General features: G+C 72.1%; 106 protein-coding genes, 3 tRNA genes and 1 riboswitch (2 of these 110 cut by a window edge). Of the genes, 56 read left to right on the top strand and 53 right to left on the bottom strand.

Translation table 11 applies throughout. From position 1 onward, the window contains the following. From ACT1U9_RS02575 to ACT1U9_RS02555, 5 genes are all read left to right on the top strand, one after another. Positions 1-757, top strand: the 3' end of a protein-coding gene (locus tag ACT1U9_RS02575; protein ID WP_444536721.1) for an alpha-galactosidase. It extends 1385 nt beyond the left edge of the window; the window shows 757 of its 2142 coding nt (coding positions 1386-2142); its start codon lies off the left edge, out of view; the stop codon is at positions 755-757. Positions 758-976: 219 nt separating this feature from the next. Continuing rightward, positions 977-2014 (top strand): hypothetical protein, encoded by a 1038-nt coding sequence (locus ACT1U9_RS02570; protein WP_444536720.1) that lies wholly within the window; start codon positions 977-979, stop codon positions 2012-2014. A 74-nt stretch (positions 2015-2088) separates the two neighbouring features. Next, positions 2089-3909 (top strand): peroxidase family protein, encoded by a 1821-nt coding sequence (locus ACT1U9_RS02565; protein WP_444536719.1) that lies wholly within the window; start codon positions 2089-2091, stop codon positions 3907-3909. Between the two features lie 331 nt (positions 3910-4240). After that, positions 4241-4409, top strand: a riboswitch (cyclic di-AMP (ydaO/yuaA leader). 4 nt (positions 4410-4413) lie between these two features. Further along, positions 4414-5301, top strand: a complete 888-nt coding sequence (locus ACT1U9_RS02560) for a M23 family metallopeptidase (RefSeq protein WP_444536718.1) — start codon at positions 4414-4416, stop codon at positions 5299-5301. A gap of 169 nt (positions 5302-5470) precedes the next feature. Next, positions 5471-6262: an SGNH/GDSL hydrolase family protein gene (locus ACT1U9_RS02555; RefSeq protein WP_444536717.1), complete on the top strand. Its 792-nt coding sequence runs from the start codon at positions 5471-5473 to the stop codon at positions 6260-6262. A 63-nt stretch (positions 6263-6325) separates the two neighbouring features. On the opposite strand, the gene ACT1U9_RS02550 is transcribed toward ACT1U9_RS02555, so the two are convergent. From ACT1U9_RS02550 to ACT1U9_RS02535, 4 genes are all read right to left on the bottom strand, one after another. Next, complete coding sequence (locus tag ACT1U9_RS02550) at positions 6326-7315, bottom strand: NAD-dependent epimerase/dehydratase family protein (protein WP_444536716.1); 990 nt, start codon at positions 7313-7315, stop codon at positions 6326-6328. 69 nt (positions 7316-7384) lie between these two features. Continuing rightward, positions 7385-8182: a polysaccharide deacetylase family protein gene (locus ACT1U9_RS02545; protein WP_444536715.1), complete on the bottom strand. Its 798-nt coding sequence runs from the start codon at positions 8180-8182 to the stop codon at positions 7385-7387. Between the two features lie 138 nt (positions 8183-8320). Further along, positions 8321-9250 carry a pentapeptide repeat-containing protein gene (locus ACT1U9_RS02540; protein WP_444536714.1) on the bottom strand — a complete coding sequence of 310 codons (930 nt, stop codon included), beginning with the start codon at positions 9248-9250 and terminating at the stop codon, positions 8321-8323. A gap of 147 nt (positions 9251-9397) precedes the next feature. Then, the gene (locus tag ACT1U9_RS02535; protein WP_188278653.1) at positions 9398-9577 is read right to left on the bottom strand and encodes a hypothetical protein; all 180 of its coding nucleotides are present in this window, start codon (positions 9575-9577) and stop codon (positions 9398-9400) included. 150 nt (positions 9578-9727) lie between these two features. On the opposite strand from ACT1U9_RS02535, the gene ACT1U9_RS02530 reads away from it, so the two are divergent. The 7 genes from ACT1U9_RS02530 to ACT1U9_RS02500 all read left to right on the top strand — a co-directional run bounded on the left by ACT1U9_RS02530 (position 9728) and on the right by ACT1U9_RS02500 (position 15675). Beyond that, positions 9728-10168 (top strand): PPOX class F420-dependent oxidoreductase, encoded by a 441-nt coding sequence (locus tag ACT1U9_RS02530; RefSeq protein WP_444536713.1) that lies wholly within the window; start codon positions 9728-9730, stop codon positions 10166-10168. A gap of 96 nt (positions 10169-10264) precedes the next feature. Next, positions 10265-11464, top strand: a complete 1200-nt coding sequence (locus tag ACT1U9_RS02525; RefSeq protein WP_444536712.1) for an MBL fold metallo-hydrolase — start codon at positions 10265-10267, stop codon at positions 11462-11464. A 332-nt stretch (positions 11465-11796) separates the two neighbouring features. After that, a complete protein-coding gene (locus tag ACT1U9_RS02520) occupies positions 11797-13701 on the top strand; it encodes a sensor histidine kinase (RefSeq protein WP_444536711.1) in 1905 nt (634 codons plus the stop codon). A gap of 7 nt (positions 13702-13708) precedes the next feature. Beyond that, on the top strand, positions 13709-14143 hold the full coding sequence (locus tag ACT1U9_RS02515; protein WP_101391062.1) for a roadblock/LC7 domain-containing protein: 435 nt from the start codon (positions 13709-13711) through the stop codon (positions 14141-14143). Between the two features lie 2 nt (positions 14144-14145). Continuing rightward, positions 14146-14517: a DUF742 domain-containing protein gene (locus tag ACT1U9_RS02510; RefSeq protein WP_188278521.1), complete on the top strand. Its 372-nt coding sequence runs from the start codon at positions 14146-14148 to the stop codon at positions 14515-14517. Beyond that, positions 14495-15109: a GTP-binding protein gene (locus tag ACT1U9_RS02505; RefSeq protein ID WP_444536710.1), complete on the top strand. Its 615-nt coding sequence runs from the start codon at positions 14495-14497 to the stop codon at positions 15107-15109. Before ACT1U9_RS02510 ends, ACT1U9_RS02505 begins: the two co-directional genes overlap by 23 nt. After that, positions 15106-15675, top strand: a complete 570-nt coding sequence (locus tag ACT1U9_RS02500; RefSeq protein ID WP_444536709.1) for a GAF domain-containing protein — start codon at positions 15106-15108, stop codon at positions 15673-15675. The genes ACT1U9_RS02505 and ACT1U9_RS02500 overlap by 4 nt, the downstream gene beginning before the upstream one ends. Positions 15676-15700: 25 nt before the next feature. Here ACT1U9_RS02500 and ACT1U9_RS02495 read toward each other — a convergent pair whose 3' ends face one another. Next, a complete protein-coding gene (locus ACT1U9_RS02495) occupies positions 15701-16906 on the bottom strand; it encodes an acyl-CoA dehydrogenase family protein (RefSeq protein WP_444536708.1) in 1206 nt (401 codons plus the stop codon). Positions 16907-17517: 611 nt separating this feature from the next. Here ACT1U9_RS02495 and ACT1U9_RS02490 point away from each other — a divergent pair. The 5 genes from ACT1U9_RS02490 (at position 17518) to ACT1U9_RS02470 (ending at position 25834) form a co-directional block, all read left to right on the top strand. Further along, the gene (locus ACT1U9_RS02490; protein ID WP_444536707.1) at positions 17518-18702 is read left to right on the top strand and encodes a Gfo/Idh/MocA family protein; all 1185 of its coding nucleotides are present in this window, start codon (positions 17518-17520) and stop codon (positions 18700-18702) included. Between the two features lie 97 nt (positions 18703-18799). Next, positions 18800-18876 (top strand) — tRNA-Pro (locus ACT1U9_RS02485). 181 nt (positions 18877-19057) lie between these two features. Further along, the gene (locus ACT1U9_RS02480) at positions 19058-21277 is read left to right on the top strand and encodes an NADP-dependent isocitrate dehydrogenase (protein WP_444536706.1); all 2220 of its coding nucleotides are present in this window, start codon (positions 19058-19060) and stop codon (positions 21275-21277) included. A 181-nt stretch (positions 21278-21458) separates the two neighbouring features. Further along, positions 21459-22502 carry a trypsin-like peptidase domain-containing protein gene (locus tag ACT1U9_RS02475; protein WP_444536705.1) on the top strand — a complete coding sequence of 348 codons (1044 nt, stop codon included), beginning with the start codon at positions 21459-21461 and terminating at the stop codon, positions 22500-22502. Positions 22503-25528: 3026 nt separating this feature from the next. Further along, positions 25529-25834: an acyl carrier protein gene (locus ACT1U9_RS02470; RefSeq protein WP_444538986.1), complete on the top strand. Its 306-nt coding sequence runs from the start codon at positions 25529-25531 to the stop codon at positions 25832-25834. Between the two features lie 4 nt (positions 25835-25838). Here the strand turns inward: ACT1U9_RS02470 and ACT1U9_RS02465 are convergent, their stop codons facing one another. The 11 genes from ACT1U9_RS02465 to ACT1U9_RS02415 form a co-directional block, all read right to left on the bottom strand. Continuing rightward, complete coding sequence (locus ACT1U9_RS02465) at positions 25839-27098, bottom strand: MFS transporter (protein ID WP_444536704.1); 1260 nt, start codon at positions 27096-27098, stop codon at positions 25839-25841. A gap of 113 nt (positions 27099-27211) precedes the next feature. Then, on the bottom strand, positions 27212-27574 hold the full coding sequence (locus tag ACT1U9_RS02460; RefSeq protein ID WP_444536703.1) for an ArsR/SmtB family transcription factor: 363 nt from the start codon (positions 27572-27574) through the stop codon (positions 27212-27214). Positions 27575-27635: 61 nt separating this feature from the next. Beyond that, a complete protein-coding gene (locus tag ACT1U9_RS02455; protein WP_444536702.1) occupies positions 27636-28361 on the bottom strand; it encodes an SDR family NAD(P)-dependent oxidoreductase in 726 nt (241 codons plus the stop codon). A gap of 45 nt (positions 28362-28406) precedes the next feature. Further along, on the bottom strand, positions 28407-29792 hold the full coding sequence (locus tag ACT1U9_RS02450; RefSeq protein WP_444536701.1) for an aldehyde dehydrogenase family protein: 1386 nt from the start codon (positions 29790-29792) through the stop codon (positions 28407-28409). Further along, positions 29792-30889: a phenazine biosynthesis protein gene (locus ACT1U9_RS02445; RefSeq protein WP_444536700.1), complete on the bottom strand. Its 1098-nt coding sequence runs from the start codon at positions 30887-30889 to the stop codon at positions 29792-29794. The genes ACT1U9_RS02450 and ACT1U9_RS02445 overlap by 1 nt, the downstream gene beginning before the upstream one ends. Positions 30890-31076: 187 nt before the next feature. Then, entirely contained in the window at positions 31077-31949 is an 873-nt protein-coding gene (locus tag ACT1U9_RS02440) for an inositol monophosphatase family protein (protein ID WP_444536699.1), read from the bottom strand. 4 nt (positions 31950-31953) lie between these two features. Continuing rightward, positions 31954-32811, bottom strand: a complete 858-nt coding sequence (locus tag ACT1U9_RS02435; RefSeq protein ID WP_444536698.1) for an NAD(P)H-binding protein — start codon at positions 32809-32811, stop codon at positions 31954-31956. A 45-nt stretch (positions 32812-32856) separates the two neighbouring features. Beyond that, on the bottom strand, positions 32857-33555 hold the full coding sequence (locus ACT1U9_RS02430; protein ID WP_444536697.1) for an FmdE family protein: 699 nt from the start codon (positions 33553-33555) through the stop codon (positions 32857-32859). Positions 33556-33618: 63 nt separating this feature from the next. Then, positions 33619-34236 (bottom strand): hypothetical protein, encoded by a 618-nt coding sequence (locus tag ACT1U9_RS02425; protein WP_444536696.1) that lies wholly within the window; start codon positions 34234-34236, stop codon positions 33619-33621. After that, positions 34233-35717 (bottom strand): class-II fumarase/aspartase family protein, encoded by a 1485-nt coding sequence (locus tag ACT1U9_RS02420; protein WP_444536695.1) that lies wholly within the window; start codon positions 35715-35717, stop codon positions 34233-34235. The genes ACT1U9_RS02425 and ACT1U9_RS02420 overlap by 4 nt, the downstream gene beginning before the upstream one ends. Beyond that, complete coding sequence (locus ACT1U9_RS02415) at positions 35714-36958, bottom strand: Glu/Leu/Phe/Val dehydrogenase dimerization domain-containing protein (protein WP_444536694.1); 1245 nt, start codon at positions 36956-36958, stop codon at positions 35714-35716. The genes ACT1U9_RS02420 and ACT1U9_RS02415 overlap by 4 nt, the downstream gene beginning before the upstream one ends. A gap of 175 nt (positions 36959-37133) precedes the next feature. Between ACT1U9_RS02415 and ACT1U9_RS02410 the strand changes: the two genes are divergently transcribed. Next, positions 37134-37592 carry a MarR family winged helix-turn-helix transcriptional regulator gene (locus ACT1U9_RS02410; RefSeq protein WP_444536693.1) on the top strand — a complete coding sequence of 153 codons (459 nt, stop codon included), beginning with the start codon at positions 37134-37136 and terminating at the stop codon, positions 37590-37592. A 365-nt stretch (positions 37593-37957) separates the two neighbouring features. On the opposite strand, the gene ACT1U9_RS02405 is transcribed toward ACT1U9_RS02410, so the two are convergent. Continuing rightward, positions 37958-39067, bottom strand: a complete 1110-nt coding sequence (locus tag ACT1U9_RS02405) for a nitric oxide synthase oxygenase (RefSeq protein ID WP_444538985.1) — start codon at positions 39065-39067, stop codon at positions 37958-37960. A 302-nt stretch (positions 39068-39369) separates the two neighbouring features. Then, positions 39370-40167 carry an AraC family transcriptional regulator gene (locus ACT1U9_RS02400; protein ID WP_444536692.1) on the bottom strand — a complete coding sequence of 266 codons (798 nt, stop codon included), beginning with the start codon at positions 40165-40167 and terminating at the stop codon, positions 39370-39372. A 54-nt stretch (positions 40168-40221) separates the two neighbouring features. Here ACT1U9_RS02400 and ACT1U9_RS02395 point away from each other — a divergent pair, with 54 nt between their 5' ends. Beyond that, positions 40222-41472 (top strand): MFS transporter, encoded by a 1251-nt coding sequence (locus tag ACT1U9_RS02395; RefSeq protein WP_444536691.1) that lies wholly within the window; start codon positions 40222-40224, stop codon positions 41470-41472. Here the strand turns inward: ACT1U9_RS02395 and ACT1U9_RS02390 are convergent. After that, entirely contained in the window at positions 41424-42335 is a 912-nt protein-coding gene (locus ACT1U9_RS02390) for a diacylglycerol/lipid kinase family protein (RefSeq protein WP_444536690.1), read from the bottom strand. The two genes, ACT1U9_RS02395 and ACT1U9_RS02390, sit on opposite strands and share 49 nt — an antisense overlap. 37 nt (positions 42336-42372) lie before the next feature. After that, positions 42373-42467 (bottom strand) — tRNA-OTHER (locus tag ACT1U9_RS02385). A 239-nt stretch (positions 42468-42706) separates the two neighbouring features. On the opposite strand from ACT1U9_RS02385, the gene ACT1U9_RS02380 reads away from it, so the two are divergent. Together ACT1U9_RS02380 and ACT1U9_RS02375 are read left to right on the top strand one after the other, a co-directional pair. Further along, a complete protein-coding gene (locus ACT1U9_RS02380) occupies positions 42707-43402 on the top strand; it encodes a hypothetical protein (protein ID WP_444536689.1) in 696 nt (231 codons plus the stop codon). Positions 43403-43490: 88 nt separating this feature from the next. Then, positions 43491-44432: a phosphatidylglycerol lysyltransferase domain-containing protein gene (locus tag ACT1U9_RS02375; RefSeq protein ID WP_444536688.1), complete on the top strand. Its 942-nt coding sequence runs from the start codon at positions 43491-43493 to the stop codon at positions 44430-44432. A 23-nt stretch (positions 44433-44455) separates the two neighbouring features. Here the strand turns inward: ACT1U9_RS02375 and ACT1U9_RS02370 are convergent, their stop codons facing one another. From ACT1U9_RS02370 to ACT1U9_RS02330, 9 genes are all read right to left on the bottom strand, one after another. Next, positions 44456-45190 carry an AfsR/SARP family transcriptional regulator gene (locus ACT1U9_RS02370; protein ID WP_444536687.1) on the bottom strand — a complete coding sequence of 245 codons (735 nt, stop codon included), beginning with the start codon at positions 45188-45190 and terminating at the stop codon, positions 44456-44458. A gap of 317 nt (positions 45191-45507) precedes the next feature. After that, positions 45508-46404: a hypothetical protein gene (locus tag ACT1U9_RS02365; RefSeq protein WP_444536686.1), complete on the bottom strand. Its 897-nt coding sequence runs from the start codon at positions 46402-46404 to the stop codon at positions 45508-45510. Beyond that, positions 46401-47411 carry an SPFH domain-containing protein gene (locus ACT1U9_RS02360; protein ID WP_444536685.1) on the bottom strand — a complete coding sequence of 337 codons (1011 nt, stop codon included), beginning with the start codon at positions 47409-47411 and terminating at the stop codon, positions 46401-46403. The genes ACT1U9_RS02365 and ACT1U9_RS02360 overlap by 4 nt, the downstream gene beginning before the upstream one ends. Before the next feature lie 115 nt (positions 47412-47526). Beyond that, on the bottom strand, positions 47527-48246 hold the full coding sequence (locus ACT1U9_RS02355) for an ABC transporter ATP-binding protein (protein WP_444536684.1): 720 nt from the start codon (positions 48244-48246) through the stop codon (positions 47527-47529). Next, entirely contained in the window at positions 48246-49136 is an 891-nt protein-coding gene (locus ACT1U9_RS02350; RefSeq protein ID WP_444536683.1) for an ABC transporter permease, read from the bottom strand. The genes ACT1U9_RS02355 and ACT1U9_RS02350 overlap by 1 nt, the downstream gene beginning before the upstream one ends. Next, positions 49129-50076 (bottom strand): TauD/TfdA dioxygenase family protein, encoded by a 948-nt coding sequence (locus tag ACT1U9_RS02345; RefSeq protein ID WP_444536682.1) that lies wholly within the window; start codon positions 50074-50076, stop codon positions 49129-49131. The genes ACT1U9_RS02350 and ACT1U9_RS02345 overlap by 8 nt, the downstream gene beginning before the upstream one ends. Further along, a complete protein-coding gene (locus tag ACT1U9_RS02340) occupies positions 50073-51113 on the bottom strand; it encodes an ABC transporter substrate-binding protein (protein ID WP_444536681.1) in 1041 nt (346 codons plus the stop codon). The genes ACT1U9_RS02345 and ACT1U9_RS02340 overlap by 4 nt, the downstream gene beginning before the upstream one ends. After that, positions 51110-52078, bottom strand: a complete 969-nt coding sequence (locus ACT1U9_RS02335) for a TauD/TfdA dioxygenase family protein (protein WP_444536680.1) — start codon at positions 52076-52078, stop codon at positions 51110-51112. The genes ACT1U9_RS02340 and ACT1U9_RS02335 overlap by 4 nt, the downstream gene beginning before the upstream one ends. A 252-nt stretch (positions 52079-52330) precedes the next feature. Beyond that, positions 52331-53590 carry an ROK family protein gene (locus ACT1U9_RS02330; protein ID WP_444536679.1) on the bottom strand — a complete coding sequence of 420 codons (1260 nt, stop codon included), beginning with the start codon at positions 53588-53590 and terminating at the stop codon, positions 52331-52333. Positions 53591-54089: 499 nt separating this feature from the next. Here ACT1U9_RS02330 and ACT1U9_RS02325 point away from each other — a divergent pair, with 499 nt between their 5' ends. Continuing rightward, entirely contained in the window at positions 54090-56762 is a 2673-nt protein-coding gene (locus ACT1U9_RS02325) for a TIM-barrel domain-containing protein (protein WP_444536678.1), read from the top strand. Between the two features lie 67 nt (positions 56763-56829). Here the strand turns inward: ACT1U9_RS02325 and ACT1U9_RS02320 are convergent, their stop codons facing one another. Further along, positions 56830-57414, bottom strand: a complete 585-nt coding sequence (locus ACT1U9_RS02320; protein WP_444536677.1) for a CGNR zinc finger domain-containing protein — start codon at positions 57412-57414, stop codon at positions 56830-56832. 69 nt (positions 57415-57483) lie between these two features. Here ACT1U9_RS02320 and ACT1U9_RS02315 point away from each other — a divergent pair, with 69 nt between their 5' ends. Then, a complete protein-coding gene (locus ACT1U9_RS02315; RefSeq protein WP_444536676.1) occupies positions 57484-58191 on the top strand; it encodes an AzlC family ABC transporter permease in 708 nt (235 codons plus the stop codon). After that, entirely contained in the window at positions 58188-58505 is a 318-nt protein-coding gene (locus ACT1U9_RS02310; protein ID WP_444536675.1) for an AzlD domain-containing protein, read from the top strand. Before ACT1U9_RS02315 ends, ACT1U9_RS02310 begins: the two co-directional genes overlap by 4 nt. A 79-nt stretch (positions 58506-58584) precedes the next feature. On the opposite strand, the gene ACT1U9_RS02305 is transcribed toward ACT1U9_RS02310, so the two are convergent. Both ACT1U9_RS02305 and ACT1U9_RS02300 read right to left on the bottom strand, forming a co-directional pair. Continuing rightward, positions 58585-59514, bottom strand: coding sequence for a DMT family transporter (locus tag ACT1U9_RS02305; RefSeq protein ID WP_444536674.1), 930 nt, complete (start codon positions 59512-59514; stop codon positions 58585-58587). Next, the gene (locus tag ACT1U9_RS02300; protein ID WP_444536673.1) at positions 59511-60428 is read right to left on the bottom strand and encodes a phosphatase PAP2 family protein; all 918 of its coding nucleotides are present in this window, start codon (positions 60426-60428) and stop codon (positions 59511-59513) included. The genes ACT1U9_RS02305 and ACT1U9_RS02300 overlap by 4 nt, the downstream gene beginning before the upstream one ends. Positions 60429-60607: 179 nt before the next feature. On the opposite strand from ACT1U9_RS02300, the gene ACT1U9_RS02295 reads away from it, so the two are divergent. Further along, the gene (locus tag ACT1U9_RS02295) at positions 60608-61207 is read left to right on the top strand and encodes a TetR/AcrR family transcriptional regulator (RefSeq protein WP_444536672.1); all 600 of its coding nucleotides are present in this window, start codon (positions 60608-60610) and stop codon (positions 61205-61207) included. Positions 61208-61315: 108 nt separating this feature from the next. Here the strand turns inward: ACT1U9_RS02295 and ACT1U9_RS02290 are convergent, their stop codons facing one another. Next, entirely contained in the window at positions 61316-62095 is a 780-nt protein-coding gene (locus ACT1U9_RS02290; RefSeq protein ID WP_444536671.1) for a DeoR/GlpR family DNA-binding transcription regulator, read from the bottom strand. Between the two features lie 136 nt (positions 62096-62231). Between ACT1U9_RS02290 and ACT1U9_RS02285 the strand changes: the two genes are divergently transcribed. From ACT1U9_RS02285 to ACT1U9_RS02270, 4 genes are all read left to right on the top strand, one after another. Then, positions 62232-63119: an SIS domain-containing protein gene (locus tag ACT1U9_RS02285; RefSeq protein WP_444536670.1), complete on the top strand. Its 888-nt coding sequence runs from the start codon at positions 62232-62234 to the stop codon at positions 63117-63119. A gap of 103 nt (positions 63120-63222) precedes the next feature. Continuing rightward, on the top strand, positions 63223-64080 hold the full coding sequence (locus ACT1U9_RS02280) for a class II fructose-bisphosphate aldolase (RefSeq protein WP_444536669.1): 858 nt from the start codon (positions 63223-63225) through the stop codon (positions 64078-64080). Between the two features lie 124 nt (positions 64081-64204). Beyond that, the gene (locus tag ACT1U9_RS02275) at positions 64205-65425 is read left to right on the top strand and encodes a cytochrome P450 (RefSeq protein WP_444536668.1); all 1221 of its coding nucleotides are present in this window, start codon (positions 64205-64207) and stop codon (positions 65423-65425) included. A 37-nt stretch (positions 65426-65462) separates the two neighbouring features. Beyond that, positions 65463-66224 carry a cobalt-precorrin-6A reductase gene (locus tag ACT1U9_RS02270; RefSeq protein WP_444536667.1) on the top strand — a complete coding sequence of 254 codons (762 nt, stop codon included), beginning with the start codon at positions 65463-65465 and terminating at the stop codon, positions 66222-66224. Here the strand turns inward: ACT1U9_RS02270 and cobF are convergent. Beyond that, entirely contained in the window at positions 66193-66948 is a 756-nt protein-coding gene (gene cobF, locus ACT1U9_RS02265) for a precorrin-6A synthase (deacetylating) (protein WP_444536666.1), read from the bottom strand. The two genes, ACT1U9_RS02270 and cobF, sit on opposite strands and share 32 nt — an antisense overlap. 81 nt (positions 66949-67029) lie before the next feature. Here cobF and ACT1U9_RS02260 point away from each other — a divergent pair, with 81 nt between their 5' ends. The 3 genes from ACT1U9_RS02260 to ACT1U9_RS02250 are packed head-to-tail and all read left to right on the top strand — an operon-like array spanning position 67030 to position 69826. Next, entirely contained in the window at positions 67030-67785 is a 756-nt protein-coding gene (locus ACT1U9_RS02260; RefSeq protein WP_444536665.1) for a (Fe-S)-binding protein, read from the top strand. Then, positions 67782-69200 (top strand): LutB/LldF family L-lactate oxidation iron-sulfur protein, encoded by a 1419-nt coding sequence (locus ACT1U9_RS02255; RefSeq protein ID WP_444536664.1) that lies wholly within the window; start codon positions 67782-67784, stop codon positions 69198-69200. Before ACT1U9_RS02260 ends, ACT1U9_RS02255 begins: the two co-directional genes overlap by 4 nt. Continuing rightward, the gene (locus ACT1U9_RS02250; RefSeq protein WP_444536663.1) at positions 69197-69826 is read left to right on the top strand and encodes a LutC/YkgG family protein; all 630 of its coding nucleotides are present in this window, start codon (positions 69197-69199) and stop codon (positions 69824-69826) included. Before ACT1U9_RS02255 ends, ACT1U9_RS02250 begins: the two co-directional genes overlap by 4 nt. 10 nt (positions 69827-69836) lie before the next feature. Here the strand turns inward: ACT1U9_RS02250 and ACT1U9_RS02245 are convergent, their stop codons facing one another. After that, positions 69837-70313, bottom strand: a complete 477-nt coding sequence (locus tag ACT1U9_RS02245) for a DUF309 domain-containing protein (protein ID WP_444536662.1) — start codon at positions 70311-70313, stop codon at positions 69837-69839. 106 nt (positions 70314-70419) lie between these two features. Here ACT1U9_RS02245 and ACT1U9_RS02240 point away from each other — a divergent pair. Then, positions 70420-70496 (top strand) — tRNA-Pro (locus tag ACT1U9_RS02240). A 29-nt stretch (positions 70497-70525) separates the two neighbouring features. On the opposite strand, the gene ACT1U9_RS02235 is transcribed toward ACT1U9_RS02240, so the two are convergent. From ACT1U9_RS02235 to ACT1U9_RS02220, 4 genes are all read right to left on the bottom strand, one after another. Next, on the bottom strand, positions 70526-71242 hold the full coding sequence (locus ACT1U9_RS02235) for an ATP-binding cassette domain-containing protein (protein ID WP_444538984.1): 717 nt from the start codon (positions 71240-71242) through the stop codon (positions 70526-70528). Positions 71243-71393: 151 nt separating this feature from the next. Next, positions 71394-72395 (bottom strand): hypothetical protein, encoded by a 1002-nt coding sequence (locus tag ACT1U9_RS02230; RefSeq protein WP_444536661.1) that lies wholly within the window; start codon positions 72393-72395, stop codon positions 71394-71396. After that, a complete protein-coding gene (locus ACT1U9_RS02225) occupies positions 72374-74656 on the bottom strand; it encodes an ATP-binding cassette domain-containing protein (RefSeq protein WP_444536660.1) in 2283 nt (760 codons plus the stop codon). The genes ACT1U9_RS02230 and ACT1U9_RS02225 overlap by 22 nt, the downstream gene beginning before the upstream one ends. Positions 74657-75117: 461 nt before the next feature. Beyond that, positions 75118-76122 carry an AraC family transcriptional regulator gene (locus ACT1U9_RS02220; RefSeq protein WP_444536659.1) on the bottom strand — a complete coding sequence of 335 codons (1005 nt, stop codon included), beginning with the start codon at positions 76120-76122 and terminating at the stop codon, positions 75118-75120. 230 nt (positions 76123-76352) lie between these two features. Here ACT1U9_RS02220 and ACT1U9_RS02215 point away from each other — a divergent pair, with 230 nt between their 5' ends. Both ACT1U9_RS02215 and ACT1U9_RS02210 read left to right on the top strand, forming a co-directional pair. Next, positions 76353-77600: a hypothetical protein gene (locus tag ACT1U9_RS02215; protein WP_444536658.1), complete on the top strand. Its 1248-nt coding sequence runs from the start codon at positions 76353-76355 to the stop codon at positions 77598-77600. A gap of 41 nt (positions 77601-77641) precedes the next feature. After that, complete coding sequence (locus ACT1U9_RS02210; protein ID WP_444536657.1) at positions 77642-77842, top strand: hypothetical protein; 201 nt, start codon at positions 77642-77644, stop codon at positions 77840-77842. 4 nt (positions 77843-77846) lie between these two features. On the opposite strand, the gene ACT1U9_RS02205 is transcribed toward ACT1U9_RS02210, so the two are convergent. The 3 genes from ACT1U9_RS02205 to ACT1U9_RS02195 are packed head-to-tail and all read right to left on the bottom strand — an operon-like array spanning position 77847 to position 79755. Further along, positions 77847-78512: a phosphatase PAP2 family protein gene (locus tag ACT1U9_RS02205; RefSeq protein ID WP_444536656.1), complete on the bottom strand. Its 666-nt coding sequence runs from the start codon at positions 78510-78512 to the stop codon at positions 77847-77849. After that, positions 78509-79090, bottom strand: coding sequence for a phosphatase PAP2 family protein (locus ACT1U9_RS02200; RefSeq protein ID WP_444536655.1), 582 nt, complete (start codon positions 79088-79090; stop codon positions 78509-78511). The genes ACT1U9_RS02205 and ACT1U9_RS02200 overlap by 4 nt, the downstream gene beginning before the upstream one ends. Further along, positions 79090-79755, bottom strand: a complete 666-nt coding sequence (locus tag ACT1U9_RS02195; RefSeq protein ID WP_444536654.1) for a DedA family protein — start codon at positions 79753-79755, stop codon at positions 79090-79092. The genes ACT1U9_RS02200 and ACT1U9_RS02195 overlap by 1 nt, the downstream gene beginning before the upstream one ends. A gap of 124 nt (positions 79756-79879) precedes the next feature. Here ACT1U9_RS02195 and ACT1U9_RS02190 point away from each other — a divergent pair, with 124 nt between their 5' ends. The 5 genes from ACT1U9_RS02190 to ACT1U9_RS02170 all read left to right on the top strand — a co-directional run bounded on the left by ACT1U9_RS02190 (position 79880) and on the right by ACT1U9_RS02170 (position 83366). Further along, on the top strand, positions 79880-80356 hold the full coding sequence (locus tag ACT1U9_RS02190; protein ID WP_444536653.1) for a BlaI/MecI/CopY family transcriptional regulator: 477 nt from the start codon (positions 79880-79882) through the stop codon (positions 80354-80356). Continuing rightward, a complete protein-coding gene (locus ACT1U9_RS02185; protein ID WP_444536652.1) occupies positions 80353-81285 on the top strand; it encodes a M56 family metallopeptidase in 933 nt (310 codons plus the stop codon). The genes ACT1U9_RS02190 and ACT1U9_RS02185 overlap by 4 nt, the downstream gene beginning before the upstream one ends. 131 nt (positions 81286-81416) lie before the next feature. Continuing rightward, positions 81417-81968, top strand: coding sequence for a DoxX family protein (locus ACT1U9_RS02180; RefSeq protein WP_444536651.1), 552 nt, complete (start codon positions 81417-81419; stop codon positions 81966-81968). 247 nt (positions 81969-82215) lie between these two features. Continuing rightward, positions 82216-82671: an aspartate 1-decarboxylase gene (panD, locus tag ACT1U9_RS02175; RefSeq protein WP_188272598.1), complete on the top strand. Its 456-nt coding sequence runs from the start codon at positions 82216-82218 to the stop codon at positions 82669-82671. A 14-nt stretch (positions 82672-82685) separates the two neighbouring features. Then, entirely contained in the window at positions 82686-83366 is a 681-nt protein-coding gene (locus ACT1U9_RS02170; protein ID WP_444536650.1) for an aspartate/glutamate racemase family protein, read from the top strand. Between the two features lie 251 nt (positions 83367-83617). On the opposite strand, the gene gndA is transcribed toward ACT1U9_RS02170, so the two are convergent. Continuing rightward, on the bottom strand, positions 83618-85060 hold the full coding sequence (gene gndA, locus ACT1U9_RS02165) for an NADP-dependent phosphogluconate dehydrogenase (protein ID WP_444536649.1): 1443 nt from the start codon (positions 85058-85060) through the stop codon (positions 83618-83620). Positions 85061-85272: 212 nt separating this feature from the next. On the opposite strand from gndA, the gene ACT1U9_RS02160 reads away from it, so the two are divergent. Then, a complete protein-coding gene (locus ACT1U9_RS02160) occupies positions 85273-86460 on the top strand; it encodes a transglycosylase family protein (protein ID WP_444536648.1) in 1188 nt (395 codons plus the stop codon). Here the strand turns inward: ACT1U9_RS02160 and ACT1U9_RS02155 are convergent. Then, entirely contained in the window at positions 86430-87395 is a 966-nt protein-coding gene (locus tag ACT1U9_RS02155; protein WP_444536647.1) for a DMT family transporter, read from the bottom strand. The two genes, ACT1U9_RS02160 and ACT1U9_RS02155, sit on opposite strands and share 31 nt — an antisense overlap. A 293-nt stretch (positions 87396-87688) precedes the next feature. Here ACT1U9_RS02155 and ACT1U9_RS02150 point away from each other — a divergent pair, with 293 nt between their 5' ends. Both ACT1U9_RS02150 and ACT1U9_RS02145 read left to right on the top strand, forming a co-directional pair. Then, complete coding sequence (locus tag ACT1U9_RS02150) at positions 87689-88381, top strand: (2Fe-2S)-binding protein (RefSeq protein WP_444536646.1); 693 nt, start codon at positions 87689-87691, stop codon at positions 88379-88381. Positions 88382-88508: 127 nt separating this feature from the next. Further along, positions 88509-90044 carry an SDR family NAD(P)-dependent oxidoreductase gene (locus ACT1U9_RS02145; protein WP_444536645.1) on the top strand — a complete coding sequence of 512 codons (1536 nt, stop codon included), beginning with the start codon at positions 88509-88511 and terminating at the stop codon, positions 90042-90044. A gap of 58 nt (positions 90045-90102) precedes the next feature. On the opposite strand, the gene ACT1U9_RS02140 is transcribed toward ACT1U9_RS02145, so the two are convergent. Next, complete coding sequence (locus ACT1U9_RS02140) at positions 90103-90660, bottom strand: inositol oxygenase family protein (RefSeq protein ID WP_444536644.1); 558 nt, start codon at positions 90658-90660, stop codon at positions 90103-90105. A 356-nt stretch (positions 90661-91016) separates the two neighbouring features. Here ACT1U9_RS02140 and ACT1U9_RS02135 point away from each other — a divergent pair, with 356 nt between their 5' ends. The 5 genes from ACT1U9_RS02135 (at position 91017) to ACT1U9_RS02115 (ending at position 97129) form a co-directional block, all read left to right on the top strand. Further along, a complete protein-coding gene (locus ACT1U9_RS02135) occupies positions 91017-91178 on the top strand; it encodes a hypothetical protein (RefSeq protein ID WP_188272606.1) in 162 nt (53 codons plus the stop codon). Between the two features lie 188 nt (positions 91179-91366). Continuing rightward, positions 91367-92662 (top strand): DUF6777 domain-containing protein, encoded by a 1296-nt coding sequence (locus ACT1U9_RS02130; protein ID WP_444536643.1) that lies wholly within the window; start codon positions 91367-91369, stop codon positions 92660-92662. A gap of 37 nt (positions 92663-92699) precedes the next feature. Then, positions 92700-94739 (top strand): SpoIIE family protein phosphatase, encoded by a 2040-nt coding sequence (locus ACT1U9_RS02125; protein WP_444536642.1) that lies wholly within the window; start codon positions 92700-92702, stop codon positions 94737-94739. Between the two features lie 129 nt (positions 94740-94868). After that, positions 94869-96230 carry a wax ester/triacylglycerol synthase family O-acyltransferase gene (locus ACT1U9_RS02120; protein WP_444536641.1) on the top strand — a complete coding sequence of 454 codons (1362 nt, stop codon included), beginning with the start codon at positions 94869-94871 and terminating at the stop codon, positions 96228-96230. 38 nt (positions 96231-96268) lie between these two features. Further along, complete coding sequence (locus tag ACT1U9_RS02115; RefSeq protein WP_444536640.1) at positions 96269-97129, top strand: Fpg/Nei family DNA glycosylase; 861 nt, start codon at positions 96269-96271, stop codon at positions 97127-97129. A 17-nt stretch (positions 97130-97146) separates the two neighbouring features. On the opposite strand, the gene ACT1U9_RS02110 is transcribed toward ACT1U9_RS02115, so the two are convergent. Further along, positions 97147-97794, bottom strand: coding sequence for a zf-HC2 domain-containing protein (locus tag ACT1U9_RS02110; protein ID WP_444536639.1), 648 nt, complete (start codon positions 97792-97794; stop codon positions 97147-97149). A gap of 86 nt (positions 97795-97880) precedes the next feature. Between ACT1U9_RS02110 and ACT1U9_RS02105 the strand changes: the two genes are divergently transcribed. Beyond that, entirely contained in the window at positions 97881-98621 is a 741-nt protein-coding gene (locus ACT1U9_RS02105; protein ID WP_444536638.1) for a LytR/AlgR family response regulator transcription factor, read from the top strand. Positions 98622-98645: 24 nt separating this feature from the next. Here ACT1U9_RS02105 and ACT1U9_RS02100 read toward each other — a convergent pair whose 3' ends face one another. Then, on the bottom strand, positions 98646-99137 hold the full coding sequence (locus ACT1U9_RS02100) for a hypothetical protein (protein WP_444536637.1): 492 nt from the start codon (positions 99135-99137) through the stop codon (positions 98646-98648). A 121-nt stretch (positions 99138-99258) separates the two neighbouring features. On the opposite strand from ACT1U9_RS02100, the gene ACT1U9_RS02095 reads away from it, so the two are divergent. Further along, positions 99259-99447 (top strand): zf-HC2 domain-containing protein, encoded by a 189-nt coding sequence (locus ACT1U9_RS02095; protein ID WP_444536636.1) that lies wholly within the window; start codon positions 99259-99261, stop codon positions 99445-99447. Here the strand turns inward: ACT1U9_RS02095 and ACT1U9_RS02090 are convergent. Then, entirely contained in the window at positions 99366-99923 is a 558-nt protein-coding gene (locus tag ACT1U9_RS02090; protein WP_444538983.1) for a sigma-70 family RNA polymerase sigma factor, read from the bottom strand. The genes ACT1U9_RS02095 and ACT1U9_RS02090 overlap by 82 nt on opposite strands. Positions 99924-100216: 293 nt before the next feature. On the opposite strand from ACT1U9_RS02090, the gene ACT1U9_RS02085 reads away from it, so the two are divergent. After that, positions 100217-101428, top strand: coding sequence for a CapA family protein (locus ACT1U9_RS02085; RefSeq protein WP_444536635.1), 1212 nt, complete (start codon positions 100217-100219; stop codon positions 101426-101428). 27 nt (positions 101429-101455) lie between these two features. Here the strand turns inward: ACT1U9_RS02085 and ACT1U9_RS02080 are convergent, their stop codons facing one another. Beyond that, positions 101456-101905, bottom strand: a complete 450-nt coding sequence (locus ACT1U9_RS02080; protein ID WP_444536634.1) for a universal stress protein — start codon at positions 101903-101905, stop codon at positions 101456-101458. Positions 101906-101978: 73 nt separating this feature from the next. Here ACT1U9_RS02080 and lysX point away from each other — a divergent pair, with 73 nt between their 5' ends. After that, a complete protein-coding gene (gene lysX, locus ACT1U9_RS02075) occupies positions 101979-105266 on the top strand; it encodes a bifunctional lysylphosphatidylglycerol synthetase/lysine--tRNA ligase LysX (RefSeq protein WP_444536633.1) in 3288 nt (1095 codons plus the stop codon). Between the two features lie 99 nt (positions 105267-105365). Further along, the gene (locus ACT1U9_RS02070) at positions 105366-106211 is read left to right on the top strand and encodes a polysaccharide deacetylase family protein (protein WP_444536632.1); all 846 of its coding nucleotides are present in this window, start codon (positions 105366-105368) and stop codon (positions 106209-106211) included. Between the two features lie 36 nt (positions 106212-106247). On the opposite strand, the gene ACT1U9_RS02065 is transcribed toward ACT1U9_RS02070, so the two are convergent. Further along, on the bottom strand, positions 106248-106907 hold the full coding sequence (locus tag ACT1U9_RS02065; RefSeq protein WP_444536631.1) for a class F sortase: 660 nt from the start codon (positions 106905-106907) through the stop codon (positions 106248-106250). A gap of 355 nt (positions 106908-107262) precedes the next feature. Between ACT1U9_RS02065 and ACT1U9_RS02060 the strand changes: the two genes are divergently transcribed. Beyond that, positions 107263-107742: a hypothetical protein gene (locus ACT1U9_RS02060; protein WP_188272620.1), complete on the top strand. Its 480-nt coding sequence runs from the start codon at positions 107263-107265 to the stop codon at positions 107740-107742. A gap of 198 nt (positions 107743-107940) precedes the next feature. On the opposite strand, the gene ACT1U9_RS02055 is transcribed toward ACT1U9_RS02060, so the two are convergent. The 3 genes from ACT1U9_RS02055 to ACT1U9_RS02045 form a co-directional block, all read right to left on the bottom strand. Continuing rightward, a complete protein-coding gene (locus ACT1U9_RS02055) occupies positions 107941-108519 on the bottom strand; it encodes a hypothetical protein (RefSeq protein WP_444536630.1) in 579 nt (192 codons plus the stop codon). Positions 108520-108698: 179 nt separating this feature from the next. Continuing rightward, positions 108699-109463, bottom strand: a complete 765-nt coding sequence (locus tag ACT1U9_RS02050; RefSeq protein WP_444536629.1) for a bestrophin-like domain — start codon at positions 109461-109463, stop codon at positions 108699-108701. Positions 109464-109517: 54 nt separating this feature from the next. After that, complete coding sequence (locus tag ACT1U9_RS02045) at positions 109518-109655, bottom strand: hypothetical protein (RefSeq protein ID WP_444536628.1); 138 nt, start codon at positions 109653-109655, stop codon at positions 109518-109520. An 86-nt stretch (positions 109656-109741) separates the two neighbouring features. Here ACT1U9_RS02045 and ACT1U9_RS02040 point away from each other — a divergent pair, with 86 nt between their 5' ends. Next, entirely contained in the window at positions 109742-110110 is a 369-nt protein-coding gene (locus ACT1U9_RS02040; protein WP_444536627.1) for a hypothetical protein, read from the top strand. A 361-nt stretch (positions 110111-110471) separates the two neighbouring features. Then, positions 110472-110678, top strand: the 5' end (the start) of a protein-coding gene (locus ACT1U9_RS02035; protein WP_444536626.1) for an SCO0930 family lipoprotein. The gene runs 759 nt beyond the window's last position; 207 of the gene's 966 nt are visible here — the first part of the coding sequence; its start codon is at positions 110472-110474; its stop codon lies beyond the right edge, outside the window.

Genomic DNA, 110678 nt, shown 5'->3' with positions numbered 1-110678 from the left:
CTGGCCCGGCGAGACGTATCCGCAGAAGCTCTGGATCGAGCATGTCCACGCGCTCTACGCCCTGTTGGACCGGCTGCGGGCCGCGCACCCGGACGTCGCCTTCGAGTCCTGCTCGGGCGGCGGCGGCCGGATCGACCTCGGCATCCTCTCTCGTACGGACCAGGTGTGGACCTCCGACAACACCGATCCGCTGGACCGGCTCGCCATCCAGGACGGCTTCAGCCAGCTGCACCCGGCCCGGGTGATGGCGGCCTGGGTCACCGACAGCCCCAACACCCAGCTGAACGGGCGGATCAGCAGTCTGCGCTTCCGGTTCGTCAGCGCGATGGCCGGAGTGCTGGGCATCGGCGGCGATCTCACCCGGTGGAGCGAGGCGGAACTGGCCGAGGCGCGCGGCTGGGTGGAGCTGTACAAGGAGATCCGGCCGGTGGTGCAGCTCGGCGCCCAGTACCGGCTGCGGCCCCCGCGCGGCGGGCTCAGCGCGGTCCAGTACATCCACGGCGACGACACCGTGGTGCTCGCGTATCTCCAGGCCCAGCACCACGGAGAACGGCCGCCATCCGTGCGCCTGCGCGGCCTCGACCCGGCCGCCGTCTACCGCTGCCTGGACACCGGGGCCGTACATCGCGGAGCCCTGCTGCTGCACCGGGGGCTCGACACGGGGCTGCGCGGTGATCTGGACGCGGCCGTGTTCCGGCTCCGGCGCTTCCATCCGCTCCCGGCGCACGCCTCCCACTCCGACCGGACCCGGCCATGAACGCCCTTTCCGTATGGGGTGGTTGAGACTGGACGCAAGCCTTGGGGCGGGTCCGGGTGGTCCGGACCGCCCACGTCGCGCCCGGCCAGGGCACCTTGGACGCGCCGCCGAGCCGACTCGTATACGACCGTGGAAAGTGGTCCGAATCTGGCATTTCGCCCCCGTGCCCCGCCGAGTAGCGTCGCTGCCCCCTGCCGCGGTTGGTGAGGAGGCGGACCCATGTCCGATCCCCGGCAGCACGAGAAGTACGAGCAGTACGAAGGTGGCAGCCCGCAGGCCGAGCGGCTGGTGTTCGCGGAGCTCGCCGAGCGGATCGTCCGCGTCCAGCGCGTCAACCAGGACAAGGGGCGGCTGCCGGGCCCCGAGCGGGCGTTCCACGCCAAGGCGTCGCTCGGCGTCGACAACGCCCGGCTGCGGTTCCACCCCGATCTGCCGTTGGGCCTGCGCGAGGGATACGCCCAGCCGGGCGCCGAGTACCGGGCGCTGGTCCGGCTCTCGAACGCCTCCGGCATCCCGCGCCCCGACGCCGTGCCCGATCTGCGGGGCATCGCCGTACGCGTCGTCGTCTCCGACGACGAGCGGCACGATCTGCTGATGACCAACGCGCCGGTCTCGCACGCCGCCAATGCCCGGGAGTTCGTGGACTTCGCCGAGGTGATGGCCGGGGCAGGCAGCACGGCGGCGATCGCCTGGCGGCTGCTCGTACGGCTGCCGCGCGTCGTCGGGCGGCCCACCGCCGCGCGGATGCGGCGCACGCTGAACCAGACGGTCGCCCGCAAGGTCGCCAGTCTCGCCGAGGAGCGGTACTGGAGCCGGGCGCCCATCCTGTGGGGCGACGCCGGTCCGGTCCGCTACCTGCTGAGGCCGGGTCCCTCCGGGCCGCCCGCCGCGCGCCCCGACCGGGCCACGCGGGCCGACCCCGGCTATCTGCGCGCCGAACTCGCCCGGCGGCTGCGGGCGCGGGACGTGGTGTTCGAGCTGTGCCTCCAGCGCTTCGCGGACGAGACCCGTACGCCCGTCGAGGACGCCTCGGTCGAGTGGCCGGAGACCGAGTCGCCGCCGGTGGCGGTCGCCGTGCTCACGATCCCGCGCCAGGACATCGACTCGACCGAGGCCCTGGCCACCGCCCGGCGCGTCGAGCAGTTGTCCTTCACCCCCTGGCGTACAACCGAGACATTCCGACCGCTCGGCAACCTCAACCGGTCGCGCGAGGCCGTGTACGGCGCGAGCAGCGCCCGGCGGCTCGGCCAGGAGTGAACGGCCCGGCCGCGACCGAGACCCATGTGAATCCACCGAGACCCACTGCATGGACCGCCCCGAGGGGGAATCCGATGAACTCGTACCGCACCTCGCTGCCGTGGCGCCTGGTCACCACCGCCGCCGAGTTCCTGGACAGCAGGATCGGCTGGGACAAACTGCCGTTGCCGCTGGGCCTGGGCACCCTGCTCGGGCTGCGCATCCGGCTGCGCCAGGAGAACCTGCACGACACCAACCAGCTGCCGTTCGCCAATGTGCCCGAGCCGACACCGCCCAAGGACCCGTCCAAGGTCAGGGTCAACCGGACCCCGGACGGCAGCTACAACGACCTCGACCAGCCCCGGATGGGCATGGCCGGGACCCGCTTCGGCCGGAACATCCCGCTCGACGACATCGCGCCCGCGACCCCCGCCGACGTGCTGGCCGAGCCGAATCCGCGCAAGGTGAGCCGTGAACTGCTCACGCGCGAGACCTTCGTCCCCGCCGAAACCGTCAACTCGCTGGTCGCCGCCTGGCTCCAGTTCATGATCCGCGACTGGTTCAGCCACGGCACCAGCCCCGAGGACCGGCCCTGGACGGTCGACCTGGTCGACGACGACCCGTGGCCCGAGCGCCCCATGAAGATCATGCGGACCCCGGACGACCCGACCCGCGACCCGCACGCTCCCGCCGGGACGCCCGACACCCGGGTCAATGTCTTCTCGCACTGGTGGGACGCCTCGCAGATCTACGGGAACAGCGAGGACGAGCTGCGCGCCCTGCGCACCGGCGAGAACGGCAAGCTGCACCTGTGGGACGACGAGCGGATGCCGTTCCCTTCCGACCCGGCCAAGGACCCCTCACGTATCCCCGGCTTCTGGCTCGGACTCGCCCTGATGCACGACGTGTTCACCCGCGAGCACAACGCGATCTGCGACCAGCTGCACGCCGCGTACCCGGGCTGGGACGACGAGGAGATCTTCGAGCGGGCCCGGCTCGTCAACGCCGCGCTGATCGCCAAGATCCACACGGTGGAGTGGACCCCCGCCGTCATCAGCCACCCGACCACCGTCACCGCACTGCGCGCCAACTGGTGGGGGCTGGCGGGGGAGCGGGTGCACGACCTGTTCGGGCGGATCAGCAAGTCCGAGGTCATCAGCGGCATCCCGGGCGGCGAGACCGACCACTACGGCGTTCCGTACGCGCTCACCGAGGAGTTCGTCGCCGTCTACCGGATGCACCCGCTGATCCGCGACGACTGGGAGCTGCGGGCCGCCAACGACAACTCCGTACTGCGCGATGCCACGTTCCGGGACATCGCGGGCCCCGAGGCCCTGAAGGTGCTCGGCTCGATCCCCACGATCGACCTGCTCTACAGCTTCGGCACACTCCACCCGGGACTCGTCACGCTGCACAACTTCCCGAAGTTCCTCCAGGAGTACGAGCGTCCCGACGGCCACCTCCAGGACCTCGCTGCCACCGACATCCTGCGCACCCGCGAACTCGGCGTCCCGCGCTACAACGAATTCCGCCGACTGCTCCGCCTCAAGCCCGCCAAGGAATTCAAGGACCTGACGGACAATCCGGTGTGGGCGAAAGAGATCAAGCGGGTGTACGGCGGCGACATCGAGAAGGTCGACCTGGAGGTCGGCATGTTCGCCGAGAAACTCCCGAAGGGCTTCGCCTTCAGCGACACGGCATTCAGGATCTTCATCCTGATGGCCTCGCGCCGACTGAACAGCGACCGGTTCTTCACCGAGTACTACACCCCCGAGGTGTACTCCAAGGCCGGGCTTGAGTGGATCGACGGCAACACCATGATCAGCGTGCTGCTGCGCCACTACCCGGAGCTGCGCACCGCGCTCGCGGGCAAGAAGAACGCGTTCGCGCCGTGGAACATCGCGGGACAGGAGTGAGGCGAGGCATTCGGACGTAAAGATGCACTGATCGGCTCTTTCGTCCGTATTGGGCGCTATACGGAAAACCCTCCATTTCCCCCACGGGAAGGGAGGTTTTTCCGTGAGTCGTCCGTGAGCAGCGTCATACCGGTGACGGTCCGTGGCGGTGGGTCGTGCCGAATCCCCCTGCCGTCGGGGCCTGTTGGGATTCATCGTCGACACAGGGTGACCGCAATTCCCCGATGAATTCCTGTCCGCGAAATCGAATGACGAATGGGTACTTGTCGCGGCCAGCAATGCTCGTTTACGGTCACCGCAATCCGGGTGGACCGCCGAATCCTGCCACCGCTCGGAATCCGCACCCATCCACGTGTGGCAGGAGCGGGGGACCCAGGTAGGCGCCGTCCGGAATTCCGGCACGGCTTGGGGTGAAGCCGACGCACCGCATTGTGGTGCGCCCGGCCGGGCAGCTCCAGCCCGAACCCGACAGCTCACCTCGCAGGCGCCGGAGAGGAATCCGCCATGCCCGCGAAGGGTAAGCACCGCCGCCCCAAGTCCAGCCCGATATCCCGGGGCATGGTCGCCGCCGGCACCGGCGGCGCCGCGCTCGCCATCCCGCTGCTCGGCGCCACCGGCGCGCACGCCGCGGTGAAGAGTGCCGCTCCGGCCGTCGCGCCGCAGCAGGCCGCCCGCGCCGCGTCCGTGTTCGTCGCCGCCCCGGCCGCCTCGCCCCAGGCCGCGCCCACGACGTACAAGGTGCAGTCCGGCGACTGCCTCTCGAAGATCGCCGAGGACCACCGGCTCGACGGCTGGAAGAAGCTGTACCAGGACAACCGCGCGGTGGTCGGCGACGACCCGGCGCTGATCCGGCCCGGGATGAAGCTGACGATCGGGGCGAAGTCCCACGCCACGGCCTCGCACACGTCGACGGCCACCTCGCACGCCTCCAGTGCGGCACCCGCCACCACCACCTCGGCCGCCAAGACGAGCCAGGGCTCCGCCTCCGGCTTCCGCGCGCCGCTGGACAGCGTGAGCATCGGCACCCCGTACCGCATGGCCGGATCCATGTGGTCCAGCGGCTACCACACCGGCGTCGACTTCGAGGCGCAGACCGGCACCACGGTGAAGGCGGTCGGCGCGGGCACGGTCGTCACGGCGGGCTGGGGCGGCGCCTACGGCAACCAGGTCGTCATCCGGCACGCCGACGGCATGTACTCCCAGTACGCCCACCTCTCGCAGATCGTCGTCTCGGCCGGGCAGACCGTGACCGAGGGCCAGGAGATCGGCCTCTCCGGCGCGACCGGCAACGTCACCGGCCCGCATCTGCACTTCGAGATCCGTACGACCCCGGACTACGGCTCGGACGTCGACCCGCTCGCGTATCTGCGCCAGCAGGGCGCCAGCCTCTGACAGTTCAGCGGCTCGAAACGGCGCGGCCCGGTACGTGAAATCGTGCCGGGCCGCGCCTTCTTTGGCGTATTCCCGTTGGGGCCAAACTGACCGGGTGGTCTATATCACCCACCGTCAACCCCTCCTTACGGTCGCGTAGGTCACATCCGTAAGGGAAAGATATGGTCCCGTGGCAGACGATTCGAGATCATTCAACAGCGGTACGTTCGGGTCGTACACGGCGATCGGCGACAGCTTCACGGAAGGCGTCGGCGATCCCGGCCCGGACGGGGTGTTCGTCGGCTGGGCGGACAGGTTCGCCGTGCTACTGGCTGATCAGCGACCGGAGGGGGCCTTTCGCTATGCCAATCTCGCGGTCCGGGGCAGGCTTCTCGACCAGATCGTCGAGGAGCAGGTGCCGCGGGCCAAGGAGCTCGCGCCCGACCTGGTGACCTTCTGCGGGGGCGGGAACGACATCATCCGGCCGGGCACCGACCCGGACGACGTCGCCGAGCGCTTCGAGCGCGCGGTGGCCGACCTGAAGAGCGCGATCCCGACGGTCATGGTGACCACCGGGTTCGACACGCGCGGGGTGCCGGTCTTCAAGCATCTACGGGGCAAGGTCGCCACGTACACCGCGCACGTACGGTCCATCGCGGACCGCTACGACTGCCCGGTGCTCGACCTGTGGTCGCTCAAGTCCGTGCAGGACCGGCGGGCGTGGGACGAGGACCGGCTGCATCTGTCGCCCGAGGGGCACACCCGGGTCGCGCTGCGCGCCGCCCAGGTGCTCGGCCTTGAAGTGCCGGCCGACCCCGACCAGATGTGGCCGCCGCTGCCGCCGCGCGGCACCCTTGAGGTGCGGCGCGACGACATCCACTGGGCGCGCGAGCACCTGGTGCCGTGGATCGGGCGACGGCTGCGGGGCGAGAGCTCGGGCGACCACGTGGAGCCCAAGCGCCCGGACCTGCTGCCGCTCTGACGGCCTATCGAGTCCTTGGTATGTCCTGACGGACCGTCAAGACGGCAGTGTTGGCGCGGTGGTTCAGCCGTGCAGCAGCTTCCGCTCCGTCTCCGGGTCGAGTCCGACCCGGGGGCGGTCCGGCCGCTGCGGCGCCTCGCCGCCGATGGACTCCAGCCACGCCCAGGTGTCCGCGACCGTCTCCTCCACGGGACGGCAGCGCAGCCCGGCGAGCACGGCCTTCCACACGTTCGAGACGTGCATCGTGTCGTGCAGATCGCCCGGCGGGATCCACACCGGCAGGTCGTTCCACGGCGCGACACCGGCGGCCAGGATCGGCTCGGGATCGGTCCAGCGCAGCACCGCCTTGTCGCCGGTGACCCGCGCGCACGCTTCGAGCAGCGCGCCCATGGTGGTGTGGTCCGGCGGGCTGACCAGGTTGTACGGGCCGCAGAGCCCGAAGTCCGCGGCGCTGACGATCCACTCCGCGAGGTCCCGGACGTCGATGAACTGGACCGGCAGATCGCGCGGCCCCGGCGCCAGCACCTCGCCGCCGCGCGCCATGCGGCCCAGCCACCACGGCAGCCGCCCGATGTTCTCCCACGGCCCGAGGATCAGTCCCGCCCGCACGAGCAGCGAGCGCTCCTTGCCGAACTCCTGCTCCACGGCCAGTTCGCCACCGCGCTTGGCCTGCGGATACGCCACCTCGCCCGCGTCCGGCGAGCCGTCGACCAGGGGCGCGGTCTCGTCGGACCCGGCCGGCAGCGGATGCGGGTACACGGACCGGCTGGAGACGTACACATACCGGGCCGCACGCCCCTGGGCCAGCAGCCGTGCCGCGTCCCGGACCGCCGAGGGCGCGCCCGACCAGGTGTCCACGACCACGTCCCACCGGCCGTCGGTCAGTGCGGCGAGCCCGCCCTCGGCGGTCCGGTCGCCGTGCAGCGCGCTCACGCCGTCGGGCGCCTCGTGGCGTCCCCGGTGAAAGACGGTCACCTCGTGCCCGCGCGCCAGCGCGGCCTCGGCGACGGCGCGGCCGACGAACTCCGTACCACCCAGTATCAGCAGTTTCATGGCCGCAACTCTGCCTGCCCGGACCGGCCTTGAGAACCGTTGCATGCTGAGGGCGAAATCCGGACTTGGTCAGGGGCGGTAGAGCTGGCCGGGCTTCGGGGGCGCGGGCGCGAGGAGCTGCGGGACGGTCACGAAGGTGAAGCCGCGCTCCAGAAGCGTGTCGATGATCCCGGGGACGGCGGGCACGGTCCCGTCGTAGATGTCGTGCAGCAGGATGATGCCGTCGCGGTCGGCCTGGTCGAGGATGCGCTTCTGGATCAGGGCCGAGTCGTTCGTGGAGTAGTCCTTGGCGGTCGCGCTCCACAGGATCTGCGAGAGCCCGAGCTCCTTGCTGACCTCGGTGACCGTCTTGTTGGTACGGCCCTGCGGCGGACGCATCAGGACGGGCTTGCGGCCCGTCAGCTTCGCGACCGCCTCCTGGGTGCTGTTGAGCTCGGTGCGTATCTCGTCGGCGCCGAGCTTGTCCAGCCGCTCGTGCGACCAGGTGTGGTTGGCGACCTCGTGCCCCTCGGTGGCGATGCGGCGCACGGTGTCCGGGTACTTCTCGACATGGTTTTTGCCGAGCAGGAAGAAGGTGGCGTGCACCTTCTTCTCCTTGAGCGTGTCGAGCAGTTGGGGCGTGTACTTGCCCGGCCCCGCGTCGAAGGTGAGGGCGATGCACTTGGCCTTGTGGCAGTCGACCCCGGACGCGCCGGAGCTCTGCGCCACGGCCTTGGTGTCCAGTGCGTCGTTACGGGCGGAGCGCGGCGAGACCGCGTTGTCGCCGCAGCCGGTCAGCGTAAGGCCCAGCGACGCGGCCGCGAGCAGCGCGGCCGCCGACCGCCCCCGGGTGCGACGGACCTCTGTACCCCTACCGCTGCTGAGCATGACGCGACTCCCCTTCGGCCTGGACCAAATCATGATCCGGACTATACGCGAGGTGTATACACACAGTGCATAGTGGGGTGGTGTTATGGCCCGAGGTGGCGTGCAGACGGCTTTACGCGGGGTGGCCGGGGATGGCGGTTACTTGTTCCGGGAGCCGGAGGGGCGCTTGCGGCCGGGGGTTGCGGGCTTGCGGGCCGGGGAGCCCTTGCGCGGGGTGTCGCCGCGTGCGGTGTCCTTGCGGGCGGGCGCGGCCGAGGTGTTCTTGTTCCAGTGGGAGGGGCGGTCGAGGCCGGTGGGGAGGAGGGTGGCGGTGTCGCCGTGTGCCGCGTTGGCCTGGGTCTGGGTGAGGAAGAGGCAGTCGGTGAGGTCGGCGCCGGCGAGGTTGGTGTCGCGGAAGTCCGCGCCGATCACGTCGGCGAGGCGCAGGTCCGCGCCGCTGAGGTCGGCGGCGATGAGGCAGGCGCCGCGCAGGTCGGCTCCGCGCAGGTCGGCGCCCTTGAGGCGGGCCCCGAACAGGTCGGCGCCGCGGCGGTTCTTCTTCTTGCTCCGGACCTCGGCGCGCACCAGCTCGCTGGTGCGCAGCAGCAGCGTGTTCACCTCGGCGCGGTGGGCGGCCACGTCGAGGTTGAGCAGGGTGTCGACGTCGCTGAGGGTGAGGCGCTCGATCTTGTCCAGCTGGGCCTGGACCTGGCGGTGGACGGGGCGGGCGGCCGGGCGGGCCAGTGCCTCGGTGAGGTACCAGAGCAGTTCGTGGAACTGCCGCATCACCGGGAGTGCGGCGAACATCTGCCGGGCGCCGTCGGGGTTCTCGCGCCAGTTGTGGCCGGCGAAGGTGACCTGGGAGATCTTCTGGCCCGCGCCGAAGCAGTCGTAGACCGTGCAGCCCTGGAAGCCCTTCGGGCGCAGCTTGTCGTGGATGCCGCAGCGGAAGTCCTGCTGGAGGTTGGGGCAGGGGTCCCCGACGGCCTTGTCGATCGCGAAGTCCGTCGAGCGGGAGAACGCCAGCGCGACACAGCACAGACCGAAGCAGTTCGCACAGTCGGCCCGCAGCTCGGATGTCTCGGACAAGGTGGGTGGTCTCCTGCGCTGTCGGCCCCGGTACGGACCCGTGACGGACCCGCATGGGCTGCCGTACGGGCAGGTCAAGCCTATCGCCGGGGAGGGGTCGGTCCGGTACGGCGGCCCGGGTCGGACCCGGCCGCCGTCGCCTCGCGCTTACGCGGCTTCGTCGAGCTCCGCGGTGGTGGCCGCCGCCCACAGAGTGAGAAGGCGCTCGTACTCCTCCGAGGGCCAGCCGCCGTCCGCGTCCGCGCTGTCGACCAGATCGCGGATCGCCTCGTTCGCGGCGTCGGCGTCCGGCAGTACGGAACCAGGGTGGTGGGCGGAATGGGACATGCGTCCAGCCTAAACGCACCCTCCGACAATCTGCCCCGAACTTTCACTGCCAGGTCCGTCACACGACCGTCCGTCATCCCTCACACCACCTCCACGCGCGCGTGGAGGAGCGTCGGGAATCGGCGGTACGCGCGCGCTGTTCTCCTGGCCATGACGGGATTCGACGCACACCAGGAAGCACTGCTCAAGCTGGTCGCCGCGTACAAGGGCGGCGTGCTGGTCACCCTCAAGCGTGACGGGCGCCCCCAGCTCTCCAATGTGATGCACGCCTACTACGCCGAAGAAGGCGTGATCAAGGTCTCCCTCACCGACGACCGGGCCAAGACCAAGAACCTGCGCCGCGACCCGCGCGCCAGCTACCACGTGACCAGCGACGACCGCTGGGCCTGGACCGTGGCCGAGGGCACCGCCGACCTCTCCCCGGTGGCCGCCGACCCGCACGACGACACGGTGGAGGAGCTGATCTCGCTCTACCGGGACCTGAACGGCGAGCACCCCGACTGGGAGGAGTACCGGCAGGCCATGGTCCGCGACCGCCGTCTCGTCCTGCGGCTGCGCGTCGAACACGCCTACGGGCAGCCCGCGGGCTGAGCCGTCCCCGGTGGGTCGCTGCCGCGTAATGCCGCGGTTCCCGCGTTGTCGTACCCGCCGCACATAATGGAACGACCCCGAGCCCCAGGAGGTGCCGTGACCGGCGCTGGTTCTCTGCTTCCACTCCGCGCCCGGCTGCGCGAGCTGCGGCCCGACGCCTTCGGGGCCGACCCGGCGGGGGAGCGGCTGGAGCGGATCCGCCGCTCGCCCAACTTCGCGGACGGGGTCTTCCAGAACCCGGAGGGCGCGCGGACGCGGCCGTCCGGCTCGATGCTGGAGTTCGCCAAGATCTACTTCGAGAAGGAGCAGCGCGCGCTGCGTGCGCCGACCGGCAACATCCCGGTGCACGCGACGACGCTGGCCGACCTCGCCAAGCCGCCGGCCACGGGTCTGCGGCTCACCTGGATGGGGCACTCCAGCGTGCTGGCGGAGATCGACGGCCGCCGGGTGCTCTTCGACCCGGTCTGGGGCGAGCGCTGTTCCCCGTTCGCCTTCGCCGGGCCCAAGCGCCTGCACCCGGTCCCGTTCCCGCTGGCCTCGCTCGGCCCGGTCGACGTGATCGTCATCTCGCACGACCACTACGACCACCTGGACCTCCCCACCATCCGCGCCCTGGCCGGTACGGAGACGGTCTTCGCGGTGCCGCTCGGCGTCGGCGCCCACCTGGAGCTCTGGGGCGTCCCGGCGGACCGGATCCACGAGCTCGACTGGAACGAGTCGACGAAGGTCAACGGGATCAGCCTCACCGCCACGCCCGCGCGCCACTTCTGCGGCCGGGGCCTGCGCAACCAGCAGCACACCCTCTGGGCGTCCTGGGCGGTCGCCGGGCCGGAGCACCGGATCTACCACAGCGGCGACACCGGCTATTTCCAGGGCTTCAAGGACATCGGCGCCGAGCACGGCCCGTTCGACGCCACGATGATCCAGATCGGTGCGTACTCCCATTTCTGGCCGGACATCCATATGACTCCGGCCGAAGGCGTACGCGCCCACCTCGACCTCCAGGGCGGCCGCCCGCACGGTGTCATGCTGCCGATCCACTGGGGCACCTTCAACCTCGCCCCGCACCCGTGGGCCGAGCCGGGCGAGTGGAGCGTGGACGCGGGCGAGGAGGCCGGGCAGACGGTCGCCACCCCGCGCCCGGGTGAGCCGTTCGAGCCCACCGGCGTCGTCCCGACCGACCCGTGGTGGCGCGCCGTGGCCCCGCCGACCCCGCACCCCTGGCGCCGCCCGAAGCCCCCGGTGGTGGAGCCGACGCCGCTCCCGACCGACCTGGACCTCGCGGCGGAGCGCTGATCCCGGGTACACCCTTCGAACAGCGGTCCGATACGGTCCCGCGCACCTACAGGGGCGCGGGGCTGTTTCGTTGTGCGGCTCTGCCGCGTGAGTGCGACCTCCCCAGCCGAAAGACGGCACATCCGGCCAATTTTCAAGCCGTTCCAGGGCATTCGCGCTGCCGTACGAGGCGTCATACCAGAGCGGGACGCGGTACGGGCAAGTTTCCCAACTGCGCACCGAGGCCGAGGGGTTGGCCACTACCGTGAGTGGTCGACGATCAACGCGGGTCCGTATAGGTTGAGTTGGGCCCGACTCCACGATCTCTGGGACCCCACGTACCGAGGACGCAGATGTCTCATCTTCGCGCACCCGCCGCGCGGTCCGACCGCCGTGAGGGCGGGCGGCACGGACGTACGGCACACCGGCCGCAGCCCCCGGCCGCTCCCACGGGCACCCCGGCTCCGGCGGCCCGCCCACCGAGCGGGCAGCGGCCGTCGGCCGAGGCCCGGATACGGCCGCAGCTGCTGCGTACGGCCGTGCTGCCCGCCGTGGTCGCCGTGCTCTGCGGCGTGGCGGCCGTCGTCGGCACGCTCCACTCCACCCACGCCCACCCCTCGCCGCTGCTCTGGGCGGCCCTCGGGGGAGTGGCGGTGCTCGCGCTCGCGTCCGTGGCCGCCGCCGCCGTGGGCGCCGACCGGGCCGCGAAAACCGTGCTCGGCCGCGCCAACAACCTGCGCCGGGGCAGCGCCCGCTCGGCCGCCGACCTGCGTACCGTCGTCGAGGGGCTGCGCCGCGGCGAGGGCCCGCCGGCCCGTCGGGGACCGGCCCAACTCGCGCCCGGCGCCGATGAGTTCGAGCTGCTCGCGCATGAGCTGACCCGCTCCCACGAGGCGGCCGTGGCCGCCGTGGTGCAGGCCTCCCAGCTCTCCAGCAGCGTCGGCAACGAGCAGAAGGTCGAGGTCTTCGTCAACCTCGCCCGGCGTCTGCAGTCCCTGGTGCACCGCGAGATCCAGCTCCTGGACGAGCTGGAGAACGAGGTCGAGGACCCCGAGCTGCTCAAGGGCCTCTTCCACGTCGACCACCTCGCCACCCGCATCCGCCGGCACGCGGAGAACCTGGCTGTCCTCGGCGGCGCCATCTCGCGCCGCCAGTGGTCCCACCCGGTCACCATGACCGAGGTGCTGCGCTCCTCGATCGCCGAGGTCGAGCAGTACCCCCGGGTCAAGCTGGTACCGCCGATCGACGGGACGCTGCGCGGCCACGCGGTCGCCGACGTCATCCACCTGCTCGCCGAACTCGTCGAGAACGCCACGCTGTTCTCCGCCCCGCACACCCAGGTGCTGCTCCGCGCGCAGCTGGTCACGGCCGGGCTCGCCGTCGAGGTCGAGGACCGGGGCCTGGGCATGCCCGTCACCGAGCAGAACAAGATGAACGCGCTGCTCTCCGACCCCGATCAGGTGAATGTCGCCCATCTCCTCCAGGACGGCCGGATCGGCCTGTTCGTGGTCTCCGCGCTTGCCCGCAGACATGGCATCGCGGTCCGGCTCCAGACCAACATCTACGGCGGCGTCCAGGCCGTACTGGTGCTGCCGCAGGGCCTGTTGGGGGCCGACACCGAGAGCGCCAAGGACGGTCAGCGGGATGCGGCCGCGCCGGTCGCGCAGCAGCCCGCGCGCACCCCGCTCCCGGTCCATCCGCAGCCCGCGGCCCCGGCGCCCGCCCCGCAGCCCGCGCCCCCCGCGGCCACCGCGCCGGCGCCCACGCCCGCGCCCAAGAAGCACCGCACGCCCGCGCACGGCACCCCGCTCCCCTCCCTGCCCCGCCAGCCCCAGCACGGCGAGACCGTCTCCACGAGCGGCACCGCACCGCTGCCGGTGCGCGCCTCCCACGAGGAGCGGCCCAACCCCGCGGCCGCCGTCCCCGGCGTCCACCGCGCGCCGGGCGAGACGCCGACGCAGCCCCCGATACCCCTCACGAGCGGTACGGTACGCGCCGCGGCCGGCCGTCCGGATCTGCCCCGGCGCCGCAGCCAGGAGCACCTCGTGCCCCAGCTGCGGGACGCCCCGGCCGTACGCAAGGAAGACGAACACGCCCTGCACGACCCGGGGTTGATGGCGGCTTTCCAGCGGGGCATCGGCCTCGCCGAGTCGCAGCCGGCCCCGCCCGACCACTCAGCAGCACCGCAGTCGCCCCACCTTTCGACCCCCTTACACCACCCCCAGGCAGAAACTGACGCCGAACACTCCAAGGAGTAGATGCACCATGGCGAGCGATGCGCCGACCGGACACGTCTCGGATCTCGACTGGCTGCTCAGCGGACTGGTCCAGCGTGTGCCGTATACACGCAACGCGGTTCTGCTCTCCTCCGACGGGCTGGTGAAGTCCGTGCACGGTCTCGACGTCGACAGCGCCGACCATATGGCCGCCCTCGCCTCCGGGCTCTACTCGCTGGGCCGCAGCGCGGGGGCGCGCTTCGGCGACGGGGGCGAGGTGCGCCAGGTCGTCGTGGAGCTCGACTCCACCCTGCTGTTCGTCTCCACGGCCGGCTCGGGCACCTGCCTCGCCGTGCTCGCTGGCCGCGAGGCGGACGCGGCGGTGCTCGGATACGAGATGGCGATGCTGGTCAAGAGCGTACGGCCGTACCTCGTGACGCCGGCCCGGCAAGGCGCCGGAACGCCGAGCGGCACGAGGCACTGAGCGTGCCGGCCCCGCAGGACGGACCATGGCTCGACGACGACGCCGGGCGGTTGATCCGCCCGTACACCGTGAGCAACGGCCGCACCCGACCGACCGCCACCCTGGATCTGCTCTCCCAGGTGATGGCGACCGGGACACCGCCCCGGACACAGCTCGGGCCCGAGCACTCCCAGGCGCTCGGGCTGTGCGAGGGGCCGACCTCGGTGGCGGAGATCGCGGCCCATCTGCGGCTGCCCGCGGTCGTCACCAAAGTCCTGCTGTCCGACCTGGTGGAGTGCGGTGCGGTGACGGCCCGCGCGCCCCGCTTCCACCACACCCCCACCGACCGATCTCTGCTGGAGGCAGTGCTCGATGGCCTACGACGACGGCTCTGACGTCAGCCCCGCCGTGGATCTCTTCCCCACCGCGCTGAAGATCCTTGTCGCCGGCGGGTTCGGAGTCGGCAAGACGACCTTCGTGGGCGCGGTCAGCGAGATCGAACCGCTCTCCACCGAGGAGCTGCTCACCACGGTCAGCGTGGCGCACGACAGCCTCGAAGGCGTGGAGTCCAAGACCACCACGACGGTCGCCATGGACTTCGGCCGTATCTCCCTCGACGACCGGCACGTCCTGTACCTGTTCGGCACGCCCGGGCAGGAGCGTTTCTGGTTCATGTGGGACGAACTGTCCGAGGGCGCGCTCGGCGCGGTGATCCTCGCGGACACCCGCCGCCTGGAGGACTGCTTCTCCGCGGTCGACTTCTTCGAACGGCGCGGCATCGGATTCCTCGTCGCCGTCAACGAGTTCGACGGGGCCTACCGCTACACACCGGACGAGGTGCGCTCCGCCATAGACCTCAAACCCGAGGTTCCCGTCGTCCTGTGCGACGCCCGTATCGGCAGCTCCGGAATCGGGACCCTGGTCACCCTGGTCCAGCATCTGCTGGCCATTTTCCCGGCCGCCACCAGCCATGGAGCCCACACATGACGTACGACCCGACCGGCCATCTGCTGCTCACCCCGATCGACCGGGAGGCGCCCGTGCGTGTGCAGCGGCTGCGCCAGCTCGGCATGGGGGAGCAGCCGGATCCGGCGTTCGACGAGTTCGCCCATAAACTCGCCGAGGTCACCGCGGCGCCCTATTCGATGGTCAACTTCATCGACGAGAACCAGCAGTTCTTCGCGGGACTGCACACTCCCGAGGGCGCGCACTCCACCGCCGATCTGAACGCGGCGGCCTCGGCGGGCGGCGTGAGCCGGATCATGGCGCGCGACCACGGCTACTGCCCGCACGTGGTGGTCCGCCGCAAGGCGCTCGTCCTGGAGGACGTCTGCGACTACCCCCGGTTCGCCGGCAACCCGGTCGTCGACGAGATCGGCATCCGCTCCTACCTCGGCGCCCCGCTGATCGACCGTACGGGGATCGCGCTCGGCACCATCTGCGTGGTCGACACCGAGCCCCGGCCGTGGGGCCGGGCCGGTCTGGAGACGATCAAGTCCATGGCGGCGGAGCTCATCGAGCAGATCCACCGCCGCGAGGACGGCGGTTTCTGACCGCCGTCCTCGCCGGTTCTCGCGGTCAGTGGGCCGCCGCGAGCTCTTCCATGCGTACGAGCTCGGAGAGCCGCTGTGACCACTGGCCCTTCGCGGTGCCCAGGGCCACCTCCGCCAGCCTGAGCAGCTGTACGTCCGAGGTGCCGGCCGGGGCGAAGATGTGGTGCGCGTCGCGCAGATAGCGTTCGATCGGGCGGTCGGTGAACAGCCCGGCCGCCGCGTGGATCTCCATGGCGCTGCGTGCCGAGTCCAGGGTCGACTCCACATTGACCACCTTGGCGTTCATGAGCTCGGCGTCGCACGGCAGACCCTGGTCCAGCAGATGCACCGCGTGATAGGCGGCGAGCCGGGCCGTCATCAGCCGGGACTGCAACTGGCCCAACTTGATTTTGATGTTGGTCAGTTCATGCAGCGGCTTGCCGTAGCGGATGCGTTCCGAGCAGAACCTGGTGGTCTCCTCCAGGATCGCCCGGTGGATGCCGAGCGAGACGGCCGTCAGATTGGCGCGGCCGTAGAGCACGCTGGAGGAGTAGGCCACGGCCAGTCCGTCGCCCTCCTCGCCCAGGCGGCTCTCCACCGGCACCCGGCAGTTGTCGAAGTACAGCTCGCCGAAGCTGAAGCCGTGCAGGCCCATCGTGTCGCGCTGGACGCCGGCCGTGCACCCCGGCCGGTCGGACTCGACCAGGAAGGCGGTCAGCCCGCCGGAGCCCGGTCCGGTCCGGACCACCACGCCGTGCAGATCGCCGACATGGCTGTTTCCCACGTACACCTTGCGGCCGTTGAGGATGTAGTCGTCGCCGTCGCGCACCGCGGTGGCGCTCATCCCGAGCACATGGCCGCCGGACTCGGGCTCGGTCACCGCGATCGTCGGCAGGCAGTCGCCGGCGGCGATGGCCGGAAGCCACTGCTTCTTCTGCTCCTCGCTGCCGAAGTGGACTATTTTCGCCACCCCCAGCTGGGAGGCCTGTGCCATGGCGCCCATGGCCCCGCTGACCCGGGACAACTCCTCGATGATGATGGTCTTTCCGAGGTGCCCGACGCCCATGCCGCCGTACGACGGACTCACAGTGGCTCCGATCCAGCCCTGCCGGGCGATGAGCCGTGACAGGTCGTACTGGACCGAGCGCGCCGCCTCCATCGCCGCTATCCGGGGCCGGACCTCGTACTCGGCGAACAGCCGCACCTGTTCCCTCAGTTGGTGGTGCCGGCGGCTGCTGAAGTATCCGTCCATGGCGAGCCCTCCTCCGCGAAACGCCTGCCCGTATGGGTGTTCGGGCAGGTGGTGCATCGGCAGTGGTCCCCGTCCCGAAGAGGCCGACCTCATCATGCTGTGGATCATCCGTTGGCGCTTCAATGCGATTGTCAACTTTGGCCAAAACGCGGTGTGTTGACGTTTGACTGCGGGTGTGTTGTGTGAGGTTGAGCCCTTCGGTTCCACTCGGTTGGCATTCCCCGGACTCAACTTTTTGCCACATGCCAACGGCAAAGGTTTCGTGGGTATCTGGCACTGAGGGACAGCTTTCGGTCCCGGATGCACACCTCGATGGCATCCAGGAGCACCCCGCGAACCCGATCGGACACCGGTCCCGAACGGACAGGGACGCGCCCGCGCCGCCAGGATCCAGGGTACGACGGTGTGCGAACCTGATCGTTTCGAAGCGCGGAGATGAACGCCCGCCAAGGGCCGGCGCGTTGGAGTGCCGGCCGGTGGCAGCAGCGCGAAATAGTTGTCCCAGGCGCTTACCCGGCGCGCGGTACCGGCTCGGGCGCCGCTGTCACCATCGGCAGCGGACACCCGGGCACCTGCCGGGCCAACCCGCTCGGACAACAAGGAAGTTGACCATGACCGACCTCCGTATCGGCGCCCTCGGCTACGGCCTGCGCGGCAGCCTCGCGCACGTGGCCCACCGACCGGGCCGCGGCTCCCGGCTCACCGCGCTCGCGGACCCCGACCCCCGCGCCCGCGCGGCCGCCGCCGAGGCCTTTTCCGACGCGGCGATCACCGGCGATCACCGCAAGGTCGTCGAGGACCCCGACATCGACGCCCTGCTCATCCTCACCCCCGACCACACCCACGCCGACCTCGCCCGCGAGGCCATGCGCAGCTCCAAGCCCGTCTTCGTGGAGAAGCCCCTGGACATCTCGGTCGAGCGCTGCGACGCGATCCTGCGCACCGCGTACGAGACCGGGAGCAGGCTGTACGTGGGCCACAACATGCGCCACATGCCGGTGATCCGACTGATGCGGGACCTGATCGAGCGCGGCGCGGTCGGCCGGGTCAAGACGGTCTGGATCCGCCACTTCGTCGGCTACGGCGGCGACTGGTACTTCAAGGACTGGCACGCCCAGCGCGAGTACACCACCGGCCTGCTGCTCCAGAAGGCCGCGCACGACATCGACGTACTGCACTGGCTGGCCGGCGGCTACGCGCGCGATGTGCAGGCCATGGGCGACCTCATGGTCTACGGCGACAACCCGCACCGGCGCGCGCCGGGCGAGCCCAAGGCGGCCGACTGGTACACCAAGGACGGCCACTGGCCGCCGCACACCCAGCGGGCCCTGAACCCGGTGATCGACATCGAGGACGTCTCGCTCCTGAACATGCGCCTGGACAACGGTGTGCTCGCCGCCTACCAGCAGTGCCATTTCACCCCCGACTACTGGCGCAACTACACGGTGATCGGCGACGCGGGCCGCCTGGAGAACTTCGGCGACGGCCCGGGCAGCCGGGTCAAGGTCTGGAACGCCCGGCGCTCGCACTACCGCGAGGAGCCCGACGAGATCCACGAGGTCCCGCAGGCGAAGGACGACTCGGGGCACGGCGGCGCGGACCCGCTCCTGATGGACGAGTTCCTGCGCTTCGTACGCGAGGGCGGCACCACCGACACCTCCCCGGTGGCCGCCCGGATGGCGGTGGCGGCGGGCTACCAGGCGACGATGTCGCTGCGCGACGGCGGCACGCCCCGCCGGGTGGAGCCGCTGGATCCGGAGCTCGCGGCCTATTTCGCGGCGGGCCAGCGCCGCTGAGGGGCGGCCCGCGAAAGGCGTTCGTGACCACCGGTCGAAGTGCGGTATTGTTCTCGTGCACGTCCGGTCCAGGGAAAACCCCAGGTCAGACGGGCATCGGGACGTGGCGCAGCTTGGTAGCGCACTTGACTGGGGGTCAAGGGGTCGCAGGTTCAAATCCTGTCGTCCCGACCAGCGTTTTCGCAGGTCGGAAGCCGTCTTCTCCATCGGAGAAGGCGGCTTTCCGTGTTTTCCCATGGCGATCCGGCCGGGTCTTCAGCTCGATCGCGCCCGGCGGCAGGGCCCTGTCCGGCAGGGGCCCGTCACGAGATATCTTGATGTCGAGCAATGTTGCATACGTGGAGTGGAGCACCCGGTGACTGACTCGACCATCATCTACACCCACACTGACGAGGCGCCCGCGCTGGCGACGTACTCGTTCCTGCCTGTGGTCCAGGCGTATGCCTCGACGGCCGGGGTCACTGTGGAGACGCGGGACATCTCGCTGGCCGGGCGCATCATCGCCCTCTTCCCCGAGTTCCTGCTTGAGGGCCAGCGCATCCCCGACGCCCTCGCCGAGCTCGGTGAACTCGCGAAGACGCCCGAGGCGAACATCATCAAGCTGCCGAACGTGTCGGCCTCGATCCCGCAGCTGAAGGCCGCGATCGTCGAGCTGCAGGGCCAGGGCTACGCGCTGCCGGACTACCCGGACGACCCGAAGTCGGACGAGGAGCGCGACATCCGCGCCCGCTACGACAAGGTCAAGGGCAGCGCCGTGAACCCGGTGCTGCGCGAGGGCAACTCCGACCGCCGCGCCCCCGCCTCGGTCAAGAACTACGCGAAGACGCACCCGCACCGCATGGGCGCCTGGACCCCCGAGTCCAAGACCAATGTCGCCACCATGGACGCCGACGACTTCCGCTCCACCGAGAAGTCCGCAGTGATCTCCCAGGCGGGCTCGCTGCGCATCGAGCTGGCGGGCGAGGACGGCTCCACCACCGTGCTGCGCGAGTCGGTACCCGTCCTCGCGGGCGAGGTCGTGGACGCGTCCGTGATGCGCGTGGCCGCCCTGAACGAGTTCCTCGCGGCGCAGATCGCCCGCGCCAAGGCCGAGGGCGTGCTGTTCTCGGTGCACCTCAAGGCCACGATGATGAAGGTCTCCGACCCGATCGTCTTCGGCCACGTGGTGCGCGCCTTCTTCCCGAAGACGTTCGCCGCCTACGGCGCCCAGCTGGCGGCCGCCGGTCTGAGCCCGAACGACGGTCTCGGCGGCATCCTCAACGGCCTGGCCGCGCTGCCCGAGGGCGACGCGATCAAGGCGTCCTTCGAGGCCGAGCTCGCCGAGGGCCCGGAGCTGGCGATGGTCGACTCCGACAAGGGCATCACCAACCTGCACGTCCCCTCGGACGTCATCGTCGACGCCTCCATGCCGGCCATGATCCGCACCTCCGGCCACATGTGGGGCCCGGACGGCCAGGAGGCCGACACCCTCGCGGTCCTCCCGGACAGCAGCTACTCCGGCGTGTACCAGGTCGTCATCGACGACTGCCGCGCCAACGGCGCCTTCGACCCGTCGACCATGGGCTCCGTCCCGAACGTCGGCCTCATGGCGCAGAAGGCCGAGGAGTACGGCAGCCACGACAAGACCTTCGAGATCGCGGCCCCGGGCACGGTCCGCCTCGTCGACCAGGACGGCAACGCCGTCCTGGAGCAGACCGTCGCCGTCGGCGACGTCTTCCGCGCCTGCCAGGCCAAGGACGCCCCGATCCGCGACTGGATCAAGCTGGCCGTCACCCGCGCCCGCGCGACCGGCGACCCGGCCGTGTTCTGGCTGGACGAGACCCGCGCGCACGACGCCAACCTGATCGCCAAGGTCGAGCAGTACCTGCCGGAGCACGACACCGAGGGTCTGGACATCCGCGTCCTGTCCCCGGTCGAGGCCACCAAGCTCTCGGTGGAGCGCATCCGCAAGGGCCTGAACACGATCTCGGTCACCGGCAACGTGCTGCGCGACTACCTGACCGACCTGTTCCCGATCCTGGAGCTGGGCACCAGCGCCAAGATGCTGTCGGTCGTCCCGCTGATGGCGGGCGGCGGCCTCTTCGAGACGGGCGCCGGCGGCTCCGCGCCGAAGCACGTCCAGCAGCTGGTCAAGGAGGACTACCTGCGCTGGGACAGCCTGGGCGAGTTCTTCGCGCTCGCGGCCAGCTTCGAGCACCTCGCGACCACCACGGGCAACGCGCGCGCCAAGGTGCTCGCCGACACCCTCGACCGCGGCACGGCGACCTTCCTCAACGAGGACAAGTCCCCGACCCGTCGCGTCGGCGGCATCGACAACCGCGGCAGCCACTTCTACCTGGCCATGTACTGGGCCCAGGAGCTGGCCAAGCAGACCGACGACGCGCAGCTCGCCGAGGCGTTCGCGCCGCTCGCCAAGACGCTGGCCGAGCAGGAGCAGACCATCGTCGACGAGCTGATCGCGGTGCAGGGCAAGCCGGCCGACATCGGCGGCTACTACCAGCCCGACCCGGCGAAGGCGGCGGCGGTCATGCGCCCGTCGGCGACCTTCAACCAGGCGATCGCCACCCTCGCCTGACCTCCCGGTCCCACGACCGAGGACGGCGAGAGGGCTTCGCCGTAGCTCACCTGTTCCGCCCCGGCCGGTCTTCCCGGCCGGGGCGGTCCCGTTTTCGCTACGGACTGTGCGGGACCACGCGCGGGGGTGCCCGCGCGCTGGCACCATGGGGAAATTCCGCGCCGTCCGTGGGGGAGCAGCGATGGTCGAGTTGTCCGTGGAGGAGCGCCAGCGGCTCGTCACGCTCCTGGCCGCCGTGCCGCTGCTCGCCTCGCCGGACGGCCGCGCCGAGATGCTGGCGCTGGCCGGGCTCGGCGACCTCGTCCCGCACATCGACCTCGGTGGCCCCACGCTGGTGGCGGTCAGCCGTATCGTCACGCATCTCGCCGCGTACGGCCGGTTCAGTCACGACCACGAGGCGCTGGGGCTCTTCCTCAATCTGGTCGCCACCCTCACCGGCAAGGAGCAGCAGGACTTCCTGGCCGCGCTGCTGCTGCGCCACCGCATGATGCTCCCGGTCGCGCCGGGCCCGGCGGTGGTCGCGTGGAAGGGCGCCACCGGCCCGGGCCGGGTCGAGGAGAAGATCATCACCAGCAACACGCTGCGGCCCGTCCACTTCCTGGAACTCGCCCTGGCCGCCGCACGGCCGGTCTGCCACATCGTGGTCGAGGACGGCGCCGGCCGCTGGACCGGCACCGGGTTCCTGATCGCCGACGACCTTCTGCTCACCAACGAGCACGTACTGCCGCGCGCGGACCTGCTCGACGGTGCCCGCTTCCTCTTCAACTACGAGGACGACGCCACCGGCAGACCCCGCCCGGTGAGCACGGCGCGTGCCACCGGACGGCTGTATCTCGCCGACGCCCGCCGCGACTTCGCCCTCGTCGAACTGGCCGGCTCGCCGGGCACCGAGTGGGGTCATCTGGACCTCGCCGCGGCGCCGCCCCGGCCCGGCGACCGGGTCAACATCGTCCAGCACCCGGCCGGGCGCCCCAAACAGATCGCGCTGCAGAGCAACTTCGTGGAGTACGTCGACGCCGACGTCGTCCAGTACGTCACGGCCACGCTCCCCGGCTCCTCCGGCGCCCCCGTACTCACCGACGACTGGCGGGTCTGCGCCGTCCACCACGCCGGTGGCACCCTCCAGGAACCGGCCACCGGCAGCTACTACTTCCGCAACGAGGGGTTCCTGCTGAGCGGGATCCTGCGGGAGCTGCCGCCGGACGTCCGCTCCCGCCTCGGCTGACCATTCGGCGCGACCCCGGAGACACCGCCATGCCAGACGTCGACCGCACCGGACTGCGCGGCAGACTCATCCAGAGCTTCGCCTCCCTGCCGGGCATGAACGAACCGGGCCAGCGCGCGTTCCTCCTGGAGAACGCCGGATACGGGCAGCTCACGCAGCAGATCGCCCCGCAGGTCAGCACCGTCTCGTTCTTCACCGAGGTCGTCGCCCTGGTGGCGCGCGGCGGCCCGCGCGCCCTGTCGGACTTCGTCGCCGCCCTCGCCTCGGTCGCGGTCGTCGGCGTGGACCGCCAGGAGGCGATGGCCCGGCTCGCAGCCGAGGTCGCCCGCCTCGACCCCGCCGACCTCGACGCGCTGACCGCCACCGGCACGCCGTACGCGGGCCTGCGCGAGCGCGCGCGGACCGCCACCCTGCGCGAGATCTCCGAGATCGGCTCGAAGTACCTGCGCGAGCTCTACTTCCGCCACCGCGAACTCGAAGAGCGCGTCGAGGAGTTCCTGGCCGACGACAGCACCTGTTTCCTCGTGGTCTCCAAGCCCGGCCGGGGCAAGACCAATCTGCTCTGCTCGCTTGCCGAGCACCGCCTCGGCGACTCGCTGGTCCTGCTGATGTCGGCGCGCGTCCCGGTCTGGGACCCGTACGATCTGCTCGACCTGATCGCCGCGCGGCTGGGCTACGGCGCCGACTGGGCGGGCTGCTTCGCCGACCTCGCCCGCACCGGCGCGCCGGGCCGCCCTCCGCTGCTGCTCCTCGACGCGATCAACGAGTCCCCGGCCAAGCCGGACGCCATGAAGGCCGCGCTGCACGAACTGCTGCGGCAGGCCGAGAGCGCGGGCGTGAAAGTGGTGGTGACCTGTCGTACCGACTTCTGGCAGTTCTATCGCGCCCCCTTCTGGTCCAGCTATGTGCGCGGGCGCGAACTCCCGCAGTCCGCGCCGAGGTTGGGCACCACGACCCGGGTCGAGGACGTGCCGCTCTTCCCGGCCGAATCCTTCCCCGCCATCGCCGCCGCCTACTTCGACGCCTTCGGCATCCACGGTGATCTGCGCGGCGAGGCCGCCGAGCGCTGCCGGCACGCGCTGGTGCTGCGCATCCTGTGCGAGGCGTACCGCGACCGGGAGATCGGCGTCGTCGAGGACTTCCGGCTCTTCCGCCTCTTCAAGCTCTTCTGGGAGCGCAAGGTCGAACAGGTCGCGGACGCCACCTCGCTCAGAGGCAGCGGCGCGGTCGCCGAACTCGTCCTGGAAGTAGCCAGGTTGATGCGCCGGAGCCGTTCCACCTCGGTGCCGCGCAGCGCCGTCGCGGCCACCTTGCGCTACACACCCGCCGAGCTCGACAGCAGCGACTCGCTCTACAGCCGGGTCATCGACGAGGAGATCATCCTTGAGGAGAGCATCGACGACGAGATCGGCGTACGCAACGTCGTCTTCATCTACGACCGCTTCGCCGAGTACGTGCTCGCCCTGAGCCTCTACGTCGACCAGGGCTGGGAGCGTAAACGCCTCGCCGAGATCGCCGACGACGCGCTCGACCTGATGGCCCAGGAGCCCGGATTCGGCACCCTGCGCGGTGCGTTGGAGTTCCTGGTGCTGCGCCTGGAGGACCGCCGGGCGGACGACCGGGCGCACCTCGCGGTGATCCGGGCGATGCTGGGGCGCGATTGGAAGTGGCGGGGCATCGGCACCCAGCTGGTCTTCCAGCTCGACCCGCGCCGGGGCCGGGTCTTCTGGGAATTCGTCGACGAACTCGCCTCACAGCACTACGACTTCGTACGTCGTATCGTCGCCGAAAAGCTGGACCGTCTCGCCGTAACGGGCGGTCCACAGGCGCTGGGTCCCCTCAACCGGCTGGCGTGGGACGTCAATCCCACGGTACGGGCGGCGGCGCGCCGCACCCTGCTGCGACTGCCTCCGGCCGTGGCCGCCGAGGAGGTGACGCTTCTGCTGGACCGGGGATCGTACGGCGACGGGCTGGATCTCGCGGCCCGGCTGCTCGTCGGCGCGCCGGGCGGGCAGGCGGTCGTGCAGGCCGAACACGCCGCCCGGCTGATGGCCGAGCACTACTTGGGCGAGCGGCTGCGTGAAATGGTCGTGGGCGTACTGGAGCAGACCCGTGGCACCGCCTACACCGAACTTCCGTGGCTGGCCGAGTGCGAGGCCGCGTTCGCCACGATGCCGGGACCGCCGGCCGAGTACCTCCGGGGGCGCGTACGGGCGATCCGGCTGCGGCGCGCCCAGGAGCTGGAGCAGGACCGGCGGTTCGTGCGGACGATGTACGAGCGGGCGAGCGATCTGCTGGGCGAACACGGCCTGCCGGTCGACCCCCCGTTGACGCCCGGCCATCGGTACGGGCTCGGCCAGGGCACGTGGGTGGGCGTCAGGCCGGGGGCTTCGCCCGACCTGCTGGCGCTGGCCGACCGGGTATGCCAGGAGGTGCGGCCGCGCTTCGGGCCCGGGCTGCTGCGGCTCGGCGGCGGCATCGAGGCCACGGCCGCCCCGCACCTCGTGGCCGACCTGTGGCTGATCTGCCACTGGGTGTACCGCCACGCGCCCGCCCCGGAGCACGGACTCGACGAGTGGGTCGCGTTCTGCTCGCGCAGGGCGGCGAGCGCCGGGTACCGCCTCTCGCAGGCCGATGCGCGCGCTCTGGCGCACCCCGAGCAACTGGCGCTCTGGCTCTGGGAGAGCGGGCGGCGGGTGGGCGAGCGCCGGAGCGGGGTCGACTCACTGGAGGGGCGGCTGCGGAGCCTGCCGGAGGAGCGTCTGGCCGACGAGTTCGCCCCGTACGAGCACGAGGAACCGCCGACGCCGGACGCGCTCGCGGATCTGCTGGAAGCGCTGTGCCGGGTGCTGCGGGACCGGCCCGCGATGCCCGCGCAGGTGCTCGCGCCGCTGGTGATCTGGCACGAGACGCGCGACAGCCCGCTGGTCGACGAGGCGTTGGCCGAGCTGCGCTGGATGGACCCGGACGCGTTCTGGTTCATCCTGCAGTCGTTCCTCAACCACCCCGACCAGCGGCTGATCGATGTGGCGGCGCGGGCCGGGGAGCGCGCGGAGCAGGTCGACGAGAGCGGGTCGGACCGGCACGAGGAGGTCCTTGCGGGCCTGGCGGACATCATCAACGAAGTGGCGGGTATCCCCGTCGAGGAAGTGCGCATGGGGGCGGACTTCGCCGCCGATCTGGACATCGACTCGCTGTCGATGGTGGAGGTGATCGTCGCCGCCGAGGAGCAGTTCGACCTGAGTATCCCCGACGCGGAGATCCTGCATATGCGGACCGTACGGGAGGCCGTCGACTACATCGTCAAGAAGCGTGCGCTGAAGGGAAGATGACGGGTCATCGGCTGAGCGCGGCGGACGTGTGCCCGGCTCCGACGCGCGGCCCGCCCACCGCCATCTCGCGCGGCCACACCGCCGCGGCCACCCCCGCCGCCGCGAGCGAGACCACTCCCAGGACCGTCGCCGTCACCGGCAGCCCCGCGCCCGCCGCCAGCCACCCCGCGAGCGGATACGTCAGCAGCCAGCAGCCGTGCGAGAGCGAGAACTGGGCGGCGAACGCGGCCGGGAGGTCGGCCGTGCCGGCGCAGCGGCGTATCAGCCGCCCGCCCGGGGTGAGCACCGCCGAGCCCGCCGCGCCGATCGCCGCCCAGGTGGCCAGCGCGCCCGCCCATGTCCAACTCCCGCGCGGGGCGAGCGTGGTGGCGGCCACCGCGACGAGTACCACCGGCAGGGCGAACGCCGCCGGGAGCATCACCGCACGTTCGCTCACCCGCGCGAGCAACCGGGGAAGCAGCAGCGCGGCCACCATCGAGCCCGCTCCGTACGCACCCAGCGCCAGCGACACCGCGCCCGCGCCCTCGCGGAAGTGGCCCCGCACCATCACGACCGTGTTCACGAACACCATCGCGCCTGCCGCCGCGACCGCCAGATCGAGCGCGAGCAGCGCCCGCAAGCGGGGGCTCGCCCAGAACAGCCGGGCCCCGAACGCGGCCTTGGCGTAGGCACTTCCGCTGCGGGTCACCGGCGTCGCCCGGGGAAGCACGGCCGAGACCACCAGCGTGGCCGAGCCCAGGAAGCCGAGGGTCGTGCCCGCGAACAGCCAGTTGTAGGAGACCAGCGTGAGCAGCGCCGCCGCGAGGGCCGGGCTGAGCAGGCTCTCCAGGTCGTAGGCGAGCCGGGACAGGGACAGGGCGTGGGTGTAGTCGCGCTCGGCGGGCAGGATCTCGGGGATGGTCGCCTGGAAGACCGGGGTGAACGCGGCCGAGGCGGCCTGGAGCAGGAAGATCAGCGCGTAGACCTGCCACACCTGGGAGACGAACGGGAGCGTGAGGGCGACGCCCGCGCGGGTCAGGTCCGTCGCCACCAGCAGCGCCCGGCGCGGGATGCGGTGCGCGCAGGCGCCGACGACCGGGGCGACACCCACGTACGCCACCATCTTGATCGCCAGCGCGGTGCCGAGCACGGCGGAGGCGCGGCTGCCCGCCATGTCGTACGCGAGCAGGCTGAGCGCGACGGTGGCGAGGCCGGTGCCTATGAGCGCGACGACCTGTGCGGTGAACAGGTGGCGGTAGGTGCGGTTGCGCAGTACGGACAGCATGGGACCGGTCCCGGGGCGCGAGAAGGTGCTGGGACCTCCATCGTAACCAATGCGTGCGTACGTATGCACATGTTCGGCGGAGATCGGCTCGGGCTCGGCCGGGCGGGGTCGCGTCAGTCGTGTGGCGGAAGGGCGCTGAGCTGGTGGTCCGCCACGTTCAGGGCCTCGTCGACGAGGCGGCGCAGATGTCCGTGGCGCAGTGAGTAGACGACCCGGCGGCCGTCCTTGCGGGTCGCGACGAGACCGGCGAGGCGGAGTTTGGCCAGGTGCTGGCTCACCGAGGGGCGGGCGGCGCCGCAGGCCTCGGTGAGGGTGGTGACATCGGCGTCGCCGGTGCCGAGTTCCTTGAGCAGGGCGAGGCGGGTGCGGTCCGCGAGCAGCGTGAGCACACCGACGGCCACATCCAGGCGCTCGGCGTCGCCAGCGGTGTGCGGGTGCGGGGTGTGCGCATCTGACATCTGGTTGCTCGCGCTCATGGGCCCATCGTAGAGCGCCGGTACGGGCTCGCCGGGTGGCCCGCCCGCACCGGATGTGCGATCAGCGGGTGGGTATCACTCCGCCGTCGACGCGGACGACCTGACCGGTGATGTGCCGGGCGGCGGGCGACGCCAGGAAGCGGACGACCTGCGCCATGTCCTCGGGCCGGCCGGCCCGGCCCACCATGGTCTCCGCGACCCGGGCGTCGTGGAACTGCGGCGAGCGCCGGTCGCGGAAGAACTCGGTGCTGTCGACATAGCCGGGCGCGACCACGTTGCTGGTCACCCCGCGCGGCCCGAGCTGGCGGGCGACGAAGATGTTCCAGCTGTTCATGGCAGCCTTCGCGGCGCCGTACGAGCCCGCCCCCCGGTCCGCCGCGAACGAGCTGATGTTCACGACGGCCCCGCCCGACACCAGCTGCTTGTCGACGGCGGCCGTGGTGAGCACGGCGCCGAGCAGATTGGCGTCCAGGTTGGCCCGCCAGCGCTCGGCGAGCGTGCGCAGATCGCCCGGCGGCGGGGCGTCGAACTCCCGGTTCCCGCCCGCGTTGTTGACGAGTACGTGCAGGGCGTCCGGCAGCCGCTCGCCCAGCCGCTCCAGCTGCTCGGGGTCGGTGGCGTCGCACGGCAGCGCGGTCACCTTGCCGCCCAGCTCCTCGGCGGCCTGCCGCAGCACGTCCTCGCGGCGGCCGCTGATGACGACATGGTCGCCGTCGGCCAGGAAGGCCGCGGCTATCGCCTTGCCGATGCCGGTGCCGCCACCGGTCACCAGGACGGTTCGAGTCATCTCCACACTCCCCAGGGGTCGTTGCCGCGTGTCGGGCTGTCGTGGTCAGGCCGTGGTCCCGAAGGCCCGGGCCTCCATCAGGTCATGGCTCAGATAGCCGTCGTGCGGACTGGTCCGGCCCGCGGTGTACGTAGGGATGGGGCCGAGCAGGACCTTGCGGATCGAGCGCTCGCGCAGCGCCTCGCGCGCCAGCTCCTCGTCGCCGCCGAGGATCGTCAGCGCGAGCGTGTCCTTCAGCGGGCCGAAGCCCTCGGCACGCCGCCACGGCAGGATCCATACGCACGGGAACGACAGCTCGATGCGGGCGCCGGGGTGGTCGGAGCGGTCGCAGAGCAGCACCGCGGGGCGCAGCGCACCCGACCCGTCCCCGAGGTCGGCCACCGGCCCGTCCGGGTAGAGCGGCGCGGCCACGTCGACCGCCCCCGCCAGGCTCCCCGCCAACTGCGTACGCAGCGCACGCGCCTCGCCCAGCGGCAGTACAGGCACCTGGGCGTCGGCCGACTGGGGCGGAGCCGCGGTCAGTCGGGCAAGGCGCTCGGCCACGGCCGCCGCGAGGGCCGCCGGGTCGGCGTCGGTGAACACGGCGGTCGCGTTGGTGCAGCGCATCCCCGCGTCGTAGCCCACCGACGAGCAGATCACGTCGACCGTCTGCTCGGTGATCTCACCGGTGTGCAGCAGCTTGGAGCGGCCGGGGCCGCGCAGGATCACCCGGCGGTCCTCGCCGTAGCGCCGGGCCGCCGCGTCGCCCCCGTACACCATGCTCAGATCGGCGGCCTCGACCAATGCGTCCCCGGTTGCATGGCTGCCCGGGAGCAGCGACAGGTAGTGCGGCGCGACCCCCGCCTCCAGAAGCGCGGCGATCATCCGCGCCGGGGTGAACGGATCCCGCGTCCCCGGCCGCACCACCAGCCGGTACCCGCAGGCCAGCGCGGTGAGCCACTGGGTGTGCGTACCGGGGTTGTTGCTCGGGGCGATCACGGCCAGGACGTCCCCGCGCCGTGTCCACACCGTGCCGATCTCCCCGGACGCGGGCACCCCGCCGACACCCGCCGGGCGCTCGGCCAGGAACCGCGCACCGACATTGGCGAACGTCTCGGCGACGTCCCGCAGCGAGTGCCGGGCCACCGCGATGGGCACCCCGGCGACCCTCGCCTGAAGATCGCAATATCCTTGCGGGGACAGGCCGTTGATGGTCGCTGTCTCGAAGAGACGTCCTGCATCCGCCAGTTGCTCCGGTGTCGGTGTGCGCTCCTCACCGGCCCGCGCGTCCGCGACGGTGAGCCGGGCGAGCAGCGGCGGTGCGAGGTGCACGGTGGCCAGCAACGTGCCGTCCACACCCGTGAGTTCGGCGCGCTCGGACGACTGCCGGGCCACGCCAGCGCGGATCAGCGGGATCTCGTACAGGTCCTTGGCATCGAGGTCCTCGGTCATCAGTACACCCCCTCGACCACGGAGGTGGTGGCCGACTCGTACGGGCGGACCCCGGAGACCTCGATGCCCGGGAAGCCGTCGACCGAGGCGCGCCGGGTGGCCAGGTCGCGCTCAAGGGTGGGCGGGGTGAAGTAGTCCCGGGTCAGCACGGTGATGACGACCCGGCCCTCCTCGTCCTCGGTGACGATCCGGTCGGTCTGCTCGGGGTCGACGAGTTCGACGACGGTGTACGGGTGGAACGGGCGGAAGACGCACGGCGCCTTGTCGTCGGGGCGGGGGGTGCGCTGCGGGGCCACCCCCATCATCGTGTTGCCGTACGCGCCCGCCATCTTGGCCTCGGGGAACAGTTCCTGCTGCAACAGGCGCAGGGTCTCGCCGTCCATGCTGGTGCCGCCCCAGATCATCCCGCGCACGCTCCGGCGCAGCAGGCTGTAGACGTCCTCGCGCGCGCTGATCGTCTCCAGGATGCGCGGGGTGCTGGAGATGCAGCGGATGTCCTGTGTGGTGAGGACGTCCTTGACCTGGTCCAGGATGTGGTCGACATAGCGCCGGAACTCGGCCTGGCGCCCCTCGGCGACACACCGCCGCACCCAGCGCGGGTCAAGGTCGACGAAGTAGCAGAGCTGGCCGCGCAGTTCGCTGAGCGTGGAGATGTTCTTGGCCATGACGTGCGGGCCGGTCGGGCCGATGTGCAGCCAGTTGCCGTCGCCGGAGGGGAACCCCTGCTCGTCCAGCATCCGGCTCTGCCACTCGACATTGCGCCGCCGCGAGCCGGCGTCCACGATCCGCTTGGGCGAACCGGTGGCGCCGCCCGACTCGTAGATCCCGTACCGCACCCCGGGCGCACTCCCGCGCGGCACCAGCTGATCGGCCGGTATCCGGCTCCAGTCGACCGGGACGTCTGCGAACAGCCGTAGATCCGCGAGGCTCTGGACGTCGGTGCGCGGGTCGAAGGAGAAGCCCTTGGCGCGCTCGACCCAGTACGGGCTGCCGGTCAGCGGCGAGAAGTGCCACTCCATGGTCGCGCGGACCAGGTCGTCGATGTCGGGGGACTGGTCAAGTGGGGGCTCGAACACGGAACTGAAGTCGTCGGCCATCTCGGTTCGGTCCTGTCCGTTCTCTGCGGCGATCGGCGACCCGGCGTCTCAACACGCGGTGGCCGTAGAACAGTTGGCTGATTGTCAGAGGTGCTGATTGTTGGCAGTATGTTGAGTGTGGGAAGGGGCGTCAAGACTGCCCGCGCGTCAGTGGGGAGCTCGGCGCGCGGGCGCCTCGCCCAGTACTTCAGGGCCGGGCGCGAGCGCCCTTGCGCTGTCCCGGTACGGCGCCGGCCGGGCGGATCCCATGGGCGCCGAAAGCGGTGAGGAGCGTGCGGGTGAGCCACGGACGGCAGATCACGGCGAGCCCCGCACCCCGCTCCGGGCCCTGCGGGCGCCGCGACGGATGCGTGTCCGTCACCGAGGTGACCTGCAACCCGGCCGCCTCCGCGACCCGGAACAGCGCCTGGTCGCCCCACTCCCAGGCGCTGCGGGAGTGGATGTACGCGTCGGCGTCGCCCTGGATCACCGCGACCGTCTTTGCCCCGGCCGACCCCATCGGGATCAGCTCGGCCCCTGTCTGCCGCACGACCGTACGCGCGAACGCGGCCGGGTGCCGGGTGTCGACCACCACCCGGGGACGCGGCCCGGGCGCCCGCGCCGGACGGCGCCACCCGGCCTCCCGGTCCGCCGTGCACACCACCTCGCACAGCGCGGGGACCGCGACCGCCGCCGCGACCACCCCCCGCTCCCGCTCCCACAGAGCCAGCCGCACCGACCAGTGCGGATCGCCCGGGCCGTGGTACTCCTCGGCCGCGTCCAGCGGCTCGACCAGCCACACCCGGCGCCTGCGCAACTCGTCCGGCGCCCGCTCGCCCGGGCCGGTGAGCACACCGTCCCGTGGATAGCGGGCCCGGATGCGGTTGCGCAGCAGCAGACCCGACCAAGTGCGCCCGAGCTGGGCCATCTTCGCGCCGCCGGGCGCGAGCCCGTCCTCGTGCTGGGTGCGCAGATCGAGGAGCAGCCGCCCGGCGGCCACCGTGGCGCGCGCGGCGAAGCCCGCGGCGAGGAAGTCGTCGGCTACGACGGTCCGTTCGGCGAATCGCCCGGTGGTGGACATGGTTTCATCCCCCGGTATCCGGCAGGAACTGATGGAGGTGCGCCTTGAGGAAGTCGGCGAGCGGGTGCGGCTCCTGGCCGATGACACGGCGTACGTCATCGGTCACCGCCTCCCCGGCGCCCTCCCTGAACAGCTGGAAGAGCGAGGCGAGTTCGGCCTCCCACGGCCGGTGCTCACGCGCCAGCCACGCCGCCAGATCCGCGCCCGCCAGCTCCTCGGCCACCACCCGGGCCGACGTCAACTGGCCGAGCAGATCCGCGATCTCGCCGAAGGCGGGCGCGGCGGGCCCGGTGAGCGCGTAGGTGCGCCCCTCGTGGCCCGGCTCGACCAGCACCCGCGCCGCCACCTCGGCGACGTCGTGCTCGTCGACGAAACCGACACCCCGGCCGCCCGCCGGATCGACCAGCACCCCGCGCCGTCGCACATCGGGCGCGTAGTGCCGGATCAGCTCCTGCATCGGATAGCTGGGCGACAGGATCGTGTACGGCAGCCCCCGCTTGGCCAGGTACTGCTCGGTGATCCAGTGGTGCCGGGCCCCCGGCGCCGGGCTGTCCTCCCGTACGGCGGCGGGCCACGGCGACATCTTCACCAGGCGCGCCCCGACGTCGGCGGCCACGCCCACCGCCGCGTTCTGGCACTCCACCCGGCAGGCGGAGGACAGGAACAGGCTCTCGCAGCCCTCCGCCCCCGCCCGCACCGTGTCCGGGTCCCCGAGATCGCCGGGGACCACCCTTACGCCCGGCCCCGCCGGGACCCGTTCGGGTTCCCCGGCCAGGACGGCCACTTCCACGTCACGCTCTCGCAGCGCACGGACCACCGACTGCCCCAGTGGCCCGGCCGCGCCGATCACGAACACTGTCACGGCCCCGCGGCTCCTTCCGTGCGCCCGCACCGAGTCGGCATCGGTTCAGTGCTTGTGCTCGTGCTTGTGGTCATGCTTGTGCTCGTGGTGGTGCTTGTGGCTCTGCGGGTGGTGCCCGTGGTCGCCGTGGCCCTCGGGCAGTACACCGCCGTGGGCGGCGAGATGGCAGGCGGGGCAGATCATCCGGCCCCGGTGGTCGTGCAGCGTCTCGACGCTGGTGGGCTCGCCGCAGTCGACGCAGAGGTCGGTACGGGCGAGGTGCTTGACGCCCGGGGCCGCGGTCTCGACGCGCTCGACGCTCAGGATGTCGTCGTCGGCCACGCTCAGCAGCCCGGCGATCCGCTCGCCCTGCAGCCGCGCGAACGCCGCCTCGTCCTCCAGCGTCGCCGTGCCGTCGTCGATACGGGTGGACAGCGCCCAGATCTCCTCGGTACGGAAGACGATGCTGTCGGCCTTCGCCCGGATCCGCACACCATTCGATCCGTCGCGCTCCCAGAGCGTGAACACATTGCGCCCCGCGTCCTCGTGGATCAGGTTGCGCTTGCCGTACGTACAGCCGGTCAGCACCTGGAGCGCGTCGACCGCACAGGCGTCGGTCTCGGAGACCAGGACCAGGGGTGTGGCCGGGTCCTTCGGGGCGAGGGCGGCGAGAGCGGCCTCGGCGACCCGCACGCCGAAGGCGGCGCCGGGGCATTCATGGCCGTGGAAGCGGATGACGTCGTTGTAAGCCTGGGTGCGATCCATGACGACCTCTTTATGGAGTGACGGACAGCGTGGAACGGGTGGGGCGGGGCGCGGTGGACGGCGTTACGCCCCCGGCGCCCGCATCCCGGGCAGCGGCGGGACGACGCGGATCACGGCCTCGCGTTCGTTGTCGCCCTCGAAGAACGCCCGCAGGACCGGGCGGTGCAGATCGACGACGGAGAGGATGAGCGTCCACTGGCCCGACTCGGCCGCCAGCACCCGGTCCAGATGGGTGCAGGTGTCGCGGACCGGGTCGTGCGGCCAGGGCACGCGGTGGGTGTGGTAGTTGCCGAAGAGCACCCAGCCGGCGTCGTCGCAGGCGTCGTCGATGGCCATCAGCTCGCGCGGATCGGCGATCCAGCCGCGCTGGTCCATCGGCGTCTCGGACGGGATGGCGTGCTCCTCGACGACCTCGTCCATGCGGGCGCGATGGCCTTTGTCGTGGCGGAGGTTGACGATCAGCGGGAAGACCGAGCCGACGTGGAGACCGTCGCGGGTCGGGCGACCCGCGACCATCCCGAACGCCTTGCGCTCCTCGGTCTCTCCCGCCAGATAGTGACCGGTGAACTTCCGTACGGCGTGGGCCACCAGGCTGGCGTACAGCGGGCGGGGGAAGACGATCTCCCGCGCCCCGGATATCTCTCCGGCGTCCTGGTCGGCGGCGGCGGGCGCGGCGCTCATCGCGCGTCGCCGCCGTCCGCCTGTATGTCCGCAACGCCGTCCGGCTCGCCGGTCCTTGCGAGCACGGCCCGCGCCTTGGCCACCGCCCGGCCGGTCAGCGCCGCCGACTGGCCCAGATAGCTCGCCGGGTCGAAGATCTCGTCCAGCGCGGCCGCGTCCAGCGGCGCGCCCGCCAGCCCGTCGCGGCCGGTCGCCTCGCGCATGGAGGTGCCGTTCTCGCGGGCCGCCTGGACGAGTTCGTACACGTACTCGTGGGCGGTCTGCTTCCCGATGTGCTTGCCGAGCGCCAGCATCAGCTTCTCGGTGGCGATCTGTTCGGCGACCGCCGCCACATTCGTGGCGATGCGCTCCGGCCGCACCGCGAGGCCGCCGACGAGGTGGCGGACGATCTCGCAGGCGGAGAGGGCGTAGTGCGAGACGTCGGGCACACAGGCCCACTCGATGCGCAGGGTCCGCGAGTCGCGTTCGTGGTCGCCGCCCATGCAGGCCAGCGCGTTGGCCATCTGCGCGGCCGCCAACCGGGCCATGACGACGGCCTGTTCGCACGCCTCGGGGTTGCGCTTGTGCGGCATGGTGCTGCTGCCGACCTGCCCGTGCCGCCAGCCGATCTCCAGCTCGCCGAACTCGGGCCGGGACAGCGTGCGCACCTCGTCCCCGATGCGGCCCATCGTCCCGGCCACCATCGCGGCGCACGACACGAACTCCACGATCCGGTCGCGCGAGACATGCCAGCCGACGGCGGGAGCCGCGAGACCGAGCCGGGCGGCGAACGCGTCGAGCAGCGGCAGCGCCTTGTCGCCGAAGCCCGCCATGGTGCCGACCCCGCCGAAGAGCTGGGCCGCCAGGACACGCGGGCGCAGCTGCTCGATGCGCTCCAGATGCCGCAGCGTCTCGTCGAGCCACCCGGCGATCTTGACCCCGAAGCCCATCGGCAGTGCGGGCTGGGCGTGGGTGCGCCCCAGGGCGACCGTGGAGCTGTTGGCCTCGGCCAGATCGGCCAGCTGCCCGGCGAGGTCGCGCAGCAGCGTCTCCAACTCGTCCAGGACATCCCGGATTTCGAGGATCTGCGCGGTGTCCTGGATGTCCTGGGTGGTGGCGCCGTAGTGGACGTACTCGCCGGCGCCGCCCTCGCAGGACGCCTGGAACTCGCGCAGGAACGCGACGAGCGAGTGGCTGGTGCGGCGGATCTCGGCCCGGATGGCGGGCAGGTCGAGCCGGTCCACATCGGCGGCCTCGGCGATCATCCGGGCGGCGGCCACCGGGATGATGCCCAGCTCGCCCTGGCTGAGGGCGAGCGCCGCTTCGACGTCGAGCCATCGTTGGTAACGACATCGGTCGCAGAAGATGCGATGGCTTGCTTCCGTGCTGTACCGGTGGCCGTAGAACCGCGAGTCGGTGATGTGACTGCGTAAGTGGGCGCACTCGGACGAGTGGGGCGCGGGCTGCGCGGGCGGGCTGTCGGGCGCGGGTGCGGTGGTCATGACGGTCGCCTCTCGGAGTGCGGCGAGGTACGGACGGAACGCGTCCGGTCGCCCCGGGGTCCCGGGCCCGACGGACGGTAGGGACTTGCGCCGTAGGGCCTCTCGCCGGGCGAGACGATCGCCGACTCCGCGATGCCGGTGGCCACCTGACGGGGGCTCAGTTTGCGGTCGCGGGCTCCGCAGAGGATGTCGCCGACGAGCTCGCGCATCATCGCCCCGATGGTGTCCAGGACCTCCGGTGCCGTCGGCGTCTTGCGGGGCCCGAACAGCGCCTCCATCGACGCCGATCCACCGATCCCGCCGATGAAGTCGGGGACCACCAGGACGCCCCGGTCGAGGAGCAGTTGCTCGGAGGTCGGGCTCAGACCGCAGTTGGCGCCCACCGCGACGATCGGCACCGGCAGCACCGCCGCCCGCGCGGGCGTGATCGCGTCCTCGCCGCCCGCGAGCACCAGTACATCGGCGGGGAGCTCGAACAGTGCCTCGCGCGGCAGCCGCATCGGCTCGGCGAGCAGGCTCTGCACGGGGCGGCCCTGGTCGATGGTGAGCATGCGCGCGAGGTCGATCCCGCGCGGGTCGACCGCGCAGCCGTACTCGTCGGCGACGACCGTGACCCGTACACCCGCGTCGAGGAAGGCCATCGCGGCGGCCCGGCCGAGGTTGCCGAACCCCTGGAGGGCCACGGTGACTTGATGGTTGCGGCGCTTGGTGTGGGCGGTTGCGGCGAGCGCGCTGTGGGCCAGCGCCTGGCCGGCCCGGCGCTGGCCGAGCGTGAGCAGTCCCACCGGGGTGGCGAGCAGGCCCATCCGGGCGCGGAACTCCTGGTCGCTGATCCGCTGCGCACGCCGTACGGCGATCTTGGCGGAGCCGATGCCCAGCTCGGCGGCGAACCGGTCCAGCTCCTCGAACCGGGTGCCCATGTCGCAGCCCATGCTGAAGCGAGTGGTCAGCTCGTCGGCGAGGAAGGCGACGAAGCGCCGCAGGACGGCCTCGCGGTTCGGTCCGTGCGGGTCGTAGGCGATGCCGCACTTGGCACCGTCGACGTTGACCCCGAGCACGCGCTGCTTGAGCGTCATGCGTCCCGCGAGGGTCTGGAGGGTTTCGGCGGTGAGCCCGGCCTGCATGCGGCAGCCGCCCGCCGCGAGGCGGCAGTCGGTGGCGTCGTACGCAAGGAAGCCGGGACAGTGCTCGACCGGATCTATGAACTCGATGACGCTGACCATGGTTCCCCCGTAGGTCATACAGATACGCAAACACAGAAACGCGCAGATTCGAGCAAGATAGATTGTCTGCTACAGTGACAATCAGCGTTCTGTCAGATCGGGAGCATGGCCGACCGGTGACTGGGGAGTCAAGAGGCCCGCTGCGCGGCCTTCATGATGGACCGTCACCACTGGAGGGTGAAGAAAGAAAGTGGTGGCGAAGAGGGAACCGAACAGTGGGACATCGCCGTTGTTCCAGGGGTTGCAGGGCTGGCACGGCTTCCTTCTCCGCAAGGCCGGCCAGCGTTTCACCGAGCAGGCCGAGCAGGCACTGGTCCATCTGGACATCACCCTGCGCCAGTTCGGGGTGCTGAACGTGGTGCACTCCGAGCCCGGGATCAACCAGCGGATGGTCGGGCAGACCCTGCGGATCGACCGGACGACCATCGTCGGGCTCGTCGACGACCTTGAGCGCAAGGACCTCCTGGAGCGCCGCAGAGGCGCCGACCGACGGACGTTCGCGCTCTATCTGACCGACCGCGGCACCCTGTGCTTGCGGGATGCCGGGGACCTGATGGTCAAGGTCCACGAGTCCTTCCTGCAGCCCCTGTCGGTGGCGGAGCGCGATGTGCTCCGTGAACTTATGCAACGACTCGCGGTCGCGGACGAGTAGTCGAAGTCGTGGGGGCCGCTTCTGATGCGAGCCCCTGTCATACGTGACTTCCCTGGCGCAGCGCGTGATTGACGCTGCGTCAGAATTCTGCGCGCCCGCATCCTCTTGCATATGATGTGCAAGTGCTGCAATCTGGCAGGCAGCCCTTCCTGTGTCATCGGCTCCCGACGCGCGACCAGTCGTGCGCCGTCCACCTGGATCCGGCGCGCCCCCGCCGTCCGGCGGGGGCCGTTCCGGCCGGCCGCACCACCGGGATCGGGCCCTTCGCCCCGCGCGTCCGCAGCCGCGAGTACCACGGGATATCAGCCCCCCACGGGACCCCGCCGTACGCGGGCGCCACTAGACCCGCCTACGTACGTGTTCGCTCACGGCATCCGCCGAATCGATTCGCCGCGCGCCCGGGCCGCCGCCTCGGGGTGGTGGGCGAACGCGGGCCGCAACTCCGCGGCGTTGTAGGTGCGGTGGAAGACCGGCGTCGTCGCGCCCGACATCGGCGGCACGATCCAGGACCAGTCGGCGGGTACGGTACGGCCCTTGTGCTCCTCACGCTCCAAGTGCCGTACGAAACGCCTTGACTCCGCGTGGTGGTCGGCCATGGTGACGCCCGCGCGGTCGAAGGAGTGCAGGACGGCCCGGTTCAGCTCGACCAGCGCGCGGTCCTTCCACAGCGAGCGGTCGTCGTCGGTGTCGAGGCCCAGGCGGCGGGCGATGCGCGGGAGCAGGTTGTAGCGGTCGGCGTCGGCGAGGTTGCGGGCGCCGATCTCGGTGCCCATGTACCAGCCGTTGAAGGGCGCTGCCGGGTAGTGGATGCCGCCGATCTCCAGGCACATCCCGGAGATCGCCGGCACCGCGTGCCAGCGCAGCCCCCACTCCTTACTCCACGCGTCGTCGGGGTGGTCGAGCGGTACCTCCAGGACCGCGTCCTCGGGCAGTTCGAAGGCGCGCGGCTTGTCGTCGACGCCCTCCACGATCAGCGGCAGCACATCGAAGGCGGTACGCGGCCCGCCGGACCAGCCGATCCGCAGCGCGAGCTCGGTGAGCCCGGCGTTGCGCGGATCGCCGACAACCCGGCCGTCGGTGGCGCGGTAGCCCGCGTACCGGATGAGCTGTTCGTTCCAGATGCGCGGGCCCGGGCGGTCCGGCGCGTCCGGGGCGAAGACGGTGATCAGGGGGCGGATGCGACCGTCGTTGGTGGCCTGGCGAAGGTGCTCGGCGCAGGCCTCCGCGATGGGCTCGGCGTCGGTGAGATGGCGCAGATCGCGTACGCGCAGCGAGCGCCAGTAGAGCCGGCCGATGCACCGGTTGCTGTTGCGCCAGGCAACTCGGGCGCCGAACGCCAGCTCCTCGGTGGTGTGTTGATAGGTGCCGGTCGCGCGGATCGCGTCCCGTATCTCCGCCAGGCGGGGCTCCGGCGCCCCGAGGTCCGGCTCCTCGGCGCGGTGCAGGCGGATGAAATCGGCCGCTTCACGCCACAGGGCGAGCTCGTCGGCGCTCGGACCGCCGTGCGCGGGGCGCCTCGGCCTGCTCAGGAATTTCCGTATCACGGGCACCTCCGGCAACGGCGACGGACGATCGGTGGGCCGAATGATGCCCGTGAACCCGTTGCGGCGGACGGCCGTTGCGGCGCAGTGATCGGCAATGGCGCGTTCGCGTCGGGCGATGACTGCTTTCGACCGGGTGCGGGAGTGCCCTCGACGGGACCGGGGGCACCCCCGTGGCTCCCGGTCCCGTGGGCCGTTCACGTACGACATGGTGCCCGGCACCCGGCGGTACGGCGTCAACCGTCCGATGGGTCACGGGGTAAACCCGTGCGGTACACGCTTCCGTCGTCCGTCCTCCTCGCCGCGCCCGGGGTGTGGCCGAACGCGCGGCGGAAGACGTCGATGAACGCGCTCGTCGACGACCAGCCGCAGCTCTGGGCGACCGAGGTGACCGAGGCGTCCCCGGACAGCAGCACCAGGGCGTGGTGCAGGCGCAGTTGGGTGCGCCATTGCGGAAACGTCATGCCGAGCTCGGCGCGGAAGAGCCGGGTGAGCGTGCGGGCACTCGCTCCCGCCGTGGCCCCGAGCTCGGCGAGCGGCCGGGCGTCGGCCGGGTCGTCCCGCAGGATCGCGCAGACCGCCGCGAGGCGCGGATCGCGGGCCGTCGGCAGATGCAGCGCCTGCTCGGGCGCCCGGCGCAGCTGGTCGAGCAGCACCGCGAGCATCCGCCGCGCCTCGGGCGTGCCCGTCGGCCCCGGTGCGCTGTACGCGATGATCAGCTCGCGCAGCAGCGGCCCGACCGCGAGCACGGCGGGCCGCTCAAGGCCCGGCGGACGCCGGTCGACGGGGATGCCGACGGCGTGCAAGTCGGTCTCGCCGTACGCCCGGTGCTCGTGCGGCGTCCCGGCGGGCACCCAGATCGCCCGCGTGGCCGGGGCGACCCAACTGCCCGCGTCCGTGGTCACCGAGAGCACGCCCCGGCCCGCGTAGACGATCTGGTGCACCTCGTGATGGTGAGGCGCCACGCCCGCGCCGGGTGCGAGGAACCTGGTGGTGGTCGGGAAGTGCGGCGGACCGTGGCGGATGATCGGCACAGCTTGGCACTTTATCGGAAGCCCGCCAGGGGGTGGCGCTTCGATGATCGGTGCATGACCACGCCATCTGCCGCCCCGACGCCTGCGTCCACCGCATCGCCCCCGGCCTCCGCCCGGAAAGCACCCGCCACCGCCGTGCTCGCCCTCGGCCACGCCACCGTCGACTTCTACCAGGGCGCGGTGCCCGCGCTCGTCCCGTTCCTGGTGGCCGACCGCGCGTACGGATACCCGGCGGCCTCCGGCATCGTCCTCGCCGCGACGCTCCTCTCCTCGGTCGTGCAGCCCCTCTTCGGTGTGCTCACCGACCGCTGGACGATGCCGTGGCTGATCCCCGTCAGCAGCCTGTGCGCGGGTGTCGGCATCGCGCTCGCCGGGCTCGGCGACTCGTACGTCCTCACCTGGCTCGCCGTCGCCCTCTCCGGCATCGGCGTCGCCGCCTACCACCCGGAGTCGGCCCGGCTCGCCCGTGTCGCAGCGCGGGGCAGCCATGTCGCGATGGGGTGGTACTCGCTGGGCGGCACGATCGGCTTCGCGCTCGCGCCGCTCGCCGTCGGCCCGGTGCTCTCGGCCGGCGGACTCGGCGCGACACCGTGGCTGGTGGTGCCCTCGGTGGCCGGGGTGCTGCTGACGATGACGGCGGTCCGCCGTCTCGCGCGGCACGCGGCCGAGGGCCGTACTGCCGCCGCGCGATCCGCCGGACGCGACAACTGGCCCGCGTTCCTTCGCCTTTCGGCGATCGTGGTGTGCCGCTCGATCGTGTACGTCGGCCTGAGCGCCTTCATCGGGCTGTACGCGCAGCAGCGCGTCGGCGGGGGTCCCGCGACCGGGTCGGCCGCGCTGTTCACGCTGTACGCGGGCGGTGCCGTGGGCACGGTCGTGGGCGGCCGCCTCGCCGCTCGATGGGGGCGGGTGCGGACGGTACGGGTCGCGTATGCCTCATCCGTCCCCGCCGTCGCGGGCGTGGTCCTTGTGCCCGGACCGGGTCTCTTCGTCTTCGCCGCGCTCACGGCGGCCCTGCTGTATGTGCCGTTCTCGCTCCAGGTGACGCTGGGTCAGGACTTCCTGCCGAGCCGGGTCGGCACGGCGGCCGGGGTCACGCTCGGGCTCGCGGTCAGCGTCGGGGGAGTGGCCAGCCCCGGGATCGGCGCACTCGGGGAGGAGGGCGGCCTGGGGGCGGCGCTCGCCCCGCTGACCCTGCTGTGCGCGCTCGCGTGGTGGCTGGCACGGACGCTGCCGGAGCCGGCCGATGACGAGGGCTACGGCGTGAGCACCGGCAGCGCGCGCGGCACCACGTCCAGCGTGTAGCGCGCCGCGCCGGTGTACAGCAGATCGCCGTCGTGCTCGAAGAACAGCGGCTGGCCGTCCGTGCGTTCCACCACGACCCGGCGCCCCCGCGCGTACACCACCCCGTCCCGGCCGACATGGCTGCCGTCGCGCACCAGGCGCAGCATGTCCCGCAGCGGGAGTTCGGCGCCGGTGACGCAGATGTCGAGCAGCCCGTCGTCCAGAACCGAGCACGGCAGCGGCATGAACTGCCCGCCGCGCCGGCGTCCGCCGCCGACCAGGACCGAGACGGTCGCCCCGGACTGGACGACGACACCGTCGACGCTGACCCGGCCCGCGTACGGCCGGAACGCGATCATCGTCCGTGCCACCGATGTCTCATAGCGCCCCCGGCGCGCCCCGGCGGAGTCGTGCGCGCTGGTGAGTGCCTGCGCGGCGAGTCCCGACGAGGCGCCGAGCAGGGCCAGTTCACCGGTCTCGGCAATCCTGGCCACGTCGACGCGGCGTACATGCGGTGCGGACAGGGCGGCGTCGAGTGCGGCGGGCCACGGCCGGTCGGACCAGAGCTCGCGGTAGAAGGAGTTGGCGGCGCCGCCGGGCAGCACGAGCAGGGCGGCGCGCCGCTCGGCCGCCCCGGCGAGCAGCCCGGTCATGATCTCGTGGGCGGTGCCGTCGCCGCCGACCGACACCAGCACGGCCGGGCCGCCCGCCCCGCCCGCCGCACGGGCGAGCTGGCGGGCATGGCCCGGCCGCTCGGTCACAGCCAGCTCGACCGGCGTACCGGCCCCCGCGATCCGCCGCGCGACCTCGTGCGCCATCTCCCGCGTGTGCGTTCCCGCGGCTGGATTGCCCACCACGAGAACGGACTGGGGGGATGGACGCATCGGCGGACACCTCGGCGCGCTCGGTGGAACTGTGCTGTGGCGGAGAGGACAGGATTCGAACCTGCGCGGGCCGTGCTCGCCCGGTCCGGACCACGTCCGGAACCCCCGTTGGACCTCTTCGGGTACCTCTCCCCGTATCGTCGTACGGATGGATCCTCGCGGCGGTCGCTGAGACCCCACTGAGACGTCACTGAGACGTGCGTCTTATCGATGGGCGCCGGGAGTGCACGCCGGTGCCACTGGGACGCGCCGGAGCGCGATGGCCCGATCCGTTCCCCGCACAACTGCCTGTGCCTTAGCGGTGGTTGACGTTCCGGTCAGGGGTGAACTACGACGGCGGCGCGGGGGCGAGTGAAAGGCTGGGCCGGGCGATGGAGGACGACGATCCGCGCTGTCTGCGACCGGGCGAGGCCCGGACCCTGCTCGGCGACCTCCCCTGGCGGCGGGCGGTCGTGCTCAGCGGGCAGGAGGGACGGCTGCCCCGGGCCGCCGTCGCCCCCGGCTACCGGCCCCGGGTCTGGCCCGACCGGGTGGCCCGGGCGCTGCGCGAGGCGCGCCCCGGACTCGCCTGTCTGCTGGTGCAGGCGCGCCGCGAACTCGTCCTCGCGGAGGTGCGCTCGCGTCAGCTGGCGCAGGCCCTCGCCTTCCGGGCCGATCTCGCCCTGATCGTCTGCGGCGGTCCCGACGTACGGGCCCGGGGGTTCGACGCCGATGTCCTGGAGACCGAACTCAGCCGAATCGTCGCCTCGTTGAAGGAGACGGGCTGCCGCCACACAGTCGTGGTCAGCCCGTTCGACTGGTCCGCCTCGGGCCAGGTGGCGGCCGCCCAACGGGACCGGGTGCGCTCCCGCCAGCGGCTGCTCGCGGAACGGCTGACGATAGTGACACTCCGTCATGGAGCCCTGCACATCGACCTGATGAAGCAGAAGGAGACCGGCGACCCCCGCACCCTGTGGGGCCCGCAGCTCGGCCGCCTCAACAGCCTCGGCCACGCGGTGGCCGCCGCCGCGGTCGTACGCACCCTGGCAGAACACCTAGGGTCCCCCGGGCGGCTGACAGCCGGCTGAGACGGTACTGAGACGGGCATGTCAGGGCTTTGAGATCCAGGGCTGCGACGCTGTGCGGACAGCAGATGGACAACAGGGGGAGATGTCCATGAGCGTCCGCACTCTCGCCGTCGGCAGCGGCGACACGGCAGTGACGGCATTACGAGAATACGGCGAGAACCCGAGCGCGTTCGTCGGGTTGAGCGAGGGATACGCGTACTTCACCGTGGTGGGGACACGGGGAGTGGTTCCCTATCGGGCCGTCGGCGGCTATCTGCACCAGCCCGGCGGAGTGATCGCGCCGGACGAAGATCAGGAATTTCTTCTCCGCGCGTTCGTGGAATTCGCCGAGGAGCGCCGCCGCAAGGCCGTCGCCACCCGGCTGCGGCGCCCCGAGGCGGAACTCTTCGCCCGCTGCGGATTCACCGTGAACCAGTCCGGCTCGTCCTATTCGGTCTACCTGCCGGAATTCCGGCTCGGCGACCCCCGGCTCGCCGAGCTGCGCCTCGCCGTGTCCCAGGCGCGGCTCGCGGGAGTGGAAGTGGCGGAGGTGGCGTACGAGGACATCGCCGCCGGGACGGGCGAGCTCGCCGGAATCCAGGGGCGCCGCTCCGAACTGCGGCTGTTCGCCGGGCGGATCGGGGACGAGGTGGTCGCGTACATCGCGTACGCACCGGTCTTCGGCACCCGCCCCGGCCTGCTGCACCACCTCGCCCACCGGGCACCGGGCGCGCCGCAGGGCGCCCTTGAGGCGGTCAACCTGGCCGCCGTGCAGGCCTTCGCCGAGGAGGACAGGCAGTGGCTGCACCTGGGATTCACCCCACTGGCCGGGCTCTGCGCGCAGTACGAGGTGGGGTCCGCGCATCCGACGACGGCGCGGGCACTGCGGCTCCTCGCCGAACGCGGCGAGCGGCTGTACCCGACCGCCGCGCGCCACGCCTACCAGCGGATCTGGGACCCGCATCTCGTACAGCCCGGCTATCTCGCCTGCCACGGCCGGACGAGCGCCGGGGCGATCCGGCAACTGCTGCGGCTGACCAGGTCGCCCTGACCGAGGCCAGGGCGACGGGTGGTTCAGAGGGTGGCGGGCTCCCGGCGCAGGATGTCCTGGAACCGGGCGCGCAGCGCGTCCCCCGGTTCCAGGCCGAGGCTGTGCGAGAGCCGCTGCCGGGTGCGGTGGTACGCGTCCAGGGCCTCGGCCTGCCGCCCCGACCGGTAGAGCGCGGTGATCAACTGCTCGCAGAACCGCTCGCGCAGCGGGTACTGCGCGTGCAGCTGCTGCAGTTCGGTGATCACCTCGCGGTGCAGTCCCAGATCGAGTTCGGCGTCGAAGAGATGCTCGTACGCCATCAGCCGGACCTCGGTGAGCCGGGTGTACGCGAGCCTACTGATCATGCCCTGGCCGGTGTCGAGGAGCGCGGGGCCGCGCCACAGCGCCAGCGCCTCGGTGAGCAGGCGGACCACCCGCTCCGGCGCCCGGTGTGCGGCGGTGGCCTGCCGCACCAGAGCGGTGAACTGCGAGGCGTCGACGTCCCGTTCGGGCAGCGAGAGCGCATAGCCGAAGCTGGACGTCTGGATGAGCCCGCGCGGCCCGTCGCGGCCCGTGCGGGACTCGATGATGCGGCGCAGCCGGGCGACATGGCCCTGGAGCGAGTTCTCGGCGTTGCGGGGCAGATCCTCGCCCCACAGCTCGTCGATGAGATCGTGACGTGAGACGGGCCGGCCCGGCGAAAGGGCCAGAGCGGCCACTATCGCGCGTAACTTCTCGCCGGGAATCCGGAACGTCAGGTGGCCGTCGGTGATTTCCAATGATCCGAGCAGACGAACTTTCAACGTGCTTCCCCCGTGCTTCGTGCAGGAATCGTGGGACTCCGCCGACGCTTGAGGGATCTTCCGGCAGCGCCGGTGGAGAGCGATTCAGACGATGGACCGCCCTGTGACGGTGGCGATCATTTCCCCGCCGCTCGTGAAGAGCGGCGATCTTACCCCGTGACGAACATGAATGAAGCGTATTTGTCGCTTCGTACAGGGTCAACGTCATTGATTGTCCGTCACAGCGGTGTGAGAGGGCTCACGCCGGGGCGCGCGCGGTGGACTCCGACGGCTCCGGCCGGCCTTGCTGCAGGTCAGCCGATCAGGCGCAGCGCCGTGTCCGAGCGCCCCACCCGGATCGTCTGACCCCACGTCAACTCCAGGGAATCCGCCTCCATTCCGTCCCCGAATGCGACGAGCCGGTCCGACTCGACGGTGACCCGCAGACGCTCGGAGCCGTCAAGTACCCCTTCCACCAAGGACGTTCCGGTCGTGGGGGAGGGCCACGCCTCCCGTACGAACCAGATCAGCCGGGGATCGGCCGGACCCGGCAGCGCCAGGCCGCTGCCGCGCTGCTGCCACAGCGAGCGGAGCCAGCCCGTGGCGCCCGTGCCGGTACCGACCAGAAGGCCCGAGGACGCCTGCGGCTCGGACGCGGCGGCCTGGTCGTCCGGGCCGAGGCGGTAGCGGGCGGTCTGGTGGCCGGGCGGGCCCAGATAGATCTCGTTGAGGGCGAGCAGCCGCTGGGTGTCGTCCGCGACCGCCTCCACCATGGTGAGTTCATCGGCGCCGGACGAGGAGAGCGCGGCTTCCAGCAACTCGGCCGCGTCGCCGGGGCGGTGGCGGACCAGGACGCCCGGGTTGCGGCCCGGGTCCGTGTCGATGCCCACCACGGGCTGGCCGCACAGGTACTTGGCCGCGTTCGCGACCAGGCCGTCCTGCCCGACCACGACGACCACGTCCTCGGGGGCGAACAGGAACCGGTCCAGATCCATCCGCTCCACCCGCGACTGACGCCACTTCAGCGGCACCGCCGCCGCGACCTCGGCGAGTGCGTGCCGGGCCCGGTGGTGGCGCTCGGCCACCTCGTCGATGGAGCGCCCGCGCGAGGAGAGGAAGAAGGCGGCCTGGCCGTGGGTGCCGTGCCGGGCCAGCAACTCCTCGTACTCCGTGGTGCGGTGGACCAGGACCGCGCGCGGCGCGAGGCTCACCGCTGCTCCCCGTCGGCGCGGCCCAGCTTGGCGAGCAGGCCGGTGAGGACGTCGGGGGAGACGGTGAGGCTGTCGATGCGGGGCAGGTTCTCGGCGAGCCGGGCCGTGGTGAGCGCGTTGAGGGTCGCCGGGTCGGCCTCGCCGTGCACGCGCAGCCAGGCGGCCTGCGCCTGGGCCCGCGCCTCGCCCTTCTCGCGCTCCGCCTTCGCCTCGGCCTGGGCGAGCCGGACCGTACGGGTGGCCTCGGCCTCGGCGCGTACACCGTCGGCGGCCGCGTTCTCCTCGGCCTCGCGGCGGGCGTTGGTGCCGCGCTGCTCGACCAACTGCTCCTCGCGGCGGGCCAGTTCGATGCGGCTGGCGAGCTCGTTCTCGGCGATGGTGCGCTCCCGCTCGACGGCCACGGCCCGCCGCTCGTACGTCGCCCGGTCGGCCTCCTGCTGGATCTGCTCGCGCGCCGGGGTGCGCAGCGCGCGTTCCACCTCGGGCTCCGGCCGGATCGCGACGACCCGGACCGCCACCACCTCGATGCCGGTCGTGGGCAGCCGGGGCTCGGCGGCGAGCCCGGCCGAGATCCGCTCGCGCACCGAGGCGACCCCGTCGACCAGGGCCGCCGCCAGCGAGGTGCGGGCCAGCACGTCGAGCGCGTGCTGCTGCGCGGTCTCGGTGAGCAGCGTGGAGAGCTGCTCCAGCGGGGCGCCGCGCCAGATGCCGCTGTCCGGGTCGACGGAGAAGTCGAGCCGGGCGGCGGCGACGGCCGGGTCGCTGATCCGGTAGGTGACGGTCGCCTGCACAGTGACGTCCTGGAAGTCGGCCGTACGGGCGTGGAAGGCCATCGCCAATTCCCGGTCGTCGACCGGCACTTCGGAGATGGCGGCGGTCAGCGGCCGGAACCGGAAGCTCAGCCCGGTGCCGTCGTGGACCAGCTTGCCGCTCTTGTGGTGGCGGATGTGGGCGGTGGGCGCGGAGCGCAGATGGCGCCAGCCGAGGCGCCGGGTGATGTCGGCCATGTGAGGACCCCCTCTTATTTTCGTCACATCGACGATATTGGGAGTGCCTGTATATCGTCAAGGCGACGAAAATCGGGGTCTGGCCCCAGGGGGTTCCTCGTGCCGTCCGGCGTCCTCACTCCTCCTCCGTCACCCCCAGCTCCGCGAGCAGCTCGCCGCGCAGCCGCGCGAACGCCGGGTCGGTGCGGCGTCGGACGCCCGTGAGGTCCACCGTCCTGGCCTGCCCCAGACACCCCTCGGTGAGCACCAGGATCCGGTCGGCCAGCAGGATCGCCTCGTCCACGTCATGGGTGACGAGCAGCACCGCCGGACGGTGCGCCGCGCACAGCGCCCGCAGCAGAGCGTGCATCCGCAGCCGGGTCAGCGCGTCCAGGGCGCCGAACGGCTCGTCAAGCAGGAGCAGTTCGGGCTCCCGGACCAACGCCCGGGCCAGCGCCGCCCGTTGCGCCTCACCGCCGGAGAGCGTGGCGGGCCAGGCCCGTTCGTGCCCGGCCAGACCGACCTCCGCGAGTGCCGCGCGGCCTCGCTCGCGCGCCCCCGCCCGGGGCAGTCCCAGGACCACGTTCTCCAGGACCCGCTTCCACGGCTGAAGCCGCGGGTCCTGGAAGACCACGGCCCGCTTGCGCGGGACGAGCAGACGCCCGCCGGTCCGGGGGTCGAGGCCCGCCATGGCGCGCAGCAGGGTCGACTTGCCCGAGCCGCTGCGGCCGAGCAGCGCCACGAACTCGCCCCGCCTGATGTCGAGTTCGATGCCTGACAGCACCTCGCGCCCGTCGAACGCGCGCGTGACCTGCCGCGCGCTGACCGCGAGCCGTTCGCCCGCCGCGACCGTCATCAGGCACCTCCCTCGAAGCCGCGCCGCCACACCAGCAGCCGCCGCTCCAGCAGGCGTACGATCCCGTCGGCGGCAAGACCGAGGACTCCGTAGATCAGCAGGCCGAGGACGATGATGTCCGTGCGGTACCAGCTCTGGGCCTGGTTCATCAGATAGCCGATGCCGTCGGTCGCGTTCAGCTGCTCGGCGACGATCATGATCAGCCAGGCGCCGGTCAGCGCGAACCGCAGGCCCACCAGGAACCCCGGCACCGCGCCCGGCAGGATCACGTGCCGCACCAGGCCGAAGCGCCCGAGCCCGACCGTCCGCCCCGACTCGACCAGCCGGTTGTCCACGCCACGGATCGCGGCGTACGTGTTCACGTACACCGGGAACGCGGTGCCGAACGCGACCAGGGCGATCTTCGGGGCCTCGCCGACCCCGAACCAGATGATGACCAGGGGCAGCAGCCCGAGCACCGGCAGTGCCCGCAGCACCTGCATCGTCGAGTCGAGCAGTTCGTCGCCCAGCCGGAACAGGCCCGCCGTCACCGCGATGGCCAGACCGGCCCCCACGCCGATCGCCAGACCCGAGGCCACCCGGGCCAGCGAGGCCAGCAGATGGTCGGCGAGCTCGCCGGTGCGGGTCAGCTCCCAGCCCGCCGAGAGGACCGCGCCCGGCGTGGCCAGTACCCGGTCGCCGACCAGGTCGAACGTACCGAGCGACTGCCAGACGAGGACCATCAGCAGGGGGCCGGCGAGCCGTCGCACCGGCCGGGGCAGCGCGATCGGCGTGCGGCGCGCGGTGTTCGGCGCGGCCACGTCGACCAGCGCGTCCTCGGCGGGGCGCGCGGCGCCGTCGACCCCGGCGGGGGACGGCGGCGCCGCGGCTTCGGTCACCACGTCAGGCACCGACGACCACCTTGTGGTCCGCGGTGAACGGCCGGCCCGCCACCAGCTCCGACTCGGTCCCGTCCGGGCCGACCGGGACCTCGCCGATCAGGGTGACCCGGTGCAGCCTGCGCTCGACGTCCAGGTGCTCGATATCGCGCGGGGCCAGGTGGGCTGTCGCGCGGTTGTCCCAGAAGGCGACGCTGCCCGGCTCCCAGCGGAAGCGGACCGTGTACTCGGGCCGGGTCAGCTCCTCGTACAGCAGGTCGAGGACCGCCCGGCTCTCGCGCGGCGAGACGTCGACGATATGGCTGGTGAAGCCCGGATTGACGAACAGGACGCGCTCCTTGGTGCGCGGATGGACCCGGACCACCGGGTGGACGGCGACCAGCAGGTTGTCGTTGATCCGCCGGGCGTACTCGCTGTCGTCGGACGGCTTCTGCGACCCGCCGTAGCGGTGCTCGGCGCGCAGGGTGTCCACGAAGGCGCGCACCGGCGCGGACAGCCCCTGGTAGGCGGCGACCAGATTGGTCCAGGTGGTGTCGCCGCCGAACTCGGGGACCGTCTCGGCCCGCAGGATCGATCCGGCCGGCGGATTGACGGCGGCCGTCACGTCGGTGTGCCAGCCCGCGAAGTAGCTGTACTGGCGCTTGCGCACGGCCTCCTTGAAGCCCTTGCCGTACCGCTCCTCGTACCGCTTCGGATCGATCGTGAAGATCTCCGGGTGGTCGGCGGGCGGCGCGTCGTCGTGCGGGTGGGCATAGGTGAGCTCGCCGAACTGCCGGGCGAACGCGATCTGTGCCGCGTGGTCCAGCTCCTGGTCCCGGAAGAAGACGACCTTCCAGCGGTCCAGGGCCGACTGGACGGTGGCGAAATCTTCAGCGGAGAGCGGCTGCGAGAGGTCCACGCCGAGGATGTCGGCGCCGGTGTGGCCGGAGGCGGGGCGGGTGGTGACGGTCATGAGGACGAACCCTTCTGTACGGTACGGGCGTTGAATTCCTTGGAGACGGCCGGGTCGAACTGGCCCGCGATGTCCACGTGCTGCGGCAGCTGGCCGTTGGCGGTGAACAGATCGGCCTGCTTCTGCTGTTCGCGGATCACCGTGTCGTCGACCGGCACGTAGGTGGTGCGGCCGGTCGCCTCGAAGACCTGGCGGCCCAGCGCGGGCGTCTGCTTGCGGAGCTTGACGTAGTACGCCTGGACCCAGGCGTCCGGATGAGCGGCGATCCACTCGTTGGCCACCGCCAGACGGTGGCTGAAGTCGAGGAGCGCCGTGCGCTTGGCCGGGTCGGCGAGCGCCTTGTCGGTGGCGAGCCGCAAGGCGTAACCGGGCGTCACGGTACGGCCGTTGACGACCTGGACGGCGTCCGGATGGTCGGCGAGGTACTTGGCGCGGGTCTCCTCGGAGGCGGTCGCCGCGTCGACGGTCCCGGACTCCAGGACGTTGCCGATGTTCTGCAGCGGTACGTCGACCGGTGTGATGTCCCGCTGGCGCAGCCCCTCCTTGTCGAGCACCCGCAGCAGGAAGCCGTGGTTGGCGGTGTTCCTGGAGAAGGCGATCTTCTTGCCCTTGAGATCCGCCGTGGAGCGGATGCCGCTGCCGGGGCGGGCGATCAGGGTGTAGCCCGGACCGACCGTGCGGCTCACCGAGACCACCTTCACCGGCAGGCCGCTCGCACGGGCCAGCACGGCGGGCGTGTCGCCCATCACCCCGAAGTCGATCGCCCCGGCCTGGAGGCCCTGGTTGACCAGCGGCCCGCTGTCGAACTGGTTGAACTTCACCTCGTACGGCAGGTCCTTGAGCTGTCCCGCCACCTTCAGCGTGGTGAGCAGCGTCTGCCCCTGGTCGCCGATCCGCAGCGTCACCTTCCCCTTGCCCGCGCCGCCCTCCGCCGCGCTCGACTCGCCGCCGCAGGCCGTGGCGAGCGGAAGCAGCGCAAGGGCGAGCAGTGCGGCGGGGAGCCGCAGCGGACGGACACGTGGGTGCGGGCCGCTCATGACGCGTCGCCGGGCTGGGCGAGGGCGGTGTTGTACGAGGTGTCGTCGCCGGTGACGGCCCGGCTGGTGCGGCCGTCCACCGCCACCGGGGCGTCGCCCGCCAGCGTGATCCGCTGCACCCGCCGCGGCAGCGTGCCGTAGTCGGCGATCGCGTAGTGCTGGGTGGCCCGGTTGTCCCAGAACGCCACGTCGCCCGGTGCCCAGCGCCAGCGCACGGTGTTCTCCAGCTCGGTGACGTGCGCCTGGAACAGCCGCAGCAGCTCCCGGGAGTCCTCCGCCGACCAGCCGGTGAACCGCCGCGCGAAGCCGCCGAGCACCAGGGTCCGCTCGCCCGTCTCGGGGTGGACCCGCACCACCGGGTGCTCGGTCTCGTACGCCACCGAGGTGAAGACCGCCCGGTGCCGTGCCGCGTCCTCGCCTTCGTCGGAGGGCAGGTAGGCGGCGTAGTCGTACTGGTTGGTGTGGAGCACCCACAGGCGGTCCGCCAACTCGCGCAGCTCGGTGGGGAGGTCGGTGTACGCGCGAGCCGTGTTCGCCCATACGGTGTCGCCGCCGTGCGGCGGGATGGTCACCGCGCGCAGGATCGAACCGAGCGGCGGCCGCTGGACGAAGGTGACATCGGTGTGCCAGTGGTTGGCCCGCCCGGTGGTGCGGCCGTAGTCGAGGTCGAGCACGGCGGGAGAGCCGTCGAGGGCGGGGATGGTCGGGTGGGCCGTGGTCGGGGTGCCGAAGCGGCGGGCGAACCGCTCCTGGCCCGCGGCGTCGAGGTCCTGGCCCCGGAAGAAGACGACCTTGTGGTCGAGCAGCGCGGCCCGGATCGCGGCGACGGCCTTGGAGTCCAGGTCGGCGGCGAGATCCACGCCGCGGATCTCGGCGCCGATGTGCCCGGCGACCTTCACGATGTCCAGCGGGGAGCCGGAGGTCTCGGTGGCGGGGGCAGGGGTGGCCTGGGTGGATGTGGTCATGGCAGGGCTCAGCTCCTGATGAGGTGAAAGGGTGCCCGGATCACGGCAGGCGTGTGCACTGATCACGGGTTACGGGCGGCAGTTGACGTAGTGTCAGCGCGCGGAACGGGCGCGGCGGCGACAGCCGAGACCGGCGAAGTGATGGGCGCGGAAGACGTTGACCGTCTCCCGCCCGGCGGCGCCCCGCGCCGCTGCCCTCACTCGTGCGTCCATACGCCGATTCTCGGCGGCGTGAGCGCGCCGGACAATCATTTACGACGCCGTGGAAGAAACCCCGGGCCGCGCGGTGCGCAGCTCCATCGGCCGGCGGTAGACCGCGTCGAGGACGGCCGCGCCCGCCGCCACCGCGAGCACTCGGCGGCCGAACGAGGTGGGCACCACGGCCCGTTCGGGGTCGGCGCACAGATGGGAGTGGGCCGCGACCTCCTCGTGCAGTCCGGGCAGCAGGTGCGGCAGGAAGACCGCGGTGGAGTCGGCGAGGACCAGGACCTCGGGGTTGATGAGGTCGAGCAGGAGCGCGGCCGCCCGGCCGACGGTGCGCAGCCGCTCACGCAGGACGCGCACCGCCTGGGGGTGCCCGTCGGCCGCCCGGCCGAGCAGCAGCGGGAACTCGGGCGCGGGGATCACCCCGGCCGCGTGCGCCCGTACGGCCACGGCGAACTCCGAGACGGACGGCTGGAGGCAGCCCCGGCGGCCGCACGCGCAGCGCAACTCGGGGTCTCCCAGCGGCAGATGGGTCACATCACCGGCGCCGGACCGGCGGCCCCGCAGCACCGCGCCGCCGGTGGCGATGGCAGCGTCGACCACATTGCCCACGAAGAGCTGCACCAGCTCCGAGCGGCCCGAGCCCGCGCCGAACAGCAACTCGGCCTGGGCCAGCGCCCGGGCGTGGCCCTCGACGTGCACGGGCAGCCGGGTCCCGGCCGCCAGGATGTCCCGTACCCGCACATCGCGCCAGCCCAGCGGGGTGTGCTCGACCACGATCCCCTGGTCGCTGTCGACCCATCCGCCGGTCACCACGCCGACGCCGAGCACCGAGCGCCCGGCGGCCGTCGCGGCGAGAAAGCCCGGCAGCCGGCGCACGATCTCGCCGAGCACGTCATGGACGTCCCCGCCGTGCGGCAGCCGCCGCTGCGCCACCACCCGGCCGAGCAGATCGACCACGGCGAACGTGGTGTGCCCGAGCGCGATGTGCACGCCGCACGCCACATGGTGGCCGGGGTCGACGGCCACCGGTATCTGCGGCCGCCCGGCTCGTGGCGGCCCGGCGGGCGGTGCCAGTTCGCGCAGCAGCCCGAGCCCGATGAGCTCGGCGGTGTGGCGGGAGACGGCGGCCGGGCTCAGCCCCGTGGCGCGGGCGAGCGCGGTGCGGGCGAGCGGGCCGTCACGCAGCACGGCGCCGAGGACGGCGGTCGGGCCGTCCCGGTCGGGGCGCCTGGGTTCGCGGGGCGAGGGCAGGGCGACGAGGAGGGGCGGGCGCGGGGCGGGCGCGGTGTCGAAGACGGGTGGCATGGCTTCCTCGGCGGTCGGTCGTCGGGGGCTGCGGTCGTCGGGGTGCGGTCGACGGCGTGCCGTCGTCGGCCGCGGAGTGCGGTCAGCGGGCCGCGGTCAGCGGCGGCCGAGGGCCGGGCGACAGGAGAAGCGGACGGAAGCGGGAGCCATGGGCCGATGCTGACAACCAGGACATCGGCGGTCAACGGCCGGGGGTTAAGGCTGTGTGGCAGTCCTGCGAACCCGGCGGGCGTTCTCGCGCAACCGGCGGGCGTTTGTGCGAACCCGCAGGCGGCAGGCCCGGGGCGGCGGCGAGCAAGCCGTCATCGCGCCCCGCGCCGCCCCCGTTCCGCACCGGCCGGGCGCATCGGCTTTACCCGTCCGGTATCTGCGAAGCCGTTGACATGTACCGGCCGCGTCATGAATCTTGATGCTCGAAACTCCACCGTTCCAAGCATGAACGCGCATGCACTGCCCACCAGTTGTTCAGAAGCAGCTCGGTACGAACGGAGAACACTCCTTGCGGAATCTTCGACACCGCCAGGGGAGAGTGGCCGCCGCCGTGCTCGCGGCGGCCGCGCTCACCCTCACCGCCCTGACCGTCCCCGCCGCCTCGGCGTCCCCGGGCGCCCCCACCGCCACCCCGCCCGCCGGTACCCTCGACGGCTCCGCCAAGAGCGTCACCTGGCAGAGCCCCGTCTATCCGAAGGGCACGGTCGGCTCGCCCGACAAGTGCGGCACGGCCGCCGAGGACCCCACCAACGCGGTCTGCGACCGCTTCGACCTGACCGTGAACCCGCCGGCCGGCGAGTGGGACGACAACCCGGAGGGCGGCGTCCCCGTCTCCATCCAGTGGCAGACGCCCACCGACGACTTCGACCTCTACATCTACGACTCGGCGGGCAAGAAGGTCGCCGAGAGCGCCGGGACCGCCGACCCTGAGGCGACCGTGATCCCGAAGGCGTCGGGCACGTACCACGTGGTCGTCGTCCCGTACGACGTGCACAACAACTCCTTCACCGGCAAGGCGTATCTGCCCGAGGCGAGCGACGCCGGGAACCTCACGTCGTTCGGCGGCGGGAACGGTACGTACGAGATTGCGGCGGGTGCGCTCAAGGCCCGCGCGGACTTCTTCGCCGATGACACGCTGAGGTTGCAGGCGTCCCCCGACGGCGTCCTCGCGGATCCTCCCAACAGCCACATGATCCGCCAGCAGCCGAAGCCCAACCGGCACACCAACTCCTTCGACGCGGGCGCCTATTACGGCATCCGCGCCAAGAACAGCGTGCTGCGCGTCTACAAGAAACCCCTGCGGTTCGGGCTTTACAAGGCGGACAACCGCACCGCGATCTGGCAGGAGGCCGACCCGCTGCGCTGGACCACCGGCGGGCTGCGCCAGAGCCTGACCCGGGGTGCGAACGAGCAGTTCTTCGGCGGCGGCGAGCAGAACGGCAGCTTCTCGCACCGCGACCAGGTCATGAACGTCGGCAACAACACCAACTGGAACGAGGGCGGTTACAACAACTCCCAGCCGTTCTACATCTCCTCGGCCGGCTACGGCGTCTTCCGCAACACCTTCACGCCCGGGGTGTACGACTTCGGCCCCCATGTCCGCACCGGCCAGCAGGAACGGCGCCTGGACGCCTACTACTTCACCGGTGATGTGAAGTCGGTCATCGGCAAGTACACCTCGCTGGTCGGCAAGCCGTTCATGCCGCCGGTGTACGGGCTGGAACCGGGCGACTCCGACTGCTATCTGCACAACGCCAACCGGGGCGAGCGGCACACCCTGGACGCGCTGAAGGTCGCCGACGGCTATACCCAGAACCAGATGCCGCTCGGCTGGATGCTCGTCAACGACGGCTACGGCTGCGGCTACGAGAACCTCGCCGAGACCGGCAAGGGCCTCCAGGCGCACAACGCCCAGCTCGGCCTGTGGACCCAGGACGGCCTCGACAAGCTCGCCGAGCAGGTCAGGGCGGGCCAGCGGGTCGCCAAACTCGACGTCGCCTGGGTCGGCAACGGCTACGGCTTCGCCCTGAACGCCTGCGACCAGGCCAAGTCCGGTATCGAGGACAACAGCGACGCGCGCGGCTTCGTCTGGCTGCCGGTCTCCTGGTCGGGCGCCCAGCGCTGCGGCGTCCTGTGGAGCGGCGACCAGAAGCTCAGCTGGGACTACATCCGCTGGCAGATCCCGACGTACGCGGGCGCCACGCTCTCCGGCATCGCCTACAACACCGGTGACGTCGGCAGCATCTTCGCCCACGACCCGAAGATGTACACCCGCGACCTCCAGTGGAAGGCGTTCCTGCCGGCCATCATGACCATGGACGGCTGGGCCAGCGACCTCACCACCAAGAAGCCGCACGACCAGCAGCCCTGGCTGGACGGCGAGCCGTACACCTCCATCAACCGCAAGTACCTCCAGCTGAAGGAGCGGTTGATCCCGTACATGTACGGGCTCTCGAAGGAGGCGACGAAGACCGGCGTCGGCGCGGTCCGGCCGCTCTCGCTTGAGTACCCGGACGACCCGCAGGCGCTGGGCCCGAACGCCGAGTACGAGTTCCTGGCGGGCCCGGACTTCCTGGTTGCGCCGGTCTACAGCGACACGGACGTACGGAACGGCATCTATCTCCCCAAGGGCACCTGGACGGACTACTGGACCGGCAGGACCTACCAGGGCCCGACCACGATCAACGGCTACAAGGCGCCGCTCGACACCCTGCCGCTCTTCGTCAAGGGCGGGTCGATCGTGCCGATGTGGCCCAAGGGCACGGTGTCCTGGCAGACCCGTGACAAGGGCGAGCTGGACTACGACATCTACCCGCAGGCGGGGAAGTCCGCGTACACGCTGTACGAGGACGACGGTGTGACCCGGCAGTTCGCCCAGGGCTCGTCCGCCACCCAGCGGGTCGAGGTGCACGCGACGGGACGCGGTTCGGTCATCAACGTCGGCCCCAGTGTGGGCAGTTACGCCGGGAAGCCCGCCACGCGCGCGTACCGCTTCACGGTCCACGCGAAGTCGGCCCCCGGAACGGTCGCCGCAGGCGGTGACCGGCTGCACCGCTACGGCTCCGCGCAGGAACTCGCGGCGGCGGGCTCGGGCTGGTTCTTCGACGCGGCGACGGGGGTGACGGAGGTGAAGACAGCTTCGGTCTCCACCGCGCGGGGCCTGACGGTCACGCTGGGCTGAGTCGCGTAGGTCGTACGAGAGGGGCCGCATCGGATGTTCTCCGGTGCGGCCCCTCCCGCGTATCTCGTTACGCCTGGTGGTGGGTGCGGGCGTAGTGGCGGCGGGCGCGGTCGCGGTTGCCGCAGTCGCCGGAGCTGCACCAGCGGCGGGTGCCGCCGCGTGTCCGGTCGAGGAAGAACCAGCCGCAGCCGGGTCCCGCGCAGCGGCGCACCCGCGACAGCCCGTCGCCGCCGAGCAGTTCCTCGGCGCGCAGGGCGAGGGCGTGCCGCAGGTCGGTGAGTCCGTGCGCTCCTGGTTCCCAGCGCAGTGGCAGCGCACGCGGCAGGGCGGCCGCCTCGCGGGCCCGCAGGATCGCGCGCCGCAGCGTCTCCCAGGCGGGGGCGGGTGGCGCCTCCCCGTCCGTGTAAGCATCCAGGACTGCTTCGAGGGCGCCGCGCAGTTCGATCAGAGCATCCAACTCGCTGTCTTGTGACGAGAGTTGTGTGTCCGGCTCCGGATCGAGCAGCCCCGCCATGACGGCCCAGTGCCGCCAGTCGGCCGCGCCTCCGGGTACCCGGTCCACGCGGCGGGTCTCGTCGGTGCGCCAGGCGATGGTGTTGGCGAAGTCGAGGACCGGGTGGCCGCCGACGAAGGATGGCTGCTTGTCGCTCACGGCTCCATCTTAGGCGGCAGATGAAAAACATAACGAGTTAAATGCTGTTTGGTTGTTAGAGTGCACCGCATGGACAGTCAACTTGTGGGCAGGGCCGACGAGATACCGCGCGAACGCTTCCGCGCGGGGCTCAGGGCCGGAGCGGGACTCGCGGCGGCCGCGTTCCTGCTGGCCATCAGCTTCGGGGCGATCAGCCAGGCGCAGGGCTGGGGTCCGGTCGCCCCCGTCGTCTGCTCGCTGGTCGTCTTCTCGGGCTCCGCGCAGTTCGCGCTCGCGGCGACGCTCGGGGCGGGCGGGGGAGTGGTCGCCGCCGTGGTCGCGGCGGCTCTCGTCAATGTGCGATACGTGCCGATGGGGATAGCCGTCGCCCGGGATCTGCGCGGCGGGCCGCTGCGCCGGGCGTTGGAGGGGCAGGCGGTGGTGGACGGTTCCTGGGCGGCCGCGCATCTCGGCGGCGGCCGGTTCGACCGGCCGTTCCTGCTTGGCGCGACCGCTGTGCAGTGGCCCGCGTGGGTGGTCGGCACCGCGCTCGGGGTCGCCGTGGCGCCCGACCCCGAACTCCTGCACACCCTGGGCCTCGACGTGCTCACGCCCGCGCTGTTCGTGGTGCTGCTCTTCGACGAGGTACGCCGGGACCGCGCGGGCCGGCTGCCCGCAGCTCTCGGTGGGGCCGTCGCCGGGGCGCTGCTCTTCGTGCTGCCGACCGGCCCGTCCCTGATCGGCGCGGCGGCGGCCGCGCTGCTCGCCCTGCGCACCACGAAGGAGGCCGTCCGATGACGATGCTGACTGTCTGGACCGCGATCGGCGCGGTCGCGGTGCTCGGATTCGCGCTGAAGGCGGTCGGCCCGGCCCTGTTCGGCGGACGCGAACTCCCGCTCCGCACCCGCTCGGCGCTCACCCTCCTCGCACCCGCGCTGCTAGCCGGTTTCGTGGTCGTGCAGGTGGCGGGCCCGGGCTGGAAGGACGTCGACGCGACCGTCCTCGGGGGGTTGGCGGTCGCTGTTGGCCTGCGTACGTACCGGGCGCCGCTGCCGCTGACGCTTGTCGGCGCGGTGGTGACGACGGCGCTGCTCAGGTTGCTCACGGGGTGAGTCGTACGCGTACGGGCAGGTGCGAATGTACGTGTACGGGACGGGCGGTTACGTGAACGGGCGGGCGCGCGGGGCGAGTTCAGGCAGGCGTGCTGGCGGGTTCCGGTGCGAGCGCGGGCTCCGGGATGCGCTCGGCTTCCGGGGTGCGCGGTGACGGGACGACCGCCGTCGCCTTCGTTGTCGGCTGCGCGCCGGTGAGCATGAGCACACCGCGTGCGGCGACCGCCGCAGCGGCCGCTGCCGTGAGCCAGCCCAGCGGCCCGCCGTGGAAGCGCTCGCCGAGCAGGGCCACACCGATCACGGCGGCGGCCGCCGGGTTGGCGAGGTTCACCACCGCGAGGGGAGCGGCGAGCCCGCCCCGGAACGCGGCCTGCGAGAGCAGCAGCCCGCCCACCGCGAACGTCGCCACCAGCGCGGCGATCAGCGTCGTCTGCCACCAGGCCAGCGGCCCGCCCGGCAGCTCACGGGCGAGCGAGGCGGTGACGGTCTGCGTGAGCGCGGACGCCACGCCCGAGGCGACACCGGACGCGGTGGCGTGGCCGAGGCCGCCGCGCACCGCGCCCGAACGCGCGGTCACGGCGATAAGGAGCGCGCTGGCCGCCGCGACGGCGAAGCTCTCGCGCAGGCTCAACGCGTCCCCGGGCGTCGCGGGCCCGGTCACCGCGATCAGCCCGGTGAGACCCACGAGCGTCCACGCGGCGCCGCGCCACTCACGACGTGTCACCCGGCGCCGCTCGTAGTACGCGCCGATCGGCAGCGCCGCGACCAGGGTGAGCGCGCCCAGCGGCTGGACGAGGGTGAGCGGGCCGTAGTGCAGCGCGGCGACGTGCATCAGCGCGCCGCCCGCGTTGAGCCCGACGGCCCACCACCACTGAGGGCGGGCGAGCAGGGTGAGGATCGAGCCGCCCGCGTTCGCCGAGGCGAGCCGCGACTGGCCGACGGCGGCCAGGGCGTACCCGGCGGCCGAGGCGAGCGAGAGCACGATGGCGAGAACAGCGGACTCGTTCATCGCAGCGCCTCCGCGAGGTGCGGCGCGTCGACGAGTTGAGAGGCGTCGACGGGGGCGCCCGTGCGCCCGGAGGTCAGGGCAGATTCCGGGGCACGGGCGGTCTGGGGGGCCACGGCGGGCTCGGCCGGCCGGGGCGAGGGGGCCCGCTGTACGCGGACGACGGTGGTGCGCCGCGCAAGCGTCGGACGGGGTACGAAGTACAGCGCCGCACCGAGCAGCGCGGTCGCGACGATCGCGTCCAGCCAGTAGTGGTTGGCGGTGCCGACGATCACCAGCAGCGTGAGCAGCGGATGCAGCAGCCACAGCCACCGCCAGCGGCTCCGGGTCGCCGCGATCAGCCCGATCGCCACCATCAGCGCCCACCCGAAGTGCAGCGAGGGCATCGCCGCGAACTGGTTGGCCATCGTGTCGGTGTCCGGCGTCGACGCGTACACCGACGGCCCGTACACCTGCGCGGTGTCGACCAGACCGGCCGCCGCCAGCATCCGCGGCGGCGCCAGCGGCACCAGGATGTGCAGCGCGAGCGCGGCCGTGGTCACCACCGCCAGGACCCGGCGCGACCAGAGGTAGTGGGCGGGCCGGCGCAAGTACAGCCAGATCAGGAAGGCGATCGTCGCGGGGAAGTGGACGGTCGCGTAGAAGGTGTTGGCGGCGCGGATCAGGTCGTCGTTGTGGAGCAGGAGCTGCTGCACCGAGGACTCGCCGGGCAGATGGAGCGCGCGCTCCCAGTCCCAGACGCGGTCGGCGTTGCGGAAGGCGCTGTCCTCGTGGCCGTTGGCCAGCCGGCGGCCGAACTTGTACACGACAAACAGCACGGTCACGAGCAGCAGCTCGCGCACCAGGGGCGGCCGGGAGGTACCGGTCGTCTCCGGTCCGGTGGGACGTCGGGTCCCTGGACGTATACCGGCAGCCATTCTCCGGCCCCTCTGAGACGAGATCGAGCGTGAAAGCGGAAGCAAACAGCGGAAGCAAACGTAGGAAGGCTAGATCGGATTTCATCGAGACGCAAACGTCTCGATACGTTTGCGTCTCGATTGAGCGGGGCCTACTCTCGTACGTGCAGGAGCACTGCCCCACGCACCGGAGGGACGCGATGTCGACGCAGGCCGCGACGGCCGCCGCACGCCGCAGCAAGATCAGCCCCGAGAGGGAGCTGGAGCTGTACGAGGCGGTGCTCGACCTGCTGCGCGAAGGCGGCTACGACGCCGTGACCATGGAGGGCGTCGCCGCGCGCACCAAGTGCGGCAAGGCCACGCTCTACCGCCAGTGGAAGTCCAAGCCGGTCCTGGTCACGGCCGCGCTCGGCCGGAGCCGCTGCTCGTTCTTCACCGGGATCGACACGGGGACGCTCGCGGGCGACCTGCGCGAGGCGGCCCGCGCCGCGTCACGCGGCAAGGGCCGCGACACCGCCCTGATGGAAGCGGTCGGCCAGGCGTACGTCATGCACCCCGACCTCCGCGAGTCCCTGCGCGAGACCGTCCTCAACCCGGAGATCGCCGCACTGGACGCGATGGTGCGCCGGGGCGTGGAGCGCGGCGAAGTGGCGGCGGACAACCGAGCGACCGCCTTCGTGGCCCCCGCGTTCATGGGCGTCCTGAGGGTGGAGCGCCTGTTCGAGGACCGCTTCGAGGGTGAGGACGCACTGGTGGAGTTCCTGGAGGCGGTACTGCTCCCGGCGCTGGGTTTGACCTGACGGCAAGTCAACTTCCTTGGCGCTGCGCGCATTTGTGGCAGCGCGTTTCGGTCCCGAGCAACTTAAAGGGCGCGGGGAACTGCGCGACCAGCCCCCACCGGCCCGCAGCTAAACGGCCAACACCACAACACCGGCGTCGGTGAACCGCGCAACGGTCTCCTCGGGGACACCCGTGTCAGTCACCAGCGTGCCGACCTGATCCGTCGCACAGATCCGCGCAAACGTCCGCCGTCCCAACTTCGTTGAATCCGCCGCGACAACAACCCGCTCAGCCCGCTCGCAGAGCAACCGGTTGATACCCGCCTCGTCCTCGTCGTGCGCGGTAGCGCCATGCGCCACATCGAACGCCCCGACCCCCAGCACGGCCACGTCCATCGTGATCTGGTTGAGCACGCCCCCGGCCAGCGGCCCGGTGAGCTCGTACGACTGAGGCCGAGCCACCCCACCCGTCACCACGATCTTGAACTGCGGCCGCACGGCAAGCTCGTTCGCGATGTTCAGCGCATTGGTGACGATCGTCAACGCCGGTGACCCCGTGGCGAGTTCGGGCCGCACCGCGAGCGCCCGAGCCACCTCGGTCGTCGTCGTACCCCCGGTGAGCCCGACCGCCTCACCCGGTGCGATCAGATCCGCGACGGCCTTCGCGATGCGCTGCTTCTCGGAGGCCTGGCGGGCCGTCTTGTAGCGCAGCGGCAGCTCGTACGACACGCCATGGACGACCGCGCCCCCTCGCGTACGTACGAGCATCTGCTGCTCGGCGAGCTGGTCGAAGTCGCGCCGGATGGTCGCGGCGGACACGCCGAGCGCCGTCGCCGCCTCCTCCACATCGAGGCGGCCCTGCTCCACGAGCAGTTCGAGAAGCGCCTGCCAGCGGGCGTCGCGCGACATCCGAAACCTCTTCTCTCTCGCACATCTCGCCGTCGTCACCGTCCGTGATGACTTTAGCCCACCTCTAGATGCTTGATTGTGCTCGAAAGCTCGCTATATTTTGCACAAACACGCATCCAGAGTCTGGGGGCCCGGCATGAGCCATGTCGAGAACGAACTCAGCAGCCAGCCCGAGTGCTGGAAGCGCGCCGCCGAGGCGGCGGTGCACCACAAGGACGCCCTGCCCGCGCCGGGCGAGCGGGTGGCGATCGTCGGCTGCGGCACCTCGCTGTTCATGGCCCAGGCCGCCGCCGCGCTGCGTGAATCCGCAGGTCAGGGCGAGACCGATGCGTTCGCCGCGTCCGAGTACCCGCTGGGCCGTACGTACGACCGGGTCGTCGCGCTCACCCGCTCCGGCACCACCACCGAGGTGCTCGAACTGCTCGACCGGGTGCGCGGCAGGGCCCGTACGACCGCCGTCACCGCCGACCCGGAGACCCCGGTGATGCGGGCGGCCGACGACGTGGTGGTGCTGGAGTTCGCGGACGAGGAGTCGGTCGTGCAGACCCGCTTCGCCACCACCGCGCTCACCCTGCTCCGCGCCCACCTCGGCCTGCACACCGAACAGGCCGTCGCCGACGCGCGTACCGCGCTGGCCGAACCGCTGCCCGAAGGGCTCGTCGGGCGCGACCAGTTCACGTTCCTGGGGCGCGGCTGGACGGTCGGGCTCGCCCAGGAGGCCGCGCTCAAGATGCGCGAGGCATCGCTGTCGTGGACCGAGGCGTACCCGGCGATGGAGTACCGCCACGGCCCGATCAGCATCTCCACCCACACCACCGCGACCTGGATGTTCGGCGAGGCGCCGGACGGGCTCGCCGACCAGGTACGGGCCACCGGCGCCCAGTGGGTGGCCGGACACCTCGACCCGCTCGCCGAACTCGTACGGGCCCAGCGCCTGGCGGTCGCGGTAGCCGCAGCCCGAGGCCTGGACCCGGACCGCCCGCGCCACCTGACGCGCTCGGTGATCCTCGACGGCGGCAGTTAAGGGGCGCGGGACCGTCACATTTGCGGCTCCGCCGCGTGGGCGCGACCAGCCACAGATAGTCCGTACCCGACCGACTGCATGAAGTCATGAAGAGGGACCCCGGATGCCACTAGTCCAGACGGCCACCCTGGTGACCAACGCCGCCGCCAAGCGCAGCGCAATCGCCGCTTTCAACATCATCACCCTCGAACACGCCGAGGCCGTCATCGCCGGTGCCGAGGCCGCGAACTCGCCGGTCGTGCTGCAGATCAGCGAGAACGCGGTGAAGTTCCGCTACGGGCGGGTGCTGCCGCTCGCCCGGGCGGCCGTCACCGCCGCCGAGGCCGCCGCCGTACCCGTCGCGCTCCACCTCGACCACGTCAAGCGCGACGACCTGCTGCGCCAGGCCGCCGACGCCGGGTTCAGCTCGGTGATGTACGACGGGGCGCATCTGCCGTACGAGCAGAACCTCGCGGCCACGCGCGCCGCGGCTGATTGGGCGCACACCCAAGGGCTGTGGATCGAGGCCGAGTTGGGGGAGGTCGGCGGCAAGAACGGCGCGCCGCCGCTGGACGCGCACGCGGCGGGCGCCCGTACCGACCCCGAGGAGGCGCGGGCCTTTGTCGCCGAGTCCGGCGTCGACGCGCTCGCCGTCGCCATCGGCAACACGCACGCGATGACCACCCGCACGGCCTCGCTCGACCACGCCCTGCTTTCCCGGCTGGACGCGGCCCTGCACGTCCCGCTGGTCCTGCACGGCTCCTCCGGCGTCCCCGACGACGAACTCGCGGCGGCGGTCACCGGCGGCATGGCCAAGATCAATATCGGTACGGCGCTGAACGTCGCCATGACCGACGCGATCCGCGCGTATCTCGCCGCCAACCCGGAGGCGGTGGACGCCCGCAGCTATCTCACGGTCGGGCGACAGGCGATGGTCCAGGCGGTCACCCGGCTCATCCGGGTGCTGGATCCGGAGGCCTGACGCGCGCGGTGCGGCCGCCGGACCCTCTTCCCCGGGCCCGGCGGCCGCGCTCCGCACCGGGCACAGCGTGTCAGGCCCACCGGTGCTCTTCCGTGACGGCGGTGCTTCGTACACGATGAGCCTTGTGGACAGGCATGAGCACGCACGGCTCGACGCGCTCCAGCGCGACCCCTATCCGCACTACGCGCGCGCCCGGCAGACCGAGGGCCTGACCTTCGTCCCCGAACTGGACGCCTGGCTGGTCGCCCGCGACGCCGACGTACGGGAAGTGCTGCGCAGGCCCGAGGCGTTCTCCTCGGCCAACGCGCTGCGCCCGGACGTCATCCCGGGCCCCGCCGTCCTCGCCGAGCTCGGCATGGGCTTCGGCGGCCGCCCGGTCGTGGTCACCTCGGACGGCCCCCAGCACCAGCGGCTGCGCGCCCCCCACGTCCACGGCCTCTCGCCCGCCCGGGTCGCCGCCGTCGTCCCGTATCTCACCGAGCGCGCGACCGAGCTCGTCGAGTCCTTCGAGGCGCGCGGCCAGGTCGAGCTGATGGCGCGGTACGCGAGGGTGCTGCCCGGGGACGTGATCGGGCGCCTGATGGGGCTCGACCCGGTGGACGTGCCGGTCGCGGTGCACGGCGGCCACCGTGCCGAGGAGCTGCTGTTCCGCCCGATGGACGAGGCGGACCAGATAGCGGCCGCCCGGGACGTGGTGACGATGCAGCAACTGCTCGACACGTACGTACGCTCACGGCGGGTGCACCCGCGCGACGACCTGTGCACGGGCCTGCTGACGGCCCTGTCGACACCCGACAGCGGTGAGCTGACGCTGGAGGAGCGCCATGAACTGGTCGCCCACCTCCAGAACTTCCTGCTCGCCGGGCATCTCACGACGACCGCGCAGATCGGTACGACCGTGCTGCATCTGCTGCGCCATCGCACGCAGTGGGAACTGCTGTGCGAGAAACCGGAGTTGATCCCGGCGGCGGTCGAGGAGGCGCTGCGTTACGACACCGCGCTCCAGGGGTTCCGCCGGATCACCACCCGCCCGGTGCTCCTGTCCGGCACCGAACTGCCCACCGGAGCCGTGGTGTTCGTGGCGTTCGGCTCCGCCAACCGGGACGCCCGCCGCCATGAACGGCCCGACGTCTTCGACATCACCCGCCAGCCCTCCCGCCATCTCTCCTTCGGCCACGGCGTCCACGGCTGCCCCGGCGCCCAGCTGGCCCGCGAACAGCTGCGGGTCACGGTGGAGCTGCTGACGACGAGGCTGCCCGGGCTGCGGCTCGCGCCGGACGTGCCGGTGGCGATGCGGCCGACGATGATCCACCGCTCCCCGGAGGCGCTGCACCTCACGTGGTGAGGGAACATCGCTCGTGAGCAGCGATTATCCTCGCCCCATGCCCGCCCCCCACGTCCTGGTCCTCGCCGGCACCGCCGAAGCGCGGGAGCTCGCCGCGCGGCTCGTCGACGGCGGGGGCGTCCGCGTCACCGCGTCGCTGGCCGGACGCGTCGCCGTACCCCGGACACCGGCGGGCGAGGTGCGCATCGGCGGGTTCGGCGGCGCCGAGGGACTCGCGCGATGGATCCGCGAGCACCGGGTCACCGTCGTCGTCGACGCCACCCACCCCTTCGCCGAGCGCATCAGCGAGAACGCCCCCGAGGCGGCCCGCGCCACCGGCGTCGAACTCATCGCCCTGCGCCGCCCGGGCTGGACACCCGGCCCCGGCGACCGCTGGCACAGCGTGGGTACCTTGAAGGAGGCCGCCACTCTGCTCCCGACGCTCGGCACCCGCGTCTTCCTCACCACGGGCCGCCTGGGCCTGGCAGCCTTCGCGGAGAACGACGACTTGTGGTTCTTGGTCCGCTCCGTCGAGCCGCCCGAGCCCCCGACGCCCCGTAACTGCGAACTGATCCTGGACCGGGGCCCGTTCACCCTCGACGGCGAGCGCGAGGTGCTGCGTACGCACCGTATCGACGTCGTCGTCACCAAGGACAGCGGCGGCCCCGCCACCGCCGCCAAGCTCACCGCCGCCCGTGAACTCGGCCTGCCGGTCGTGGTGGTGCGGCGACCGGAGCCGCCCGCTGGAGTACGTACGGCCGCCGATGTGGACGGTGTGCTCGCGCTGCTCAGTCGCGCCGCAGCAGATAGGTGTCCATGATCCACCCCTTGCGCTCGCGCGCCTCCGCTCGCAGCTCCTCGATGCGGTCGGACACCTCGGCGAGCCGCCCCTGCACCAGGATCTCGTCCGGCGTGCCGACGTACGCGCCCCAGTAGATGTAGAGCTCCTGGTCGAGATGGCGGGTGAAGGCCTGGCGGGCGTCCAGCATCACCACCACGTCGTCGACCGCGTCCGGCCAGCCCTCCGCGAGCCGCCGCCCGGTGGTGATCTGCACGGGCCGGGCCACCCGGTTCAGACCCGTGCGGTGCTTGGCGAGGAGCGCCGAGACGCTGCTGATGCCCGGCACCACCTCGTACGTGAACGTGACCGCGCCGCGCTCCAGGATCTCCTCCAGGATGCCGAGCGTGGAGTCGTAGAGCATCGGATCGCCCCACACCAGGAACGCGCCGCACTCGTCCTCGGCCAGGTCGCCGACGATGAACCGCTCGTAGAGGTCGGCCCGGCGGCGCCGCCAGTCGTCGACGGCGGGCGAGTAGTCCGATGTCTTGCGGTCGCGCTCGGGGTCGCGCGCCTCGACGAGCCGGTACGGGCGACCGGTGACGTGCGCGTCGAGGATGTCCCGGCGCAGCCGCGTCAGATCGGACTTCTCCTCGCCCTTCTCCATGATGAAGAAGGCATCCGCCTTGTTCATCGCCTTGACGGCCTGGAGCGTCAGATAGTCGGGGTCGCCCGCCCCGATGCCGATGACATAGATCTTTCTCACGGCCCCGAGTCTGCCGCATCCGTACGCGGCGCAGAACAGCGAGCCCTATCGTGGCCGACAGCCACCGCCTATCCTCCGACCATGCGTGTCGCACTCTTCGTCACCTGCGTCAATGACGCGGTGTACCCGGCCACGGGCATCGCGACGGTGAGACTCCTCGAACGCCTGGGCGTCGAGGTCGACTTCCCGCCCGGCCAGACGTGCTGCGGACAGGCCCAGTTCAACACCGGCTACCGCCGCGGGACCGAGCCGCTGGTGCGCCGGATGGGCGCGGTGTTCGAGGGGTACGACCATGTGGTCACCCCGTCCGGCTCGTGCGCCGCGATGGTCCGCGACAACTACCCCCGGATCGCCAGGAAAGCGGCCGCCGAGGGCCGGGGCACGGAGCTCGGCGAGATCGCCGGGTCGCTGGTGCCGCGCGTGTGCGAGTTGTCCGAGTTCCTGGTCGACGTCCTCGGTGTCACGGACGTCGGCGCGTACTTCCCGCACACCGTCACCTATCACCCGTCCTGCCACGGTTTGCGGATGCTGGGGCTGGGGGAGCGGCCGCGCAAGCTGCTGGAGGCCGTCAAGGGGCTTGAGCTGCGCGAACTGCCCGGCGCCGAGGAGTGCTGCGGCTTCGGCGGCACCTTCGCCCTCAAGAACCCGGACGTCTCCGCCGCGATGGGCAGCGACAAGGTGAACAGTGCGCTCTGCACCGGCGCCGAGGTGCTGTGCGGCGCCGACAGCTCCTGTCTGATGCACCTCGGCGGCATTCTCCGCCGCCAGGACAGCCCCCTGCGCGCCCTGCACCTAGCCGAGATCCTGGCCAGCACGGAAGCGGAGCCCCACGTATGAGCGGCACGTTCGTCGGCATGCCGTCCTTCCCGGTGGCGGCGAAGGGCGCTGTCCATGACGCCACCCTGCGCGCCAACCTCCGGCACGCCACCCACACCATCCGCGACAAACGCGCCAAAGCGGTCGCCGAACTCGCCGACTGGCAGCAGCTGCGCGAGGCCGGAAAACAGATCAAGGACCACACCCTGCGCCATCTCGACCGCTACCTCGTGCAGTTGGAGGAGTCGGTCGTACGCGCCGGGGGCACCGTCCACTGGGCCGCCGACGCCGCCGAGGCCAACCGCATCGTCGCCGACCTGGTGAAGGCCACCGGCGAGCGCGAGGTCGTCAAGGTCAAGTCGATGGCCACCCAGGAGATCGGCCTCAACGAAGCACTCGCCGCCGAGGGCATCACCGCGTACGAGACGGACCTCGCCGAACTCATCGTGCAGCTCGGCGACGACCGCCCGTCCCACATCCTGGTGCCCGCCATCCACCGCAACCGGGGCGAGATCCGCGACATCTTCCGTGCGCGGATGGGCAGTTGGGGCAGACCCGCCCCGGACGGGCTCGGTGACACGCCCGCCGAACTGGCCGAGGCGGCGCGGCTGCATCTGCGCGAGAAGTTCCTGCGCGCCAAGGTCGCCGTCTCCGGGGCCAACTTCATGGTCGCCGAGACCGGCACCCTCGTCGTCCTGGAATCCGAGGGCAACGGCCGGATGTGCCTGACGCTCCCCGAGACGCTGATCTCGGTCGTCGGCATTGAGAAGGTCGTCCCCACCTGGCAGGACCTGGAAGTCTTCCTCCAGACGCTGCCGCGCTCCTCGACGGCCGAGCGCATGAACCCGTACACGAGCATGTGGACCGGCACCACGGACGGCGACGGTCCCTCGGCCTTCCACCTCGTCCTGCTCGACAACGGCCGCACCGACACCCTCGCCGACGAGGTGGGCCGCCAGGCACTGCGCTGCATCCGCTGCTCGGCCTGCCTCAATGTGTGCCCGGTGTACGAACGGGCCGGCGGCCATGCGTACGGCTCGGTCTACCCCGGCCCCATCGGCGCCATCCTGAGCCCCCAACTCCGGGGCACGCAGAGCGAGATCGACGCCTCGCTGCCGTACGCCTCGTCCCTGTGCGGCGCCTGCTACGAGGTGTGCCCGGTCGCCATCGACATCCCCGAGGTGCTTGTGCATCTGCGTGAGCGGGTGGCGGAACAGGGCGGCAAGGGGCACCGCCTGGAGAAGGCGGCCATGAAGGCGGCGAGCTGGGCCATGGACCGGCCCGCGGTGATGGCGGCGGCCGAGCGGGCGGCGACGCGGACCCGTCGCCTCCACCCGAAGAACCCGCCCGGTGCCGGTGCGTGGACCGACAGCCGCGCCCTGCCTGAGATGCCCGAGGAATCGTTCCGCGACTGGTGGAAGAAGCGCAGCCGATGAACTCCCGCGACCGCATCCTGGCCCGCGTCCGCACCGCCGTGGCCGACGCCCGCGAGGCCCCCGAGCCCAGCCGCGACTACCTCGTGAGCCACACGCCGGACGACCCCGGGGCCATGGTCGGCCTGTTGCACGAGAACCTGGCCGACTACCGGGCGGTCGTGCACCGCGCGGACGACGACGGCCTGCCGATGCTGCTCATGCGGCTGCTGGCCGAGCGGGGTGCGGCCACGGTCCTGGTGCCGCCCGTGCTGCCCCCGTACTGGCTGAGCGCGGCGGATCCCGTACGCATCCACGACCGGGCCGTGTTGACACCGGCCGAACTCGACGAGGTGGACAGCGTGGTGACCGGCTGCGCGCTCGCGATCGCCGAGACCGGCACGATCGTCCTGGACGGCGGCCCTGATCAAGGCCGACGCCGGATCACCCTCGTCCCCGACCACCACATCTGCGTCGTACGGGTACCGGACCAGGTCGTGGCGTCGGTCCCGCAGGCGATGGCCCGGCTCGACCCGACGCGCCCGCTGACGTGGATCTCCGGCCCGTCGGCGACGAGCGACATCGAACTGGACCGGGTGGAGGGCGTACACGGTCCGCGCACGCTGGAAGTGGTGCTGGTCAGCGAGTGAGGTTTCGGCTTCAGCGAGTGAGCCGGGGTGCCTCGGTCGCCGCGTCCACCGGGCCGGGCAGCCGGTCTGTCAGCTCGTGCGCCCACGCCATCAGCCCGGTCAGATCGATCCCGTACAGCGGTATCCCCACATACCGCGCCAGCGAGTCCGCGCCCCGGGCGAGCAGTGCGGCGCCGCCCTTCGCGTTGCCGCGCGCGGCGTGCGTGAGCCCGACGGCGAGCTGCGCAAGGCCTCGCCACAGCTCGCGCTCGCTCTCCGGCCCCGACTTCCACGCGTCCTCGAACACCTCGTGGGCGTGGAACGGCATCCCCGCGTCGAGCAGCCGCTGCGCCTCCCGCACGGTCTCGTCCGGGGTGCGTGCGACGCCCTCGGGCTGGCGCTCCACCCCGGGCGCCCCGTACGGCAGCGGGCGGCCCAGACCGTCCCTGGGCCGCGCGTTGCGCGCCCGCCCCTCGGCGTCCCGGTCCCGGCGCGAAGAAGTCTCCATGGGCCCATTGTCCCCCGCCGTCGCTCCCCGTACCGGAACACCGCGTCAAGTGCGGTATGGTTCTCATGCACGACCGGCCAGGGGAAACCCCAGGTCAGACGGGCACCGGGACGTGGCGCAGCTTGGTAGCGCACTTGACTGGGGGTCAAGGGGTCGCAGGTTCAAATCCTGTCGTCCCGACCAGCGTTTCACGCAGGTCGGAGGCCGTTCTCTCATCCGTGGGAGGACGGCCTTTCGTACGTCCGGGGCTCGGCGAGGCGGGCCGGCGTCGCGCCCGCCCAGTGGCCGACGAGCTCCGCGTAGTGCGGGCTGCGTACGAGGAGTTCGGCGTGGGTGCCCAGAGCCGTCCGGTCGCCGTCGAGGAGCAGGACCCGACGGGCCCGGGTGGCCGAGACCAGCCGGTGGGCGATGACGACGAGGGTGCCGGGGCGCTCGGCGAAGGCGGCCTCCGCGCGTTCCTCGGCGACCGGGTCGAGATGGCAGGTGGCCTCGTCGAGGACCACCACCGGGGCCGCGCAGGCGTGGACCCGCGCCAGGGCGAACAACTGCCGCTCGCCACAGGACAGTTCCCTGGCGGGGGAGCGGAGCCGGGCATCGAGCCCGCCGAGCCGGTCGATCACCGCGGAGAGCCCGACCGCCTCGGCGGAGTGCTCCAAGTGGGCCGGGTCGGCGTCGGGGGCCAGATAGGCCAGGTTGGCGGCGACCGTGCCCGGGAAGACGTACGCCTCCTGTGGGACGAGGGCGAACAGCCGGCAGCGCAGCACCTCCTTGAGATCCGTCACCGGGCGGCCGTCCAGGCTGACCGTGCCGGCGGTCGGGGGGACGATCCCGGTGAGAAGCGCGGCGAGGGTGGACTTGCCGATGCCGCTCGGGCCGACGATGGCGAGGTGGTCGCCGAAGGGGACGTCCAGGCTGAGCCGCCGCAGCACGGGCTCGGCGTGCGGGCCGTACGCGAAGTCGAGCTCCCGTACCGCGATGTGCGGAGCCTTCCCGTGCCACCGGGGCGCCGGCACCGGCTCACAGGGCTCGGACGGCCGGGACCGCTCCGACGGCTGGGACGGCCGGTCGGACCGGGACGGCTCAGAAGGAGGCTCCGGCACCGTGGCGGCCTCGGCCAGCCGGTGGAGCACCACGCCCAGCTGGCTCCAGTACCCGGACACCGCGCCCGCCAGCGTCTGCAGGGCCGGCAGGAGGTGGGCCGCCACATAGGTGGCCGCGCCGACCACGGCACCGGGGCTGACCGATCCGTGCGCCACCAGGCCGGGACCGGCCAGCAGCAGGAGCAGCAGCGGCAGTTGGCCGCCGAGCAGGACCACGGGCACCCGCAGCGCGGCCGCCAGTCCGACGGCGAGCTGTGCCCTGGCCGCCCCGGCCACCTCCTGCTCCACGACCGAAGCGGCGTGCGGCTCGGCCGCCAGCGCCGTGATGTCGCGGGACGCGCCGAACGCCGCCCCGGCCCGCGACCTTCTCCTCGGCGAGGACGAGCAGCCGCCGACGCGTCGTCAGCCGGCGCATCGACCAGAAGAACACGGCCAACGCCGGTACCAGCGGTGCCAGTACCAGCCCGGCGAGCAGCGGGTCGAGCGCGGCCAGCCCGATCACGGCGGCCAGCAGCGACACGCTCAGCGGACGGGCGGTGCGCAGCAGTGTCCCGGTCAGGTTGCGGACGGTGTCCATCTGGCCGTTCAGCTGGGCGACGGCCGTGGAGCCGCCGCCGCGCCCGTCGGCCGTGGCCCGCTCCAGCACACCGCGCACCACGCGGCGCACCAAGGTGTCCCGCAGGTTCTCGACCACCTCGGCGAGCGGGGTGAACAGGGCGCGCTCGGCGGCGGCCCGGGCGAAGAACAGCCCGGCCAGCAGGGCGATCCAGGCCAGGCCGACACCGGGCCGGCCGGCCAGGAACCCGTGGTCGAGCGCGGCCGCGGTGACCCAGCCCGACGCCAGGGCGGGGGCGGCTTCCAGGACCGACCACCCGGCGATCCGCCGCAGCGGTCCGCCGCTGCCGCGCAGCCCGTCGGCGAGCAGCCGCAATGCGGGGGCGCTGAGCCCGAGGCTGATCCTCATCGGTGTTCGACGCGGCACCGCTCGTCCTCCTTCTTCATGGGGTCCGGCTCCTTCTGCACGGCATCCGGGTCGGCGAGGGAGCCGGTCGCGCCCGCCGGGCCGAAGACCGCCCGGTAGTCGGGGTCCGCCCAGAGCAGGCCGTGCGGGCCGAAGGCGCGGATCCGGCCGCCGTCCAGCCATGCGACGAAGTCGCAGCGGGCGGCGGTGGCGGCGCGGTGGGCCACCACGAGCCTGGTGCGGCCGGCCAGCAGGTCGGTGACGCAACGGCTGACCTCGGCTTCGGTGGCGGTGTCCAGGCCCGAGGTCGCGTCGTCCAGGACGTGCACCAGCGCCGGACGCAGCAACGTCCGGGCGAGTCCCAGCCGTTGGCGTTCGCCGCCGGACAGGGGGGTCTCGTCCAGCGGGGTGTCGTATCCGGCCGGGAGCCGTCGGACGAACCGGTCGGCCTGCGCGGCGCGGGCGGCCCGGACCACGTCCTCGCGGCCGACCCCGGGCCGGCCGAAGGAGATGGCTTCGTGGACCGTCCGCCCGTACAGCTCGGGCCGTTCGAAGGCGTGCACCACCAGGGTGCGCAGCCGGTCCAGGGGCAGGTCGCGCACCGGGACGCCGCCGATCGAGATCTCGCCCTCGTCGGGGTCGGTGAGCCGGCCGAGCAGGCCGGCCAGCACGCTCTTGCCCGCGCCGGTACGTCCGACCAGGGCGACGGCGGTGCCGGCGGGAAGGTTCAAGTCCAGTCGTTCCAGGACGGGTTCACCGGCGTGGCGCACGGTGACGCCGCGCAGCCGCACCGCGCCGTCCGCGGGCGTGGTGCTCTCCGCGCCCCCGGAGGGCGGCTCGTGGCGGAACACCTCGCCGAGGCGGCGGGCGGCGGCGCGGGCCTGGGCGATCCCGAGCAGGGCGTCGATCTCCTCGACCATGCCGGAAGCCAGGGCCAGGTATCCGGTGACGGCCAGCAGGCCAGCCGGGCCGAGCCGGCCGTCTGCCACCGCGAGGCCGGCCACCGCCAGGACCAGCACGTCGGTCAGGGGCAGCAGGAGTCCCATGCGCCACACGACGTCCCGCTCGGTGCGCCACATCGCGCTTCCGGCGGCGGAGAGTTCGGGCAGCGGCTCCAGGACGCGGTCGGTCTCCGTGGCGAGGGTGCCCGCGGCCCGGATGGTGCGGACACCGGCGAGCGCGGCCACCAGACCGTCCGCGATCCGGGACTGGGCCCCGAGGTAGTTCTCCTGGGCCAGGCCCGCCTCCTTCATGAAGCGCTGGGCGATCAGGACCGTCACCGGCATGGCCAGGGTGAAGGTCCGCCCGGCCGCCAGTTCGTCGAGGGCGATGCCGACCCGGCGCTCCGGCAGGACGGCCACCTCCGCGACGAGCGCCGGGTCGAACTCCGCACCGGCGACGGCGGCGGCCTGCAACACCGCCCGGGCGCGGGCCGACAGGCTGTCGAACTCGCCGAGCAGGTCGGGGTCCGGGTGCCAGCCGTCGAGGAGGCCCATCGAACGGGGGTCCCCCGAGGCCAGCTCGGCCGCCAGCTCGTCGGCCAGGTCGGCCGCGAGCCCGGCCGTCAGGGAGTGGAGGACACGCAGCTGGCGGGGGTTGCCGCGGCCCGCCGCGACGAGCTGGCGCTCCCGGCCCGGCGGGGCCGCCGGCACCAGGAGGGCGGCGTCGGGCGGGCCGAGCGGGCCGAGCACGATCCGCAGCGCGGCGGCGTCCCCGAGGGTCCGCGCCAGCCACGGCGGGCAGCCCCCGGAACGGTGCGCAAGCACGAAGCCGAGGCGCTGGTCGGACGGCCCGCGCAAGAGGTGTTCGAGGAGCCGCAGGGACTCCTCGTCGGCCCACTGGAGGTCGTCCAGGACCAGGACCACGGGCGTACGGTCGGCGTTCTCCAACAGGGCGTCCCGCAGCCTGCGGCGCCTGCGGTGGCGCTGGGACGGTGCCTCGACCGGCTGCTCGCCGAACTCCTCCAGCAGGTCCAATGCCGGGGTGTGGTACAGGGCGTGCATCAGCAGTCCGTAGGGCACGTCGGTGTCGGCGGGGGTGGCCGCCGCCCGCAGCACCTCGCGCCCCGCCGACGCGGCCCGCTCGCCCACCGCCGCGAGCAGCCGGGTCTTGCCGATACCGGCCGTCCCCTCGACCACCGCGACCCTGCTCGTCCTGCGGCCGTCGGTCAACAGCCTTACGAGCTGGTCGAGTTCACCGTCGCGCCCGACCAGCGGCACCGACGGCGCGCCAGCCGCGTCCGCCGTCGTCCCCGCATCCGTCACCGCTCGAAACACCGGCATCTCCCCGATGTCGCGGGCACGGTGCCGACCGCCCGCCCAGGGCGATCGTCACCAGACCTTCACGTCACGCCCGTCAGATCCCCCGAATCGAGCTGATCATCGCTTCCGTCGCCCTTCCTGTCGAGGGGCGGATCAACTCCACATGAGGGGAGCCTTGTTGGGCAGGTGGCTGGGGAACGCGTCAAGCACCTGCTCAAACGCTGCCGGGTGGGCTCGCCGGGGCCGTAGGGGAGTTGTCGGTCCACACTCGCGTCAGGGAGACGATCGCGGACTGCCCCTGGCTCAGCGGGGGGAGCTGATCCGGTCCAGGGGCAGCCCGCGGGCTGCCGCCGACGACGGTGCCGACGCCGTGCCGGGGTCCCGGGCACGGTGGTGAAAACGTACCGCCGGGATCTCCGGGGGCCGATCCGCGATGCGTGGCCGTTTCGCGCAGTCGGCGGGGTGCGTGCGGCGGCGGGCGGTCAGGGGGAGCCGAGCGTCTGCGAGGGGAGCTCCCCGAAACGCGTGCGGTAGCTGTCGGCGAAGCGGCCGAGATGGGTGAAGCCCCAGCGGTACGCGACTTCCCCCACGGTCAGTTGGCAGGGCGAGCCCTGGCGCAGCTCCTGGTTGACGCGGGTCATCCGGACATCGCGCAGATAGGCCATCGGGGACATACCGAGGTGGCGGCGGAACCCCTCCTGGAGCCAGCGTGCGCCGACCTGGGCGACGGCGGCGAGTTCGGTGGTGGTGAACGGGTGCTCGGGGCGGTCGTGGATCGCGTCCACGACCCGTTTGACCGGCCCCGGCAGCCGGGTCCGTACGGGCTTGTCGAGGTCTTCGCGGTAGCGGTGCCCGGTGGCGAGCAGTAAGCCGGTGAGCAGCGACTCCTGGAGCTGGGCCGCCATGAGCGGATGGCTGAGCGCGCCGTGCTCGTCCGCCATCTCCTCGACGACCAGGCGTACGAGCCGCGCCCAGCTGCGGCCCAGGCCCTGGCTGATGTCGAGTTCGGGGGTGAGCCGCATCCCGGCGGGCACCGATCTGTCCAGCAGGATCTCCAGATGCCGCAGCAGGTCCTGCTGGCCGACCTTGACGGCGTGCAGCCGGCAGTCCCGGTTCCAGCGGTCCAGGGACGTGTCGCCCTGCGGCTGGAAGACGGCCGCACAAGCGGGGGTCGCGGTGGCGGAACCCCGGGTTCCCTGACGCCAGGTCAGCTGTCCGGAGACGGGTATGTCGACGTGGTACGCGCCCAAGTCGCCGAACCGGATGCGGATATCGGTGCCGCAGCGTATGTCTCCCACGGTCAGCGCGCCCAGCTGCACGACGTCGAACGCGACGTCGAGCGAGTGCTTCCGGTCCAGTACGTCGATGGAGTTCGCGTAGTACGTCTCACATATCGCCTGCCGGGCCTCGTCGAGGTCGCCGGTCCGGAACGACAGCCGGAGGGGGGCCGGGGCCCGCCGGGTGCCCGTGTGCGAAGTCTCCTGCATGGAGCTCATCCTCCCGGTGCGCGGGCCCGGCCGTCACCACCACGCGTCGTTCCGGCCGACTTCCGGGCAATTCACGAGGACGTACGGGAGAAATCCGGTGCGGCCGGGCTGTTGTTGCGGGGAATGGTGTTGAACGAGTCGTACGCTGAGGCGGTTATCGGTTATCGGGTTAATTCGGAAGTCTCCGGTCTACACATCAAGAGTCCGCGGGACGACTGACAGGAGACACGATGCGCGAGATCAGCCGAAGGGGACTGCTCGGGGCCGGACTTGGCGCCGCCGCGGCGGCCACGGTCGCCGGATGCGGCACGGAAGGCGCGATGAACTCCGGGCGACCACCGGGGACGGGAAAGGGTCCCGGCCATCCGGCCGCACCTAATGCGCCGGTAAAGCAGCAGGTCAGACTGATCGGTGACGGTTCGACAGCCGACACGGGACGCCAGCCGCACCAGCCCGACAAGCCGGTTCCGCTGGAACCGGGCCAGACTCCGCCGCAGTTCGTGATCTTCTCCTGGGACGGTGCCGGGGAAGTCGGCAACGGTCTCTTCCCGCGCTTTCTGGAACTCGCCCGCGACCACGGCGCCTCGATGACGTTCTTCCTCTCCGGGCTGTATCTCCTGCCCGAATCACGCAAGTCGCTGTACCGGCCGCCGAACAACCCGGTCGGCGCCTCCGATATCGGATATCTGACCGACGCGCATCTGCGCGAGACGCTGAAATGCGTACGCGAGGCCTGGTACGACGGACACGAGATCGGGACGCACTTCAACGGCCATTTCTGCGCCGGATCCGGCTCGGTGGCCAACTGGACGCCCGCCCAATGGCGCAGCGAGGTCGACCAGGCCGTCTCCTTCGTCACCCAGTGGCGCACCAACACGGGGTGGCACGACCTGGAACCGCTGCCCTTCGACTACCACAGGGAACTGATCGGCGGCCGCACCCCGTGCCTGCTCGGCCAGGACAACCTGCTGCCCATCGCCCGGCAGCTGGGCTGGCGTTACGACGCGTCCTCGCCCGGCGGCAGCCAGAAGTGGCCGGTCAGGAAGGAGGGCGTCTGGGATCTGCCGCTCCAGGCCATGCCGTTCCCCGGCCACTCCTTCGAGGTCCTGTCGATGGACTACAACATCCTCGCCAACCAGTCGAAGAACACCACCCGGGGTATGCCCTCGAACTACCCGGGCTGGCGCGAGCAGGCGACCCAGTCGTACATCGCCGGGTTCCAGCGCGCGTACGAGACCAACCGCGCGCCCCTCTACATCGGCAACCACTTCGAGGAATGGAACGGCGGGATCTACATGGACGCCGTCGAGGAGGCGCTGAAGGCGATGGCCGGGAAGAAGGACGTACGCCTGGTGTCGTTCCGGCAGTTCGTGGACTGGCTCGACGTCCAGCACCCCGCGGTCCTCGACAGGCTGCGCTCGCTGGAGGTCGGGCAGGCGCCGGCGGGCGGCTGGAACGCGTTCTTCAAGTCCGCCTGAACCCTGTTGTCCTGCTCGCCCCACCCCGAAGGGACCCTGTTGTGCACGAGATGAGAGCCGAGCCGGACCCCGCCGGGGGCGGGGCGGCGGGCCGGGCCGCGTTGCTCTGGCATGTCATGAGCACCGATGAACCGAGGACGATGTGCGGCCGCGTGCTCGGCCGCCCGGACGCGGCGACCCCGCCGAACCCGGACCTCACCGACGCCGACCGCTACTGCGCGGCGTGCATGGCGGCCTGCTGAGACGTCAGCCGCCGGGCACCGGCTCCTTGTGTGGTGTCTCCGCCCGTACGTGCGGCGCCCCCACCCACGCGCCGAGCGCCAGCCACGCGGCGGCGAAGAGCCAGCCCGCGATCACATCGCTCAGCCAGTGCACCCCGAGGTAGACCCGGGAGAGCCCGACCGCCGCGCCCCACACCAGGACCAGCGCGGTGGCGAGGCGCGCGCCCGTGGAGCGCGAGCGGGAGAGGATGGCCGCGGCCACCAGACCGGCCGTCAGCGCGGCGGTGGTGGCGTGGCCGGAGGGGAACGAGTAGCCGGAGGGGTGGGTGTGAGTGGCCCAGTCGGCCACGCTCGGCCGGGGACGGGCGACGGCCGCCATCAGTCCATGCCGTACGGCTTGGCCGAGGGCCAGGACCGCGAGCGCCCCGGCGGCCGCGCAGAGCCGCTGGCGGGCGTCGCGCCCGGCCAGCAGCGCGGCGCCGACGACCAGGAGATAGGGGAGTGCCCCGGTGCCGGTGGACGTGATCGCGCGGAACACGGCGAGCGCGACCGGTGGCCGGTGGTCGACCGACCAGGTGTGGGTGGCCCGGTCGCCGGGCAGCGGTGCCCCGTCCCGTACGGCGACGAGCACCGCGAGCAGGACGAACAGAAGCAGGCAGACCGCCGCGCCGACGCGCCGGGCCCTGGTCACCGGGCGGCCACGAGCGGCCGGAGCCGCGTGTCGCCCAGGCGCTCCACCAACGGCACGGCCCGGCGGGCCAGCAGCGTGAGCACCAGGGCGACCACCGCGCCCACGACGAGGCCCACGGCGATGTCATGCGGGTAGTGCGCGCCGATCCAGACCCGGGAGGCGGCCATCAGCAGGGCCGCGGGCACCGCGATCCAGGCCAGCGCCCGGTCGGTGAGCAGCACGGCCACGGCGGCGGCGGCCGCGATCGCGGCGTGGTTGCTGGGGAAGGACCAGTCGCCAAGCGGCGGACAGGCCTCGACGGTCACCACGTGCAGAGTCTGACACGGCCGCTGCTCATGGACGATCATCTTGAACACATCGTTGGCGAGGTAAGCCGCCACCACCACGAGCGGGGCCGCGAGCGCCATCGCGAGCCTGGCGCCGCCCTCCCGCCGGGCGCGCCACCAGACGAGGAGCATCAGTATCGCGAAGAGCCCGAGACCGTAGTCCGACCAGAGGCGGATGGTGGTGTCGACCCAGCCCGGGGCGTCCTGCGCCCGCTCGGTGATCCAGGTGTACAGGCCGTTGTCGAAGTGCATCAGCGGGCGTCCTCGGTGGTGCGGGCGCGACGGGCGCGCAGAAGTTCCAGGGCGATCGGGGTGAGGGAGACGGCGACCACCAGTGCGACGAGCGGCAGCAGATAGCGGTCGACGTTCGGGATGGAGGAGCCCAGCGCGTAGCCGCCGAGCACCAGGCCGACCGTCCACACCGTGCCGCCCGCCACCTGCCAGAGCGTGAAGACCCTGGTCGGCACGCCGAGCGCGCCCGCGAGCGGGTTGAGCACCGTACGGACGATGGGCACGAAGCGGGCCAGCACGATCGCCTTCGCGTGGCCGTACTTGGCGAGCAGCTCCTCGGCGCGGGCCGCGCCCTCGTGCAGCTTCTTCGACCTGCTGCGGGTGAGCAGCGCGCGACCGCCCCGGCGGCCGATCCAGAACCCGGCCTGCGCACCGATCAGGGCGCCCGCGACCGCGGCGATCAGGACCTGCGGCAGCGACAGCGACACCGGTCCGTCCTCGCCCGGCACGCACAGCAGCCCGGCCGTGAACAGCAGCGAGTCGCCGGGAAGGAAGAAGCCGACGAGCATTCCGGTCTCGGCGAACAGCACGACGGCGATGCCGATCGCGCCGAACGCCGACAGCAGGGAGCCGGCGTCGAGAACGTTCACGGCCTGCGGGGCGGCGGTGAACAGGGGTACGGCCATGGCGGTGGGCCCTCCCATAATGGTCTGCGGGCCATGAGTGGCGCGGGCCCGACTGACTACAGTGTTGTAGACGGTCTACGGAACTGTAGACGAATGATGCAGGAGGAACGTTCCCATGGGGGTCATGGACGGAACCGGACGGTTCGCAGGTCGCGAGGGCGGTGACGCACGGCGCCCGGCCGGAGAGCTGGAGGCGGGCGTGCTGGCCGCGCTCTGGTCCGCCGACGGGCCGCTCACGCCCGGCGAGGTCCAGGGAGCACTCGGCGGCAGCCTCGCCCGCACCACGGTGACGACGATCCTCACCCGCCTGTACGAGAAGGGCGCCGTCACCCGGGGCCGCTCCGGCCGCGGTTACGCCTACACCCCGACCGAGGACTCGCCGGGCCTCACCGCGCGCCGGATGCACACGGAGCTCGCGAAGGAGGAGGACCGCTCGACGGTCCTGGCCCGTTTCGTCTCCCAGCTCAGCGACGAGGACGAGCAACTGCTGCGCACCCTGCTCGACGGGGACGCGGGCGTGGTGACCGAGGTCACGGACGGCGCAGAGGACACCCGTACGTCGTCCGACCGGGGCCGGGCGCGGGGCGGTGACCAGGGATGATCTTCGCGGTGTGGATTCCGCTGCTCGTGCCGTTCCTGGCCGTGCCGGTCGCGCGGCGGCTCGCCGAGGCGCTGCCGCCGCGCCCGGCCGCCTGGCTGCTCGCCGCAGCCTCCACGGGTCTGGCCGCCTGCTCGACTGCCGCGCTGGGGCTGCTCGCCCTGGCCGGGGCACTGCGGCTGCAGTTCGTCGCGTCCCTGGGCAACCTGGTGACGCCACTGCGCGAGGTGCCCGCCGCGATCGCGCTCCCCGCCGCCTGCGTGGCGACCGCACTGCTCGCCCTGTCCGGCGTGGCCCTGATCCGCACCGCCCGCCGCCAGGTCGCGGAGCTGCGCGCGGCGCACCGCCGCCTCGCCCCCGGCACCGGTGAGCTCGCCGTGCTGCGCGACGCGTGCCCCGACGCCTACGCGCTGCCCGGTCGCCCCGGTCGCATCGTCGTCACCACCGGCATGCTCCGCGCCCTCGAACCGGCCGAGCGCGAGGCCCTGTTCGCGCACGAGCGCGCCCATCTGCGCGGCCGCCACCACCTCTTCCTCGCCGCCGCCGAACTCGCCGCACACTGCCACCCCGCGCTCCGCGCCCTGCGCGCCCCGCTCGAATACGCCCTGGAGCGCTGCGCCGACGAGGCCGCCGCCGGGGCCGTCGGCGACCGTCGGCTCGCCGCCCGCGCCATCGGCCGCGCCGCGCTCGCCAGCCGCGCGGGCGCCCCGGCCGCGCGGCCGCGCGCGGTGCTCGCGGCGGCGGCGGGTCCGGTGCCGCGCCGGGTCGCCGCCCTCCTGGACCGCCGCCCGGCCGCCGACGCGCTCCGCTCGCGCGGCGCCCGCCTGATAGCGGTCACGCTCCTCGCCTGCCTCTGCGCGTCGGCGGTCTCGGCCGTGGAGGCCGCCGCGGATCTGCACGGCGGAATCGAGACGGCCCAGGGCGAGGGCTGACCCGCCCGAGGGACCCGTACGGCCCAGCAAACCTGCGGCCCAGTGCCGTGGGTCCCCGAGAGTGGAACCCGTACGTCCGTAACGGCGTACGCGTCGCGTAGACGTACGTACGGGCACTGCGGGAGGCAGCCATGACTTGCATCAACCGACGGGACCTCGGACTCCTGGTCCTGCGGGTGGGCACCGGCGCGGTCCTCGCGGCGCACGGCACGCAGAAGCTCTTCGGCTGGTTCGGCGGCTCCGGGCTCGAAGCCACCGCCGCCGGCATGGAGCACATGGGCTTCAAGCCGGGCAAGCAGAGCGCGCTGGCCGCCGGGCTCGGCGAGGCGGGCGGCGGCGCGCTCCTCGCCCTCGGGCTCGCCACCCCGGTGGCGGGGGCGGCCGCGGCGGGCGCGATGGCGGGTGCGGTCTCCGTGCACGCCCCCGCCGGGTTCTTCAACCAGGGCGGCGGCTTCGAGTACCCGGCGTTCCTGGGCTTCACGGCCGCCGCGATCGGCGTCGCCGGGGCCGGGCGCTACTCCCTGGACCACGCCACCTGCCATGTCCTGGACCGGCCGTGGACCGTCGCCCTGGCCTTCCTGGGCAGCGCGGCGGCCGCGGCCGCCGTGGTCGGCCGGCGGGCGCAGGGCCAGGACGGCGGGGACGACGAGGGCGAGCCGCCGGAGCCGGAGCCGTTCGACTGAGCCGGGCGCGGCCGCTTCGGGCGTAGGACCGAATCCGGGCATGGCCGCTTCAAGGCATACGACCGGCGAGTACGGGTGAGCCCGGGCGCGGCCCCACACGCCGACCGGGGGCATCCAACCGCGGCGGCTGTTGAGATGTGCGACGCAGGCCACAGGCCATGGCGGCGGACCGAGGTCGTACCCTGTCAGTCGACGGCGCGTACCCCGACCGGGGGCGCGACCCTTTTGTCTGGCTGGGAGTGACGCCGTGCTGCGCACCATGTTCAAGTCCAAGATCCACCGTGCCACCGTGACGCAGGCGGACCTCCATTACGTGGGGTCCGTGACGGTCGACGCCGAGCTGATGGAAGCCGCCGATCTGCTGCCCGGCGAGCTCGTCCATATCGTCGACATCGACAATGGCGCGCGCCTGGAGACGTACGTCATCGAGGGCGAGCGCGGCTCCGGCGTCATCGGCATCAACGGCGCCGCAGCGCACCTCGTCCACCCCGGTGACCTCGTGATCCTCATCAGCTACGCGCAGGTCGACGACGCGGAGGCGCGCACGCTGCGGCCGAGCATCGTGCACGTCGACGCGGACAACCGGATCGTCGAGCTCGGCGAGGACGCCTCGGCGCCGGTACCGGGCACCGACCAGCGCCGCAGCCCGCACGCCGTACCGGCCGCCCCCGCACCGCTTCCCGCCACCGTCCCGCAGCACTGACCCGGGAGACCCTCATGGCCGACGCGCCCGCCCCCGACATCCGAGACGACCGCCCCCAGGGCGGCGAACTCACGCTGCTGCACACCGCGATGGTGCACGTCCCGGTCTTCGACGCGTTGCGGGACGAGGACCATTCCGGCCTGGAACTGCGGCACCTGGTCTACCCCGAACTGCTCGGCCGGGCGCAGGGAGCGGGCCCGTCGGGCGCGGCCGAGGCCACGAAGACCGTCCTCACCGAGGCGGTGGCCGAGGGCGCGACCGCCGTGCTCTGCACCTGCTCCACGATCGGCGCGATCGCGGAGGCGGCCGGGGCCGAACTCGGCGTCCCCGTCCTGCGCGTGGACCGCCCGATGGCGGCCGCGGCGGTCGCGTACGGCCCCCGCGTCGTCGTCATCGCCGCCCTGGAGTCCACGGTGGCCTCCACCACGGCCCTGCTCCACGAGGAAGCGGCCAAGGCGGGCCGCGAGGTCACCCCGCGCACGGTCCTGCTGGACCGCGCCTGGAAACTCTTCGAGTCGGGCGACCCGGTGGGTTACCACTGGGCGGTCGCCGAGGCCATCGAGGCGGTGGAGGACGCGGACGCGATCGTCCTGGCCCAGGCGTCGATGACCCCGGCGACGGAGTTGGTCCCGTCGAGGATCCCCGTCCTCACGAGCCCCCGGCTCGGGTTGGCGGCGGCGGCGCGGCTGGTGTGACGGGGAGGCGCAGTTCCCCACGCCCCTAAGGAGGGCCCGAAGGGCCCATCAAGGGGCGGGGGGAACTGCGCGAGCAACCCAGCACGATCCGCAGAAGAAGCGGGGTGCAGGGGCGAAGCCCCGCATACCCACCCACCCCCGGCGGGGTGCAGGGGCCGCAGGCCCCGCAAAAGGGGTCCGGGGGCGCAGCCCCCGGGGAAACCCACCTCCATCCCCCGGAGGGTTCAGGGAAGGGGGTGGGGTGGGGGACGTCACCCCGTCGAGACCTCCGTCCGGTCCCCGCCCCACAGCGTGTGGAACGAGCCCTCCCGGTCGACACGCCGATACGTGTGCGCCCCGAAGAAGTCCCGCTGACCCTGCGTAAGGGCGGCCGGGAGCCGGGGGGCGCGCAGCGCGTCGTAATACGCGAGCGCCGCCGAGAACCCCGGCACCGGCACCCCATGCCGCGCCGCCGCCACGACGACCCCGCGCCAGTCGTCCTGCGCCGCCCCGATCTCCTCGCCGAACCGCTTGTCGGCGAGCAGGCTGACCAGCTCGGGCTGCGCGTCGTACGCGGCCCGGATGCGGTCCAGGAACGCCGCCCGGATGATGCACCCGGCGCGCCAGATCGAGGCGACCGCGCCCAGATCGACACCCCAGTCGTACTGCTCGCTCCCCGCCCGGATCTGGTGGAAGCCCTGTGTGTACGACACGATCTTCGAGGCGTACAGCGCCTGTTCCACCTGCGCCGCGAACGCCTCCGCCTCCGCCTCGCTCAGCGCCGGCGCCGACGGCCCGGCCAGCGAGCGCGACACCTCGCGCAGATCCTCGTGGCCGGAAAGCGACCGCGCGAACACCGCCTCCGCGATGCCGGAGACGGGCACCCCGAGGTCGAGCGCGATCTGCACCGTCCACCGCCCCGTGCCCTTCTGCTCGGCCCGGTCCTCCACCACGTCGACGAACGGCTTGCCGCTCGCCGCGTCCACATGCGCGAGCACCTCCGCCGTGATCTCGATCAGATATGAGTCGAGGCGCCCGGTGTTCCAGCCCCGGAACGTTTCGGCGATCTTCGCGGGGGAGTACCCGGCGACCGTGCGCAGCAGGTGGTACGCCTCGGCGATCAGCTGCATATCGGCGTACTCGATGCCGTTGTGGACCATCTTCACGAAGTGGCCCGCGCCGTCCGGACCTACGTGTGTGACACACGGCGTCCCGTCCGGCGCCTTCGCCGCGATCTTCTCCAGGAGCGGTCCCAGCGACTCGTACGACTCGGCCGAACCGCCCGGCATGATGCTCGGCCCGTGCAGCGCGCCCTCCTCACCGCCGGACACGCCCGCGCCCACGAAGTGGATGCCCCGCTCGCGCAGCGTGCGTTCGCGCCGGCGGGTGTCCTCGAAGTGCGCGTTGCCGCCGTCGATGATGACGTCGCCCTCGTCGAGCAGCGGCGCGAACTCCTCGATCACCGCGTCCGTCGGCTCACCCGCCTTGACCATGATCACCAGTCGGCGCGGCCGCTCAAGCGCCGCCACGAACTCCTCGGCGGACTCGGCGGGCACGAAGGCGCCCTCGTCGCCGAACTCCTCGACCAGCGCCCGGGTCTTGGCCGCCGTACGGTTGTGCACCGCGACCGTGAGGCCGTTGCGCGCGAAGTTACGGGCGAGGTTGCGCCCCATGACGGCGAGTCCGGTGACGCCGATCTGGGCTGTTCCACTCATGGCACTGCTCCTCGGTGCTCGGGTGCGCTGCTCGATCAACACTACGGAAGAGTCCAAGTCGCGCGACCCGGGCGGCATTCCCGTCGTACGGGGTGACACGAGCCGGTAGCAGGGGCGCGCGTGGGACCCCGCCCGCACTCCCGTACGCACTCTTGTCACAGCGCGTTCGCAGCCCCTACTTTGGCGGCTCCTGATGCGTTCGAGGGGGACCCATGTCCGTACGCGGGCGGCACCGCCGGTATCAGCCGAGCCGTATCAACCGGGCCTCGCTGACGGTGACGGCGGGCGGGGCGGGCATGGCCCTGCCACTGATAGGAGCGGGCACCGCGCACGCCGCCTCGCTGGACGTCTGGGACAAGGTCGCGGCCTGCGAGTCCACCGACAACTGGACCATCAACACCGGCAACGGCTATTACGGCGGGCTGCAGTTCAGCCAGTCGACCTGGGTGGCGTACGGCGGACGGCAGTACGCCCCGCGTGCCGATCTGGCCGCCAGGAGCGAGCAGATAGCCGTGGCCGAGAAGGTACTCAAGGACCAGGGGCCCGGTGCCTGGCCGGTCTGTTCGGGGGAGGCCGGTCTCACCCGGGCCTCCGTGCACCCGGCGGTGGCCCACGTCCAGGCCCACCACCCTCAGACGACGAAGAAGACGCCCGCTCCGCACATCACCCCGCACACCGCCGCGCAGGCGAGCCCGACCAAGGTGCCCGGCAAGCGCGACTCGTACACCGTCGTCCCCGGCGACTCCCTCTCCCGTATCGCGCACACCGAGCACGTCAAGGGCGGCTGGCACCAGCTGTACACCGACAACCGCGAGGTCATCGGCCGCGATCCGGACCTGATACTGCCCGGCCAGCACCTCGCGTTACCGGGCGCGGCGACCCCGCCGAAGACCCATCCGCAGCCGCCCCACAAGCCGTCACCCGCGAAGCAGAAACCGAAGTCGCCGCCGAAGCAGCAGCCGGCCCCCCACGAGGAGACGGTCTCGCACAGGACCGCCACCTTCACCGCACCGGTCGACGCCGACCCCAGCACCCCGTACCACAAGGCCGGTGCCTCCTGGGCGAGCGGCTATCACACGGGGGTCGACTTCCCCGTCCCGACCGGGACGGCGGTGCACGCGGTCGCCGCCGGCAAGGTGGTCGAGGCGGGCTGGGGCGGCAGTTACGGCTACCAGGTGGTCATCCGGCACACCGACGGCCGGTACAGCCAGTACGCCCATCTCTCGGCCGTGAACGTACGGGCCGGGCAGCAGATCAACACCGGTCAGCGGCTCGGGCGTTCGGGCTCCACCGGCAACGCCACGGGTCCGCATCTGCACTTCGAGATCCGCACCGGACCCGCGTACGGCTCGGACATCGACCCGCTGGCCTACCTCAAGGCGGGCGGCGTCAGCCTCTGATCGCCGGTGCTCTTGCCGTCGCCGCTCTCGGCGCTCTGGCCGGGTGCCGGGATGCCCGGCAGGGTCCCTCGCTCGGCCGTGGTCGTCTGGCGCTCGGTCCGTGAGCGGCGCGCGGGTGTGCTCATCCGCTCGGTGGTGAGCAGGATCAGACCGCCCGCCGCCACCACGCCGCTGGCCAGCGCGATGGCGAGCCCGGCCGTGCCGTACCGGAACTCCTCGCCGAACAGGGTGAGTCCGACGGTGGCCGCGACCACCGGGTTGACCACGGTGACGGTCGCCAGCGGCGCGGCGAGCCCGGCGCCCCGGTAGGAGGCCTGGGAGATCAGCAGACCCGCCGCCGCGAGCACGGCTATGGCCAGCAGGCTCGGCACCTCGCTGAGCTTCAGCCCGTCGTTCCAGTCCTCGGCCACCACTTTGGTGAAGACCGAGGCCATGCCGAACGAGACACCGGCCGATGCCGCGAGCAGCACACTGCGCAGCACCGGCTTGTGCACCGCGCGCGAGCCGAGGAAGAGCGCCCCCATCCCGGCGAAGGTCGCGGCCGCGAGGATCAGGCGCTGGCCGCCGTTCACCGAGTCGGCGTCCGCGTCGGTGGTCAGCGCGAGCAGCCCCGCGAGTCCGGCGGTCGCCATGATCGCGCCGCGCCAGGCCGCCGCCCCCGCCTTGCGCCGTACGAACACGGCGGCCATCGGGAGCGCGAAGACTATGGTCAGCGCGCCCAGCGGCTGGACGAGGGTGAGCGGTCCGCAGGCGAGCGCCACCACGTGCAGCAGCGCGCCCAGGCCGTTGAGTGCCACGGAGCCCCACCAGGCGCCCTGGCGGAGATATGTGCTGTCGGGGGTGGCCGCGGCCACGCGCTCCTGCACGATCGCCGCGGCCGCGTAGGCGACGGCGGAGATCAGGGACAGCAGCACGGACAGGGCTAGGGCACTCATGCATCCACGATCTCTCGTGAATCGCCTCACGTCGTCGTCCTTGAGCACGCATTGACACGTACTGCCATAGGAGTACGCGTCTACTCCAGAAGTCGCCCATACATCGGGCATTTAGGACAACTGCTGGTCGGCGGGGGTGTGATGAGATCTTCTCGGCCACTCTGACGACCAGGGTGTCGCATAGTAGTCGCACTATTGTTCGGTCGAAAATCTGGAAGAATTACCGGGATTCCGGCGCGGACACGACACGTTTCACGGTCGTGCGCGGCAGCGGACGTTAAAGGGGACGAGTGGTGGATCTGACGGCGGCGGCGTCGGTGGGCGGGTTCTTCGCGCTGCGCACCGGATCACCCGGCGGCGGGCACCTCCCGCTTTCGCGGTTGTACGCGGGGGAGGGCGCCCCGCTCGCGGCCCGGATCGACACCGTCGAGGCCCGCCTGAACGCCCCCGAACGCCGCACCGCCGCCTCCGTCGCCCACCTCGGTCTGGTCGCCCGGCTCTGGTCGATCGCGCTCGGGCCCGCCGTGCTCCACGGCGAGGTGCCCGATCTCACACCGGACGCACTGTCCTGGGACGGCGGGCAGAGCGCGCCCGACGACCTGCTGCTCGACGGCGTGCGCGCGCTGCCCGGCACGGCCGAGCGGATCCGCGAGGGCGTCCAGTACGGCCACCTGGTGCCGCTCGCCGACGCCTTCCGGCGCGACACCCCGCTCTCGTACGGATTGCTGTGGGGCAACGCAGGATCCGCGCTCGCCGGCGCCGTGCGCGAACTCCACGGCTGGGCGCGGCGCAACGGCCGCCCCGAGGCGGCACGCCGCGCCCTGGAGCTCGGCGCCGAACTCTTCGCCCACCCCGACCTCGCGGGCACCGGCACCCTGCTGCCCGGCCCCGCCCTCCGGCGCCGCAGCTGCTGCCTCTACTACCGCGTCCCGGGCGGCGGCCTCTGCGGCGACTGCGTCTTCGACCGCCCGCCGGGACGCGGCTGACCAGGGCCGCGGAGCCTCTTGATCATGGGCGCGGTTTGGTATGGGGCGCCCCCGCTCCGTACGATTCCGCTTTTGGGAACTTCCGCGCGGGCGCGACCGCACACATGACCGAGGAACGGCGACGGCGATGACGGTGACAGAGGACATCCAGGACCAGGAGTACGGTCCCGGCATCGGCCAGGAGCCCGCCGAGTCCGACGTGGAGTACGGCCCCGGCATCGACCCGGAGCGGCTCGCCCTCTGCCTCAGTGTGCTGGCCGAGCTCGACACCATCGAGGTCGACCACCCCGACGCGATCGCCGTGCGCCGCGCCACCGCCGCCATCTACCGGACCGTGAAGCAGCGCCGCCGCCAGGAGCGCCGGGCCGCCAAGACCGCGCACGACCGGGCCGTCACGCATGCCACCGCCACCGGCTCCGCCGAGCGCATCGACGACGAGACCGAGGGCATCCTGCCCTCCTCCGCGACCCCGACCGGAGAGATCGCGGGGATACTCCAGCGCCCGCGCTCCTGCTACATCTGCAAGACGCGGTACGTGGAAGTCGACTACTTCTACCACCAGCTCTGCCAGAAGTGCGCCGCCGAGAACCGGTTCCGCCGGGACGCCCGCACCGACCTGACCGGCAAGCGCGCGCTGCTCACCGGCGGCCGGGCGAAGATCGGCATGTACATCGCGCTGCGGCTGCTGCGCGACGGCGCCCACACCACCATCACCACCCGCTTCCCCAAGGACGCCATCCGCCGCTTCAAGGCGATGGAGGACTCGGCGGAGTGGATGCACCGCCTCGAAGTGGTCGGCATCGACCTGCGTGACCCGGCGCAGGCGGTCGCCCTGGCCGAGCAGACGGCCGAGCAGGGCCCGCTCGACATCCTGATCAACAACGCCACCCAGACCGTGCGCCGGCTGCCCTCCGCCTACGCCGCCCTGGTCGAGGGCGAGGGCGCCCCGCTGCCCGCCGGTGAGCTGCCCGCCCACCACGTCATCGGCGCCTTCAACTCCGGCTCGGTCAGTGATCTTGGCGGACCGGCCGCGCTGCCGCTCGGCACCTCCGGCCTCGACGCCCAGCGGGTCGCCGACCTCGCCCTGGTCGCGGGCAATGCCAGCATCGCCAAGCACCGCGACGGCAGCGCCCTGGACGCGGGCGGCCTGCTCCCGGACGTGGTCGACACCAACACCTGGGTGCAGTCCATCGACCAGATCTCCCCGGTCGAGCTGCTCGAAACCCAGCTGTGCAACTACACCGCGCCGTTCATCCTGATCAGCCGGCTCCGCCCGGTGATGGCCGAGGCCGCCCGCAAGGCGCCCAACGGCCGTGCGTACGTGGTGAACGTCTCCGCGATGGAGGGCGTCTTCAGCCGCGGCTACAAGGGTGCCGGGCACCCCAACACCAACGCTGCCAAGGCCGCCATGAACATGGTGACCCGCACCAGCGGCCAGGAGATGTTCGAGACCGACAAGATCCTGATGACCTCGGTCGACACCGGCTGGATCACCGACGAGCGCCCGCACCACGACAAGCTGCGGCTCGCCGAGGAGGGCTTCCACGCCCCGCTCGACCTGGTCGACGGCGCGGCCCGGGTGTACGACCCGATCGTGCGCGGCGAGGCGGGCGAGGACCTGCACAGCGTCTTCATGAAGGACTACTCGCCCGGCAACTGGTAGGCCCGGCAGGCGGTTCGGCCCCGTCTTCGGTCAGGTCCCACGCGGCCCGGTGCAGCGCTCAGTGCGCGTGCCGGGCCGCGACCAGTTCCAGGACCGGCCGCCAGTCGTCCAGCACACCCACGTCCAGGCCGACGACCTTGCCGGCGTCGTCGGCCTGCCGCAGGCTGAGCGCCGCCTCGGCCTCCGGGTCGAGCGCGAACGCGTCCGCCTCCTCGAACGACATCACCCCGCCCTGCGCCCGCAGGGTCAGCTCGCTCTGCGCTGATAGCGTCCGGTCGGGCTCGACCGTCGCCAGATAGCGCTTGGCCGGGACGTGCAGCTGCACCAGCCGGGCCACCCGCGCCCCGAGCAGCGGGCGCACCGCGTCGGCCGCGCGGTCGGCATGGCCCGCGTCGTCACCCGGACGGAGCAGATGCCCCAGGTCGTGCACGAGCCCGGCGAGCTGGAGCTCCTTGTCACTGGGATGGGCGCGGCGCAGCAGATGCGCGGTCTGCAGCGCGTGGTCGTGCAGATCGACCGGATCACCGCTGCGATCGGGTGTGTCCCAGGCGTCCCGGCAGGCGTACAGCAGGTCCATCAGCTCCGTGACGGACCGAGGCCGGCTCGGCTGGTCCATGTGAACTCCTCCCGGGTGGCGGACGTCGCGGAACAGCAGATCATGGCCGGATGAACACCGTGTTGAACGTGCGGCGAAGGAAAGTTGACGCAAAGGAAGTGGCCCCATCGAGCGGGACCCCGCTCATTTGGTTACTCTGACCCCGACGGAAGCCATCAAAGGATCGACCAGTCCTCGATGCCCGTTCCGGGACCGGCCCGCAAACTGGGCCGAGCTTCCGACAGAGTGCCGGCGCCACCGCGTCAGAACTGCCCCTGCCCCCTGCCCCCTTCGGGCGGTCGGCGACCGGGAAGAGACCGGAGTCGCCAGTACGCCCAGGGTTACGCGACACAGAGGAGTGCGCGGTGACACCAGAGATGACTGAACGCGAACAGCGGACGCCGGAACGCGGCGGCGACCGGACCGGCCGGCCCGAGAAGCTCCGCAACCTTGAGGTCTGGGCCCGTTCGGCCCCGATCCGGCTGGCCGGCTACGAGGACGACCTCGCCGAGCCGCACATCCTGCCGGGCATCGACTGAGTGAACCGGGTGAGCTGAGCGCACCGTTCCCTGCCCCGAGGTGCCCCCTGCTCCGGCAGGGGGCACCTCCATGTCCGGTGACCTCCGTACCGCGCGATGCGTACGAAAGGCGGCCGTCCGCTTGCGGACCCGGCCGACCTCCGGCAGACAATAAGGGATAACTCGGGGCGAACAGGTGGGAGATCTACGTGCGCTCGACCCCACGCCGGTTCACCCTGGCCGCGACCGTCATGTCCCTCGCCGTCCTCGTCGCCGCGTGCGGCGGGGGCAGCAGCGGGAACAGCGCCTCCGACCAGAAGGAGCTGTTCCTCCAGCCGGTCGCCGCGTCCGGCCCCGACCCCTTCACGGAGTCGACGGCCAAGTCCGCCAAGCCGCTGACCCCTTCGCAGCCACCGCCGAGTGCCCCCAGCCCGTCGGCGCCCGTGCAGGCGATCCACTCCGTCCCCGGCTCCACGCCCGGCCTCTACGGCGGTACGCAGTCGGTGGCCAGCTGCGACGTGGAGCAGCAGATCCGGTTCCTGGACGCGGACAAGGCCAAGGCGCGGGCGTTCTCCGAGACCGTCGGGATCAACCAGAACGACCTGCCCTCGTTCCTGCGCGGCCTCACCCCGGTGGTGCTGCGGGCCGACACCCGGGTCACCAACCACGGCTTCAAGGACGGCCACGCCACCGCCTTCCAGTCCGTCCTCCAGGCCGGCACCGCGGTCATGGTCGACGACCACGGCATCCCCCGGGTGCGGTGCGCCTGCGGCAACCCGCTGAATCCGCCGGTCGCGACCCAGGGGGCCGCGTCCCGGGGCCAGTCGTGGCCGGGCTACCAGCCGTCGCGGACCGTGGTCATCAACCGCACCACGACGGTGATCAACAGCCTGATCATCGTGAACATCATCAACAACACCTGGATCGAGCGCAGGAGGGGCGACAACGGTTCGCGCGACCGCGACCGGCCCGACATCCAGATCGACCCGACCGCGCCGGTCGTCCCGGAGTCGCCGACCCCGGTGAGCCCGGAGCAGTCCAGCCCGGGCGTCTCGCCGAGTGAGTCCTCGGCGTCCCCGAACTCGCCGAGCGCGTCCACCAGCACCACCTGCCCGCCCGGGACCCCGACCACCACCGTGACGCAGTCGCCCCCCGGGGTCGCCCCCGGTGGCACCCCGCCGAACGCGGCGGCGACACCCGGCGGCACCACGCCCAACGTGGCAGCGACCCCCAACGGGGCCACGACGTCCTCGGGCTGCCCGACGGCCACCGTCACGGTCAGTCCCAAGCTGACGACGCAGCCGCCCTCGCCGCGCACGCCCAGCACGCTGCCGCCGACACAGCCGCTCGTGCCGACCCCGTCCACCGAGCTGCCCACGCTGCCCTCGGAGCCGCCGCCGGTCTTCCCCCAGGAGCCGTCGGCGGGCTCCGGCACCACGGAGATGCCGACCGGCACCTCCGACTTCGACACCGAGCCACCCCTGGACGCCCGACAGCTGACCTGACCGGATGCCCCCGATCGGCCCAAAGATCGGAATGACGATGGACGACTGGCCCGCCGACCCAGGTCTCAGCCTCGCCCTCAACCGCATGGGCGCCTTCGACTGGGACCTGGTGAGCGGCCAGCTGCACATGGACCCGTCCGCGCTCGCCGTGTTCGACATGGGGCCCGAGGAGTACGACGGCCGCCCCGAGACGCTCGGCAGCCGGGTGACCCCGAGCGAGGCCACCCGGCTCGACGCGATGGTCTCGCTGGCCCTCAAGAGCGGCAGCCGCCACTACGGCGCCTATTTCCGCGTACGGCTGCGCGACGGCAGCGCGCGCTGGACGCACACCCAGGGCTGTGTGCAGCGCGACGACGACGGCCGGCCGCAGCGCATCATCGGCGTCGTCCGCGATGCCACCCAGGAGCTCGCCGACTCCACCGCGCGCCCCGGCCGCGACGACGAGGACCGCCGCCAGACCGGCGTGGTCGACAGCACCACGGCCGCCCTCGCCCACGCCCGTACCGTCCAGGACGTCATCGACGTGCTCAACGGCTCGCACGGCCTGGAACACCTCGGCGCCACCAGCCTGGTGATGGGCCTGCTGGAGTCGGGGCGCATCCATCTGGTCGCCGAGGGCCCCGCCGACAGTTTCGTGCCGGGGACGCGCTGGACGCGGGTCGACGAGCAGTACCCGATGAGCGAGGTCGTGCGCACCCTCGCGCCGCGCTTCATCCAGACCCCGGACGACTTCGCCCGCTCCTACCCCCGGCTGTGGCCGCACATCAGCGGCCTCGGCATCACCGCGGCCGCCTATCTGCCGCTGATCGCCCAGGCCCGCCCGATCGGCGCGCTCGGCCTGCTCTACAGCGACAAGACCGGCTTCACGGCGGACGAGCGCAACCTCCTTGTGGCCCTTGGCAGTTCCATCGCGCAGAGCCTGCAACGGGCCGTGCTCTACGAGCAGGAGCACGACCTCGCCGAGGGCCTGCAACAGGCGATGCTGCCGCGCCGCATCCCCGATGTGCCCGGCGCCCGCATCGCCGTCCGCTATCGCTCGGCGCGGCTCGGCCGGGACATCGGCGGCGACTGGTACGACGTCATCCCGCTGCCCGGCGGCCGCGTCGGCGCGGTCATCGGCGACGTCCAGGGCCACGACACGCATGCCGCCGCCGTGATGGGGCAGCTGCGCATCGTGCTGCGCGCGTACGCCGCCGAGGGGCACACCCCGGCCACCGTGATGGCCCGCGCCTCGGTGTTCCTGCACGAGCTCGACACCGACCGCTTCGCCACCTGCACGTACGCCGAGGCCGACCTGTCGACCGGAGTCGTCCAGCTCGTACGGGCCGGACACGTCGACCCACTGCTTCGCCACCCCGACGGCAGCTGCCGCAGGCTCCCGGTGGAGGGCGGCCTTCCGCTGGGTCTCTCCGCCGAGTTCGGGCGCCTGGAGTACCCGGTCTCCACCATCGAGCTGGACCCCGGCCAGACGTTGCTGCTGTTCACGGACGGCCTGGTCGAGCAGCCCGGCGCCGACCTCGACGACGGGATGCAGCTGCTCGCCTCGCTGGTCCGCTCCGGTCCCGCCGACCTCCAGGAGCTCGCCGACCGGATGTGCGACGTGGTCGACGACCGGGCCGGTGACGACGACGTGGCGCTGCTGCTCCTGCGCCGGCGCGCCCTGGAGGCCCCGCAGACCGGCGGCCGCCTCCAGCAGCACGTGGCGCAGAACGACCCGGAGGCGCTGCGCTCGTCGCGCCATATGATCCGGGCGGCGGTACGGGCGTGGGGCGCCCGGGAGCGCGCCGACGAGATCGAACTCGCCGCCGACGAGCTGATCACCAACGCGCTGATGCACACCGACGGCGGCGCGATCGTGACCGTACGGGTGCTCGCCGGGCCTGAACGGCGGCTGCGGGTCGAGGTCGAGGACCGCTCCAGCGCCCTGCCGCGCCGCCGCGAGGCGGGCGACTCCGGGGTGTCCGGGCGCGGTCTGATGCTGGTGGACCGGCTCGCGGATGTGTGGGGTGTGGAGTCGCGGGGGAGCGGCAAATGCGTGTGGTGCGAGTTCATCGTGCCGGAGCGTGCCGAGAGTTGACGGCTACCTGACGGTAACCATACGTAATCCGACAGTACTTGACCGTAACCGAACGTTCGCGCTTGACTGCTGAACTCGTACGGTCGGCAGCGTCGCCGCCCTCCCGTTCGCGACTGATACGAGGCCCCTTTGAGCAGTGAGCTTCTGGCCCCTCTCGACCTGGCGTTCTGGCATCTCGAATCGGCCGAGCACCCCATGCATCTGGGCGCGCTCGCCGTGTTCGAGTCCGGCCCGGGCTGTGACGGCGAGCGGATCCTCGCTCTGCTGGCCGAGCGGGCCGCCGCGATCCGGCGGCTGCGGATGCGGGTGCGCGGCGTCTGGCTCCCGGTCGGCGGGGCCGCCTGGGTCACGCACAAGGAGTTCGACGTGCACCGGCATGTGTGCCGGGTCGAGCTGCCCGCGGGCGACTTCGCCGCCGAGGCCGCCCGGGCCGCCGGTGAGCTGATGGAGCGGCCCCTCGAACGCGGCCTGCCGCCCTGGCGGATGTACGTCCTGACCGGCCCGGACGGCGGTCGCCCGGGCGCGCCCTTCGCGGTCCTGGTCAAGCTTCACCACGCGCTCGCCGACGGTATGCGGGCCGTCGCGATCGTCGCGGGCATCCTCGACCAGCTGGCCGGGCAGCCCAAGCGGCGCGGCCGTCCCGCGCCCGCGAGGTCCTGGCTGCCCGGGCCGCGCGCGGTCGCCGGGTTCGCCCGCGACCGGGTCGGCGAGGCCACCCGGGCCGTCGGTATAGGCGCCAGCGTGGTGCGTGCCAGTCGCATCGAGTTCGGCGGCACTTCCGCGCTCGCCGCCGACTCCAGCGGCACCCGGCGCCTGGCCACCGCCGTGCTCGACGGGGACGAGGTGCAGCGGGTGCGCCGGGCCGTCGGCGGCACCGCCAACGACGTCCTGCTCGCGGTGGTCGCGGGCGGTCTGCGGCGCTGGCTGCTGGAACGCGGTTCCCCGCTGCCCGGCGCCGAACCCCGCGCCCTGGTCCCGGTCTCGCGCCGGCGCCCGGGTGCCGCGCCCGGCTCCGGCAACAAGCTCTCCGCGTACCTCCTCGGCCTCCCGGTCGCCGAGCCCGACCCCGCCACCAGGCTCGCCGTCGTACGTACCGCGATGGAGAGCAACAAGGCCGCCGGGCCCGGGCGGGGCGCCGGGGCGGTGGCCGTGCTCGCCGACCGACTGCCGCCGCTGGCCCACCGGTTCGGGGCGCCGCTCGCCGGGGGCGCGGCCCGTCTGCTCTTCGATCTGCTGGTCACCAGCGTGCCGCTGCCCCGCACCCGGCTCTCGCTCGGCGGCTGCGAGCTGCGCGAGATCTACCCGATGGCCCCGCTCGCGCGCGGGCAGTCGCTGGCGGTCGCCCTGTCGACGTACGGGGGCCGGGTCCATGTGGGCCTGGTGGCGGACGGGAAGGCGCTTCCCGACCTCGACCGGCTGGCCGAGGCGCTGCACGAGGAGCTGGTGGAGCTGGTCGAGGAGGTCGCCGGGGTGTCGGGGGCCGCGCGCTGACCGGGAACCCCTGCCCCACCCCGGTTAATCTGGGGTGTATGCCGGAATTGCCCGAAGTGGAAGCGCTGCGCGACTTCCTCGCCGTCCACCTCGTCGGCGAACGGATCGAACGCGCGCGGCCCGTCGCGATCAGCGTCCTCAAGACGTACGACCCACCGGTCGACGCGCTCGACGGGCGGACGGTGACCGGCGTCGGACGGCACGGCAAGTTCCTCGACATCGACGCCGACGGGCTGCACATGGCCGTCCACCTCGCTCGCGCGGGCTGGCTGCGCTGGCACGACACGCTGCCCGCCGACCCGCCGCGCCCCGGCAAGGGGCCGCTCGCGCTGCGGGTCGCGCTGGCGGGCGGGGCCGGGTTCGACCTGACCGAGGCGGGCACCCGCAAGAGCCTCGCCGTGTATCTGGTCCACGACCCGCAGGAGGTCCCCGGCATCGCCCGGCTCGGCCCCGACCCGCTCGCCCCCGGCTTCGGCCGCGACGACCTCGCCGGGCTCCTCGCGGGAGAGCGGCGCCAGCTCAAGGGTGCGCTGCGCGACCAGTCGCTGATCGCCGGGATCGGCAACGCCTACAGCGACGAGATCCTGCACGTCGCAAAGATGTCGCCGTTCAAGCCGGTCGCGCATCTCACCGACGACGAGATCACCACGCTGTACGAGGCGATGCGCACCACCCTCACCGACGCGGTGGAGCGCTCGCACGGGCTCGCCGCCGGGCGCCTCAAGGCGGAGAAGAAGAGCGGGCTTCGGGTGCACGGGCGCACCGGCGAGCCCTGCCCGGTCTGCGGCGACACCGTCCGCGAGGTCTCGTTCGCCGACTCCTCGCTCCAGTACTGCGCCACCTGCCAGACCGACGGCAAGATCCTCGCCGACCGCAGGATGTCCAAGCTCCTCAAGTAGCGCTCCAGCAAAGGCAGTCACCCCGACCGGCTGAGCGTCGCCAGGCGTGCGCCGTCGCTCGTGCGTACCTCGAAGCGCGCGATGTCGCCCGGCGCCAGCGCCGCCGCGCCCCGCATCTTCACGGTCGCCGCGTCCCGTACCGCCCAGGTCGCCACCGTGTCCTCCTCGCCACCGCGCCCCACCGCCACCAGCTTGCACACCACCGGGCCCCGCACCCCGCCCACATCGAGCCCGACATCGGTGCCGAACTCTGCGGGGGCCGTCGCGAGCGTCGCTGTGACGCCGGGGGCCGACGCGGTCGCCGCCCAGTGCGGCGAGGCCGGACCGGCCAGCAGGCTCATCGTCGCGAAGGGCGCGCCCGCCACCAGCGCCGCAGCGGCCACCAGAAGCCCGGCCCGCGTCCGGCGCTGCCTGCGCCGCCGCACCTCCACCGCGCCGAGCGCCGAGTGCAGCAGGGCGGGCGAGGGCGTTGCGACCGGGTCCACCCCGGGCGGCGTCCAGCGCGCGTACGCGGCGAGCAGCGCCTCCACGCTTCCCAGCTCCTCCAGCAGCCGCGCGCAGCGCGCGCACTGCGACAGGTGCTCCTCGAAGCGGAAGGTGTCGGCGGTACCGAGTACACCGAGCGCGTACGCCCCGACGTCCCGGTGGAGTTCCAGCGGCCTCATGCCGTCTGGTACGCAGACGGGGCCCCAATCACTCAAGTCACACGGGACGGGACAGAGAGGCGCGGCCGCACCTACAATCCGACCGCATGCTGCGCGTACTGGCGGTCGACGACGAGGCCCCCGCCCTCGAAGAGCTTCTGTATCTGCTGCGCGCCGACCCGAGGATCCGCAGCGCCGAGGGCGCCACCGGGGCCACCGACGCGCTGCGGCTGATCGGCGCCGCTCTTGACGCCGGGCCGCACGACGAGCAGGGTGTCGACGTCGTCTTCCTCGACATCCACATGGCCGGGCTCACCGGACTCGACATCGCCCGGCTGCTCGCCGGGTTCGCGCGGCCGCCGCTGATCGTCTTCGTCACGGCCCACGAGGGCTTCGCCGTCCAGGCGTTCGACCTGAAGGCCGTCGACTACGTCCTGAAGCCCGTCCGCCGGGAACGCCTGGCCGAAGCGGTCCGCCGGGTCGCCGAACTGTCGGGCGAGCGCACGCCCGCGGAGCAGTCGGTCGTCCCCGTCGAACTCGGCGGGATCACCCGCTTCCTGGCCGTCGCCGACATCGCGTACGCCGAGGCACAGGGCGACTACGCGCGGCTGCACACCGCGTCGGGCAGCCATCTGGTGCGCGTGCCGCTCTCCACGCTTGAGGACCGCTGGCGCTCGCACGGATTCGTCCGTATCCACCGCAGCCATCTGGTGGCGCTGGCCCGGATCGACGAACTGCGCCTGGACGCGGGCAGCATGACCGTCCGCATCGGCGGGGCCGAACTCCCCGTCAGCCGCCGCCATGCGCGTACCCTGCGCGACCAGCTGTTGCGTCGCAGTGGGCACTGATGCTTCGTCAGATCTGACGAGTCATCAGAAAAGGTGGATCGCCAGATGTCCCAGCGGAAGGCCGAGTTCCCACGCCGGGGTCCACACCCGCGGCTCGTCCTCGGCCTCCGCGAGCGGATCGACTCCGCCCGGCACCACCGCGTCCAGGTCCGCGGCGAGCAGCTCGGTCTCCTCCAGCCAGCGCCACGCGTCCAGCGCGAGCGCCAGATCGGGGCCCGACTCGGTCGCCGACCGCTCTCGAAGACGCTCGCGGACCCAGCTGTGCCACGGCCGGCCGGCCGCGGTCAGCGAACTCCACTCGTCGAGCCGCGCCACCACGCGTGCGCCGCCGACCGCGCCGTCCGACAGGAAGATCGTCAACGCGAGCGCGTTGCGTCCGGCCCTGAATTCGAGCGTCGTCGGCGGCATGAGATCGCCGGTGCGCAGTAATTCGTCGGCGATGTACTCCGCGTACATCCATGCCATCGGTACCAGCAGTTCACCACCGCTGGTCCCGTTCGTACCCTCCGGACGCATTCCGTCTCGCCTCTTTCATCGACTGTCCAGGCGCTCCAGGGAGCTCCAGGGAGCATTGAACCGGGGGCGCGTGCCCGCCGTGGCCAGAAGGGCAGGATCCGTCACCCCACACGAGGTGCCCATGCATGTGCGGCAGCTGCTCGGCGCGTACGTCCTCGGCGCCCTGACTCCCGACGAGGACCGCCGGGTCGCCGCGCATCTGCGCAGCTGCGCGGGCTGTCGCGCGGCCTACCTGGAGGTCGCGGAGACACCTTCGATGCTGGCCCTGCTCCTTGAGGAGGACCTGGCCGAGGATCCGCCGGACGAGTAGCCCGGCAGGACCCGCGCCAGGGCCCGAAGAGCATAGTACGAACGGGACTTGACGGTTCCGGCGGGCACCCCCAGGACCTCTGCGGCCTCGGCGACGCTGAGCCCCCGGAAGTAGATCTGCGCGAGCACCGCCCGGTGCTCGGGGCTGAGCGTGCGCACCGCGTCCCGGACGTCGAGCGCCGCCGCCGACCGCTCGGCGTGGTCGTCCTGCGCCTGCTCCGGCGCGTCCAGAACCGTGTCGGGCACCTCGACCGGCCGCGCCTGCCGGTTCCTGCGGGCGTCTATCGCCAGGCGCCGGGCGACGGTGAACAGCCACGGCCGCATCGAGGCGTACGGACCGTCGAACGCCTCGGGGTGCTGCCACGCCCGCACCAGCGTCTCCTGGAGCAGGTCCTCGGCGCGCTGGCGGTCGCCGTAGGTGAGGCCGAGCAGGAAGTGCATCAGGGCGGGTCCGTGTTCGCGCTGGAGCGCCGCCAGGTCGGGCTCGCGCGCGTACCGCCGCTCCTCGGCCGCGCGGGTGCCGGCCGCTTCTGAGAAACCCCTGCTCACCGTGTTCGCCCCTTCCCGAGAGTCCGCGGGCCGCAGCCCGTATCCGAGCGCAATCGGGCGGCGAGCGACAGCGGCCGGACCGCCGCATGCGACGAACGGTCGAATGGCGCGGCGAATGGTGCGGCGAACGGTGAGGGAAATGGAACAAATATGCATCATATGGACAACTGATAGTCCATCAGGCATTTCCTGCCGGCATTGAGACCGATGGAGTCCGCGCCATGACGCAGAGAACAACACGGCGGACGGCGGCCCTCGCGGCCCTCGTCCTGGCCGTGACCGCCGGGTGCGCCGGGGAGCACCGGGCCGTCACACGCCTGCCGCACCACCAGGACTCCGAGCGGCCCGACACGCCGACGCCGGCCGGCGGCGCCGCGTCCGCCGCGCCGCGCGCGTTCACCCTGGTCGCCACCGGTGACGTACTGCCGCACACCTCGACCATCCAGCGCGCCGCCGCCGACGCGGGCGGCGACGGATACGACTTCCGCCCGATGCTCGCCGGGGTCAAGCCGATCGTCTCGCGCGCGGATCTGGCGATCTGTCACATGGAGACGGTGTACGGGCCGGACGGCGGGCCCTTCACCGGGTACCCGGCGTTCACGTCGCCGCCGCAGATCGCCGCCGCGCTCAAGGATGCGGGTTACGACTCTTGCTCCACCGCGTCCAACCACAGCCTCGACGACGGGGCCGAGGGGATCGCGCGGACCCTGCGCGCCTTCGACAAGGCCGGGCTCAAGCACACCGGTTCGGGCCGCACGGCCAGGGAGTCCGCGACCCCCGCGCTGCTGGAGGCGGGCGGTGCGAAGGTCGCCCAGCTGGCGTACACGTTCGACACCAACGGCTATCCGATGCCCGAGGGCCAGCCGTGGGCCGTCCACGTCATCGACGAGCAGAAGATCATCGCGGACGCGCGGGCGGCGCGGAAGGCGGGCGCGGACATCGTGGTCGTCAGCGTGCACTGGGGCACCGAGTGGCAGACCGAGCCCGACGAGCAGCAGCTGCGGCTCGGCCGCGCGCTCACCGCGTCCAAGACCGGCGACCGGCCGGACATCGACCTGATCCTCGGCACGCACGCGCACATCCCGCAGGCGTACGAGAAGGTCAACGGCACCTGGATCATCTACGGGGAGGGCGACCAGATCGCCGGGGAGATGTTCAACAACAACGACGAGCGCGACGCACGCGGGAACATGAGCTCGATCGGCCGCTTCACGTTCGCGCCGCCGAAGCGGGCGGGGGCGCGGTGGGAGGTCAGCAAGGCCGAGTTCATCCCGCAGTGGATCGACGTGGACCGGGGTCGTGTCGTCGACCTGCCTCAGGCTCTGAAGTCCGCGCCGGACAGGGCGGACTACAAGGACGCCGAGGCGGAGATCCGCGAGGCGGTGCTGAGCCGCGGAGCGGCGAAGGACGGCCTGACGATGGCGGACCAGTAGGAGGCCGCTGCCGCGCGGGCCGGGGGGTTACGGCACCACCGTCACCGGCCAGCGCCCCGCCTTCACCAGGCGTACCGCCACCGAGCCGATGATGCGGTGGCCCGCCGACTCCGACGCGCCGACCACCACCGCGTCCGCCTTGAGTTCGTCGGCGGCCTTCACCAGGCCGCTGTACGCCTCGCCCCGGAACGTGTGGAACTCCCAGCGCACGGTCCAGATGTCCCGCAGCCGTTCCGCCGCCGCGCGGATCTCCGCCACCAGGCCCTCGGCGATCTCCCCGGTCGTGTCCGCGATCGGCGCGCCCATCGCGGCACCCGCCGTGACCAGCGGCTGGACGTAGACCACCGCGAGCAGCGCGTTCTGGCGCCGGGCCAGACCACTGGCGTACGCCGCCGCCCGCAGCGAGGAGTCGGAGCCGTCCACTCCGACGACGATGACCTTGGGGCCGTCCGTACCGCGTTCGAAGGGTGCTGTCACCCGAACGAGGCTAGCGTCACGAGGGGCCGTGTCCGAGAGGCGGCCCGGCGCGGCGCTCCCTAGAGTGCAAGGCATGAGTGTCACCGAGGGGGCGCCCATACCCGCACGGGCCCGTCCGCCCGTCCGGTCCCGGTTTCTGAACCGGGTGCCGGAGGCGTTCGCCATGTTCTTCGCCGGGCTCGGACTGTTCTGCGGGATCATCGCGCTGTTCCCGGCCCTGCGGCATCTGCTGCGGCCGATCTCCTGGTTCCTCGACCGGGTGACCGTCCCCGTCAGCGCCAACCTCGCGTACGCCGTCTTCCTGCTGCTGCTCGCCGCCGCCGTCGGAGCCCGTAAGAAAGTCGCCTGGCGGCTGGTCGTGGGCTATCTGGGCCTGCTCTTCGCCGCCGACCTGCTGCTGCTCGCGGTCGCCCAGTGGAGCTGGGCCGCCAACGGGTTCGTCTGCGGGGCGGCCCTGCTCGTGCTGATCATGGCGCGCGGCGAGTTCTACGCGGAGACCCGGCGCGGCGCCGTCCACCGGTCCCTGCTGGTCCTGGTGCTCGGGCTCGCCGCCGGTGTCCTGGCCGGCTGGGCGCTGGTGGAGATCTTCCCCGGTACGCTGCCGCGCGGCCAGCGGCTGCTGTGGGCCACCAACCGGGTGCTCGGCGGCCTCGCCTCCAACGGCCAGTTCGACGGCCGCCCACCGCGCCCCCTGTACTTCTTCCTCGGCCTGTTCGGCGCGATCGCCCTGCTCAGCGCGGCCACCACGCTCTTCCGCTCGCAGCGCATGGAGGCCGCGCTGCACGGCGACGAGGAGCCCCGTATCCGCGCGCTGCTCGGCGCCTACGGCCGCGAGGACTCGCTCGGCTACTTCGCCACCCGCCGAGACAAGGCGGTGGTGTTCTCGCCCAGCGGCAAGGCGGCCGTCACCTACCGGGTGGAGGCCGGGGTGGCCCTGGCCAGCGGCGACCCGGTCGGCGACCCCGAGGCGTGGGGGCCCGCGATCGCGGCCTGGCTGGACGTGGCCAAGCAGTACGCCTGGGCGCCCGCCGTGATGGGCGCCTCCGAGGAGGGCGCCACCGTCTACGCCCGGCACGGTCTGAGCGCCATGCAACTGGGCGACGAAGCGATCCTGCACGTGGCCAGGTTCGACCTGGACGGGCGCGAGATGCGGGTCACCCGCCAGGCCGTCCACCGCGTCGCCAGAACCGGCGCCACCACCCGCATCCGCCGCCACTCCGCGCTCACCGACGACGAGATGCAGCAGATCGTCGACCGGGCCGACGCCTGGCGCGACACCGAGACCGAGCGCGGCTTCTCCATGGCCCTGGACCGCCTTGGCGATCCCGCCGACGGCGAATGCCTGCTGGTGGAGGCGTTCGACGCCGACGAGAAGCTCATCGCGTTGCTCTCGTTCGTGCCCTGGGGCCCGGACGGCATCTCGCTCGACCTGATGCGGCGCGACCGCAGCGCGCCCAACGGCGTCATGGAGTTCATGGTGGCCGAGCTCTGCGCGCAGGCGCCGAAGCTGGGCGTACGAAGGATCTCGCTGAACTTCGCCGTGTTCCGCTCGGCCTTCGAGGAGGGCGCGCGGATCGGCGCGGGCCCGGTGCTGCGGCTGTGGCGCCGGCTGCTGCTGTTCTTCTCCAAGTGGTGGCAGCTGGAAGCGCTGTACCGCTCGAATGTGAAGTACCAGCCCCAGTGGTTCCCGCGCTTCCTCTGCTACGGGGACGCGGGCTCGCTCGCCCGGGTGGGCCTCGCCTCCGGCATCGCCGAGGGCTTCGTCTCCGTACCCAGTCTGCGCAAGCTCTGGGGAAAGGGGCACCCCAGAGGCGTCAGCAGCCCCGGCTCCACCGAGGGCCTGCCGCCGATCGAGGCGCTGGGCCTGGGGAGCGGCGCGGGCGGCGCGGCGGGGGAGCGGCAGCTGCCCGAGCAGGTGCGGGTGCGCCACCGCAAGCTGGACCGGCTGCGCGCCGACGGCACCGAGCCCTACCCCGTGGTCATCCCGGCCCGCACCCACACCCTGGAGCAACTGCGCGCCGCCGGGCCGGGGACGGACGCGACCGTGGCCGGGCGCGTGCTGGCCGTACGCGACTTCGGCGGAGTCGTCTTCGCCGTACTGCGCGACTGGTCCGGCGACCTCCAGCTCGCGCTCACCCGCGACGGCACCGGCGCGGCCGTGCTCGACCGCTTCACCCGCGACGTCGACCTCGGCGACCACATCACCGCGACCGGCACCACCGGCACCACGAACCGGGGCGAGCTCTCGCTCTTCGTCACCGACTGGCAGATGACCGGAAAGTGCCTGCGGCCGCTGCCCGACAAACGGCGGGGCCTGGCCGACCCGGAGGCCCGGGTGCGCCGGCGCTATCTCGACCTGGTGGCCCGCCCCGAGGCCCGCGAGGTCGTACGGGCCCGCTCCACCGCCGTCCAGGCGCTGCGGCAGGGCCTGCTCGACCGGGGCTATCTGGAGGTCGAGACACCGATGCTCCAGCAGATCCACGGCGGCGCCAACGCCCGCCCGTTCACCACCCACATCAACGCCTACGACCTGGACCTCTATCTGCGGATCGCGCCCGAGCTGTATCTGAAGCGGCTGTGCGTCGGCGGAGTCGAGAAGGTCTTCGAGATGGGCCGCACCTTCCGCAACGAGGGCGTCTCGTACAAGCACAACCCCGAGTTCACGATGCTGGAGGCGTATCAGGCCTTCGCCGACTACGACGTGATGCTGGACCTGACGCGCGAGCTGATCCAGGGCGCGGCGATGGCCGCGTTCGGCGCTGCGGTTGCCCGCAAGGCGGGCCCGGACGGGCGGCTCGTCGAGCACGACATCTCCGGTCCCTGGCCCGTCAAGACGCTGTACGGGGCCCTCTCCGAGGCGCTGGGCGAGGAGGTCGACGCCGACACCGACGAGCAGGTGCTGCGGCGGCTGTGCGACCGGGCCAATGTCCCGCACACGCCCGAGAACAGCCGGGGCGACGTGGTCCTGGAGATGTACGAGCGGCTCGTCGAGGAGAAGACCCAGCTGCCCACCTTCTACAAGGACTTCCCGACCGAGGTCTCCCCGCTCACCCGCCAGCACCGCGCCGACCCCCGGCTCGCCGAGCGCTGGGACCTGGTCGCGTTCGGCACCGAACTGGGCACCGCCTACTCGGAGTTGACCGACCCCGTGGAGCAGCGGCGACGGCTCACCGCGCAGTCGCTGCTCGCCGCGGGCGGGGACCCGGAGGCGATGGAGCTCGACGAGGAGTTCCTGGACGCGCTGGAGTACGCGATGCCGCCGACCGGCGGGCTCGGCATCGGAGTGGACCGCACCGTCATGTTCCTCACGGGTCTGACGATCCGTGAGACACTGCCGTTCCCGCTGGTCCGCCGCCACTGAGACGGTCCGGGTCGGCGGGTACGGCCCAACGGGTGTTTTCGGGCCGCCCGGGCGGTGTGCTTCAGGCGCCCGGGACGTGCACCGTGCGAGCCATGGGTCATGAAAAAGGATGAGATGCTGCCCGGGCGACGCACGCTGTTGCGCGTCGGCGCCTGCCTGGGAGCCGCCGCCGCCCTGCGGATGCTGACCGCCGAGGACACCGAGGCTCCGGTGCGGCGGGCCGCCGCCGGACCCGCCCCCGGGCCGCAGGCCGCCCCGCCCCGGCTGAAGTCCACCGCGTACCGGCTGGCGCCGATGACCGCCGACGCGCCGCCGCAGTACCACACCGCGCTGCCGCCGGTGCGCCGCAAGCCCTTCCTGAGCATGCCCCAGCTCGGCCCCAACACCATGGTGCTGACCTTCGACGACGGCCCCGACCCGCGCTACACCCCGGAGATCCTGCGCACCCTGCGCGAGCACGACGTCCGCGCGATGTTCTTCGTCTGCGGCGAGATGGCCACCGACAACCGCGATCTGCTGCGCGAGATGCACGACGACGGCCATGTGGTCGGCAACCACTCCTGGACCCATCCGCTGCTCATCAAGATGTCGTACGACGCGGTGCACGACGAGATGGCCCGCACCAGCGAGGTGATCGACGACATCCTCGGCGAGCGTCCGCAGTGGTTCCGTGCTCCGTACGGGGCCTGGAACCGCGACTCGTTCCGCATCGGCGCCGAACTCGGCATGGAGCCGATGGCCTGGACCGTGGACACCCTCGACTGGACCACGCCCGGCACGCCCACCATCGTCCGCCGCGTCCTGGACGGCGCCGCGCCCGGTGTCGTGGTGCTCTCGCACGACGCGGGCGGCGACCGCTCGCAGAGCGTGGCCGCGCTGCGCACATATCTGCCCCAACTGCTGGGCGCGGGCTACCGGTTGAGGGTCCCGCCGAAGCGCCGCTGAGCGCTGTGCCGGGTCAGCCGGTGGTCGGGTGGCCGCTCAGCGCGAGCCCACCATACGGGCGAAGACGACGACGTTGCCGTCGTAGCCCCGGGCACGGGTGAAGCCGCCGCCGCAGGTGATCACCCGCAGCTCCGGGTGCCCGGTGTCGCCGTACACCCGGGCACCCGGGAAGTTGTTCTTGTCGTACACCTCGACGCCGTACACCTCGAACACGGCGATGTGCCCGTCGGCGCGGGTCACCTCGACGTGGTTGCCCTTCTTGAGCGAGCCGAGGCCGTAGAAGACGGCCGGGCCCCGGGTGTTGTCGACGTGGCCGACCATCACCGCGGTGCCGCGCTGGCCGGGGGCGACCCCGTTCTGGTACCAGCCCGCCAGATTGGGGTCGTCCGGGGGCGGCGCCTGGACCCAGCCGTCCTGGTCGAGCCCGACCTCGATGACCGGGGCGTCGATCCTGATCGCGCCGATCGTGATCCGGGAGGCCGCCGAGAACGACAGCGGCTCGACCGGGACGAGCGGTGTCGTGGGGACGAAGACCTCCGGACGGCCCGTCAGCGCGGCCGCCGCCGCGGGCTGCGGCGGGCCCATCGTGACGTCGGCGCCGTTGCGCATCAGCGCCAGGCCGGTGAGCATCACCAGGGCCAGGGCCCCCCATGGCGACCGCCTCCGATGCTCCGAGCCGCCCTCTTCCTGCCCCATCTCGCTCCCTCCAAAGCCCTCCGTGCCACCTGTAGGCACGGTAGGGGCGACATCGCACTCCGGCGATCGGAGAGGTGCGAACGGGTGGTGGGGGGTGGGACGCGGTCATGGGGCGGGGCCGCCGGGATGACCCATCCGTGTCATGACGAGGGTGATGGTCATATAAAGCTTCTGACGGTCTGTGACCTGCGGGTCCGTCAGATCGGTGGGCCACTTCTCGGCGTGTCGGCTCACCAGGGTGGACCAGCGCCGACATGCGAGGTCGCAGCCCTGCGGTGAGGGTTCGTCATGGGAGGCGTACTCGTCGAATTTCCCGGAGCACGGCTTTGGGGCGCCCTCCCTCGGAGGTTCAACCATGCGTGCTTCACGCGCTCTTCCGGTGGCCGTGGCCGCCTTCGCGGCGGTGGGGCTCTCGGCCCCGCTGGCCGCCGCCAACTTCGGCCCGAGCAATGTCTCGGTCAGCCCGAACGCGGTGCACCAGGGCGGCATCCTGACGATCACCGCCAACGGCTGCGGCCACGGCGGCATCGTGACGTCGAACGCCTTTCACCCGACGTCGCTCTCGGGCGGCGACACCGGTTTCGCGACCGCGAGAGTCTTCGACCACGTCTCGCCCGGCTCGTACAACCTGTCGGTCCGGTGCAACGACAACCCCAGGACCGAGACGCGCAGCTTCACGGTGCTCCCCGGCCGCGGCGCCATGGGCGGGCTCGGGGGCTCGGTCGGCCCGACCCAGACCGAGATGGCGGTCGGCGGGTCCCTGGTGGCCGCAGCCGCCATCGGTGGCGCCGTGTTCGTCGTACGCCGCCGCCGCACGGCCAGCGGCCGGCTCTGACCGCCCGACCTCCCGGACAGAGCCGAACCGCCCGTCGCCCCTAGTCCTGGCCAGGACTAGGGGCGACGGGCGTCTTTTTTCTTTTCAGGGGCGATGGCCGTTCGCTGGAAGTGGCCAGGGGTGGAGTGGCTGAGGGGCGCGGGGAACCGCGCGACAAGCCACGCACGGTCCGCACTCGAAGAACTCCCAGTGGAGCGCCTAGTGCCAGCGGCTGTTACTGCGCCGCCGCAGATAGAACGCAAGACCCCCACCCGCGACAGCGACCAGCGCGAGCCCAGTAGCAATCTCACCCATGTTCACGCCTTCGGCGCTACCACCGAGCCCACCCCGGACACCCCGCCCCGGGACACTGGTCGTACTGATGGTCGGCGGCCGGGTGGTGGGCCGCACAGGCGGCCGAACGGTGGGCCGAAGCGGCTGCGGCTGCGGGCCACCAGCGATGGTGAGATCGGTCGTGCCGCGCTCGCTGCCGCACATGAACGTCACGGTGTAGGTGGCACCGCGCTTCGCGTTGGGGTCGATCTGGGCGGTCGTGGAACTCTCGCGGGGGATGGTGACCGTGTCGAATACGCCGGAGGAGGCGGTGGCGGTGTTGGGGCACCCCGTGACGTTCAGCGTGACCTGACCGCCGGCGGCGACCGTGGAGGGGGTCACGCTGAACCCGAACGACGTGATGTTGCTGCCGTGCGCGCCGTCGGCGGCCATGGCCCCGGGGGTGGCGAGGGAGAGAGCGGCGGCGGCGAGCAGGGTGGCGGATCCGATACGTATCGCGCCCATGGACTAATCCTCCGGGTCCCCGAGGCGCACTGCGGAACCGTTTTCCACATGAGGCGGGAAATGCGTCTCGTGCCCGACACGCTAGGAGCGGGTGGTTCCGGTCGCGATCGGTGTCCGGCGAATGGGGCATTCCCTTCCCCCACCCGGCGGACCTGCCGGGGTGTCACCCGCCTGTTCCGTCACTTCGTCAGCTCGGGGAACAGGGCGTGGAAAGGCGCGGAAGTGGCCGAGATGCCTCGGCCGAAGGGTGCGTCGAAATCCCAGATGAGGAAGAGCAGGAATGCGATCAGCACGCTGAAGAGCCCGGCCAGGAGCAGCTCGCGCCCGGTGCGGCGGATCTGCAGCGTGAAGATCAGCCCGACGGTCACCACGGCCCCGACGATCAGCCCGAACCACACCACCCCCGGCATGGTCGCGCCCGCCCCCTGCCCGCGTGCGGTGCGGGCGTCGTCGACGGCCGCCACCTGGTCGACGAGCGGCTGGTACGCCTGGCTCTCGTGGTCGTTGGCGGGCACGTACGAGGTGACGTCCTTGCGCAGCTGCGAGAGCAGGGCGGTCCCCTTGTCGCTGATGTCGCCGTGGACCTCCATGTGGTGCCACTCGCTGTCCATCACGAAGGTGACGTACGAGTCGACGTCGGCGCGGATGCGTTCGCGCACCGGGCCCGGATAGACCTGGACGCGCTCGCTGACCTCGTGCAGCGCCTGCGCCTCCTGACGGACGGTCTCCTGGGCCGCGCTGCGGGCCTCCCAGACGCCCGCGATGGCGAGGCCCAGGACGATCGCGTACACCACGCCGATCATCATCGTCATGTACTCCATGACGTCCGGGGTCTCGGAGGGGTCGTCGTCCTCGCGGATGCGGCGGTGGTTGACGACGACGATGGTCAGTACGACGGCGCACGCGGCGGCCATCGCGATAACGAGGACGATCCAGTCCTTCAAGGCAGCACCTTCCACGAGTCGGAGCGGGGGAGTACGTAGGGCGAGGGCGCGCGATCAGCGGGAAGAAGAACGGGGGCGGAGCACGGCGACGGCCAGGATCGCGGGCGCCGCGATCAGCAGGACGAGCGTGACCGGCGAGAGCAGCGAGCTGGGCTTCTTGCGCGGCGGCATGCGGTACGCGTGCAGCGCCATCGCCCGGGGCCGGGATGCCGGGGGCTTGACCGAGGGTGCCGGGGGCGTCGGGGTCAACGGAGGCGTCGGCAGCAGCGGGACGACGGGTGCAGGGCCGGGCGGATGTACGGGCGGGGCCTGCGGCGGCGGCACGGGCCCGGGCGGCACGGGCCCGGGCGGCACCGGCCCCGGTGGAGGCGGAACCGGCCCCGGCGGCGCGGGAGCTGGAGGCGCCGGGGCCGGGGGTGCAGGAGGCGGCGGCACCGGTGCGGGAGGCGGTGGTGGAGGCGGCGCCGGTGCGGGAGGCGGCGGGGCTGGGGGCGTGGGTGCGGGTGGCGGTGGAGCTGGGGCCGGAGGTGCGGGCGCGGGAGGCGGCGGTACAGGTACCGGGGGCTTCGGTGCGGGCGCGGGCGGTGCCGGTGTGCAGAGGCCGTCCCCGGCGGTCGCCACCGCCGCGGTCGACCCGTCGTCCGTGACCGCCCACGCGCAGGCGTCCGCGCGCGCGTGAGGTGCGGGACCGGCGAACAGCAGGGCGAGAGTGGCCGCCGCGACGAGCCGCCGGGCCGGCCGGGCACCGAGCGGCCGTTGGGCCAAATGGGTTGCGTGCACGTCGAGGATCATCGGGCCCGGCGGGCCCCGGCACTACGGGTCCAACGCTGATTCGCCTGATGGGAGGAGCTTCGGCCGCTTTGCGTTTGGGACGGGTGAGGGGCGGTTCGGCGGGGTCGGGAAAATTCTTTCGCAGGGGTTGAACGCTCCGGGGGCTGTCACGCGTACCTAGGGCCATGAACGGCGCACCCAGGCGCCACAAGGGACAGACAATCAACGGGAGTTGACATGGCAACCTGGCGCAACGCCTCGCTCGCGGTGACCGCGGCGGCAGTACTGGCACTGACGGCGACGGCCTGCGGTCAGGACAAGGGAAGCGCCGCGCCCAAGGGCCAGCCGGTCGGCAACGCGGCCCAGGCCAACAGCGACACCGGGTACGGATACGGCGACAGCGGCTATGGCTCGGCCGACAAGACGGCGGCCAAGTCGGCCGGA

The sequence above is a fragment of the Streptomyces sp. BR1 genome (assembly GCF_052373795.1).
In the GTDB taxonomy this organism is placed as follows: domain Bacteria; phylum Actinomycetota; class Actinomycetes; order Streptomycetales; family Streptomycetaceae; genus Streptomyces.
The sequence above is the reverse complement of the archived record's forward strand: the minus strand, read 5'-3'. Positions and strand labels throughout refer to the sequence as shown.

Excerpts from the sequence above, each read along its gene's own strand:
- ACT1U9_RS02570 (WP_444536720.1), top strand. The coding sequence starts at position 977 with ATGTCCGATCCCCGGCAGCACGAGAAGTACGAGCAGTACGAAGGTGGC.
- ACT1U9_RS02565 (WP_444536719.1), top strand. The coding sequence starts at position 2,089 with ATGAACTCGTACCGCACCTCGCTGCCGTGGCGCCTGGTCACCACCGCC.
- ACT1U9_RS02560 (WP_444536718.1), top strand. The coding sequence starts at position 4,414 with ATGCCCGCGAAGGGTAAGCACCGCCGCCCCAAGTCCAGCCCGATATCC.
- ACT1U9_RS02550 (WP_444536716.1), bottom strand. The coding sequence starts at position 7,315 with ATGAAACTGCTGATACTGGGTGGTACGGAGTTCGTCGGCCGCGCCGTC.
- ACT1U9_RS02545 (WP_444536715.1), bottom strand. The coding sequence starts at position 8,182 with ATGCTCAGCAGCGGTAGGGGTACAGAGGTCCGTCGCACCCGGGGGCGG.
- ACT1U9_RS02535 (WP_188278653.1), bottom strand. The coding sequence starts at position 9,577 with ATGTCCCATTCCGCCCACCACCCTGGTTCCGTACTGCCGGACGCCGAC.
- ACT1U9_RS02530 (WP_444536713.1), top strand. The coding sequence starts at position 9,728 with ATGACGGGATTCGACGCACACCAGGAAGCACTGCTCAAGCTGGTCGCC.
- ACT1U9_RS02520 (WP_444536711.1), top strand. The coding sequence starts at position 11,797 with ATGTCTCATCTTCGCGCACCCGCCGCGCGGTCCGACCGCCGTGAGGGC.
- ACT1U9_RS02515 (WP_101391062.1), top strand. The coding sequence starts at position 13,709 with ATGGCGAGCGATGCGCCGACCGGACACGTCTCGGATCTCGACTGGCTG.
- ACT1U9_RS02505 (WP_444536710.1), top strand. The coding sequence starts at position 14,495 with ATGGCCTACGACGACGGCTCTGACGTCAGCCCCGCCGTGGATCTCTTC.
- ACT1U9_RS02500 (WP_444536709.1), top strand. The coding sequence starts at position 15,106 with ATGACGTACGACCCGACCGGCCATCTGCTGCTCACCCCGATCGACCGG.
- ACT1U9_RS02495 (WP_444536708.1), bottom strand. The coding sequence starts at position 16,906 with ATGGACGGATACTTCAGCAGCCGCCGGCACCACCAACTGAGGGAACAG.
- ACT1U9_RS02490 (WP_444536707.1), top strand. The coding sequence starts at position 17,518 with ATGACCGACCTCCGTATCGGCGCCCTCGGCTACGGCCTGCGCGGCAGC.
- ACT1U9_RS02475 (WP_444536705.1), top strand. The coding sequence starts at position 21,459 with ATGGTCGAGTTGTCCGTGGAGGAGCGCCAGCGGCTCGTCACGCTCCTG.
- ACT1U9_RS02465 (WP_444536704.1), bottom strand. The coding sequence starts at position 27,098 with ATGCTGTCCGTACTGCGCAACCGCACCTACCGCCACCTGTTCACCGCA.
- ACT1U9_RS02460 (WP_444536703.1), bottom strand. The coding sequence starts at position 27,574 with ATGAGCGCGAGCAACCAGATGTCAGATGCGCACACCCCGCACCCGCAC.
- ACT1U9_RS02455 (WP_444536702.1), bottom strand. The coding sequence starts at position 28,361 with ATGACTCGAACCGTCCTGGTGACCGGTGGCGGCACCGGCATCGGCAAG.
- ACT1U9_RS02450 (WP_444536701.1), bottom strand. The coding sequence starts at position 29,792 with ATGACCGAGGACCTCGATGCCAAGGACCTGTACGAGATCCCGCTGATC.
- ACT1U9_RS02445 (WP_444536700.1), bottom strand. The coding sequence starts at position 30,889 with ATGGCCGACGACTTCAGTTCCGTGTTCGAGCCCCCACTTGACCAGTCC.
- ACT1U9_RS02440 (WP_444536699.1), bottom strand. The coding sequence starts at position 31,949 with ATGTCCACCACCGGGCGATTCGCCGAACGGACCGTCGTAGCCGACGAC.
- ACT1U9_RS02430 (WP_444536697.1), bottom strand. The coding sequence starts at position 33,555 with ATGGATCGCACCCAGGCTTACAACGACGTCATCCGCTTCCACGGCCAT.
- ACT1U9_RS02425 (WP_444536696.1), bottom strand. The coding sequence starts at position 34,236 with ATGAGCGCCGCGCCCGCCGCCGCCGACCAGGACGCCGGAGAGATATCC.
- ACT1U9_RS02420 (WP_444536695.1), bottom strand. The coding sequence starts at position 35,717 with ATGACCACCGCACCCGCGCCCGACAGCCCGCCCGCGCAGCCCGCGCCC.
- ACT1U9_RS02415 (WP_444536694.1), bottom strand. The coding sequence starts at position 36,958 with ATGACCTACGGGGGAACCATGGTCAGCGTCATCGAGTTCATAGATCCG.
- ACT1U9_RS02395 (WP_444536691.1), top strand. The coding sequence starts at position 40,222 with ATGACCACGCCATCTGCCGCCCCGACGCCTGCGTCCACCGCATCGCCC.
- ACT1U9_RS02390 (WP_444536690.1), bottom strand. The coding sequence starts at position 42,335 with ATGCGTCCATCCCCCCAGTCCGTTCTCGTGGTGGGCAATCCAGCCGCG.
- ACT1U9_RS02380 (WP_444536689.1), top strand. The coding sequence starts at position 42,707 with ATGGAGGACGACGATCCGCGCTGTCTGCGACCGGGCGAGGCCCGGACC.
- ACT1U9_RS02375 (WP_444536688.1), top strand. The coding sequence starts at position 43,491 with ATGAGCGTCCGCACTCTCGCCGTCGGCAGCGGCGACACGGCAGTGACG.
- ACT1U9_RS02360 (WP_444536685.1), bottom strand. The coding sequence starts at position 47,411 with ATGGCCGACATCACCCGGCGCCTCGGCTGGCGCCATCTGCGCTCCGCG.
- ACT1U9_RS02355 (WP_444536684.1), bottom strand. The coding sequence starts at position 48,246 with ATGACGGTCGCGGCGGGCGAACGGCTCGCGGTCAGCGCGCGGCAGGTC.
- ACT1U9_RS02345 (WP_444536682.1), bottom strand. The coding sequence starts at position 50,076 with ATGACCGTCACCACCCGCCCCGCCTCCGGCCACACCGGCGCCGACATC.
- ACT1U9_RS02340 (WP_444536681.1), bottom strand. The coding sequence starts at position 51,113 with ATGAGCGGCCCGCACCCACGTGTCCGTCCGCTGCGGCTCCCCGCCGCA.
- ACT1U9_RS02335 (WP_444536680.1), bottom strand. The coding sequence starts at position 52,078 with ATGACCACATCCACCCAGGCCACCCCTGCCCCCGCCACCGAGACCTCC.
- ACT1U9_RS02330 (WP_444536679.1), bottom strand. The coding sequence starts at position 53,590 with ATGCCACCCGTCTTCGACACCGCGCCCGCCCCGCGCCCGCCCCTCCTC.
- ACT1U9_RS02315 (WP_444536676.1), top strand. The coding sequence starts at position 57,484 with ATGGACAGTCAACTTGTGGGCAGGGCCGACGAGATACCGCGCGAACGC.
- ACT1U9_RS02310 (WP_444536675.1), top strand. The coding sequence starts at position 58,188 with ATGACGATGCTGACTGTCTGGACCGCGATCGGCGCGGTCGCGGTGCTC.
- ACT1U9_RS02305 (WP_444536674.1), bottom strand. The coding sequence starts at position 59,514 with ATGAACGAGTCCGCTGTTCTCGCCATCGTGCTCTCGCTCGCCTCGGCC.
- ACT1U9_RS02300 (WP_444536673.1), bottom strand. The coding sequence starts at position 60,428 with ATGGCTGCCGGTATACGTCCAGGGACCCGACGTCCCACCGGACCGGAG.
- ACT1U9_RS02295 (WP_444536672.1), top strand. The coding sequence starts at position 60,608 with ATGTCGACGCAGGCCGCGACGGCCGCCGCACGCCGCAGCAAGATCAGC.
- ACT1U9_RS02290 (WP_444536671.1), bottom strand. The coding sequence starts at position 62,095 with ATGTCGCGCGACGCCCGCTGGCAGGCGCTTCTCGAACTGCTCGTGGAG.
- ACT1U9_RS02285 (WP_444536670.1), top strand. The coding sequence starts at position 62,232 with ATGAGCCATGTCGAGAACGAACTCAGCAGCCAGCCCGAGTGCTGGAAG.
- ACT1U9_RS02280 (WP_444536669.1), top strand. The coding sequence starts at position 63,223 with ATGCCACTAGTCCAGACGGCCACCCTGGTGACCAACGCCGCCGCCAAG.
- ACT1U9_RS02270 (WP_444536667.1), top strand. The coding sequence starts at position 65,463 with ATGCCCGCCCCCCACGTCCTGGTCCTCGCCGGCACCGCCGAAGCGCGG.
- ACT1U9_RS02260 (WP_444536665.1), top strand. The coding sequence starts at position 67,030 with ATGCGTGTCGCACTCTTCGTCACCTGCGTCAATGACGCGGTGTACCCG.
- ACT1U9_RS02255 (WP_444536664.1), top strand. The coding sequence starts at position 67,782 with ATGAGCGGCACGTTCGTCGGCATGCCGTCCTTCCCGGTGGCGGCGAAG.
- ACT1U9_RS02250 (WP_444536663.1), top strand. The coding sequence starts at position 69,197 with ATGAACTCCCGCGACCGCATCCTGGCCCGCGTCCGCACCGCCGTGGCC.
- ACT1U9_RS02245 (WP_444536662.1), bottom strand. The coding sequence starts at position 70,313 with ATGGAGACTTCTTCGCGCCGGGACCGGGACGCCGAGGGGCGGGCGCGC.
- ACT1U9_RS02225 (WP_444536660.1), bottom strand. The coding sequence starts at position 74,656 with ATGCCGGTGTTTCGAGCGGTGACGGATGCGGGGACGACGGCGGACGCG.
- ACT1U9_RS02220 (WP_444536659.1), bottom strand. The coding sequence starts at position 76,122 with ATGCAGGAGACTTCGCACACGGGCACCCGGCGGGCCCCGGCCCCCCTC.
- ACT1U9_RS02215 (WP_444536658.1), top strand. The coding sequence starts at position 76,353 with ATGCGCGAGATCAGCCGAAGGGGACTGCTCGGGGCCGGACTTGGCGCC.
- ACT1U9_RS02200 (WP_444536655.1), bottom strand. The coding sequence starts at position 79,090 with ATGCACTTCGACAACGGCCTGTACACCTGGATCACCGAGCGGGCGCAG.
- ACT1U9_RS02195 (WP_444536654.1), bottom strand. The coding sequence starts at position 79,755 with ATGGCCGTACCCCTGTTCACCGCCGCCCCGCAGGCCGTGAACGTTCTC.
- ACT1U9_RS02190 (WP_444536653.1), top strand. The coding sequence starts at position 79,880 with ATGGACGGAACCGGACGGTTCGCAGGTCGCGAGGGCGGTGACGCACGG.
- ACT1U9_RS02185 (WP_444536652.1), top strand. The coding sequence starts at position 80,353 with ATGATCTTCGCGGTGTGGATTCCGCTGCTCGTGCCGTTCCTGGCCGTG.
- ACT1U9_RS02180 (WP_444536651.1), top strand. The coding sequence starts at position 81,417 with ATGACTTGCATCAACCGACGGGACCTCGGACTCCTGGTCCTGCGGGTG.
- ACT1U9_RS02170 (WP_444536650.1), top strand. The coding sequence starts at position 82,686 with ATGGCCGACGCGCCCGCCCCCGACATCCGAGACGACCGCCCCCAGGGC.
- gndA (WP_444536649.1), bottom strand. The coding sequence starts at position 85,060 with ATGAGTGGAACAGCCCAGATCGGCGTCACCGGACTCGCCGTCATGGGG.
- ACT1U9_RS02160 (WP_444536648.1), top strand. The coding sequence starts at position 85,273 with ATGTCCGTACGCGGGCGGCACCGCCGGTATCAGCCGAGCCGTATCAAC.
- ACT1U9_RS02155 (WP_444536647.1), bottom strand. The coding sequence starts at position 87,395 with ATGAGTGCCCTAGCCCTGTCCGTGCTGCTGTCCCTGATCTCCGCCGTC.
- ACT1U9_RS02145 (WP_444536645.1), top strand. The coding sequence starts at position 88,509 with ATGACGGTGACAGAGGACATCCAGGACCAGGAGTACGGTCCCGGCATC.
- ACT1U9_RS02140 (WP_444536644.1), bottom strand. The coding sequence starts at position 90,660 with ATGGACCAGCCGAGCCGGCCTCGGTCCGTCACGGAGCTGATGGACCTG.
- ACT1U9_RS02135 (WP_188272606.1), top strand. The coding sequence starts at position 91,017 with ATGACTGAACGCGAACAGCGGACGCCGGAACGCGGCGGCGACCGGACC.
- ACT1U9_RS02125 (WP_444536642.1), top strand. The coding sequence starts at position 92,700 with ATGGACGACTGGCCCGCCGACCCAGGTCTCAGCCTCGCCCTCAACCGC.
- ACT1U9_RS02115 (WP_444536640.1), top strand. The coding sequence starts at position 96,269 with ATGCCGGAATTGCCCGAAGTGGAAGCGCTGCGCGACTTCCTCGCCGTC.
- ACT1U9_RS02110 (WP_444536639.1), bottom strand. The coding sequence starts at position 97,794 with ATGAGGCCGCTGGAACTCCACCGGGACGTCGGGGCGTACGCGCTCGGT.
- ACT1U9_RS02105 (WP_444536638.1), top strand. The coding sequence starts at position 97,881 with ATGCTGCGCGTACTGGCGGTCGACGACGAGGCCCCCGCCCTCGAAGAG.
- ACT1U9_RS02100 (WP_444536637.1), bottom strand. The coding sequence starts at position 99,137 with ATGCGTCCGGAGGGTACGAACGGGACCAGCGGTGGTGAACTGCTGGTA.
- ACT1U9_RS02095 (WP_444536636.1), top strand. The coding sequence starts at position 99,259 with ATGCATGTGCGGCAGCTGCTCGGCGCGTACGTCCTCGGCGCCCTGACT.
- ACT1U9_RS02085 (WP_444536635.1), top strand. The coding sequence starts at position 100,217 with ATGACGCAGAGAACAACACGGCGGACGGCGGCCCTCGCGGCCCTCGTC.
- lysX (WP_444536633.1), top strand. The coding sequence starts at position 101,979 with ATGAGTGTCACCGAGGGGGCGCCCATACCCGCACGGGCCCGTCCGCCC.
- ACT1U9_RS02070 (WP_444536632.1), top strand. The coding sequence starts at position 105,366 with ATGAAAAAGGATGAGATGCTGCCCGGGCGACGCACGCTGTTGCGCGTC.
- ACT1U9_RS02065 (WP_444536631.1), bottom strand. The coding sequence starts at position 106,907 with ATGGGGCAGGAAGAGGGCGGCTCGGAGCATCGGAGGCGGTCGCCATGG.
- ACT1U9_RS02060 (WP_188272620.1), top strand. The coding sequence starts at position 107,263 with ATGCGTGCTTCACGCGCTCTTCCGGTGGCCGTGGCCGCCTTCGCGGCG.
- ACT1U9_RS02055 (WP_444536630.1), bottom strand. The coding sequence starts at position 108,519 with ATGGGCGCGATACGTATCGGATCCGCCACCCTGCTCGCCGCCGCCGCT.
- ACT1U9_RS02045 (WP_444536628.1), bottom strand. The coding sequence starts at position 109,655 with ATGGCGCTGCACGCGTACCGCATGCCGCCGCGCAAGAAGCCCAGCTCG.